This window comes from Corynebacterium sp. J010B-136, from assembly GCF_002967075.1.
GTDB lineage: Bacteria > Actinomycetota > Actinomycetes > Mycobacteriales > Mycobacteriaceae > Corynebacterium.
Genome location: NZ_PUGE01000003.1, coordinates 57,672 through 173,014, shown reverse-complemented (window position 1 = coordinate 173,014; position 115,343 = coordinate 57,672). Strand labels below are relative to the sequence as shown.

General features: G+C 54.9%; 107 protein-coding genes (2 of these 107 cut by a window edge). 28 read left to right on the top strand and 79 right to left on the bottom strand.

Annotation, left to right across the window (positions count from 1 at the left end):
* The 4 genes in view from C5Y44_RS06535 to dxr are tightly spaced (at most 55 nt apart) and all read right to left on the bottom strand, a layout consistent with a single transcriptional unit that may run on beyond the window.
* Positions 1-1,764: the 5' portion of a penicillin-binding transpeptidase domain-containing protein gene (locus C5Y44_RS06535; RefSeq protein WP_105324205.1), read on the bottom strand. 48 nt of this gene lie to the left of the window's left edge; 1,764 of the gene's 1,812 nt are visible here — the first part of the coding sequence; the start codon lies at positions 1,762-1,764; its stop codon lies beyond the left edge, outside the window.
* A gap of 55 nt (positions 1,765-1,819) precedes the next feature.
* Positions 1,820-2,977, bottom strand: coding sequence for a flavodoxin-dependent (E)-4-hydroxy-3-methylbut-2-enyl-diphosphate synthase (ispG, locus tag C5Y44_RS06530; protein WP_066793359.1), 1,158 nt, complete (start codon positions 2,975-2,977; stop codon positions 1,820-1,822).
* A gap of 51 nt (positions 2,978-3,028) precedes the next feature.
* Positions 3,029-4,234, bottom strand: coding sequence for an RIP metalloprotease (locus tag C5Y44_RS06525; protein WP_105324204.1), 1,206 nt, complete (start codon positions 4,232-4,234; stop codon positions 3,029-3,031).
* A gap of 22 nt (positions 4,235-4,256) precedes the next feature.
* The gene (gene dxr, locus C5Y44_RS06520; protein ID WP_105324203.1) at positions 4,257-5,405 is read right to left on the bottom strand and encodes a 1-deoxy-D-xylulose-5-phosphate reductoisomerase; all 1,149 of its coding nucleotides are present in this window, start codon (positions 5,403-5,405) and stop codon (positions 4,257-4,259) included.
* Positions 5,406-5,520: 115 nt separating this feature from the next.
* On the opposite strand from dxr, the gene C5Y44_RS06515 reads away from it, so the two are divergent.
* Both C5Y44_RS06515 and C5Y44_RS06510 read left to right on the top strand, forming a co-directional pair.
* On the top strand, positions 5,521-5,955 hold the full coding sequence (locus C5Y44_RS06515) for a DUF2631 domain-containing protein (RefSeq protein WP_105324202.1): 435 nt from the start codon (positions 5,521-5,523) through the stop codon (positions 5,953-5,955).
* 164 nt (positions 5,956-6,119) lie between these two features.
* On the top strand, positions 6,120-7,439 hold the full coding sequence (locus tag C5Y44_RS06510) for an HNH endonuclease (protein WP_105324201.1): 1,320 nt from the start codon (positions 6,120-6,122) through the stop codon (positions 7,437-7,439).
* On the opposite strand, the gene C5Y44_RS06505 is transcribed toward C5Y44_RS06510, so the two are convergent.
* The 3 genes from C5Y44_RS06505 to rlmN are packed head-to-tail and all read right to left on the bottom strand — an operon-like array spanning position 7,436 to position 10,742.
* A complete protein-coding gene (locus C5Y44_RS06505; RefSeq protein ID WP_105324200.1) occupies positions 7,436-8,899 on the bottom strand; it encodes an ABC transporter permease in 1,464 nt (487 codons plus the stop codon). The two genes, C5Y44_RS06510 and C5Y44_RS06505, sit on opposite strands and share 4 nt — an antisense overlap.
* Complete coding sequence (locus tag C5Y44_RS06500) at positions 8,899-9,648, bottom strand: ABC transporter ATP-binding protein (RefSeq protein WP_105324199.1); 750 nt, start codon at positions 9,646-9,648, stop codon at positions 8,899-8,901. The genes C5Y44_RS06505 and C5Y44_RS06500 overlap by 1 nt, the downstream gene beginning before the upstream one ends.
* Positions 9,648-10,742 (bottom strand): 23S rRNA (adenine(2503)-C(2))-methyltransferase RlmN, encoded by a 1,095-nt coding sequence (gene rlmN / locus C5Y44_RS06495; RefSeq protein WP_066793340.1) that lies wholly within the window; start codon positions 10,740-10,742, stop codon positions 9,648-9,650. Before rlmN ends, C5Y44_RS06500 begins: the two co-directional genes overlap by 1 nt.
* Before the next feature lie 90 nt (positions 10,743-10,832).
* Between rlmN and C5Y44_RS06490 the strand changes: the two genes are divergently transcribed.
* Positions 10,833-11,195: a lipopolysaccharide assembly LapA domain-containing protein gene (locus C5Y44_RS06490; protein ID WP_105324198.1), complete on the top strand. Its 363-nt coding sequence runs from the start codon at positions 10,833-10,835 to the stop codon at positions 11,193-11,195.
* Here the strand turns inward: C5Y44_RS06490 and C5Y44_RS06485 are convergent.
* The 5 genes from C5Y44_RS06485 to rpsB form a co-directional block, all read right to left on the bottom strand.
* Entirely contained in the window at positions 11,173-12,015 is an 843-nt protein-coding gene (locus tag C5Y44_RS06485; RefSeq protein ID WP_105324197.1) for a phosphatidate cytidylyltransferase, read from the bottom strand. The two genes, C5Y44_RS06490 and C5Y44_RS06485, sit on opposite strands and share 23 nt — an antisense overlap.
* Before the next feature lie 72 nt (positions 12,016-12,087).
* Positions 12,088-12,645 carry a ribosome recycling factor gene (frr, locus tag C5Y44_RS06480; protein WP_066793331.1) on the bottom strand — a complete coding sequence of 186 codons (558 nt, stop codon included), beginning with the start codon at positions 12,643-12,645 and terminating at the stop codon, positions 12,088-12,090.
* A 39-nt stretch (positions 12,646-12,684) separates the two neighbouring features.
* On the bottom strand, positions 12,685-13,371 hold the full coding sequence (gene pyrH / locus C5Y44_RS06475; protein ID WP_066841105.1) for a UMP kinase: 687 nt from the start codon (positions 13,369-13,371) through the stop codon (positions 12,685-12,687).
* Positions 13,372-13,513: 142 nt separating this feature from the next.
* Positions 13,514-14,326, bottom strand: coding sequence for a translation elongation factor Ts (gene tsf / locus C5Y44_RS06470; RefSeq protein WP_066793329.1), 813 nt, complete (start codon positions 14,324-14,326; stop codon positions 13,514-13,516).
* Positions 14,327-14,459: 133 nt separating this feature from the next.
* Positions 14,460-15,257, bottom strand: coding sequence for a 30S ribosomal protein S2 (gene rpsB / locus C5Y44_RS06465; protein ID WP_066797505.1), 798 nt, complete (start codon positions 15,255-15,257; stop codon positions 14,460-14,462).
* A 312-nt stretch (positions 15,258-15,569) separates the two neighbouring features.
* Between rpsB and C5Y44_RS06460 the strand changes: the two genes are divergently transcribed.
* The gene (locus tag C5Y44_RS06460; RefSeq protein WP_105324196.1) at positions 15,570-16,016 is read left to right on the top strand and encodes a M23 family metallopeptidase; all 447 of its coding nucleotides are present in this window, start codon (positions 15,570-15,572) and stop codon (positions 16,014-16,016) included.
* Here the strand turns inward: C5Y44_RS06460 and C5Y44_RS06455 are convergent.
* From C5Y44_RS06455 to lepB (C5Y44_RS06420), 8 genes are all read right to left on the bottom strand, one after another.
* A complete protein-coding gene (locus C5Y44_RS06455; protein ID WP_105324195.1) occupies positions 16,013-16,873 on the bottom strand; it encodes a tyrosine recombinase XerC in 861 nt (286 codons plus the stop codon). The two genes, C5Y44_RS06460 and C5Y44_RS06455, sit on opposite strands and share 4 nt — an antisense overlap.
* Positions 16,866-18,029: a DNA-processing protein DprA gene (dprA, locus tag C5Y44_RS06450; RefSeq protein WP_105324194.1), complete on the bottom strand. Its 1,164-nt coding sequence runs from the start codon at positions 18,027-18,029 to the stop codon at positions 16,866-16,868. The genes C5Y44_RS06455 and dprA overlap by 8 nt, the downstream gene beginning before the upstream one ends.
* A gap of 1 nt (position 18,030) precedes the next feature.
* On the bottom strand, positions 18,031-19,581 hold the full coding sequence (locus C5Y44_RS06445) for a YifB family Mg chelatase-like AAA ATPase (protein WP_105324193.1): 1,551 nt from the start codon (positions 19,579-19,581) through the stop codon (positions 18,031-18,033).
* Positions 19,582-19,938 carry a YraN family protein gene (locus C5Y44_RS06440; protein WP_105324192.1) on the bottom strand — a complete coding sequence of 119 codons (357 nt, stop codon included), beginning with the start codon at positions 19,936-19,938 and terminating at the stop codon, positions 19,582-19,584.
* A 140-nt stretch (positions 19,939-20,078) separates the two neighbouring features.
* Positions 20,079-20,384, bottom strand: a complete 306-nt coding sequence (locus tag C5Y44_RS06435; protein ID WP_003845360.1) for a DUF2469 domain-containing protein — start codon at positions 20,382-20,384, stop codon at positions 20,079-20,081.
* A complete protein-coding gene (locus tag C5Y44_RS06430) occupies positions 20,384-21,055 on the bottom strand; it encodes a ribonuclease HII (protein ID WP_105324191.1) in 672 nt (223 codons plus the stop codon). Before C5Y44_RS06430 ends, C5Y44_RS06435 begins: the two co-directional genes overlap by 1 nt.
* A 1-nt stretch (position 21,056) precedes the next feature.
* Entirely contained in the window at positions 21,057-21,776 is a 720-nt protein-coding gene (gene lepB / locus C5Y44_RS06425; RefSeq protein WP_105324190.1) for a signal peptidase I, read from the bottom strand.
* Positions 21,754-22,482, bottom strand: coding sequence for a signal peptidase I (gene lepB / locus C5Y44_RS06420; protein WP_105324189.1), 729 nt, complete (start codon positions 22,480-22,482; stop codon positions 21,754-21,756). Before lepB (C5Y44_RS06420) ends, lepB (C5Y44_RS06425) begins: the two co-directional genes overlap by 23 nt.
* A gap of 51 nt (positions 22,483-22,533) precedes the next feature.
* Between lepB (C5Y44_RS06420) and C5Y44_RS06415 the strand changes: the two genes are divergently transcribed.
* From C5Y44_RS06415 to C5Y44_RS06410, 3 genes are all read left to right on the top strand, one after another.
* Positions 22,534-24,240 (top strand): ABC transporter ATP-binding protein, encoded by a 1,707-nt coding sequence (locus C5Y44_RS06415; protein ID WP_233189872.1) that lies wholly within the window; start codon positions 22,534-22,536, stop codon positions 24,238-24,240.
* A gap of 113 nt (positions 24,241-24,353) precedes the next feature.
* Positions 24,354-24,527, top strand: coding sequence for a hypothetical protein (locus C5Y44_RS13360; protein WP_199185997.1), 174 nt, complete (start codon positions 24,354-24,356; stop codon positions 24,525-24,527).
* Entirely contained in the window at positions 24,520-25,932 is a 1,413-nt protein-coding gene (locus tag C5Y44_RS06410) for an amidase (protein ID WP_105324351.1), read from the top strand. Before C5Y44_RS13360 ends, C5Y44_RS06410 begins: the two co-directional genes overlap by 8 nt.
* Here C5Y44_RS06410 and C5Y44_RS06405 read toward each other — a convergent pair whose 3' ends face one another.
* Positions 25,933-26,994: a substrate-binding domain-containing protein gene (locus C5Y44_RS06405; protein WP_105324187.1), complete on the bottom strand. Its 1,062-nt coding sequence runs from the start codon at positions 26,992-26,994 to the stop codon at positions 25,933-25,935.
* An 84-nt stretch (positions 26,995-27,078) separates the two neighbouring features.
* Between C5Y44_RS06405 and C5Y44_RS06400 the strand changes: the two genes are divergently transcribed.
* Entirely contained in the window at positions 27,079-27,513 is a 435-nt protein-coding gene (locus C5Y44_RS06400; RefSeq protein ID WP_105324186.1) for a MarR family winged helix-turn-helix transcriptional regulator, read from the top strand.
* Between the two features lie 48 nt (positions 27,514-27,561).
* Here the strand turns inward: C5Y44_RS06400 and rplS are convergent, their stop codons facing one another.
* Entirely contained in the window at positions 27,562-27,906 is a 345-nt protein-coding gene (rplS, locus tag C5Y44_RS06395) for a 50S ribosomal protein L19 (RefSeq protein ID WP_066793300.1), read from the bottom strand.
* A gap of 116 nt (positions 27,907-28,022) precedes the next feature.
* Complete coding sequence (locus C5Y44_RS06390; RefSeq protein ID WP_105324185.1) at positions 28,023-30,287, bottom strand: Tex family protein; 2,265 nt, start codon at positions 30,285-30,287, stop codon at positions 28,023-28,025.
* A gap of 259 nt (positions 30,288-30,546) precedes the next feature.
* Between C5Y44_RS06390 and C5Y44_RS06385 the strand changes: the two genes are divergently transcribed.
* Positions 30,547-31,752 (top strand): RtcB family protein, encoded by a 1,206-nt coding sequence (locus tag C5Y44_RS06385; protein WP_105324184.1) that lies wholly within the window; start codon positions 30,547-30,549, stop codon positions 31,750-31,752.
* Here C5Y44_RS06385 and C5Y44_RS06380 read toward each other — a convergent pair.
* From C5Y44_RS06380 to rpsP, 4 genes are all read right to left on the bottom strand, one after another.
* Positions 31,739-32,107, bottom strand: a complete 369-nt coding sequence (locus C5Y44_RS06380; protein WP_105324183.1) for a hypothetical protein — start codon at positions 32,105-32,107, stop codon at positions 31,739-31,741. The genes C5Y44_RS06385 and C5Y44_RS06380 overlap by 14 nt on opposite strands.
* Positions 32,092-32,943 carry a tRNA (guanosine(37)-N1)-methyltransferase TrmD gene (trmD, locus tag C5Y44_RS06375; protein WP_105324182.1) on the bottom strand — a complete coding sequence of 284 codons (852 nt, stop codon included), beginning with the start codon at positions 32,941-32,943 and terminating at the stop codon, positions 32,092-32,094. Before trmD ends, C5Y44_RS06380 begins: the two co-directional genes overlap by 16 nt.
* Entirely contained in the window at positions 32,940-33,440 is a 501-nt protein-coding gene (gene rimM, locus C5Y44_RS06370) for a ribosome maturation factor RimM (RefSeq protein WP_105324350.1), read from the bottom strand. Before rimM ends, trmD begins: the two co-directional genes overlap by 4 nt.
* 71 nt (positions 33,441-33,511) lie before the next feature.
* Positions 33,512-33,982, bottom strand: a complete 471-nt coding sequence (gene rpsP / locus C5Y44_RS06365; protein ID WP_066793290.1) for a 30S ribosomal protein S16 — start codon at positions 33,980-33,982, stop codon at positions 33,512-33,514.
* A 309-nt stretch (positions 33,983-34,291) separates the two neighbouring features.
* Here rpsP and C5Y44_RS06360 point away from each other — a divergent pair, with 309 nt between their 5' ends.
* Positions 34,292-36,694 carry an acyltransferase family protein gene (locus C5Y44_RS06360; protein WP_105324181.1) on the top strand — a complete coding sequence of 801 codons (2,403 nt, stop codon included), beginning with the start codon at positions 34,292-34,294 and terminating at the stop codon, positions 36,692-36,694.
* 140 nt (positions 36,695-36,834) lie between these two features.
* Positions 36,835-37,962, top strand: coding sequence for an HNH endonuclease signature motif containing protein (locus tag C5Y44_RS06355; protein WP_105324180.1), 1,128 nt, complete (start codon positions 36,835-36,837; stop codon positions 37,960-37,962).
* A 164-nt stretch (positions 37,963-38,126) separates the two neighbouring features.
* Here the strand turns inward: C5Y44_RS06355 and ffh are convergent, their stop codons facing one another.
* The 17 genes from ffh to C5Y44_RS06270 all read right to left on the bottom strand — a co-directional run bounded on the left by ffh (position 38,127) and on the right by C5Y44_RS06270 (position 59,465).
* Positions 38,127-39,752 carry a signal recognition particle protein gene (ffh, locus tag C5Y44_RS06350; RefSeq protein ID WP_105324179.1) on the bottom strand — a complete coding sequence of 542 codons (1,626 nt, stop codon included), beginning with the start codon at positions 39,750-39,752 and terminating at the stop codon, positions 38,127-38,129.
* Between the two features lie 43 nt (positions 39,753-39,795).
* Positions 39,796-41,889 carry a [protein-PII] uridylyltransferase gene (locus tag C5Y44_RS06345; protein WP_105324349.1) on the bottom strand — a complete coding sequence of 698 codons (2,094 nt, stop codon included), beginning with the start codon at positions 41,887-41,889 and terminating at the stop codon, positions 39,796-39,798.
* 4 nt (positions 41,890-41,893) lie between these two features.
* Entirely contained in the window at positions 41,894-42,232 is a 339-nt protein-coding gene (locus C5Y44_RS06340; protein ID WP_066793282.1) for a P-II family nitrogen regulator, read from the bottom strand.
* Between the two features lie 6 nt (positions 42,233-42,238).
* A complete protein-coding gene (locus C5Y44_RS06335; RefSeq protein ID WP_105324178.1) occupies positions 42,239-43,615 on the bottom strand; it encodes an ammonium transporter in 1,377 nt (458 codons plus the stop codon).
* 149 nt (positions 43,616-43,764) lie between these two features.
* Positions 43,765-44,154, bottom strand: a complete 390-nt coding sequence (locus C5Y44_RS06330; protein WP_105324177.1) for a monovalent cation/H(+) antiporter subunit G — start codon at positions 44,152-44,154, stop codon at positions 43,765-43,767.
* A complete protein-coding gene (locus C5Y44_RS06325) occupies positions 44,154-44,408 on the bottom strand; it encodes a monovalent cation/H+ antiporter complex subunit F (RefSeq protein WP_003845335.1) in 255 nt (84 codons plus the stop codon). The genes C5Y44_RS06330 and C5Y44_RS06325 overlap by 1 nt, the downstream gene beginning before the upstream one ends.
* Before the next feature lie 3 nt (positions 44,409-44,411).
* Positions 44,412-44,795: a Na+/H+ antiporter subunit E gene (locus tag C5Y44_RS06320; RefSeq protein WP_105324176.1), complete on the bottom strand. Its 384-nt coding sequence runs from the start codon at positions 44,793-44,795 to the stop codon at positions 44,412-44,414.
* Complete coding sequence (locus C5Y44_RS06315) at positions 44,795-46,432, bottom strand: monovalent cation/H+ antiporter subunit D family protein (protein ID WP_105324175.1); 1,638 nt, start codon at positions 46,430-46,432, stop codon at positions 44,795-44,797. Before C5Y44_RS06315 ends, C5Y44_RS06320 begins: the two co-directional genes overlap by 1 nt.
* Complete coding sequence (locus tag C5Y44_RS06310; protein WP_105324174.1) at positions 46,432-46,779, bottom strand: sodium:proton antiporter; 348 nt, start codon at positions 46,777-46,779, stop codon at positions 46,432-46,434. The genes C5Y44_RS06315 and C5Y44_RS06310 overlap by 1 nt, the downstream gene beginning before the upstream one ends.
* Positions 46,780-49,677: a DUF4040 family protein gene (locus C5Y44_RS06305; RefSeq protein WP_105324173.1), complete on the bottom strand. Its 2,898-nt coding sequence runs from the start codon at positions 49,675-49,677 to the stop codon at positions 46,780-46,782. It abuts the gene before it with no gap.
* A gap of 228 nt (positions 49,678-49,905) precedes the next feature.
* Entirely contained in the window at positions 49,906-51,561 is a 1,656-nt protein-coding gene (gene ftsY, locus C5Y44_RS06300) for a signal recognition particle-docking protein FtsY (protein WP_105324172.1), read from the bottom strand.
* Positions 51,562-51,571: 10 nt separating this feature from the next.
* Positions 51,572-55,027: a chromosome segregation protein SMC gene (gene smc, locus C5Y44_RS06295; RefSeq protein WP_105324171.1), complete on the bottom strand. Its 3,456-nt coding sequence runs from the start codon at positions 55,025-55,027 to the stop codon at positions 51,572-51,574.
* 53 nt (positions 55,028-55,080) lie between these two features.
* Positions 55,081-55,359, bottom strand: coding sequence for an acylphosphatase (locus C5Y44_RS06290; RefSeq protein WP_066793263.1), 279 nt, complete (start codon positions 55,357-55,359; stop codon positions 55,081-55,083).
* 7 nt (positions 55,360-55,366) lie between these two features.
* Entirely contained in the window at positions 55,367-56,842 is a 1,476-nt protein-coding gene (locus C5Y44_RS06285; RefSeq protein WP_105324170.1) for a sodium:alanine symporter family protein, read from the bottom strand.
* 532 nt (positions 56,843-57,374) lie between these two features.
* Positions 57,375-58,187 carry a bifunctional DNA-formamidopyrimidine glycosylase/DNA-(apurinic or apyrimidinic site) lyase gene (mutM, locus tag C5Y44_RS06280; protein WP_105324169.1) on the bottom strand — a complete coding sequence of 271 codons (813 nt, stop codon included), beginning with the start codon at positions 58,185-58,187 and terminating at the stop codon, positions 57,375-57,377.
* A 31-nt stretch (positions 58,188-58,218) separates the two neighbouring features.
* Complete coding sequence (gene rnc / locus C5Y44_RS06275) at positions 58,219-58,953, bottom strand: ribonuclease III (protein WP_066840876.1); 735 nt, start codon at positions 58,951-58,953, stop codon at positions 58,219-58,221.
* Positions 58,950-59,465: a DUF177 domain-containing protein gene (locus tag C5Y44_RS06270; protein ID WP_066793254.1), complete on the bottom strand. Its 516-nt coding sequence runs from the start codon at positions 59,463-59,465 to the stop codon at positions 58,950-58,952. Before C5Y44_RS06270 ends, rnc begins: the two co-directional genes overlap by 4 nt.
* A gap of 126 nt (positions 59,466-59,591) precedes the next feature.
* On the opposite strand from C5Y44_RS06270, the gene C5Y44_RS06265 reads away from it, so the two are divergent.
* On the top strand, positions 59,592-60,089 hold the full coding sequence (locus C5Y44_RS06265) for a transporter (RefSeq protein ID WP_105324348.1): 498 nt from the start codon (positions 59,592-59,594) through the stop codon (positions 60,087-60,089).
* Here C5Y44_RS06265 and C5Y44_RS06260 read toward each other — a convergent pair.
* Positions 60,086-60,787, bottom strand: a complete 702-nt coding sequence (locus C5Y44_RS06260; RefSeq protein ID WP_066793250.1) for a DivIVA domain-containing protein — start codon at positions 60,785-60,787, stop codon at positions 60,086-60,088. The two genes, C5Y44_RS06265 and C5Y44_RS06260, sit on opposite strands and share 4 nt — an antisense overlap.
* Positions 60,788-60,903: 116 nt before the next feature.
* Positions 60,904-62,244: an NADP-specific glutamate dehydrogenase gene (gene gdhA / locus C5Y44_RS06255; protein WP_066793248.1), complete on the bottom strand. Its 1,341-nt coding sequence runs from the start codon at positions 62,242-62,244 to the stop codon at positions 60,904-60,906.
* Positions 62,245-62,428: 184 nt separating this feature from the next.
* On the opposite strand from gdhA, the gene C5Y44_RS06250 reads away from it, so the two are divergent.
* Complete coding sequence (locus C5Y44_RS06250; protein ID WP_105324168.1) at positions 62,429-63,556, top strand: glycerate kinase; 1,128 nt, start codon at positions 62,429-62,431, stop codon at positions 63,554-63,556.
* A gap of 25 nt (positions 63,557-63,581) precedes the next feature.
* Here C5Y44_RS06250 and C5Y44_RS06245 read toward each other — a convergent pair whose 3' ends face one another.
* Positions 63,582-63,980, bottom strand: a complete 399-nt coding sequence (locus C5Y44_RS06245; RefSeq protein ID WP_066840865.1) for a hypothetical protein — start codon at positions 63,978-63,980, stop codon at positions 63,582-63,584.
* Positions 63,981-64,014: 34 nt separating this feature from the next.
* Between C5Y44_RS06245 and C5Y44_RS06240 the strand changes: the two genes are divergently transcribed.
* From C5Y44_RS06240 to C5Y44_RS06230, 3 genes are all read left to right on the top strand, one after another.
* A complete protein-coding gene (locus C5Y44_RS06240) occupies positions 64,015-65,223 on the top strand; it encodes an amidohydrolase (RefSeq protein ID WP_105324167.1) in 1,209 nt (402 codons plus the stop codon).
* Between the two features lie 105 nt (positions 65,224-65,328).
* Positions 65,329-67,800 carry a glycogen/starch/alpha-glucan phosphorylase gene (locus tag C5Y44_RS06235; protein WP_105324166.1) on the top strand — a complete coding sequence of 824 codons (2,472 nt, stop codon included), beginning with the start codon at positions 65,329-65,331 and terminating at the stop codon, positions 67,798-67,800.
* A gap of 57 nt (positions 67,801-67,857) precedes the next feature.
* Positions 67,858-68,970 (top strand): PrpF domain-containing protein, encoded by a 1,113-nt coding sequence (locus tag C5Y44_RS06230; protein ID WP_105324165.1) that lies wholly within the window; start codon positions 67,858-67,860, stop codon positions 68,968-68,970.
* Positions 68,971-69,015: 45 nt separating this feature from the next.
* Here the strand turns inward: C5Y44_RS06230 and pyk are convergent, their stop codons facing one another.
* The 15 genes from pyk to C5Y44_RS06155 form a co-directional block, all read right to left on the bottom strand.
* Complete coding sequence (pyk, locus tag C5Y44_RS06225) at positions 69,016-70,434, bottom strand: pyruvate kinase (RefSeq protein WP_066793238.1); 1,419 nt, start codon at positions 70,432-70,434, stop codon at positions 69,016-69,018.
* 138 nt (positions 70,435-70,572) lie between these two features.
* On the bottom strand, positions 70,573-71,526 hold the full coding sequence (lgt, locus tag C5Y44_RS06220; protein ID WP_105324164.1) for a prolipoprotein diacylglyceryl transferase: 954 nt from the start codon (positions 71,524-71,526) through the stop codon (positions 70,573-70,575).
* Between the two features lie 37 nt (positions 71,527-71,563).
* Complete coding sequence (locus C5Y44_RS06215) at positions 71,564-72,391, bottom strand: indole-3-glycerol-phosphate synthase (RefSeq protein WP_105324347.1); 828 nt, start codon at positions 72,389-72,391, stop codon at positions 71,564-71,566.
* A 90-nt stretch (positions 72,392-72,481) separates the two neighbouring features.
* Positions 72,482-73,117 (bottom strand): TIGR02234 family membrane protein, encoded by a 636-nt coding sequence (locus tag C5Y44_RS06210; protein WP_105324163.1) that lies wholly within the window; start codon positions 73,115-73,117, stop codon positions 72,482-72,484.
* Positions 73,118-73,134: 17 nt separating this feature from the next.
* Complete coding sequence (gene hisI / locus C5Y44_RS06205; protein WP_105324162.1) at positions 73,135-73,521, bottom strand: phosphoribosyl-AMP cyclohydrolase; 387 nt, start codon at positions 73,519-73,521, stop codon at positions 73,135-73,137.
* Positions 73,521-74,282 (bottom strand): imidazole glycerol phosphate synthase subunit HisF, encoded by a 762-nt coding sequence (gene hisF / locus C5Y44_RS06200; protein WP_105324161.1) that lies wholly within the window; start codon positions 74,280-74,282, stop codon positions 73,521-73,523. Before hisF ends, hisI begins: the two co-directional genes overlap by 1 nt.
* Positions 74,283-74,317: 35 nt before the next feature.
* Positions 74,318-75,109 (bottom strand): inositol monophosphatase, encoded by a 792-nt coding sequence (locus tag C5Y44_RS06195; protein WP_105324160.1) that lies wholly within the window; start codon positions 75,107-75,109, stop codon positions 74,318-74,320.
* Positions 75,106-75,891, bottom strand: a complete 786-nt coding sequence (priA, locus tag C5Y44_RS06190) for a bifunctional 1-(5-phosphoribosyl)-5-((5-phosphoribosylamino)methylideneamino)imidazole-4-carboxamide isomerase/phosphoribosylanthranilate isomerase PriA (protein ID WP_105324159.1) — start codon at positions 75,889-75,891, stop codon at positions 75,106-75,108. The genes C5Y44_RS06195 and priA overlap by 4 nt, the downstream gene beginning before the upstream one ends.
* A gap of 15 nt (positions 75,892-75,906) precedes the next feature.
* On the bottom strand, positions 75,907-76,542 hold the full coding sequence (hisH, locus tag C5Y44_RS06185; protein ID WP_105324158.1) for an imidazole glycerol phosphate synthase subunit HisH: 636 nt from the start codon (positions 76,540-76,542) through the stop codon (positions 75,907-75,909).
* A 3-nt stretch (positions 76,543-76,545) separates the two neighbouring features.
* Positions 76,546-77,895 carry an MFS transporter gene (locus tag C5Y44_RS06180; RefSeq protein ID WP_105324157.1) on the bottom strand — a complete coding sequence of 450 codons (1,350 nt, stop codon included), beginning with the start codon at positions 77,893-77,895 and terminating at the stop codon, positions 76,546-76,548.
* Positions 77,896-78,068: 173 nt separating this feature from the next.
* The gene (hisB, locus tag C5Y44_RS06175; RefSeq protein WP_105324156.1) at positions 78,069-78,671 is read right to left on the bottom strand and encodes an imidazoleglycerol-phosphate dehydratase HisB; all 603 of its coding nucleotides are present in this window, start codon (positions 78,669-78,671) and stop codon (positions 78,069-78,071) included.
* A 1-nt stretch (position 78,672) separates the two neighbouring features.
* Positions 78,673-79,785: a histidinol-phosphate transaminase gene (locus C5Y44_RS06170; RefSeq protein ID WP_105324155.1), complete on the bottom strand. Its 1,113-nt coding sequence runs from the start codon at positions 79,783-79,785 to the stop codon at positions 78,673-78,675.
* 15 nt (positions 79,786-79,800) lie between these two features.
* Positions 79,801-81,111, bottom strand: coding sequence for a histidinol dehydrogenase (hisD, locus tag C5Y44_RS06165; RefSeq protein WP_105324154.1), 1,311 nt, complete (start codon positions 81,109-81,111; stop codon positions 79,801-79,803).
* Between the two features lie 141 nt (positions 81,112-81,252).
* The gene (locus C5Y44_RS06160; protein WP_105324153.1) at positions 81,253-81,798 is read right to left on the bottom strand and encodes a hypothetical protein; all 546 of its coding nucleotides are present in this window, start codon (positions 81,796-81,798) and stop codon (positions 81,253-81,255) included.
* 28 nt (positions 81,799-81,826) lie between these two features.
* Positions 81,827-82,522 carry a hypothetical protein gene (locus C5Y44_RS06155; protein ID WP_233189869.1) on the bottom strand — a complete coding sequence of 232 codons (696 nt, stop codon included), beginning with the start codon at positions 82,520-82,522 and terminating at the stop codon, positions 81,827-81,829.
* Positions 82,523-82,784: 262 nt separating this feature from the next.
* Here C5Y44_RS06155 and C5Y44_RS06150 point away from each other — a divergent pair, with 262 nt between their 5' ends.
* The 5 genes from C5Y44_RS06150 to C5Y44_RS06130 all read left to right on the top strand — a co-directional run bounded on the left by C5Y44_RS06150 (position 82,785) and on the right by C5Y44_RS06130 (position 88,829).
* Positions 82,785-83,357 (top strand): TetR family transcriptional regulator, encoded by a 573-nt coding sequence (locus C5Y44_RS06150; protein ID WP_105324151.1) that lies wholly within the window; start codon positions 82,785-82,787, stop codon positions 83,355-83,357.
* A 59-nt stretch (positions 83,358-83,416) separates the two neighbouring features.
* Positions 83,417-85,630 carry a glycogen debranching protein GlgX gene (gene glgX, locus C5Y44_RS06145; protein WP_105324150.1) on the top strand — a complete coding sequence of 738 codons (2,214 nt, stop codon included), beginning with the start codon at positions 83,417-83,419 and terminating at the stop codon, positions 85,628-85,630.
* 27 nt (positions 85,631-85,657) lie between these two features.
* Complete coding sequence (locus C5Y44_RS06140; RefSeq protein WP_233189866.1) at positions 85,658-87,082, top strand: exonuclease domain-containing protein; 1,425 nt, start codon at positions 85,658-85,660, stop codon at positions 87,080-87,082.
* Positions 87,083-87,191: 109 nt separating this feature from the next.
* A complete protein-coding gene (locus C5Y44_RS06135) occupies positions 87,192-87,806 on the top strand; it encodes a hypothetical protein (RefSeq protein ID WP_233189864.1) in 615 nt (204 codons plus the stop codon).
* A 27-nt stretch (positions 87,807-87,833) separates the two neighbouring features.
* A complete protein-coding gene (locus C5Y44_RS06130; protein ID WP_105324149.1) occupies positions 87,834-88,829 on the top strand; it encodes a GTP pyrophosphokinase family protein in 996 nt (331 codons plus the stop codon).
* A 518-nt stretch (positions 88,830-89,347) separates the two neighbouring features.
* Here the strand turns inward: C5Y44_RS06130 and C5Y44_RS06120 are convergent.
* From C5Y44_RS06120 to ilvA, 5 genes are all read right to left on the bottom strand, one after another.
* Positions 89,348-90,487, bottom strand: coding sequence for an HNH endonuclease signature motif containing protein (locus tag C5Y44_RS06120; RefSeq protein ID WP_105324147.1), 1,140 nt, complete (start codon positions 90,485-90,487; stop codon positions 89,348-89,350).
* 123 nt (positions 90,488-90,610) lie between these two features.
* Positions 90,611-91,009: an RNA-binding S4 domain-containing protein gene (locus C5Y44_RS06115; RefSeq protein WP_075722693.1), complete on the bottom strand. Its 399-nt coding sequence runs from the start codon at positions 91,007-91,009 to the stop codon at positions 90,611-90,613.
* Positions 90,981-91,223 (bottom strand): hypothetical protein, encoded by a 243-nt coding sequence (locus C5Y44_RS06110; protein ID WP_066793206.1) that lies wholly within the window; start codon positions 91,221-91,223, stop codon positions 90,981-90,983. The genes C5Y44_RS06115 and C5Y44_RS06110 overlap by 29 nt, the downstream gene beginning before the upstream one ends.
* 18 nt (positions 91,224-91,241) lie before the next feature.
* Positions 91,242-91,892, bottom strand: coding sequence for a YigZ family protein (locus tag C5Y44_RS06105; RefSeq protein ID WP_105324146.1), 651 nt, complete (start codon positions 91,890-91,892; stop codon positions 91,242-91,244).
* Positions 91,892-93,187: a threonine ammonia-lyase IlvA gene (gene ilvA / locus C5Y44_RS06100; RefSeq protein WP_105324145.1), complete on the bottom strand. Its 1,296-nt coding sequence runs from the start codon at positions 93,185-93,187 to the stop codon at positions 91,892-91,894. Before ilvA ends, C5Y44_RS06105 begins: the two co-directional genes overlap by 1 nt.
* Positions 93,188-93,372: 185 nt before the next feature.
* On the opposite strand from ilvA, the gene C5Y44_RS06095 reads away from it, so the two are divergent.
* Together C5Y44_RS06095 and C5Y44_RS06090 are read left to right on the top strand one after the other, a co-directional pair.
* Positions 93,373-95,187: a choice-of-anchor I family protein gene (locus tag C5Y44_RS06095; protein ID WP_105324144.1), complete on the top strand. Its 1,815-nt coding sequence runs from the start codon at positions 93,373-93,375 to the stop codon at positions 95,185-95,187.
* A 105-nt stretch (positions 95,188-95,292) separates the two neighbouring features.
* Positions 95,293-95,811, top strand: coding sequence for a hypothetical protein (locus tag C5Y44_RS06090; protein ID WP_105324143.1), 519 nt, complete (start codon positions 95,293-95,295; stop codon positions 95,809-95,811).
* An 86-nt stretch (positions 95,812-95,897) separates the two neighbouring features.
* Here the strand turns inward: C5Y44_RS06090 and C5Y44_RS06085 are convergent, their stop codons facing one another.
* Positions 95,898-97,100: a cobalamin-independent methionine synthase II family protein gene (locus tag C5Y44_RS06085; protein WP_066793196.1), complete on the bottom strand. Its 1,203-nt coding sequence runs from the start codon at positions 97,098-97,100 to the stop codon at positions 95,898-95,900.
* 121 nt (positions 97,101-97,221) lie between these two features.
* Positions 97,222-100,791 (bottom strand): DNA polymerase III subunit alpha, encoded by a 3,570-nt coding sequence (dnaE, locus tag C5Y44_RS06080; RefSeq protein ID WP_105324142.1) that lies wholly within the window; start codon positions 100,789-100,791, stop codon positions 97,222-97,224.
* Positions 100,792-100,973: 182 nt separating this feature from the next.
* On the opposite strand from dnaE, the gene rarD reads away from it, so the two are divergent.
* The gene (gene rarD, locus C5Y44_RS06075) at positions 100,974-101,858 is read left to right on the top strand and encodes an EamA family transporter RarD (RefSeq protein ID WP_105324141.1); all 885 of its coding nucleotides are present in this window, start codon (positions 100,974-100,976) and stop codon (positions 101,856-101,858) included.
* A gap of 3 nt (positions 101,859-101,861) precedes the next feature.
* On the opposite strand, the gene C5Y44_RS06070 is transcribed toward rarD, so the two are convergent.
* From C5Y44_RS06070 to lspA, 4 genes are read right to left on the bottom strand one after another with little or no spacing between them, the layout of a single operon-like run.
* A complete protein-coding gene (locus C5Y44_RS06070; RefSeq protein WP_105324140.1) occupies positions 101,862-102,113 on the bottom strand; it encodes a hypothetical protein in 252 nt (83 codons plus the stop codon).
* Positions 102,113-102,712: a hypothetical protein gene (locus C5Y44_RS06065; RefSeq protein WP_199185995.1), complete on the bottom strand. Its 600-nt coding sequence runs from the start codon at positions 102,710-102,712 to the stop codon at positions 102,113-102,115. Before C5Y44_RS06065 ends, C5Y44_RS06070 begins: the two co-directional genes overlap by 1 nt.
* Complete coding sequence (locus C5Y44_RS06060) at positions 102,705-103,631, bottom strand: RluA family pseudouridine synthase (protein WP_105324139.1); 927 nt, start codon at positions 103,629-103,631, stop codon at positions 102,705-102,707. The genes C5Y44_RS06065 and C5Y44_RS06060 overlap by 8 nt, the downstream gene beginning before the upstream one ends.
* On the bottom strand, positions 103,597-104,085 hold the full coding sequence (gene lspA, locus C5Y44_RS06055; RefSeq protein ID WP_199186004.1) for a signal peptidase II: 489 nt from the start codon (positions 104,083-104,085) through the stop codon (positions 103,597-103,599). The genes C5Y44_RS06060 and lspA overlap by 35 nt, the downstream gene beginning before the upstream one ends.
* A 59-nt stretch (positions 104,086-104,144) precedes the next feature.
* Between lspA and C5Y44_RS06050 the strand changes: the two genes are divergently transcribed.
* A complete protein-coding gene (locus tag C5Y44_RS06050; protein ID WP_105324138.1) occupies positions 104,145-105,074 on the top strand; it encodes a hypothetical protein in 930 nt (309 codons plus the stop codon).
* A 196-nt stretch (positions 105,075-105,270) separates the two neighbouring features.
* Here the strand turns inward: C5Y44_RS06050 and C5Y44_RS06045 are convergent, their stop codons facing one another.
* On the bottom strand, positions 105,271-105,834 hold the full coding sequence (locus C5Y44_RS06045; protein WP_105324137.1) for a hypothetical protein: 564 nt from the start codon (positions 105,832-105,834) through the stop codon (positions 105,271-105,273).
* Positions 105,835-105,970: 136 nt separating this feature from the next.
* Between C5Y44_RS06045 and C5Y44_RS06040 the strand changes: the two genes are divergently transcribed.
* Complete coding sequence (locus C5Y44_RS06040) at positions 105,971-106,885, top strand: asparaginase (RefSeq protein WP_105324136.1); 915 nt, start codon at positions 105,971-105,973, stop codon at positions 106,883-106,885.
* On the opposite strand, the gene C5Y44_RS06035 is transcribed toward C5Y44_RS06040, so the two are convergent.
* Genes C5Y44_RS06035 through C5Y44_RS06025 form a run of 3 tightly spaced genes read right to left on the bottom strand, consistent with a single transcriptional unit; the run spans position 106,877 to position 110,438 of the window.
* Complete coding sequence (locus C5Y44_RS06035; RefSeq protein WP_105324135.1) at positions 106,877-108,211, bottom strand: DNA polymerase IV; 1,335 nt, start codon at positions 108,209-108,211, stop codon at positions 106,877-106,879. The genes C5Y44_RS06040 and C5Y44_RS06035 overlap by 9 nt on opposite strands.
* A gap of 10 nt (positions 108,212-108,221) precedes the next feature.
* On the bottom strand, positions 108,222-109,592 hold the full coding sequence (gene xylB / locus C5Y44_RS06030) for a xylulokinase (protein ID WP_105324134.1): 1,371 nt from the start codon (positions 109,590-109,592) through the stop codon (positions 108,222-108,224).
* Between the two features lie 30 nt (positions 109,593-109,622).
* Positions 109,623-110,438, bottom strand: coding sequence for a DeoR/GlpR family DNA-binding transcription regulator (locus C5Y44_RS06025; protein WP_105324133.1), 816 nt, complete (start codon positions 110,436-110,438; stop codon positions 109,623-109,625).
* A gap of 142 nt (positions 110,439-110,580) precedes the next feature.
* Between C5Y44_RS06025 and C5Y44_RS06020 the strand changes: the two genes are divergently transcribed.
* Entirely contained in the window at positions 110,581-111,903 is a 1,323-nt protein-coding gene (locus tag C5Y44_RS06020; protein WP_105324132.1) for an RbtT/DalT/CsbX family MFS transporter, read from the top strand.
* Positions 111,904-111,909: 6 nt separating this feature from the next.
* Complete coding sequence (locus C5Y44_RS06015; protein WP_105324131.1) at positions 111,910-113,397, top strand: mannitol dehydrogenase family protein; 1,488 nt, start codon at positions 111,910-111,912, stop codon at positions 113,395-113,397.
* A 17-nt stretch (positions 113,398-113,414) separates the two neighbouring features.
* Here the strand turns inward: C5Y44_RS06015 and C5Y44_RS06010 are convergent, their stop codons facing one another.
* Complete coding sequence (locus tag C5Y44_RS06010; protein WP_105324130.1) at positions 113,415-114,215, bottom strand: DMT family transporter; 801 nt, start codon at positions 114,213-114,215, stop codon at positions 113,415-113,417.
* Positions 114,216-114,306: 91 nt separating this feature from the next.
* Positions 114,307-115,343, bottom strand: partial view of a MerR family transcriptional regulator gene (locus C5Y44_RS06005; RefSeq protein ID WP_105324344.1) — the 3' portion only. It continues 4 nt past the right edge of the window; only the last 1,037 of its 1,041 coding nucleotides appear in the window; the start codon falls outside the window, past its right edge; it ends in the stop codon at positions 114,307-114,309.

Genomic DNA, 115,343 nt, shown 5'->3' with positions numbered 1-115,343 from the left:
GGAATCCGTAATCGCCACCGAAGTCTCAGAGCCGCCGCCGAGAACAACCAGGGTCGCAAATGCAATATCGTCATCGGAGCGGAAACCTGTAAACCACGCATGTGAGCCATTATTGATTTCGGCCTCACCCGTCTTGCCGAATATTTCCCCCAATGCCTGCATGCCCGCAGCTGTACCGGAAGTCACCGTTTGCCGCATCATCGCGCGTAACTCATTAATCACGTGCTCTGAGGGTGGCTCAACGGTTTCCGAAACCTTGGTCTCCTCAGTCGACACCAACGTCGGAACAGGGGTGCGGCCATTCGCTACCGTCGCAGATACCAGAGCCATGCCAAAGGGCGATGCGAGATCGTAGCCCTGGCCATAGCCAGCCTCGGTGCGCTCCAGTGGAGTCTCCCCTTCTGGCACGCTGCCGGTCATCGTGGTCAGCCCTGGAATCTCATAATCGATACCCAGCCCAAACTGCTTACCTTCTTCAGCCAACTCGCCCGGCTCTAATTTCGTAGACATATCGGCAAAGGTGGTGTTGCAAGAACTCGCAAAAGCATCGATAAGCGGCACATCGCCTTTAGAAAAAGCGTTGTAGTTCGTCACGATGCGCCCATAGATATCCATCGTTCCCGGGCACGGAACAATCGAACCGCTGTTTAGCCCTTGCTTGTCGACGCCCGCTGCTGCCGTAATAATCTTAAACACCGATCCCGGCGGATACTGCCCGCTCAACGCGACGTCGCCATCGCGGTCCGCTGCTTCAGTCTGCGCAACAGCCAAGATTTCGCCTGACGATGGCCTAATAGCCACCATCATCGTTTGCGAATCCGCGCGCAAATTCACGGCCTCTTCGGCAGCCCGTTGTACGTCGTAGTCAATGCTCACGCGCACAGCTGGCGAGGGGTCAGGCGCATGCTCAAGAACTCGAGTAAAGGACGCGCCTTCATCATTGACGACATCCACGGACCAGCCGTTGGTGCCATTGACGTCGTCAGAGACCAAGTTGGATACTCGCGACATTAAATCCCGCGCGAAGCCTTCATCGCGCAATACCAGCGCTGGTTCTTCATTGATACGCACCTGCCGGTCATCGGTAAAACGCGCTTGAAGCTTCTTACCAACGTTTTCATCATAAAGTCCGACAGAGAAGTTGCCGTCGACTTCGCGCATCTGGCCGGCAAGTCCATCGGCATCGGGAGCTTTCCCGCCTGCTTCGGCAATCGCGCCGGCAATCTTGCCTGCAAACGCGCGCACACTTTCCACCTGGCTCATATCCGCCACAACGCGGTATTGCAGCCCTGGGCGCATTAATTCCACGCCATCGGAGCTAATTACGCTCGCACGCTCAGCGGGAATAGACCGCAATTCCAAATGCTGATTGGCGCCCAATTGCGGGTGCACCAAACTAGGTTGCCAACGCCCCGTCCATTCTTCATTGGCCTTTGTTAACACCATGGAGGTGTCATAGGACAATTCCCGATCACGGGGCAGATCCCAGGTGATGGTGTAATTGGCTGTCGCCCGGGATTCATCTTGGTCAATCCCATGGAGTTCGACATTGACGCTTTCTGCTTGCAGACCTTCATAGGTCGACGAGAAGACATCATCTACTTCGGCGGATTTATCAAAGTATTCGCCTAAAGGTTCACCGGACTCCATCGCTTCAATGATGGAGTCAACGGTGGGGTCAGCAGTAACCGGTTTAGGGGTACACGCTACGACTGTGCCCGCAGCAAATGTTACTGCGCACAGCAGCGATACCGACCTTTTCATGAGACAGAATCCTAGCAGCGAGGTCACAATTTTTGCTGACCAACACAACTATTTTCTAGCGAGTTACGCGAACTTGCGCTTTCGTGCCTTCGACAGCTTCGAGGCCTTGTTCTTCAGCAATGCGCATCGCTTCTTCGATAAGGGTTTCCACGATCTTCGCCTCAGGAACGGTCTTAATAACTTCGCCCTTGACGAAGATTTGCCCCTTGCCATTGCCCGAAGCAACGCCCAAGTCAGCATCACGAGCTTCACCTGGACCGTTAACAACACAGCCCATCACGGCAACGCGCAGTGGGAATTCCATGCCGTCGAGACCAGCGGTGACTTCCTCAGCCAACTTATACACGTCCACCTGTGCACGACCACAGGATGGGCAAGAGACAATTTCCAGCTTGCGTGGACGCAGGTTCAGCGACTGCAGAATCTGGTCACCAACCTTGATTTCCTCAACCGGGTCAGCAGACAGTGAGACGCGAATGGTGTCGCCAATGCCCTGAGAAAGCAGCGCGCCGAAAGCGACAGAGGACTTAATGGTGCCCATAAACTTCGGGCCCGCCTCAGTCACTCCCAAGTGCAGTGGATAATCAGTCTGCTCTGCGAGCTGACGGTACGCTTCCACCATCAACACAGGATCTGAGTGCTTCACAGAAATAGCAATATCGCCATAACCGTATTCTTCGAACAGGCCTGCTTCCCAGATTGCCGACTCAACCAGAGCCTCTGGGGTTGCCTTGCCGTATTTTTCCAAAAGACGCTTATCCAAAGAGCCGCCATTAACACCGATACGAATTGGAATTCCCGCATCGCCAGCAGCCTTAGCAACTTCCTTCACGCGGCCATCAAATTCCTTAATGTTGCCAGGGTTCACGCGAACCGCGGCGCAGCCAGCATCGATCGCAGAGAAGATGTACTTCGGCTGGAAGTGAATATCTGCAATAACAGGAATTGGGGACTTCTTAGCAATCGCCGGCAGTGCTTCTGCATCAACAGTCTTCGGGCAAGCTACCCGCACCATGTCGCAACCTGCAGTTGCTAACTGAGCAATCTGCTGCAGGGTGGAGTTAACATCGTGTGTCTTCGTAGTAGTCATTGACTGAACGGAGATTGGATGGTCAGACCCCACACCGACATCCCCAACGAAAAGCTGACGAGTCTTCCGACGCTCAGCCAAAGTCGGTGGAGGCCCCTCTGGGATACCTAGACCAATAGTCATTTACGCTCCTTGTTTTCATGGGGTTTGATTCCCCTACTTTAGCACCGGTTTCTAGCCGAGCAATTTAATGGGATTGACAAAGTCAGCCACGATGATTACCGCGGCGACTGACATCAAAGCTGCAGCAATTACGTAGGTTACTGGCATTAATTTTGTATAGTCCGCGGGGCCAGCTGGAGCCTTGCTTTGAATTTTCCGGAAGAAATCCCGAATTTTTTCATAAATAACTACCGCGATATGACCTCCATCAAATGGCGGCAGCGGTATGAGATTAAACAGAGCGAGGAAGTAATTCAGCGATGCGAGCATCATAAAGAATGCCGCCCACAGATTCGCTTCAACTAATTCACCGCCGACGCGCGATGCACCAACCACCGACATGGGGCCTTCTACATCGCGTTCGGCACCGAAAATCGATGCGACCACGCCAGGAATCTTCGATGGGAACTCCGCAATCCCGTGCACCGTGGCATTGAGCATGTACATGGAATAGTTCCAGGTCGCAGGAAATGCGCCGATAAAGCCATGCTTTTCGATGATATCCAGAGGTTTCTGAGCCAAACCAATGGCGCCAGCTTCTACCATTTCTCCGCCAACAATGCGCTGGACAGAGTCCAAAGTTACTGGAAGCTCAAGGACTTGCGCACCTCGCTCCACTCCGATTGTGACTGTTTCGCCTGGGCGCACCAGAACTTCTTCGCGCAGCTGCTCAAAGGTGGCAACTTCGTGACCATTAAGGGTCAGGATTCTATCGCCGACTTCAATGCCGGCTGCTTCCCCGGCGCCGAGACCGGAGCACTCACCAAGCTCGCCGTTGTCCAATTGATCCGCTGAACACGTCACCTCATCAACTACGGGACGCACATCCGCATTGGGATTGGCTAAACCGGCAGTTTGCGCAACCACAAACAGAATCAGGAAGCCCAGAATCAGGTTGACTGCCACACCGCCTGAGAGCACGATAATGCGCTGCCACCACGGCTTTTTATACATGACATAAGGACGTTCTTCTTCAGTGATGAAGTCATCCTGCGCGGTCATGCCCGCGATATCGCAAAATCCGCCAAGCGGTAATGCCGCAACACCGTACTCGGTCTTATTCTTTTTGAAACTCCACAGAGTCGGCCCGAAGCCGATGAAGAATCGGCGCACACGCATGCCAAATGCTCGCGCTGTAAGCATGTGGCCTGCCTCGTGCAATGCAACCGTGAGACAGATACCGAGGGCAAAGAGCACGATGCCCAAGAGATTCGTCATGAAAACCTTCTACTTAAATTGTTTAGCGAGATGACCAAGCGGACAGCACGTCGTGCGCACGCTTTCGTGCTTCAGCTTCGACCTCAAGCACATCCTCGACGCTTGAGGGTACACCAGCAAACGCGGAGGCAGAATCCACAACTTCTGTAACACAATCAACGATCTGCGGGAACTTAATCTTCCCAGCTAAAAACGCAGCCGCGGCTTCTTCATTCACTGCGTTATAAACCGCGGGCAAAGACCCCTTCCCTGCAACCTCGGCTGCAAGGTCAACCGCAGAAAATGCTTCACCGACCGGCTCAAACTGCCATTGGAAGGACTGCGTAAAATCCAAGGCCGGCTGCGCATCAGGAACACGATGTGGCCAATCCAACGCCATCGAAATTGGCAGCTTCATCGAAGGCGGTGAGGCCTGCGCAATCGTCGAGCCATCCACAAACGTTGCCATCGAGTGGATGATGGACTGTGGGTGCACGGTGACATCAATGAGCGAAGCATCAACATCGAAAAGCAAAGTGGCTTCAATGAGCTCAAGGCCCTTATTTACCAAAGTTGCCGAGTTCAACGTATTCATCTGCCCCATTGACCACGTCGGGTGCGCGGCGGCCTGCTGCGGAGTAACCTCCCACATCTGCTCGCGCGTCCAACCCCGAAATGGCCCACCAGAGGCAGTCAGCACCAATCGCGCCAACTCCCCGCGCTCCCCAGAACGCAAACACTGCGCCATCGCCGAATGCTCCGAGTCAACCGGAATCAACTGCCCCGGCTTGACCTTATCCATCACGATAGCCCCACCCGCCACCAGCGATTCCTTATTGGCCAGCGCAAGAATCTCCCCAGCTTCAATAGTTGCCAGCGTCGATTCCAAGCCCATGGAGCCCACCAGCGCATTGAGCACGGTATCCGCCTCAATCTCGCGAACCAACTTTGCTGCCGAATCAACGACTGTTCCGCCGAGCTCCTGTGCGACCTTCTCCGCAGCTTGTGGGTTAGCCACCGCGACCTGATGCGCAGAAAGCTTAAATGCTCGCGCCTGCTTCACCACCAAAGCAGGGTCAGAACCACCCGCTGCAATGCCTACGACCTCGAATTTATCGGGATTGGCGCTAATTACTTCAAGCGCTTGCGTTCCAATGGAGCCAGTTGAGCCAAGAATCAAAATACGTTTCACTCACCCCACCTTAGTCAATCTTAAGAATTATTCGGGGGTGGATTATCACAACTACATGGTTGATGGACTAAGGTTAGGATGAGAATTGTGGCTTTGACAGAACTAAGGAGAGCACGTGTCTTCTCACAACAAGGCGCCAGAGGTATACGACGGCGTGTCTACCATTGACGTCCCTTCTGCTGGCTTCGGCTGGTCCCGCACCCCACGCACGGGTACCCAGATCGCTGGTTGGGTAACAGTACTTACCCTGCTGGGCTTTAACTTCGGTAACCACACCGGTCACGTTGAAACCATCTGGCTCTTCACTCTGGCTGCCCTTGTCGCTATTGGCTTGCTCATTCACGCATTCCAGCCGAAGCTCTCCCAAGTACGCACCCTGACCGGCCACAACAAGCCTGAAGGCCACGTAGAGCCAGATTGGACCTACGACCAGAAGACTTTGAGCGGCGACTACGCAACGCTTTCCGATGCCGAGCTCGTAGCAATGAACATCGAGCCATCACGCGTTCAGCACTTGCGCGAAACGCCAAAGCAAGCGCTGCAGAAATAACTAGCGCCGCTTTAACCGCTTCTTCGGAAGCGGTTTTTTCTTTGCCCACTTGAGTGAACATATATTCGAAAGAATTCCATCCAAGCTATTGCTTTAGTCTGGGCCGTCGCTATAATAGCCATTAGATTACATGTTCGAATACTTTAGGAACTGCGAATAATCTAATGACTAACACCGCAACGCTCAATGTAATTGACTGGGATGTACTTGGTTGCACCCTTAGACCTGAACCGTTAAACGAACAAGCTTATTACTCCATCAACAACACCAATGACCCAGTTGCTGTCCAGGGCATGATCCGCCGGTGCGTGGACCTAAATATCTGGATGCAACAGATCCCCGACGAAGATGATGATTTCGAACTCTATGCCCGCCGGATGTCATCAACATTCGGCGTCACCATAGGCTACGTACGTGCCGCGGTATTTGGCCTCGTGCGTTTGGCAGAGCTGCCCGTGACTTCTGCGGTCTTTTATCGGCTGGTTCACCTGGATATCGACCGGCTCATCGGTATCAACAACACGCTGGACAAGCTAGGGCCTTCTCCAGATGCAGCGATGATGCAACGCATCGATGAGAAATTAGCAGAGTATCTCACCCCAACCCGACGCAATCAACGCATGCCATCGCGTCGTTCCATTATTAATTTCCTCAATGAGCTCATTGCTCTTGAGGATTCTTCTTTACCCAATGTCAAAGCCAAAGCGCGCCTGCGTTATAACATCAATTACTCCGGGAAGCAGGCATTCATTGAGCTGCAAACCGGTGCTGAAGCTGGCGCAGTGATTGACGAATGCATCAAGGAACTGGCGAAGCGCAAAGGCATATCTCACGCTAAAGCTGCAATTGAATTGCTCACCGGTGAAGAAAAGCCGCAGGCAAAACTGATCTTAAATTTGTACCAACACAAGACTGAATCCGCACCGGTGTTTATTCCGGGGATCGGTTGGCTCGACCCAGATGACGCCGAGGAGATGCTCGAAAGACTCTCCAGCACCAGAGACATGGATGACGCTAGCACCGCTGAAACCGAGGCCTACTCTCCCACCGATGCCATTCGTGCCGCGGTGGTGGGCTTGGACGGCACCTGCCGCTGGCCCGGCTGCGATGTCTCTGCGCACAAGTCCCAGACTGACCATCGACACAATCACAGCGAAGGCGGCCCGACTTCTGCTTGGAATATCGCGAGTCTATGCCAGCACCACCACAACGTGAAGACCGACCGTCGTGCCTTTTACATCATGGATCCCTTTACCCGCGAGATCTATTGGCTTTTTAGTGACGGTTCGTGGGAAACCAGCTTGCCGAGCGGCCCCATGTCTGAAGGCAAGGCGCGGTGGGCACAAACAGTGGCACAAGCCAATGCGTCTCGCCGACGCAACGCCCGTGCCTTCGCGCAGATGCTGGCCGAAGTCGATGACGTTGCCGAGAAAATCGCGGAGGAAGTTCTTCAGGAGTTCGACGATGAAGAACCTCCCTTTTAATTGACCCAGGAGCCTGCTTTCGCATAAACCTTCGGCATTCGCGAGGCCGCATTCTTGGTCACCACAGCGATAACGCCACCGTAAATTGCAGCTGGAATGATCAGCGCGATAGCAATGCCCAAAACTTGATATCCGAGGAAGAACAACACCACACCAGGTGCAACGGGAATCCAGCCTAAGAACATAAGCGCAAAGACTGCGATAAAGGCGGCACCCGAATAGCCGGACTTGTCTGCCCATGGACTAGTTCCGGGAGGTGCAACCGGATAAGGGTTGAATGCAGTAAGGAGTAACGAAAGTGCAGCTGAGACCATCAGCACGCCGATACTGACGAAACAGACCATCATGGTGACGCTCGTGATTCCGTGAATCACCAGAATGATGATCGCAAAAACTACGGTGACCAAGGCAGAAAGGCTCATGTGTGCCCAGTGCCGCGCGAGTAGAAGGCGCGAGGTTGGCACTGGCGCAACCATCTTTACCCACATTGCCGGCCCGTCGTAGCCGAAGTCATTAACAGCAATGGAGCCCGCAAGTAGCGCACTCATGACCACTGCGACGTAGGAAATCTCCGGAATTCCCTGCGCTGTTGATTGCACCATCAAAACAATAACCACAATCGGAAGGACCAACACTGACAGCAGAAGTCGATTATCACGGAATACGTAGCGCAGACTGCGCGCAAATTCGATACCAGCTGGTGTATGTGGCACAAACGGCAATGTTAAATCTGACTTGTCGTGGTCTTTGACGCGCGCAGGTGCTTCCTCGATATCGCGCCACCATAGCCACACCCCCAGCGCCAGGGTTGCAACAGCAATGAGCAGCTTGGCGATGCTCCCTGTGGCCCACCCAGTGGCCGCCGCAAATGGGGTCCATGCTGCAATCTCGCCTACCTCATCGAGAGGGAGGTCCATCGCTGCGGAGTTGGTGATGTTGACGGCGAAAAATATTACGGCGATAACTCCGATACCGCCGATAAGGCCAAGAACTTCCTTACGTGATTTGCCGATCTTCGCGATGACATCCATGTACACAATCGTGGTGGCTGCTGCGATAACAGAGCCAATGATAAACATTATGCCCTGGACAAGAGGAAGCTGAGTAAAGGCGAAGCCCGCCCAAATAATGGTGAAAAATATCGTCAGCATCGCGCGCGAGGTCCACAAAGAAGAAAGCGCCATCGCGGGCTTTAAGTTGTCTATCGGAAGCGTACGGAAAGTTTCCTGCGTGATTTGTTGCTCATTGGCAGGCATCGCCATCGCCAAAATCAACATCGCGGCCATGCCGAAGGCAACGGGTGCATGTAGCGCCTCAGGAGAGTTGACTTCGAAAGCCATAGACAAGACGCTAAGAAGTCCGTAGCCCAAGATCATGCCGCCTGCGACGAGCACCGTCGGGTTGGATTTGATGGTGCGCCACCACAGCGTGCGGTGGAGTCTAAATAGAGTGGAGGTCATTAGTTCCCCCGCAGCCAAGTAAAGGTTGAATCGTCGAATTCGGCACCGCCGGCGTACTCGACGAAGACATCGGTAAGCGATTTGCCCTGGCGTACCTCATCAAGCTGGCCATCTACTGCGACTTGCCCATTGTTGATGAGAGCTACGTGGTCACACAGCCCTTCAACCAGCTCCATGACGTGGGAGGAAAGGACGACGGTTCCGCCGCGTGCTGCATAGCTGCGCAAAAGCTGCTGCACCATGCGAGAAGAAACTGGGTCGACCGCTTCAAGAGGTTCGTCGAGGATGAGGACTTCCGGATCATGCAAAATTGCGCCGGCAAGCAGAATTTTCTTAGTCATACCGGCGGAATAGTCCCCGATGTATTTCGTCGCGGCATCGGCAAGCCCAAGCGCTGAAAGTAATTCCCTGCTGCGTTCTTGGACTTCTTCCTCGGCCATGCTGCGCAGTGCGCCAAGGTATTGCAGGTATTCGGCACCAGAGAGTTTTTCAAAGACCGGCGCCCCATCCATTAAAAGGCCCATAGCCTTCTTGGACTCTAAGGTTCCGGTTTCATGTCCTGCGATCCACGCGGTACCTGCATCGGGCTTAGTAATTCCACAGACCATGGTTAAGGTCGTGGTTTTACCTGCTCCATTCGGACCGACAATGCCATAAATTGAGCCATAAGGAATGCTCAAATTGAGATTGTCTACAGCGATCTTGTCGCCGTATTTCTTGCTGAGGCCTTCGATCCGAAGTGCGTCCATTATTGCCTTTCTTCAGCGGCGAGCTGTCCACACGCTGCGGCAATCTCCTGTCCCTTAGTGTCGCGGACGGTGCATGGCACACCTTGAGCAATTACCCTGCGAACAAACTCTTCCTGACGATCTTTTGGTGAAGCGTCCCACTCGGACCCAGGAGTTGGGTTCAGCGGAATCAAGTTGACGTGGACTTTCGAGCCTAGTGCCTTGTGCAACTTTTCGCCAAGCATATCTGCGCGGAAATCCTGATCGTTTTTGTCGCGGATGAGCGCATACTCGATGGAGACACGACGCGAAGTCTTATCAACGTAGTAGCGGGCCGCATCCAGAATCTCTTCAACATCCCAGCGCTGGTTTACCGGAACGAGCTCGTTACGGAACTCATCGTCAGGCGTGTGCAGGGAAATCGCGAGGGTGCAGGACAGGCCTTCATCGGCAAGCTTGCGAACTGCTGGTGCCAGGCCAACCGTGGAGATGGTGATGTTGCGCATCGACATCCCAAATCCATCAGGGTCAGTAAATTGCTTCACAGCATGCACAACGCGCTTGTAGTTAGCCAGCGGCTCGCCCATGCCCATGAACACGACATTGCTCAAACGGCTGCCTTCAGCTTCCATGGTCTTCGACGCATTGCGGAGCTGCTCGACGATCTCTGCGGTAGAGAGGTTGCGATCCAGGCCACCCTGCCCGGTTGCGCAGAAAGGACACGCCATGCCACAGCCAGCCTGGGAAGAGATACACAGCGTTGCGCGACCAGGGTAACGCATGAGTACGGATTCCAGCAGGGTGCCATCATGTAGACGCCACAGGGACTTGGTGGTCTCTCCGTCGTCGGTAGAAAAGCCGCGGATCTGGGTCATCAGCGGTGGGAAGAATTTCTCCTGGATGTCCTTGCGCGCGGACTCTGGGATATCGGTCATCTCTTCCACATCCACGGTGTGGTGGACGTAGTAGTGCTTAGCCAACTGCTTAGCACGGAACTTTGGCAGACCCAGCTCAGCTAGGATTTCAATGCGCTCTGCCTGGGTGTAGTCAGCGAAGTGCTTCGGAGGAAGCCCGCGACGGGGTTTTGTAAAATTTAATTCAATTGGTTGCGCCATATCCGACATCTTCGCATGATTTAGCCTATTTCTCCCAATTTTGGGCGGGTTGAGTGGGCAAAACCGATTTCAGGCGATTTAATGAGGAGTATGACTACACCTAATGAAGAATTCGAATACACCGAAATTGAACCTACAACTGAGGAAACAGCCCCTGTAGAAGCAACCTCGGTAGAGCCAACCCCCGCGCAGCCTACTAAGGTCAAAGGTTCTGTTGCGGCATCTACATGGATTGCGCTGATTATCGGTTTCCTGCTTTTGATTTTGTTGATTGTGTTTATTCTGCAAAATCAGCAGTCGGTAGAGCTAAACATCTTCGCATGGTCCGGAGCATTCCCCGCTGGAATCGCATTCTTGCTTTTTGCTATTGGCGGAGCATTATTTATGGCTCTTATTGGCGGCTGGCGCATGCTGGAGCTGCGCCGCCAAATCAAACGCCTAGGAAAGAAATAGCCACCCAGGTAACCATCGCGGCTGGCAACATGCCATCGAGGCGGTCCATCAGACCGCCGTGGCCAGGCAAGATATTCGACATATCTTTAATGCCCAGTTCGCGTTTGAATTGAGACTCCACTAAATCTCCGAGGCTCGCGCACACCACCAGGCCAAGGCCCATGATCGCGCCAACCCAGGCTTCGCGTTCCAGCAAGAAGTGAATGCTGAGCGCACCGGTAACCATGCCAAATACAATAGAGCCGGCGAAACCTTCCCAGGATTTCTTCGGACTAACCGCTGGTGCCATCGGGTGCGAACCAAACATAACACCGGTGATATAGCCACCGGTATCAGATGCGACGACGCAGAGCATAAACACCAAGATGGTCGCAGCACCCTGCGACGTGGCAGATAACATCGCCGCAAAAGAGCCAAACATCGGAATCCAGGTCAGCACAAAGACGCCGACTGACATATCCCGCAGGTAGTTGATCGGCGGACGATGCCTACCGTTGTGAAAGAGCCGGCCAAACATCAGCGCTAAGACTGAAATGACGTAGACCGCCATGAGACCTTTAGTTTCCAAAGGCCAAGAGCTCCACACCATTGCCTGACCGCCGAGGATCATCAATGTGCGTGGAAGGTGATAAGAGTGCTCACGCAGGCGTGTCAGCACTTCCCACATGGCAACTGCTACTGCTGCCGCCACGACGATGTACCAGGCTAGCTGGCCAGCCCACATCGCAAAGATTACGAGTGCACCTAACCCAATACCAACGCCAATAGCCACCGGAAGATTGCGCCCGGCACTATTTTTCGGTTTTGGCACAGTTTTCATCGTCGCCCTTCGTCCATATGAAAAGTGCTGCCGCTTCAACGGCAGCACCTGGGAAAAGAATCTTAAGGAAGATTAAACTTCCATCAACTCAGCTTCCTTATTGGCAACGAGCTTATCCACCTGCTCGATGTAGTTATGGGTAATCTTTTCCATTTCCTTTTCAGCTGCAGCGATTTCGTCCTCGCCAGCGTCGCCATCTTTTTGCAGCTTCTTAAGCTGTTCCATGGCCTTACGACGAATATTGCGGATAGCAATCTTGCCGTCTTCGCCCTTGGACTTCGCAACCTTGACCAGGTCACGACGACGCTCTTCAGTTAGCTGTGGAATGGTAACCCGCAGAACCTGACCATCATTGGTTGGGTTAACACCAAGGTCGGAGTTACGAATGGCGTTTTCGATTTCGCCCATCATGGACTGCTCATAAGGCTTGATAAGCAGCATGCGTGGCTCTGGAACGCTGATGGAAGACATCTGCGTGATTGGAGTTGGAACACCGTAGTATTCGGCAACGACACCGTTGAACATAGACGGGTTAGCACGTCCGGTGCGGATAGTCACCAGTTCTTCACGGGTGTGCTCCACCGAGTTGGCCATGCGCTCTTCTGATTCCAGCTGAATTTCATCAATCATGATGTGATCTCCTTATTAATTCGAATTCAATTTAGCAGACTAAGACTGAACCAAGGTACCGATACGCTCACCGTTGACGGCGCGGGCAATATTGCCCTCGGTCAATAGGTTGAATACGAGAATCGGCATATTGTTATCCATGCACAGGCTAAATGCGGTAGCGTCTGCAACTTTCAGGCCGCGTTCGATGACCTCACGTGGAGTAATTTCATCATAGAGCTCTGCATCTGGGTTAGAACGTGGATCGTCGGAATAGACGCCATCGACGCCCTTGGCAAGGAATAGAACCTCACAACCAATTTCCAATGCACGCTGAGCAGCAGTGGTGTCGGTGGAGAAATATGGCATACCCATGCCGGCGCCGAAGATAACAACGCGGCCCTTTTCCAAGTGGCGCACAGCGCGCAGCGGTAGATATGGCTCAGCAACCTGCGCCATGTTGATGGAGGTCTGCACGCGGCAGTCAACGTCCAGCTGGCCCAGGAAGTCCTGCAAAGCCAAGCAGTTCATGACCGTGCCGAGCATGCCCATGTAGTCAGAACGGGCACGATCCATGCCACGCTGGGAAAGTTCTGCACCACGGAAGAAGTTACCGCCGCCGATGACCACTGCCACCTCGGTGCCGGAACGAGCAATTTCTGCGATCTGACGAGCTACATTTTCTACTACATCCGGATCAATGCCGACTTGCCCACCGCCGAACATTTCACCGCCTAGTTTTAACATCACGCGCTTATAGGCTGTACGACGGCTTTCAGTGGTCACGGGATACGTCTCCTTGATGGTGATTTCGAGTCTGTTCTATCTTACATTAGGCACACAAAAACCCGGCCAGGCATCTGGCCGGGTTTTCACATCAACTTAAAACTTAAGCGCCAACCTCGTAGCGGACAAAGCCGGTGATGGTGGTGCCAGCTTCTTCAGCAACCTGCTTCACGGTCTTCTTGGAGTCAGACAATGCAGCCTGCTCCAGAAGAACGATGGACTTGTAGAAGCCATTCAGGCGGCCTTCAACAATCTTAGGCAGTGCAGCTTCAGGCTTGCCCTCTTCGCGAGTGGTAGCCTCAGCGATTTCGCGCTCCTTCTCCACGATCTCAGCTGGAACATCTTCGCGGGTCAGGTACTCTGCCTTCATCGCAGCAACCTGCATTGCAACCGCACGAGCTGCATCTGCGTCGCCTTCGTAGGAAACCAGAACGCCAACTGCTGGTGGCAGGTCAGCGGAACGCTGGTGCAGGTAAACAGCAACGTTGTCGCCTTCAACGGTAACTGCACGACGTGCCTGCAGCTTCTCGCCGATCTTTGCGGACTCTTCGTCAATGACGGTAGCTACGTCCTTGCCCTCAACCTGAACTGCGTTGAGCTCCTCAGTGGAGTTAGCCTTAGCAGCAGCAGCTGCTTCAACGATCTTGTCAGCGAAAGCACGGAAGTCAGCGTTCTTTGCAACGAAGTCGGTCTCACAGTTGATTTCAACCATGGTGTTACCGGAAACAGCAACGAGGCCTTCGGTAGCTTCACGGTCAGCACGCTTGGAAACGGACTTTGCGCCCTTGATGCGCAAAATTTCGACAGCCTTGTCGTAGTCGCCGCCAGCTTCTTCCAGGGCCTTCTTGCAGTCAAGCATGCCGGAGCCGGTAGCTTCGCGCAGTGCCTTTACATCAGCAGCAGTGTAGTTCGCCATAGTCGGGGCGATCCTCCTTGTTTAATCAAGCAATGTTCACAAAAATAGCGTAGCCGATTTTCATTGCATCCGTCGGCTATGTCAACAACAAGCCCCCGTCACCGTACGCGGCACGGGGGCAAGTCACATAAGCTTATTCAGCCGATGCTGGGTCGGACTCTGCCGCAGCCTCAGCTGCGTCGCGCTCGTCCTTCTCAGCGGTGTCACCAGCAGCTTCCTTAGCTGCTGCCAACTGACGCTCTTCGCGGGACTTCTTGCCCTCTTCAACAGCGGTAGCGATGATGCCGGTCAGCAACTTGGTTGCACGGATTGCGTCATCGTTGCCTGGAATTGGGAAGTTCACGTCATCTGGGTCACAGTTGGTGTCCAAGATTGCAACAACAGGGATGTTCAGCTTGTGAGCCTCAGCAACCGCGATGTGCTCCTTGTTGGTGTCAACAATCCACAGTGCGGATGGAGCCTTGGTCATCTCTGCGATGCCACCGAGAACGCGCTCCAGCTTGGTGCGCTCGCGGGTCAGCATGAGAACTTCCTTCTTGGTGCGGCCCTTGTAGCCGTCCTCAGCCTGATCCATTGCCTGAAGTTCCTTCATGCGCTTCAGACGCTTGGAGACAGTCTGGAAGTTGGTGAGCATGCCACCCAACCAACGGTGGTTGACGTAAGGCATGTCAACGCGGGTTGCCTCTTCAGCAACTGCTTCCTGAGCCTGCTTCTTGGTACCAACGAACAAGACGGTACCGCCGTGAGCAACGGTTTCCTTGACGAACTCGAATGCTTCATCGATGTAGGTCAGGGTTTGCTGCAAGTCAATGATGTAGATGCCGTTACGATCGGTGAAGATGTGACGACGCATTTTTGGGTTCCAACGACGGGTCTGGTGACCAAAGTGCACACCAGCGTCGAGGAGCTCGCGCATGGTTACAACTGCCATGTTTCGCTCGCTTTCAGTTTCGGTTTTGTACAATAATTGTGCGGTTTTGCCGCACCCTGGCTGCGAAGCTATCTCAATCAACACCCGTTAAGGGACCTTGTCGATGAGTTGTCTTCGCCGCGCGAAGTCAGCATGCTCTTGACACACTGCACGCACGAGTTTAGACAGAACCTGCCCACTTATCAAACCGGGACGAAAGTTGTCCACAATATTTTGTTGCCCCGTCATATAGTTGGCCAAGTTATCCACAATTTCGCAGTGCTTGTCGATGTTCCCCTGGCCATTTGCTCACTGCTAAATCAGGCTTAAACCATGCGAAAAATATGGTTTTTGTTTATTCCTTTTCTCCTCGCGTGGGTGGACCCCACCACCGGGGCGTCTTATGCAACTTCCGTTTTACGCCCCTATGACCCACCGGAACACAATTGGCTTCCTGGACACCGCGGCGTGGATCTTCGTTTGAGCGTTGGCGATGAGGTGCTTGCGGCGGGCGATGGCACGGTCGCGTTTGCCGGCGTGGTAGCAGGAACACCTACGGTATCTATTCAACATGGCGGGATTCGCACCACCTATCAACCCGTGTACGCGTGGGTAAAGCAGGGCGAGCAGGTGGGCGAAGGAGAAGTCATCGGCAAGCTGGGGCATTCTTTTGATGGCTACCCGGGGCTGCATTGGGGCGCGCGCACCGGCGAGGACAATTACATCAATCCCCTCTCGCTGCTTACTCCGACTATCCGTCTTAAGCCCTTAAGCCGTTAAGCACGTGGATGCGCCTGGTTGAAGACTTTCTTCAGCCGCTCTGAGGTGACATGGGTATAGACCTGCGTGGTTTGCAACGAAGAGTGGCCTAGTAGTTCTTGCACTACGCGTAAATCTGCGCCGCCTTCGAGAAGGTGTGTTGCTGTCGAGTGGCGCAATGCGTGTGGAGAGACTTCGCCAGCAGCTTCCACAACCCTGCGCACTTGCCGCTGATCGATGCGCTTTCCGCGCGTGCCCACAAATAGCGCATCGGGGTCTTTGGCGAGTTCCTCCCGGCGCGCAAGCCACGCATTTAAAGCGGTGTTGGCAGCGTCGCCGAAAGGAACGATTCTTTCTTTGTTACCTTTGCCGAGAACGCGAATGGTCTGCCGCGAAGAGTCGATGTCATGCAGGTCGATGCCCGTTAGTTCGGATACGCGCATGCCGGTGGCGTACAGCAGCTCGAGCATGGCTGTATCGCGCACCAGGTGTAGCTCGTCTGCAGATTTCGCATTGTCCATCGCCGCGCTGGCTTCTTTAGGGTCTAAAACCTTCGGCAGGTGTTTGGGAACTTTCGGGCTTGAGAGCTTCGCAGCTTCATCGGTGCGCAGATAGCCCTGTTTTACCGCCCAAGTGGAAAAGGCTTTGGCCGAAGCGGTGCGCCGCGCAAGAGTCGAGCGCGCTTTGCCTTCACCAACGGCTGCGGCAAGCCACTTGCGTAGACGCGGAAGAGTAAAGCTAGAAAAGCTGTCGATGGTCTGTGCCAAATCGAGCAAGTCTGAGGTGTATCCCTTAATGGTCGCTTCAGACCTGCCGAGTACCAGGCGCTGGTGCTCGGCAAAGTCATAGATAGCTTCAACCAGTTGGGTATTACTCATGGTTTAGAAGTTTAATCCAATTTTTGCCCTCCCTCCGAATAAGCGCTTGCTTTTCCAAGATCACCAACAGGTGGACGACTAAAGGAACGCGCATGCCGGCATCGCGTGCGATGTCCTCGGCTGTGTGTCCGCTATCGATTGGAACCGCGTCATAGACTTTCAGCTCGTTGCGCGATAGTGACTGCACTGGGTTGGCGGCGAAGTCTAATTCATACTGCGCGCCGGAATCGGCTTCGCCAATCTTTCCGATGAGCTCACGGATCTCTTCCCCACTGGTGACCAGTTGCGCGCGATTTTCTTGGATTCGCTGGTGACAACCCAATGAGCCCGCGGTGGTAATCGGCCCGGGAACGGCCATGGCGACTTTGCCGAGAGCTTCCGCCCAGTTAAGAGTATTTAGCGCACCGGAGCGAAAAGCCGCTTCCACCACAACGGTGCCTGCGGTCATCGCAGCGACCAGACGATTGCGCGATAAGAAGCGGTGGCGCTGCGGTGTGGTACCCGGCGCGAATTCGCTGACCAAGGTGCCGGTCTGCGCGATGCGATGAAACAGCGGAGCATTGCGCGCAGGATAGTCATAATCAATGCCGCAAGCAGCTACCGCAATGGTCGGGGTGTGCATCTCTAGTGCCGCCGAGTGCGCGACAGTATCAACGCCTAATGCCCCACCGGAGACAATCGTCCATTGGTGTTTGGCTAAGTCAGCAACCACCTTTCTGGTTGCTTGTGTGCCATAGGGCGAAATCGCGCGCGTTCCCACCACCGCTACTGATTGCGCTGCGGTTTCTTTCAAGGGTCTGCCGCGCACCCACAAGCACACAGGCGGGATTGCTTCGCGGTCAAAAGTTGTGGGTGCATCACTATTTCCGAAGAAGCGAAAAGCTCTGTCGAAATCTGGCCACTCAGTACTTTCCGGCGTGATGAGCCGCGCTCCGATGCGCGCCAGGGTGTCTAAGTCTTCTTGTTGCCGCAGCCAATCCCGGCGCGCAGCAGATTCTCCAAGTACTGGCCCAATCCAAGATTCTTGGTGATAGATACCGTAGGCGACTTTCTCAACTGGGTGCTGGCTAAGCAATGTCGCAAGATTTCGCGATGGTGGTTCCACGACCCGGTTGATATAGACCCATGCTTGCTCAGGAGTATCGCAAAGAAACATTTTAAAATCCCTCCCCACGCAGATTGAGGGCTCGCGCGATGTGGTCGAGGTTGGGAATGTCTTCGCCTTCGAGATCGCATAAGGTCCACGCCAGTTTCAAGCACCGGTCTACCCCGCGCTGCGAGAGCTGTCCTTCTGCTAGATAAGCCCCCATCAAAGCCATCGCGGATTCATCAGCTGCACAGTGTCGCCGCAAATAGGTCGAGGGCATCGCGGCGTTGTGGGTGATATCAAGGCCATGGGATTGCCATCGTAAAGCTGCTCTATCGCGCGCTAAGGCCACGCGCTGCGCAATGGTGCTGGAGGCTTCTTCATCATCGGTATGCAGTACGGCTGCTTGGCTGGTTAACTCCAGCGCGATATCGAGGCGGTCGCGCAAGGGGCCGGAGATATTGCGCAAGTAAGTTTGCCGCACCTGTGGCCGGCACACGCATTTCGACGGGTCTTCAGCGGCACAGCGACACGGGTTCGCAGCCATAACCAGCTGGAAGCGCGCAGGATAGGTAATTTCGCGTTGCGCACGAGCAAGGCGGACTTCCCCATCTTCTAAAGGCGCACGCAGGCCATCAAGTACGGCCGCGGAGATCTCACTGGCTTCATCAAGGAAAAGCACTCCATTGTGCGCAAGGCTAACGACACCGGGACGTGGGTTGCCGCTGCCTCCTCCCAACAGAGCCGGGCGAGAAAGCGAGGCGTGCGGGGAAATGAACGGAGCATGCGCGATGATCTCTCCCATGGAACCTGCAATCGAATGAATGGCGGTTGATTCCACAGCCTGCGCGGTGCTTAACTTCGGCAGGATAGATGGAATGCGCGCGGCCAGCATCGATTTTCCAGAACCCGGAGGTCCAATCATCATGAGGTGATGCCCGCCGGCGGCGGCTACCTCGATGGCGAATTTGGCCTCGTGCTGCCCTGCGATATCGGCAAAATCTAGAGTTTGATTTCGCTGCGGGGCGGGTATGTGCTCAGGGGTTTTCAAGTGCCGGTTTCCGCGCAGCCACTCGAAGACTTCCCGCAGGTTATGTGCCACGAGCACCCGGGTGTCTTCAACGAGTTGGGCTTCACCGGCGTTTCCAGGCGGGATCACGATCGTGTGATAGCCGTGCTTTGGCGCAGCGACCATCGCAGATAAGATGCCCGGCACAGGTTTCAGGCTGCCGTCTAGACCGAGCTCGCCGAGGAAAAGCGTGGTGGCAGTCTTTTCTGCAAAAGACTCCGTGCCCCAGGTGGCATACCCATCGGCAGCTAATTGCTCATCTTGCGCCTTCATCCCCGCTAACAGAATTGCGACAGCCAGGGGCAGGTCAAAGTGCGCGCCGGATTTTGGCAGCGAGGCAGGAGATAAAGACACCACGATTTTGGTCTTTGGCCACGCCAATTGCGAGTTGATGATGGCGGTCTTGATCCGCTGGCGGGACTCGTTGATCGCTGTATCTGTTCGCCCCACCACGTGAATACCGGGAAGCCCTGCGCCAATATTCGCCTCAATATCAACGATGTGCGCGATAACGCCTTCTAAAGCAATGGTCTTGCATGACTCCAGCGCCATCTAACTCACCGCCTCGAAATGCTGAAGGTCAAATGATGAGCCATTGACGAGCAAAGCTACAACATCAAAGCGCACCTCAGATATCGGCCGGCCATTCAGCCACTGCACTGCAGCTTTGCGCATGCGAGCGATTTTGCGTCGGGTGACCGCTTCCGCCAGACCATAGTTCGCCGTAGTTCTGGTTTTAACTTCCACGAAGACGAAGACATTATTCTCGCGGACAATAAGGTCAATCTCGCCTACTGCGTAATTAACATTCGCTGCAATGACTTCTGCGCCGCGGGAGCGGTAGAAATCCGCAGCGAACTTTTCCCCGCGTTTGCCCAAGGCAGATTTTCTGGTGGTTTTATTAATCATTGAATTCTTTCTGTTTGCCATTTCTACTGGTCATAAACCAGTTTCATGGCACAGGTAGAAGAAACTCAATGATTGATGCGTCTACAAAACGCAAAACTGTGGATAACTAGTTTTACAAGCTTAGTTATCCACAGGTGCTGCTATTCAGGAAGGATATATTCCGGTTTATCCAGCTCTTCGATGTTGACGTCCTTATAGGTAATCACACGAACATAGCGCACAAAGCGCGCGGAGCGGTACATATCCCACACCCAAGCATCGGACATGCGTACTTCGTAGTAGACATCTGGGCCATTGGTGTGCGGAATCAGTTTCACGGCATTAGCGAGGTAAAAACGGCGCTCGGTTTCCACCACATAAGAAAACTGACTAACCACATCGCGATACTCGCGGTAGAGAGAAAGCTCTACTTCTGCCTCGTAGTTTTCCAGTTCTTCAGCGCTCACTATTTTTCTCCTTCGACGGTGCTTGGGTTTACTTTAGTCACTTCAAAGCGTGAATGTGCTTTCGCCACGTTGGAATAACTCATCCGATGAATCTGGGTGGCACCCAGTCTTTCAATCGCCTCGGTATGGATGGCAGTGCCATAACCTTTGTGCTTGCCCAAGCCATAGCCGGGATACTGTTCTTCCAGCTCTTCCATGATGTTGTCGCGCGAGACTTTCGCTAATACGGAGGCGGCAGCGATGCATCGAATAGCGAAATCGCCCCCGATTACCGGCAGGTATGGCGCTGTAAATCCGGAGACTTTCAGCGCATCGGTGAGGATATACCGCGGGCGAATATCCAACCGCGCAACCGCACGGCGCATCCCGGAGACATTAGCGTGCTGGATGCCGTGATAATCAATATCCGCTGGGTCAATATGCACGATGGAATAGGCCAGCGCGTGTTTTTGAATGGCTGGAAAAAGCTGCTCCCGTTGCTTTTCGGTGAGCTTCTTACTATCGGTCAAGGTGCTGAGGCTGGGAATGATCTTCTCTGGCAAAATGCATGCGGCAATAGTGATTGGCCCAGCACATGCTCCACGGCCGGCTTCATCTACTCCCGCGACAGGCCCCAATCCTGCTTTCGCAAGTGCTACCTCATAGGTGCGTTTTTGAACCAACTTGCGCATATTAAACCGTCTCGGAACCTACCGAGTGAAAGCTTGGGTAAAACACAGCGCGCACACGCCCTTTCACATGTGAGACGGGAATGGTGCCCTGTAGCTGGTCGCCTAAGTGATAACGCGAATCCAAGGAATTGGTGCGATTATCGCCCATGACAAACAGGTTTCCTTCTGGCACGGTCAGCGGGCCAAAGTACTTTCCGCCGCATTCAGCCGAGCCAACCGTGGAAGGGATTTCCATATCAGGTGGGCTTTTAATGAAAGAATCATTGGTTTTGGTGCCATTGACCATGACTCCAGGATCGCCTTCGCGGCATTGCACGGTATCGCCTTCGGTCGCGATAACGCGCTTGACCAAAATATTCTTAGTGTTCGGGCGCAGTCCCGCTGCAGCAACTAGGTTTTGCACACCGCGCACCATGACATTGTTCGAGCGGTCGACCGTAAACCCGACATTCCAGGCATCGGGGCCTTCAAAGACCACAACATCGCCCGGATTTGGGTCTGAAAAGTAGTAGCTGAGCTTTTCGACGATGATGCGGTCATTGGTGCAGCCCTCACAACCGTGCAAGGTAGGTTCCATCGAGGCCGAGGGAATGACATAGGGCCTGCCGATGAAAGCTTGAGTGCCGACCAATAGTGCGAAAGCTAAACCGATAATTAGCACAGCTTCCCACACCAGCGACCACACACTCCGGGAGGTATTATCCTTGGATTTCTGGGTCATCGACTCCACCGATGCGGCTAAATGGGTAGAAGACAAGTGCTACCTTGCCACGCACATTTTCTAAAGGAATAGTGCCTTGGTATTCATCAAAGGAATGCGCGCGGGAATCCGCTGAGTTGGTGCGGTTATCGCCCATGACAAAGACATTGTCCTCAGGCACGGTAATCGGCCCAAAGTAGGCACCACCGCAGGCATCAGAGCCGGTTTCGGAATCAACCGGGTATGTCGGTGGCTCTAAGACATAAGACTGATCAATTGCCTGTCCATCAACCATGACAGCTGGGTCGCCTTCTTGGCACTGCACGGTTTGACCACCGGTGGCAACAACGCGCTTGACCAGGTTATTTTCATTTGGCGGTGCAAGTGAAACATAGCTAAGCCCCTCTTGAATGGCGGCGAGGAAACTATTATCAGAACGCGGAGATTGCCAGCCGGCGTTCCAGGATTCGGTTCCTTCGAAGACGATCACATCACCGGGTTCAGGCTCTGAGCCGTAGTAGCTAATCTTCTCCGTCAAGATCCGGTCATTGGTGCACCCATCGCATCCGTGCAGGGTAGGTTCCATCGACGAGGATGGAATGACGTATTGCCGGCCAACAAACGCCTGGAGAAGGCCCACCACGGCCAAAACCACCACCACGATGAGAAGGGTTTCAACTATCCATGGCAACTGCTTCTTGTCGCTATCAGCGTTATTGTCTTTCACCCCGCTGATCGTAGCAGCAATTGAATTGGCCGCCGATTAGACTTCGAAACTGTGTCAGATAAACCTTCGCATTCATTTCGCACCCTGCTGTCGATGCTCGGACATCACAAAGCAGCACTTACCGGCGCGATAGTCTTTTCTATTTTGGGCTCACTGATGGGCCTTGCGCAGCCGATGTTGATTAACCAAATCATTGAAAGCATCGGCCAACCCATGGGCGCATTGCTCACCTTACTCATTGGGCTTTTGGTGTTGTCGTCGGTAGCCAGCGGCCTGGAGTGGTTCTTACTTACCCGCACTGCAGAAGCAGCGGTCTTTGCCACCCGGCGTGAGTTGGTTTCGCATTTACTCCGCTTGCCGATTATGACCTATGACAAACACCGCACCGGCGACCTTGTCACCCGCGTTGGCTCCGATACAACGTTGGTGCGCACCGCTTTTACTGGCGGTCTGGTGCAAGCTGTCTCTTCTGTGCTGACAATTGTTGGCTCTATTGCGCTGATGGCAATCATCGACGTGATGATGCTGCTCGTTGTTCTCGCTGTCATTGCGCTGACCCTGATCGCAGTGATTTTCGCCTCCCGTTTGATGCAGAAATACACCAAGCGTGCCCAAGAGGCCGTTGGTGAACTCGGCGCCGGCATGGATAAATCCTTGGTCGCCGTGCGCACGGTGCGTGCCTCACGGGCGGAAGGTCGCGTGGAAAAAGAACTCCACGCATCAGCCGATAGGGCTTATCGCGAAGGCGTAAAAATGGCCAAGGTTGGAGCTTTGCTCAACCCCGTATCCGGGCTCGCACTGCAAGGTTCCTTCCTCATCGTCTTAGGTATCGGCGGCGCGCGAGTTGCCACCGGTGATATCTCCGTCGGCGATCTTGTCTCCTTCGTGCTGTATATGTTCATGGCGTCCATGCCGCTAGGCACCATCTTTAGCGCCATTACAACTGTGCGCCAGGCCATGGGCGCGATTGATCGCATCAATGCTGTCATGGATGAGCCCCTCGAAGATGCTACTGGCACAGACGCAGTCAAGTCTTCTGCCATTACTTTCGACTCAGTGTCATTTTCTTATGACGAGAAAAAGCCAGTGCTGAACGATGTCTCCTTCACCGTCGCGCCCGGCACCAAAACCGCGCTCGTGGGACCATCAGGAGGCGGTAAATCTACAGCGCTTGCATTGATGGAACGCTTTTATGACCCCACCTCTGGCACGATTTACCTAGGCGATCAAGATATGTCGACGCTTTCTCGCGAATCAGTACGGTCCATGGTCGGATACGTCGAACAAGAAGCAGCAATCCTCGCTGGCACAGTGCGCGAAAACCTCCAGTTGGCTAATTCTTCCGCCACCGATGAGCAATGCTGGGAAGCCTTAGACCAGGTCAACCTTCGCGACCGCTTCGCCGATGCCGAGGGACTAGATACGACACTCGGAGATCGCGGCGTTTCCCTATCCGGCGGTCAACGCCAGAGACTTGCGCTCGCACGCATGCTGCTGATGGACTCTCCCATCTTGGTTCTCGATGAACCGACATCCGCCGTGGACTCCCAAAATGAGCAACTCATCCTCGACGCCATTGCCGCCGCCGGAGAGGATAAGACCGTAATCATCGTTGCCCACCGACTTTCAACGGTTACTGATGCCGATCAGATCTTGGTCATCGACGAGCACCAAATCCAAGACCGTGGCACCCACGAAGAACTATTGGAATCTTCCAAGCTTTATCAGGAGCTGGCCTCACGACAATTACTCGCCTAAAAGTGCTTCACCTCTAAAACGGTTGCAAATGTGTTTAGGTTCACATAGTTTGGGAATTACTTCCAAATGGAGATTTTCCATATGGAAATTCATTCACGAATGGAGACCTTCACATGTCACTTTCAGTCGAAGAAGTTCTCGCGGCGAAGGGAATTTCCCCTAAGCCCGAGACCCTAGAAAAGCTCGAGAGTAAATGGGCCGAGATCCAAGCACTTCGAGGCAAGATTTCGCTTTCCGATGAAGATATCGCGCTGCGCAACATCCCCGGCGGTGATCACGTTGTCTAAAGAACTGCTTAAAATGACCGCCACGGAAGCCGGCGCTGCCATCCACGAAGGCAAAGTCACTTCCGTCGATTTGACGAAAGCGCTTCTTAAGCACGCTCGCGAGCTCAATGAGCAAGTCAACGCCTATATCAGCTTCCGCGAAGAAGCTGCCCTTGCGGATGCGCAGCTAGCCGATGAAGAGATTTCCGCCGGCAATATCCGCTCTCCGTTGCACGGCGTGCCCATGGGCATCAAGGACAACATTTACATCGGCGGCGAAGTCTCCACCATGGCATCCAAGATCCATAAAGACTTCGTTTCCGACAACGATGCCAGCGTGGTCAAACGCATGAAAGATGCGGGAATTGTGCTGGTGGGCAAGCTCAACATGCACGAATACGCGTGGGGTATTGACAACAACAGCCCGCACTTTGGCCCTGTTCATAATCCCTGGGATCTCGATAAAGTACCTGGCGGTTCCTCTGGTGGCTCCGGCGCTGCGGTTGCATCCGACATGTCCTTTTCCACACTCGGTACAGACACCGCTGGGTCGATCCGTATTCCGTCTGCTGCTTGTGGGCTCGTCGGCCTCAAGCCCACCCATGGCTTGGTTGCCAAATATGGATGCTTCCCACTGGCGTGGACCTTGGACCACATCGGCCCCATGTCCAAGAGCGTTGATGACGCAGCAGCCTTGCTGCAAGTCATCGCCGGATTCGATGAACGTGATCCGACCTCCGTCGAAGTGGAAGTCGGCAATTACCAGGCAGCATTGCGCGGGGATCCAAGCAAGCTCGTTATCGGTGTTGAAGAAGAGTACTTCTTCAAAGACGTCGACTCTGACATCGAAAAGCATGTGCGAGCCCAAATTGACGCGCTAGCAAGCCAGGGCGCCACGGTGAAAACTGTGTCTATCCCGTCCCTGGCTTATTCGGAATGGGCCGAGCTGGCAACCAGTCTTTCGGAAGCCTCCGCCATCCACCACGAGGATCTGCTAAATCGTGCCGATGACTTCGGCGATGATATTCGCTTCCTCTTTGAGCTCGGCGAGCTCTTCTCTTCTGTGGACTACCTGCAAGCCCAGCAAATCCGTCGCCGGATTAAGCAGGACTTTGCTAAGGCGCTGGAAGACGTCGATGTCATCATCGCACCGACCTTGCCGGTGATGCCTCCAAATATCGGCTCAGCCGTTGCTGACCTCAACGGTGAAGAAGTCGATCTCATCGATAACTTCATCCGGTTTACCGGCCCCAGCAACCTCACTGGCTTGCCTGCCTTAACCGTTCCGGTGGGTGTGAAAAATGGTCTACCGATTGGGCTGCAGATCATTGGCCGGGCCTTTGGCGAGGAAACCGTGCTTAATGTCGGATCCATCATCGAAGCTGGTAACCCGATGGATGGCAAGCGTGCTCCGACCGGCGCGTGATCATAAAGTGTCGATCACGTGAAAGTCGAGCTGCTCAGCGCGCGCTAGCGTGATGGGGGAAACCGCCTGGTTTCCCTCAAAACGCACGGTGCCGCGCGGCCCGGTAAAAGAGAGCCCATCAACTACTGCGTTGAAGTCCTCTACGCTAAATCCACCGGAACGCTTAACCAACGCAGCGAGGGTATAAATCCCCTGGTAGCACGATTGCGCCATGTTATTTAGCGCTGGTGCTACCCTGCCCGCGCTGCGGGTATAGCGCCCGATAAAATCTAGCGCCTCTGCACTGACTAGGCTGCGGAAGTAGGCAGCAGATGAATAGAGATTTTTCGTTGCTGCTGCCCCACTGCCCAGGAGCATGTTTTCTTCCATCAACGAGCTATAGCGAATGATCTTCTCCGATAAACCAGCGGCGGCGAAGTTCCGGTTAAACTCCACCGCATCTTGGCCAACTAAAAACATCAAGACCCCATCGGGGTTACTGTGCGCTACGGCTTCAACTAATTGCGGGCTATTTCCGTGTCCCATGGGCACAAAAGAAGTCCCCACGATTTCAATGCCCAAGTCAGAAGCCATCGCTGCTAGCTTGTTGACGGATCGCACAGGCCACTCGTACCGTGCACCAACGACATGCCAACGCCGGCACCCAAAGTTCTCGCGCAACCATGACAGTGCTGGATAGACCTGTTGCTCAGGATTTTCGCCACTGCAGTAGATTCCTGCTGTGGTCTCATCGCCTTCAAACAACGAGGTATAGACATAAGGGATTTTGCCTTTGAGCAGCGGTCCTAGTTTCTTCCTGATGGTAGAGATATGCCAGCCCGTAATGGCATCGATTTTTCCTGCTTGTGCCAGCTGGAGAACCTCTGCAACCACTTCATCTGCGGGTGCTCCCCCATCCACGTAGACAAATTCCACGGGCCTGCCGCCGATTCCGACGCTGGCATTGAGTTCTTCTTTGGCTAGTTCACTCACGGCCATGCATGACGGACCAAAGAGTCCGCCGGGGCCGCGCAGCGGAATGATAAGACAGATGCGATATGGAACGAAGCTCAGGATTTTCATGCTCCCAGCTGTGGTGGCGTGTGATATCGGCCTATACTACTAGCAAGAGCTGGCAAATACTATGGCGGCGGAAACGAGCTTGACATGCAGAAATCTCAACCAACGAAGATAGATTCGACCCCCGTAATAATTCCTTTGCTGCTCGCTGCGAAATCTTGTGTCAAAGAAATCGCAGCCGCCGGCGAAAGGCATGAGCTCAGCGTCGACGAGTGGCTCATCTTGGATGCGCTTTCTTCATCGGATGGGTTGACTATGTCGCAGTTGCAGCAGCGCTGCGTAGGAGCTGCATCTTCTATCACCCGCGCGGTGGACCGCATGGTTGAGCGCGCGCTGGTCTTTCGCGAAGTCGGGCAGGCAGATAGACGTCAGGTCTTTGTCCACATTTCAACGCTCGGTGATTCTCTGTACACAAAGATGTCTCGCGAGCTTGGCCGCGTCGAAGAACAGCTCAATCAAGAACTCCAGGACGCCGACATCGATCCCGCGACGTTGAAAGCTGTGCTCGAGAAGTTTAATTGAGCATTAAAAAAGGTCCCTGCTTTAAAAAGCAGGGACCTTAGCCGTTTATTAGCGGCGCTCCTTGATGCGAGCCTTCTTACCGCGCAGATCGCGCAGGTAGTACAGCTTCGCGCGGCGGACGCGGCCACGACGGGAGATGGTGATGGACTCCAGGTTTGGAGAGTGTACTGGGAAAGTACGCTCTACACCGATGCCGAAGGAAACCTTGCGGACGGTGAAAGTCTCGCTGACACCAGCACCCTGACGACGGATGCAGACGCCCTTGAAGAGCTGGGTACGCTGGTTGTTACCTTCGATAACCTTTACTTCAACGTCCAGGGTGTCACCTGGGCGAAAAGCTGGGATATCGTCGCGCAGCGATGCTGCGTTGACCTTATCAAGAATGTTGCTCATGGCAATCCTTTTCAATTTGGGATAGAGGACCCTAGCGTAGAACTAACCGGTTCATATCCATCTACATAGAACAGCTTGTAATTCTCGCACATCCAGCGGGTATATTACAAATCTCTTTAAAAGCCCGCATTCTTCAAAGCATCCGCCATCGAGCCACGTGGTGCGGGCTTTTTCTTCGCAGGTTGCTTCGGCTGCTTCGGCTGCCTCACAGTGTTCTTCGGGCTTTGTTTTTTCGGCGCGTTGGCTTCTTCATCGAGGCGCAGCGTGAGAGAAATGCGCTTGCGTGCGACATCGACCTCCAAGACTTTCACCTTGACTACTTCACCTGAACGGACTACTTCGTGCGGGTCAGAAACATACTTGTTGCTCATCGCAGAAATATGCACGAGCCCGTCTTGGTGCACACCCACATCAATGAAAGCGCCAAATGCAGCCACATTGGTGACTGTGCCCTCCAGGATCATTCCTGGCACCAAATCGGAGATTTTCTCCACGCCTTCTTTAAAGGTTGCCGTCTTAAACTCTGGGCGGGGGTCGCGTCCTGGCTTGTCCAATTCGGCGATGATATCGGTGACCGTCGGGATACCGAAGGTATCATCAGCAAAATCAGCTGGTTGCAGCGTGTTGAGCACCCGCGTGTTTCCAATGAGTTCATCAACGCTAAGTCCTGTTGACTTGGCGATCTTTTGCACCACGGGGTAGGCCTCTGGGTGCACAGCAGAGCTGTCCAAAGGATCAGCGCCACCTGTGATGCGCAAAAAGCCCGCGGATTGCTCATAGGCTTTAGGCCCTAGGCGTGAAACCTTCTTGAGTTCCTTCCGCGTAGTAAATTTTCCGTTCTCATTGCGGTAGGCAACGATATTATCCGCCAAGGTGGGGTTTACTCCGGCAACGCGCTCGAGCAGCGGCGCAGATGCAGTATTGAGGTCTACGCCGACACCGTTAACGGCATCTTCGACAACACCATCGAGAGTGCGCGCGAGAGCCGTTTGGTTGACATCGTGTTGGTACTGCCCCACACCAATGGCTTTCGGATCAATTTTGACCAGCTCTGCCAAAGGATCTTGCAGGCGTCGCGCAATCGATACGGCACCGCGCAAAGAAACATCCATGTCAGGAAATTCATCGGCAGCAATCTGCGAAGCCGAGTACACCGAAGCGCCGGATTCAGACACCACGACCGGGGTTGGGCGCTTCCCGCCTGCTTTGGCAATGAGGTCCGCGACTTCCCCAGCCAGCTTTTCTGATTCACGCGATGCGGTACCGTTGCCCACCGCCAGTAGGTCAACCCCGTGCGTCGCGCACAACGAAGACAGCGTTTGCACTGCTTGAGACCATTGGTTCTGCGGCTGGTGCGGGTAAACAATAGCGGTATCAAGCACCTTGCCCGTTGGATCCACGACGGCGCACTTCACGCCATTGCGGTATCCCGGGTCTAAGCCCAAAGTCGCGCGCTGACCAGCCGGTGCGGCCAACAAAACGTCGCGCAAATTGGTAGCAAAGACCTGCAGTGCACCTTCTTCTGCGACTTCCTTCAAGCGCATACGCACATCCAACCCAGCTGAGATGTACAACTTGGTACGCCAGCTCCAACGCACAGCCTGTGACAGCCACTGTGAGCTGCGGTCTAGCTCAAACCGGGTGGCAATCATATTCTCGTAAACATCATCGTCGCCGGCATTGAGATTCAGCTGCAAGATGCCTTCGGACTCACCGCGCAACAGCGCGAGGATCCGATGCGAAGGCAAAGAGGAAAACGGCTCGGCGAACTCAAAGTAGTCTTTGAATTTCGCCCCCTCGGTTTCTTTCCCTGCCACAACGGATGCTTCCATCGTTCCACTGCTAAACATCTCTTCGCGGACTTGCCCCACCAGGTCCGCATCAAGTGCGCAGCGGTCAATGATGATCGCGCGGGCACCATCAAGGGCTTTCTTCTCATCCTCAAAGCCTTCACACAGATACTTGCTTGCTAGCTCCTGCGGGTCAGCGGCTGGTTGAGAAATGAGTTCTTCCAACAGTGGTTCCAAGCCTGCCTCACGCGCAATATCCGCTTTGGTCTTGCGGCGCTTTTTGTACGGCAAGTACAAATCCTCGAGTCTCGCCTTGGTGTCGCATTCGAGGATTTCGCGGCGCAAATCATCGTTAAGCTTGCCTTGCTCTTCGATGGCTTCCAGAACTGCTTGCTTGCGCTCTTCGAGTTCTCGAAGATACGTCGCGCGAGTTTCAATCGTGCGCAACTGCGTATCATCCAAACCGCCAGTGACTTCCTTACGGTAACGGGCGATAAACGGCACCGTATTGCCTTCCGCAAGAAGCTTGAGCGCGGTTTCAACTTGGTCGGGGCGAACCCCAATTTCTTGTGCGATAGTCGCTGCAATCATCCGAATGAGTCTAGCAGCCATCGATTTTCACCCTAGCTATTGCCAAAACCCTCGCTACGGGATAGGTTTAGGTTTCGCGTGTTCATGACTAAAGGAGAAAGCAATGCATCTGTACAAGCTGCAACTATCCTTCTTTTCGCATGCGCGCAGAAAATCTGAGACTTAAATGGTCTGAGTTTTTCAAGAATATGGTTTCCCGGCGCAGCATCTGCTGACGCCGGTTTTTTGTTTTGTACCCACGACATAGGGAGAAAGACACATGTCTCGTTCTCGCGGCCCGAAGAAGGCCGCACCACGCAAGTTCAATGAGAAAGTCCACGTGGAAGCTTTTGCTTCCGTGCTCGAACCAGCTGTAATGACCCAGGCCAAGCAACTTGCTGGCATGCCTTTTATCCACCCACATGTGGCGCTGATGCCGGATGCGCACGTTGGTATGGGTTCATCTGTCGGCACGGTCTTCGGAACCATCGGCGCGGTGATCCCAGCTGCCGTCGGTGTGGATATCGGTTGCGGCATGATTGGCGTGCGCACACAGTTTCACGCCAGCGACCTGCCGGAAGATTTAGTCCCGCTGCGCGATGCCATTGAAGCAGCCATTCCGCTATCCCCTGGCAACTACAACGAGTGGCACCTAGAGGGATCCGCAGATCGCCGCGCACGCGAGCTCGCGCAGATGGCCGAGCGCGATGGCGTTGACCTTTCGCATTCGCCGAAGTGGCGTCAGCAGCTCGGTTCACTCGGCGGCGGCAACCACTTCATTGAACTGTGCTTGGATGAGAAAGACCGTGTCTGGATGTTCTTGCACTCTGGTTCACGTGGCGTGGGCAATAAGATTGCGCAGAAGCACATCGCTGCAGCACAGGCGCAGTGCGATAAGCACTGGGTACGTCTGCCGGATAGGGATCTTGCCTACTTGACCGAAGGCACGGCAGAGTTTGATGCTTATATCACCGAACTGCACTGGGCACAGCACTTTGCCTACCTCAACCGCGAAGAGATGATGGATAGGTTCGCGCTGTGCTTGGGCGATTTCATCGGCGCCGAGGTGGCGGAGGAAGAACGCATTAACTGCCACCACAACTACACGGTCAAGGAAGAGCACTTTAGTAAGGACGTGTGGTTAACGCGCAAGGGAGCAGTGCTTGCCGATGTCGGCGTGAAAGCCCTAATCCCTGGTTCCATGGGCACGCGTTCCTATGTGGTTGAAGGCAAGGGTTTTGCCCCTGCCCTGCGCTCGGCACCGCACGGCGCTGGTCGACGCTACTCTCGGACCGAAGCACGCAAGCGCTTTACTGCTGAGGATCTGGATTCGCGGATGAAAGGCATTGTCTACCGTCCGGGCAAGGAATGGATTGATGAAATTCCCGATGCCTACAAAGACATTGACCAGGTCATGGAAGACGCTGCGAAGCTCGTGGAGGTAAAGCACGAGCTTCGGCAGGTGCTTAACGTTAAGGGGACTTAGTCCACGCCAAGGTCGTGCCGAGGCCAAACTCGGTATGACCAATCTCCGCGGTGCCATACCAGATGGTATCTGCGGGGAAGGCCTCCGCGACTGCCGCCGCGCATTTATTGAGCGGCAAGGTCGATGCGCCGTTGACAATGATGCGGTAGACCTCAGCGCCGGTGGGTGCGTGGCCATGGCGCAGCCAGTAGTCATCGACAAGCACATTCTCTTTCTCGCACGCACTATAGAGTTGCTCAACGGCAATGTTCTCAACCTCTACCCCGGCTAACTTAGCTTTCCGCGGAAGTTCGTTTAGAACTTCCGCCCACTGTGAGGGATAAAGCAACACCGAAAGGTCTACGCTGATGTCCATCCAAGCCCCTCCAAATACTTAATGTCGTGCTTATCCAGTTCCGCGCCAGCGAGCAGCTCCGGCCGGCGTTCAAACGTGCGCTTCAGGGATTGTTCGCGGCGCCACTTGTCTACCAGCCCGTGGTTGCCGGAGGTTAAGACTTCAGGAATCTCTAAATCCCGCCACACGCGTGGTTTGGTGTAGCTCGGGCCTTCCAACAGGCCATCAGAAAATGAATCCTCTTCATGGGAGCGCTTGTTGCCCAGCACGCCGGGGATGAGGCGCACGACGGCCTCGGCGATAACCAGCACTGCTACTTCCCCACCGATGAGCACGTAATCACCAATGGATACCTCACGTACGCGGTAGCGGTTATGCGCATCATCAATTACTCGCTGGTCGATGCCTTCGTAACGTCCGCACGCAAAAACGATGTGCTCTTCGTGCGACCACGCGCGGGCATCGTCCTGCGTGAAAGGTTTTCCCGTGGGCGTTGGCACCAGCAACAACGGCAGGCTCGAGTCCTCGCCAGAGTTCGCATAGGAATGGCCGTCGATTCCCTCTAGCTCATCGTGACGCAGGCGGTCTAAGTGCGGCATCGCCGAATCTAGCTCGGTGCCGCCGGTGGTCCCCGCGGCGACATCGTCAAGCGCTGGCCCCCAGACTTCTGGCTTCATGACCATCCCTGGTCCGCCGCCTGCTGGTGCACTGTCGACGGTTTTATGCGTACCGGTTGCCCACGAACGCAGGTCATGCACGCCGACGCTAAGACGTCTCTGCTCAATAGCTTTACCTAAAAGCGCATGACGGAGGGGATCTAAATACTCAGGGAAAATGGTGACAACGTCAATCCTCACAGGTCTAAAAGCCCTTCCGGTGGCGTAATCGTGCACGTTCCTTCTTCCAGATCAACTTCTGGAACGATTTCTTCGACAAAGGGAATGAGTGCTTCCTTGCCATTGTCCAGCTTCGCTTCCAAAAGCGATTGCACCGGGCCATGGGTAATGCCAGTGACTTCACCAATGACTTCGCCATCGAGGACAAGTTTAAGTCCCTCTAGCTCGTGGTCGTAGAAGCCTGCGTCATCTTCGTCTTCTAGAGGCTGCGCGAAGAATTTCACTCCGCGCAGGGAATCCGCAGCTGTGCGATCTGCGATTTCTTCAAAAGTAATCAGCAGGCGTCCTTTATGTACGCGCACGGTAGAAATAGTTAGTTCGTGCGCTTTCGTGCCTTGCTTGCCGTTGAGTACCGCACCTGGGTAGAAGCGCTCCTCTGGGCTGTCCGAGGTCACCTCGACGGATACTTCACCTTTAATACCGTGCGACTTGATGACGCGGCCAATCAATAATTCCATATTCATTAGCATAATAGAGCAAAAGCGCCGCTTCCCAATTGGGAAACGGCGCTCATGTCAGCTAGGAAAGATTACTCTGCAGATTCTTCTTCTGCAGCCTTAGCAGCTTCTTCTGCAGCCAGTTCAGCAGCAGCCTTAGCTTCCTTCTCTTCCTTTGCCTTTGCACGCTTTGCAGAAACAGCCTCAACGGATGGGCCGTTGTTAGCCTCAGCCAAAGCAGCGTTGAAGAGCTCCAGCTTGGATGGCTTCTCTTCTGCAACCTTCAGGGTACCTTCAGCACCTGGCAGGCCCTTGGCCTTCTGCCAGTCACCGGTGATCTTCAGCAGTGCGAGAACTGGCTCGGTTGGCTGTGCGCCAACGCCAATCCAGTACTGTGCGCGCTCGGAGTCGATCTGGATTACAGATGGCTCTTCCTTTGGCTGGTAGATGCCCAGGTTTTCGATTGCGCGGCCGGAACGACGGGTGCGAGCGTCAGCAACGATGATGCGGTACTGTGCGTTGCGTACCTTACCGATACGCTGAAGCTTGATCTTTGCAGCCATGATTGGCTCCTTACTTATTTAAGTCACTGGGCAGTACTGGCGCTTGGTTTTACCAAGCCGGTTCAACCCTTGGAGATTTTTCTGCGTGTGACTGCCGGTCGACCATGGTCGGTGGCGGCATTACGCAGTCGTGCAGTTTCACACAACTCGCGCTATATTACAGGGATTTTCGCTAATTCCCAAAATTGGCGTGGACGAATAGGAGTTGGCGCTAAAGACCGAGTAATCTAGTTTCGGAATTCCTGCCACTTTTTGCACACCCAATTATTAGTGTGCCCAAGTATATAGATTCGGACCCTAAGATTTTAGATGAGCACTGACGCAGTTCGAAACTTCCGTTATCGCTATGACCTAGACGGACTTCGCGGAATTGCGATTGCCCTAGTGGTCTTTTATCACGTCTTCGTCGGCCGAGTATCTGGCGGCGTGGACGTCTTCCTGCTTCTATCGGGTTACTTCTTCTTAGGCTCGCAGCTGCGGTATGCAGCTAAGCCTAATGCTTCCTTGAACCCATGGTGGCCAATTTGGCGTACCTTGCGCCGACTCCTGCCGAGCTTGGTGCTGGTCATTGGCGCCACAGCCCTTTTAGTGTACTTTGTAACCCCGCAGTTGATGCGCACGGAGTTTGCACAGCAGATCACCGCTACGCTGTTTTACTTCCAGAACTGGGAATTGGCAGCGCAAGACGCTGATTATGCTGCAGCTTCTGCGGATACTTCTCCACTGCAGCACATGTGGTCAATGGCTGTGCAGGGGCAGTTCTACCTCATGGGCATCATCTTCGCCCTGGCTCTAGCAGTAATTACGCGTATCCCGCGTAAAGGTGGCCTGCGCGAATCGCGCTTTCCCACCGTGCAGCAGATCGCTGGACCAATCCTTATCATCATCACGATTGTGTCTTTTGCCTATGCTTCTCGCCATGGGCTGTATGGCACCGGTGAAAACTACTACTCCACCTGGTCACGTGCATGGGAGCTGACCCTGGGCGCGGTCTTGGCTATTTATGGCTCCAAGATCAAGGTCTCTGAATTCCTCGGCAATATCATGACCGTCGTTGGTCTTATTGCCCTGTTTTTCACCGGCGCTCTAATTGCTGATTCCACAGCGTACCCAGGTCCACTGTCGCTGCTGCCTCTCGGCGGCGCGGTACTTATCATCGTCGGCGGCAGCTCCGGCGGCCGCATCTCTGGGGTTCTGGCCTCCAAGTTTTCCCGATGGCTTGGCGATATCGCCTATGCGCTCTACCTGTGGCACTGGCCATTGCTAATTTTGTCGACTGCGGCGCTCAACCTTGCGACCCCTCCATGGTGGCTGGGCATTAGCATCATCGCTTTCTCGCTGGTGCTGGCTGATCTCACCCACCGGTTTGTTGAGCGCCCACTGCGCCAACACGGAAAGCGTCCTTTGGCAGATGACATGCCAGTCAACCGCGCTTTGGCGACGATGAAGAACCGCGCTGGCAAGATGCGAGTTCTCGGCGGTGGCGTCGTAGCTGTCTGCATGGTGGCTCTACTTATGGTCCAGCCAGTGTGGAACAGCACTGTTTCTAATCTCAGAGACGATACCTTGGATCCGGTCTCCTACCCTGGCGTCATGGCGCATTTCGGAGTCGATGTGCCAGAGGTCGATTCAGTCCAGCCTGACCCAATGTTGGTTGGCGGCATCATGCCACCAACTTCCACCCTGCACTGCTTTATTGGTCAGGATGCGCCGGGCGATGCCTTCTTCGATGTCGACGTCAACGGTGATCCATGTATTTTCGGTGACCCGGATGCTGATTTCACCGTTTATTTAGTCGGTGGCTCACATGCTGAGCAATGGGCATCAGGGCTTGATAAATTAGGCAAACGCATCGGATATAAATTGGTTCCGCTGCTGCGTCAAGATTGCCCGATCGAAATCGGAGACACCTCGGGTGTTACTCCAGCCTGTGCCGAGTGGGGCGCCCTAGCTATGGAACGAATCCGAGAAGCACAACCTGACCTCGTTATATCTAATACCACTAGACCTCAAGGCGAGCATGGCCACGGCCCAGATATGGTGCCGGCAGGCTACGTGGGCTTTTGGGAAGAGCTGCAGAAAGCGAATATCCCCTTCTTGGGTCTACGCGATAACCCATGGGGCTTTGATGAAAACCTGATGGCGCGTGAGTTTGATGAGTGCTACGTTGCCACCGAAGATCCAATCGGCTGTGGCATGGCGCGCGAGCGCGTATACACCCCTGAGGATCCGTCAGCGCCTATCTTGGCGAATTTCCAGAATATGGTGGCAGTAGATACCTCGGATTGGTTCTGCGACGCGGAATGGTGCCCGACCGTTATCGGTAACACCATGGTCTATCGCGACATGCACCACATCACGAATGCATTTGCAGATTCGGCGATGCCTCTCTTTGAGGACTACATCTCAGCCATCATGGCCGGCCAGCCCATCCCGGAGCCTCGCGAGCCAAGCTTTACCCGCGCTCCGGTTGCACCCGAAGAAGAAACCTTGCCGGGAAATGAATACCCCGGTCAGCCGGATCCCGTAGAACAACTACCAGGCGAGGAGCAACCGCCGGTCTACCAAGACGCACCGCCTGCAGAAGTTCCTCCCGTGGAGTCTCCCATCGAACAAGCACCCGTAGAAGAAGCCCCTGTAGAAGAATTACCTGAAGGCGCTGTCCCCTACGAGCCCGGCTTAGGTGAAACACTTCCTGATGCCGCTCTGTAAATCCAATTGAGGCACGAAAAGCCCCCGGATAGCACCACCTGTGGATAACTTATGCGTTTGCGTGACGCGTCAACGTAGTTATCCACAGGTTTTTTGTTTTGCACTAGCCAGGACTTGCACGCCCCTTTAGTGTCGAAGTCATGAACGACATATGGCAAGCATTCAAGCTCCTCACCAGCCACGGCATAGGCTTTTTGCGGCTTTTCGATGAGCTTTCACCCCACGACATATCCGACGAAGGCATAGAAGTTACACTCGCCACAAACTACGCCCGCCTCGCCACCGAACTTTTTAGCCCCTGCGACTCCCCACGCGTGCAGCAAGAAACTATCGCCCTCGCTGAAGAAAAGAAACTAAGCGCCAATCATTTACTAATGGTCAATAAGCACGCGAGGAAGCTCAAAGCCCGCGGCGCTGCCTGGAAACTGCGCGCCGAACTTATCGCCCTTGAAGGCTCTTTAGAAGAAGTCGAAGCCTACGCGAAAAAGCGCGTGACCGAAGAAGGCGGTGACAAACCCAAACAACGCGGCGTCCGTGTAGGACGCGTCATCGATGGACTGCGCACCATTAGTATTACCGATACCCAACGCCGTATCACTGACTTAGAAAAGACGCTTGATGCGGGCATCAAGCACGATGAGGACCAGCCACGCTCTAAAGCACTTCTGGAGCCCTTCTGGGACCTCGTCAAAGGAAACGGCACCGGGCTTATCAAGCCGGAATACCGCACCGTCATTGCCATCGGTCTCGACGATTTCGCGAAAGTTAGCTGCGGGCGCGGCGACGACGTCATCATCGGTCTCTCCGATGGCACCACCATGACCGGCGCAGAGTTCATCAACGCCGCAATGAAAGGCGCACTCGGCGACAAACTCTATGTCGGACTCTTTCACCCCACCGCCGGGCCGGTCAACCTTTACGAGACCCGCTTCGCATCAGACAAACTACGAACCTTAGCCATGGCAGAGAATCTGGTCTGCCCGTGGCCAGACTGCAATGTTCCGGCTGATAGGTGCCAGGTTCACCACATCGATACCCACAAGAACGGTGGTCATACTAAGCCGTCGAATCTGACGATGCTGTGCAAGTATCACAACGGTGTGAATGACGATGACGGTCCAGCTTCGCCGAGCCGGAAGAAACGAGGCAAACCGAGTCGCGGGAGAATGCGCCGCCACCGCGGGAAAGTCCGCCTACACACCCCAGGCGGCAAACTGGTGGGCAACACGCACAACCTGAGCAACATGGGGGCGATGGACCTCATCTAAAGACGCCACGGCAACGAAATCACCAGCAAATGAGAGAACCCAACTAGAAACCGGGCCTGGTTGGGGAAACTGGCGATCCCTTTTATGAAAGAGACGAAAAGCTCGAGCCCCTGGCAGATATGCTCTGTCAGGGGCTCGAGCTGTGTGCTTAAGCCGTGGCGTGGCTACTTATCGAATTTGAGATTGTTCAAGTCGATATTTTCCATGCCCTTGGGCAGCTTGTTGCCCATTCCTGGGAAACCGCCGCCAGCAGCACCGCCACCCATTTGCTCTTGTAGCTTCTGCAGTTCTTCCATAGAAGGCATGCCGCCGCCACCGGGCATTCCAGGCATTCCCGGCATGCCTGGCATTCCACCGCCGCGGCTAGGGCCCTTAGGCTTTTTACGCTTGCCGTTTTTGCCCTTGCGGCCCTTTGGCTTCTTCTTCGTTGCAGAGCGAGCACCGCCGCCCATGCCGAACTGGCCAGCCATCTTGGTCATCATCTTCTTGGCTTCGTTGAAGCGCTCGATGAGCTGGTTAACGTCTGCGACCTCAACACCAGAACCTAAAGCAATACGCTTGCGGCGCGACGCGTTTAGCACCTTCGGGTTTTCGCGCTCTTCTGGTGTCATACCGCGGATGATCGCCTGGATGCGGTCGATGTGCTTCTCATCGACCATCTCGGCCATCTCGCTCATCTGCTTGCCGCCTGGCATCATCTTGAGCAGGTTGCCAATTGGGCCCATCTTGCGGACCATCAGCAGCTGGTCGAGGAAGTCATTCAAAGTGAGCTCACCAGAACCGAGCTTGCGCGCAGCATCCTCGGCCTTTTGGTGGTCCATGGTGGCTTCAGCCTGCTCAATAAGGCTGAGCATGTCACCCATGCCGAGGATTCGGCTGGCCATGCGCTCAGGGTGGAATACATCGAAGTTCTCTAACTTCTCACCGGTGGAGGCAAACAGGATTGGCTTGCCGGTGACTTCACGAATCGACAGGGCGGCACCACCGCGGGCATCACCATCAAGCTTCGTGAGAACGACGCCGGTAAAGTCCACGCCATCGCGGAAAGCCTCAGCGGTAGAAACCGCGTCCTGACCGATCATGGAGTCAATGACAAAGAGGACTTCGTCAGGGTTGACGGCATCGCGAATATTGCGCGCCTGCGTCATCAGGGTTTCATCAATACCTAAGCGACCAGCGGTGTCAATGATGACCACGTCGTGCTGCGCGCGCTTGGCTTCTTCGATACCTGCTTGTGCAACCTTGACTGGGTCGCCGGTCGAGGTACCCATCTCATGGTCGTGCGCATCAACCGAGGTACCGGCATCAGGCGCGAAGGTAGGAACGCCTGCGCGCTCACCAACAATTTCAAGCTGCTGGACTGCACCTGGGCGCTGCAAGTCACAGGCCACCAACATCGGGGTGTGGCCCTGGCCTGCCAAATGCTTGGCTAATTTACCGGCGAGAGTGGTTTTACCCGCACCCTGCAAACCGGCGAGCATGATGACCGTCGGCGGGTTCTTAGCAAATTGCAGACGGCGGGTTTCGCCACCGAGGATTGAAACCAGCTCTTCGTTGACAATTTTAATAACTTGCTGAGCAGGGTTCAGCGCCTCAGAAACTTCTGCGCCAACAGCACGTTCTTTAATACGCTTGATGAACCCGCGCACGACCGTCAAAGACACGTCGGCTTCCAGCAACGCGAGACGAATCTCGCGCGCGGTGGCGTTGATGTCTGCCTCGGTCAGTTTGCCTTTACCGCGCAGATTCTTCAGCGTCGTTTGTAAGCGATCTGATAGTGACTCGAACACTTAAGCACATCTTTTCGTTCGGGAACTTTTTAACTCCCCTAGCTTAGCCGCCTGATAGCGCTTCGGTCACATTCCTGACCACCGCGGCGCGAGAAACAGTTTCAGACATCGCTGCTTGCACCACCATGGTGGCTCCGGGAGAGGTCATCGTCAACCATTTTACATCAGGTAATTTGCCGATCACATGGCCTAAAACCGCACGTTGATCCACGGTACGGACTTCAAATACCCCACCGACTTGCCAATTGGCCGTGGATGGATGCTTCTCAATCTCCGGCAGTGTGGAGTAGACCCCAGATTTATAGGCTTGTACAAAGCGTGCCTCATCAGCGGCTCGCTCGAGTCTTTCGTGAAGCGCACGCACGGTAAATTCAGCCGCATAGGAGCCATCATCCTCGCGCACCATCGCCGCCTGGGTTACTACCCACCCCAGCGCAGCAACCACAGCCAAGGGACGTACAACCTCGCGTTGATAGGAACCACGCCAGGAAATCGTTAGCTGTTTGTCTTCCCAGTTGGTGTGCAATCCAATATCGGCCGGAGCATAGACGCGCGGACGTGCGGGAACGAAGGTATCCAACATTCTTAACCCACGTAGAGAAAGCTCATGCACAGCAGCAGCTTTTCGATGATTCCATACCCCCGGGCCCGTAGCCTTCGAATCGGCCTCAGTTAAGACCGTGAGCATCGCAAGCGTTAGCGGGTCATAGTGCACCGCGTCGAGGACGGCGTTGCGGGCTTCATCTGATTCTGGGTCCATGCGCGCAGCCAGCTTCGACAAAGTCGTGTGCTCTGCGACGAGAGTTTGCACACGCATGCGATCCGGGAGATTCAATCCCAGCTTTTGTGCCATACGGGTGACCATCTCCGCGCCGACCTGCTCGTGCGGGCGGCCATAGCCTTTGCCGATATCGTGAAATAACGCGCCCAGCAATAATAGATCTGGCCGGCCGACCGTCGTGCGCACCTGCGCGCACCGCTCCACCGTTTCAACCGAGTGAAAGTCAATAGTGTGGGAATGGTTGCGCTCACGCGGCAAGACTCCGCGGATGCGGTTCCATTCGGGAACGTAGCGCTCCCACAGACCAAACTTATCCATCTCGATAATGACCTGCGGGCTGGTTAGCACCGTAAAGAAGTCATCAGCTGAAGTTCGTGGCCACCGCGCAGGCAAATCCGGCACGTCCCGCAGACGCTGCCACACCCCATTTTTCACGGGGTTACCTGTGCGCGCAGTCGCCGCAGCGACGCGCAAAATCAAGCCTGGATCATTGAGATTCGCATTGCGGGCCAGGGTTATATAGCCGCCTTCATCAACCACATCGACATCAAGCGGTTTGCGCACGCGGTGTACGCTGCGCCGCGAGACCAAGCCGCGGGCTGCGGAAAGGCCACGCTCGACTGCATTGCTAATCGTCGTTGAGGCCTTCGCCAAGGCAGCAGAAAGCTCATAGCGGTCTTTGAAACCTAAATCTTCTGCGATCTCGGCGGCGAACTCTGGTTCCAACACGTCGCGATGCCGACGTGAATGTTCATGCAATAAGACGCGCACATCCAATAACAGGTCACGTTCCGCACCCAGCTCAGGTACATCGCAAAGATTGCCTAAGGCAAGCGCGCGCAACAGCTGCAGGTCGCGCAATCCTCCGCGCCCATTTTTGATCTCCGGGCGCGTCATCGAGGCAATCGGCCCTGCCCTGCGCCAGCGATCAATCGAAGAATCGATGAACCTATCGAAGTTCTTTTGCAAAGACACCCGCCAGGTGGCGTAGAGTTTCGCGCGGGATTCATCGACAAGCTGCTTATCACCGGCCAAAAAGGTCAGATCTAGCTGGCTCAGCGCAGCAGCAACGTCGGTTTCCGCAACGGCGGCACACTCATCAGGGGTGCGCACCGCATAATCAAGGTGATACTTCGCATCCCAAATGGGATACCACAGTGCGCCGACTTCCTCTTCCTCCAGCTGTTGGCCGGGGGCATGAATTAGCACCATGTCCAGATCGGAATATGACGTCATTTCCTTCCGTGCTAAAGAGCCAGTGGCAGCCAAAGCAGCATTCGGTGGGACAACTAGGTCATCGATCAAAGCACGCGCTGAGGAATAAGCCTCAGCGCGAATTTTGTGTGGTTCTGGAATCACACTAGACAGCTTCTTCGCCGCGCTCACCGGTGCGCACGCGGATAACGTCTTCAACAGGGGTTACCCATAGCTTGCCGTCACCAATCTTGCCGGTATAAGCCGCTTCGACGATGGCATTGGCAACCTCATCCACGCGGTCATCAGCCACGAGAATTTCCAGCTTGATCTTAGGAACGAAATCAGTGGCGTATTCTGCACCGCGGTAGACCTCATTGTGTCCACGCTGTTGGCCATATCCTTGCGCCTCAGTCACCGTCAGTCCGTGGACGTTTACGTGTTCTAAAGCTGCACGCACATCCGGCAAAGTGAAGGGTTTGAGAACTGCAGTAATCAGTTTCATGGTGGTTTACTCCTTTATATCTGTGCGGGATGGAATAACAGGTGCGTTTTTATCCATACTACCGCCCGCGTGTGCAAAATTGTTTGTTCCGACAACGTCGTAGGCCGTTTCGCGGTGTTGGTCAAGATCGATGCCGTTAGCTTCTGCTTCCTTGTCGATGCGCCAACCAAGGGTTTTGCCCAGTACGACTGCAATAACGTAGGTGACAATTGCGGAAAAGAGCATCGCTACAACCGCAATCAGTGTTTGGATGATGAGCAGTTTAAAGCCGTATGCGTAGTCATCGCTAAGCATGCCACCTTCACGCGCAAACAAGGCCACACCGATGGTTCCCCATAGCCCAGCGACCAGGTGAACGCCGACGACATCGAGGGAGTCATCAAAGCCGAATTTGAATTTCAGCCCCACCCCAAGACAACCTAAGATTCCGCCGATAAACCCTAAGATGAGCGAGGTCATCGGGGTCAAAGCGCCCGCTGCGGGGGTGATGGTGACAAGACCTGCCACGACACCGGAGGCTGCGCCCAAAGATGTGGCTGCTTTATCGCGTAGGGTTTCAATGAGCATCCAGCCCAGCATGGCGGCTGCCGCCGCTGCAGCGGTATTCAGCCATGCCAGCCCTGCAAGTCCATCGGCAGCAAATGCGGAACCGCCGTTGAATCCGCACCACCCGAACCACAGCAGTGCTGCGCCCAACATGGTAAACGGCAGGTTATGAGGACGCGACAGGTGCTTAGGAAAGCCCGCACGCTTGCCGACGACCAAAGCAAGCACAAGTGCTGCAGTACCAGCGGAAATATGCACGACCGTACCGCCTGCGAAATCAATAGGTGCGACTATCGCCTCCCCGCCTTCGGTGCCAAAAAGCCACGCGGACAGGGAATCTTGCGTGTGAGAGAGCAACCCGCCGCCCCAGACCATGTGCGCAAGCGGGAAGTACACCAGGGTTGCCCAGGCGCCAGAAAATACTAGCCACGTAGAAAATTTCACGCGCTCTGCCAGCGCACCTGAAATCAGCGCAGTGGAGATGACTGCAAACGTGAGCTGAAAGCCGATGTCGATGACATTAGCGTAGCCATTTGCTCCTTCTACAAACTCGCCAGATGAATCTATGATCTGATCCTTCAAGCCGAACATCTCCACAGGATTAGCTACTACCCCGCCCCAAGACTGAGTGCCATAAGACATGGACCAGCCCCACAGAATATAGACCACTGAGACAACCCCTAAGGCTCCAAAGCTCATCATCATGATGTTCATGACGCTGCGCCGAGATGACATGCCGCCGTAGAACAATGCCAGCGCAGGAGTCATCAAAAATACCAACGATGCCGACATAAGTATCCACGAAGCATTGCCGGATGCTGCAATAACGCTATCCACGATCTTCCCACTTTCTATAGCTCGATAGGTACATTTCTAAGAATACCTATAGACCTATAGGTTAAAGAATGTTTTGTGACCTATACGACATAAAAAAGCCGGCGCCCGAAGGCACCGGCTGGGGGGTTAACGCTTACTTACTGAGCAGCTTAAGACAGTCTGTCCTGCATGTCTTCGCGCATAAAGAGCTCACGCGCTAAGCCTTCAGGATCCTTGAAATAAGGATCTGCTTCCTGGAAATGGCAATCCACGATTTCCACCCGGCGCAAAAGGGCAGCGCGCGAAATCAAAATCGAACCAATCGCAGAAGTGCCCAACAACAAGATGATGGCAGCAAGCCCGATGAGTACATTCCACCAGTTTGGATCGCGAAGGAATGCGCCAATGAGCAAGAAGGTCACGCCGAATCCGGAGGCCGTCGATAGCACCGAAATACGTGCAAATACGTCGCGGAAGCTCAGCATGCCTGCTGCACAGACTGCGAAGTTAAACGCACCCAGAACCAGAAAGATATCTGAGATAACCAATAGTGCTGACATTAACGCTCACCTCGCATCAGCGCACGCGAGAGCGAAACCGCGCCTAAGAAGCCCATGACCGAGGCAACGAGGACCAAGTCGAAGGTAAACCCAGAGCCTTTCTTCATGCCGATCAATGCAATTAGGGCAACGAGCACGAAGAGCAAAGCATCGGCAGCTGAGACGCGGTCTGCGCGAGTTGGGCCAATCAACATACGGTAAGCAGAGGGAATGATGGACAGCGCCACCACCACGATTGCAATGTTTAGAACCATGATTTAAGCCTCTTTCTTTCGGTCCGAGAAAAAGTGCGGGTGGATCATCACCCCGCGCAGCATGCGCTCTTCCATATCTCGCAAGTCTGCACGCAGCTCATCTGCATCCGAGTTATACATCCCGTGCACGTACATCACGCGCTGGCCTTCATCGGTATTGGCAGCGGCGCCGACCACCAACGTACCTGGGGTAATGGTGATCAGAGCTGCGATGAGCGTGTAGTGAGCTTCAGACTCGGACTCGCACGGGTACTTCGCGATACCTGGGGTCGAGTCATGCCCGCGCGATAGAATATCTTTCAAAACGGAGTAGTTGGCGACGGTAAATTCCTTGATGTACCACAGCCAAAAGCCGATGAAACGAAATGGGAAAGTTAGATAATCCATTATCCAAGCACCGCCTCAACATATGCGGAGGTATCCAGCAGACCGTTGGCAGCGGTATCTGCCCAGTTCAATAGAACTTCTCCTCCGACACCGATAGCCAACGTCAACAGCGCGGTAATCACTGCTGGTGCAGCTAACCAGAACTTAATGCGCGGGCGCGCATCTTTTGTATCTTCGATGATGTACGCATCTGATGCTGCCTTGACCGCAACGGAAGAGCCTTCTTCTGGCAACTCTGGGTAAATAGCGACACCGCCAGCCAGGGTGGCTGCTGGTCCGTCGGGGTCTTGACCCGCGCGTGGCAGTGGAGCGGCCTTTTTCCGATCGCCCCAGAACATGCCTTTCCAAATCTTGAGCATCGACAGCAAAGTAATAAGCGAGACCGCCAACATCGCCACCAGTGCGTAGATCTCCCCTGCTTCCCAGGTTCCCAACAACAAGGTGAACTTGGCGACGAAGCCGGAAAACGGTGGGATACCAGCCAGCGATAGCGCCGCGGCGAAGAAAGCTACCGCGATTATCGGCTCGCGTTTCGAGATATTGGTGACCTTGTCTAATTCACCGGTGCCATAGACAACTTCGACGGCACCTGTCGACATAAACAGCGAGGCTTTAACAATCATGTGGTGAATCAGGTAGAAGATACCTGCGGTCATACCGAGCTCGGTAAAGAGCGCAACGCCCATGAGGATGTAGCCCAACTGTGAGACCATGTGGAAGGCCAGAATCTCACGGGTGGTCTTCTCTCCTACTGCACCAAGCACACCGATGACCATGGTGAGGGTAAAGAGAAGCACCAGGATCCACAGCCAGCGCGCGTCACCGTCGAAGATGACCGCGTACCAACGGTAGATAGCGTAGACACCCACCTTGGTGTGCAGGCCCGAAAAAAGCGCGGTGACCGCTGGGTTGGTGTACGGGTAAGAACGTGCCAGCCAAGTATGGACAGGAACGACCGAAGCCTTAATCAACATCGCCAAAATAACGATGGACATGGCAATCGCAACAGCGGGTTCTTCCTTCGCTGCACCTTGCAGCTGCGCGAGGTTGACCGCACCGTAAGAGCCGTAGACCAAGACGACGCCGGCGAGCAGCATATTGGAGGCAAAGAGGTTAGCCACGATAAACAGGCGCAAGCCGGCGAGCTGCTGACGTCCGCCGCGACGGTAGATGGTGGTTGCGTACAGGCCGTAGCTTGGAAGCAACATAACTTCGATGAACACGAAGAAGTTGAAGATATCGGCGGTGAGCAACGCACCATAAACACCACACATCAATACCAAGGTCAGCGGCGCAAAGAAGGGTTCTTTGGAAAATCCACTGGCGGTGGCAAACCATGCACACACAACCGCCAGAATCGACACTGTCAGCAACATCAATGCTGCAAACATATCGACCGCAAAAGGAATTGCTACCAGGGCATCCCAATTTCCTACGCGGTGTGCAAGCGCGGTGCCATCGGCAGTAATAGCGATCAAAAGGCCCGAGCCGATAAGACCTGCCATCAGCACGGTATACATGACTACTTCTTGCAGGATTTTCGCACGCTGGAAGAGGATCAAGATACCAGCGGCAAGCAGCGGAATGGCTGCAAATAGTGGCAGCAATGAGGCCACTAAATCAGGGCTGTACCACATTAGAGAACCACGTCCTTGTGCTTATCCAGGTCCAGTTCTGGACGGGTGGCGTCATCGCCATCGCCGACCGCAGCGGTGACGAACATCAGCACCGAAATCGAGAAACCAATGACGATGGCGGTGAGCACGAATGCCTGTGGAAGTGGATCCGCAGCAAACCCCATTTGTTCTAAAGTGTGCGAGCCAAAAGGCTCGTTGCGGGCATAGGTGCCACCGGTTGCGACAATCATTAAGTTGACGCCGTGCGAAAGAAGGGTAAAGCCCAATGCGATACGCAACATATCGCGGCGCAGCATCAGGTAGACGGCTCCTCCGATGAGAATGCCTGAGGAAATAGCCAGTGTCATCTACTTGCTCCTTTCTTTCGTCTGGTTGCTTGCGATAGCTGCCAGGGCCCTGTGGTCATCAGTCTCACCACGGCGTTGCAGGGTCTGCTCGGAAGCCAAGTCCAGCAGGACGTGGAATTCTTTATCCCCCTTGCGTGGCATACCCAGCAAGTTGAAGGCGGCGACAACGACACCAAGAACTGCGAGATAGACGCCCAAGTCGAAAATCATCGCCGAGGTCTGGTGAGTTCCGAAGATCTCAACGTGCAGTGAGGTCAGGAAGGATCCTTCAGCGAAACCTGCCAGACCCGTCAACGATGCCAAGGCAACACCAGAACCAATCAGCGTGAAGTATGGCCAACGAATCTTTGCCCGATCATTGGTTGGTGCCGACAGGTACATCAAGGCCATGCCGCCGGCACCAACAAGTGCCGCGACGAATCCGCCGCCAGTTTCATAGTGACCGCGGAAGAAGAGCAATACAGACAAAGCAACGATGATTGGTCCGATGACTCTGCCTGTTGCACGCAGGAACACTGCGTTTTCAAAAGCTTCAAAGACCGGCGACTTGCGGTCCAGGAGAGTCTCGCGAACAGGTGCTAGGCGGAACTTCGCCAAGAGCACGGCGATGGCAATACCAGCCATGCCAAGCACTGTCAGCTCACCGAAAGTATCGAAAGCACGGTAGTCAACCAAAATGGTGTTTACGACATTAGAACCACCGGTATCCTTTGGCGCTTGTTCAAGATACAGGCGCGCTGCATCAGACTTGTCACGACGACCAGTCAGTCCCCATACAGCGAGGGTGGCACTTACGCCGACCGCTACGGACAAGACGATGGACCACCAGTGGAATTTGCGGGTTTCCGGAGTGAAGTGATCAGGCAAGCGGTGCAGTACCAAGACCAAAACACAGACCGTCAAAATTTCAACAGTCAACTGCGTAGTCGCAACATCGGCAGCACCTAGGGCATAGAACCACAGCGTCACACCGAAGCCAGCAATCGAAACCACCACGACCACGGTCAGACGAGACTTGGCCATAACGGATGCCAGCACGCCAATGCCGATGATGAGTACGAATACCCAGTCGGTTGGGGTGGAGGTCTCACGATGGACTTCTGGCAGATCACGCAGAACAAAGAGACCGACGACAGCGATCAAAATCAGCATCAAAAATGGCACAACGAGGTGACGACGCATAGACGTCGTGCCCGAAGGCTTAGTTGCGTACTTAGCGCCGAAGTCGATGATTCCCTCGCGCAGTTTCTCTACAGCCGAAAGCCCCGAAATTGGTGCACCAAAGTTTGTCATCGCGCGAGCAAGTTCGCGGTTGAAGTTCACCAAGATGATACCGAAGGCAATGATGATGCCGGTGAGAGCAAGCGGGATATTAAAGCCATGCCAGATACTCAGGTGTGGTTCATGAGCATCTGCTGTGGTGGCAACAGCTGCCTGTCCCACTGCCCAATTCAACAAGGAAGGCACAATTCCCAGCACCACGGTGATAAGAGCCAGGATGCCTGGAACAAACCACACGGTTGGCTTTGCTTCAGTAATAGTGTCTACTGGTTCTGGCTCGAAGCCGCCTTCTTCGGCCTGGTAATTTGCCTCCGCGATTGAATGCTTGGTCGCGCCCCGTGCTCCAATGATGTAGCGGAAGGAGTAGGCGAAGGTAAACATCGACGTGATGACAATGACTGCGGTGACCAGAATCTTAAAGGGCTCTGCCAAACCGGAGTCCAAGCTGGCAGTGATGAGTCCTTCTTTGGAAACGAAGCCCAACAGCAGCGGAATACCCGCCATGGACGCACCAGCGATCGTGATAATGCCCGTGGTGATAGGCATCTTGACGATGCGGGTGTGGCGCAATTTTTGATACGAGCGCGTGCCGGTTTCGTGCTCGATGATGCCCACCGACATAAACAGCGCTGCCTTGAAGCAGGCGTGCGCGATGGTGTGGACAATCGCCGCGGTGATTGCTGCATCGGTGCCAATACCGACGGTCAGCACCAGCAAGCCCAACTGCGACATGGTGGAATACGCCAACAGTTCTTTTAGATCATCACACTTGATGGCGGTGAGTGCACCGAAGAGTGCGGTGATGCCGCCGCAGACCACCAACATGACATTCCACAACTGAACATCATGAAGCAGTGGCGAGTAGCGCAGAATCAGGTAAATACCTGCCTTGACCATCGCTGCTGCGTGCAGGTAAGCCGAAACTGGTGCGATGGCAACCATCGAATCGGGCAACCACGCTTGGAAAGGAAATTGCGCAGACTTGGTAAAAGCTGCAATGGCGATTAAGAAAGCCACCGTTGCCAAAAGCGCAGGGTTTTCCGCCCACATCGGTGAGGCAATGACCTCAGAAATCGACATGGTCTCTGCATTGATCGCCATGATTACGGTAGCGCCCAGCAAGAATAGACCACCAAGAACCGTCACCAGCAGGGTACGGATTGCTGGTTGATGTCCCTTCTCACCAGAGTTGGCAATCAAGAAGTAAGAGCACAGCGTCGTAAGCTCCCAGGCGAGGTAGAACACCATCAAGTTATCCGTGGTGACTACAACCGCCATGGATGCTGCGAAACCACAAATATAGAAGTAAAAGGCAGTGTCTTTATGGTGTAGATACCGCGTCGAATACGCCAAAACACCAGCGCCGATAAGCAGCACCAGCATCAAAAATACTAAGGATAGGCCGTCGAGACGCAGAGAGAAGTTCACGTCGATGGTCGGCATCCACCGCACCGATTCAGTATGCACTTCTTCAGTGCTATAGGTCGACGCTGCCATGCCAGCACCAGCAAGCAGCGGCAAGGACAGAAGCCAGCCAGCATTGCGCCCTAAAAGACGCGACGCCAAAGGGGCAACTGCGACTGTGAGCCCTAACAGGACTAAAACATAAAAAAGCATCGCAAGTAGATATTCCTCTTAAATGAACATGAAAAGACGGGGTGACCTACTCAGTTCAAGGAATGACGCCGGAGAGGTGTGGGCCCCACGAATTGATATAGCCATTAGTTCCGTTGTGCCTGATACGCACAGCGGAATATGAGGCATTTGTATTCGTCATCACAGAAAGACTAGCACGCCCCGCACTCCATATAAGAGTGCGGGGCGTGCTTTCGGTCCTTCGATAGGTTACTGCTCACCAAGCAGGGCGTCGACGAAACTTTCTACCTCAAATGGCGCCAAATGATCGGCGCCCTCGCCCAAGCCCACAAGCTTGACTGGCACGCCGAGCTCTTCTTGAACCTGGAAGACGATACCGCCCTTGGCCGTACCGTCCAGCTTCGTTAAGACGACACCTGTGATGTCTACTACTTCACGGAAAACGCGGGCCTGCATCAATCCGTTTTGGCCCACCGTGGCGTCGATGACAAGCAATACCTCATCGACTGAGGACTTCTTCTCTACTACACGCTTGACCTTGCCCAACTGATCCATCAAGTCATTGGAAGTGTGCAAACGGCCCGCGGTATCAACAAGGACTACATCTACTTGTTGTTCAACGCCGGTTGCGACAGCATCGAAAGCCACAGAAGCTGGGTCCGCACCTTCTTTTCCGCGCACAGTAGAAGCACCCACGCGGCGGCCCCAGGTCTCAAGCTGGTCGGCTGCTGCCGCACGGAAGGTATCAGCTGCGCCCAGAAGTACCGAGTGCCCCATGGAAACCAGAACACGCGCCAATTTACCGGTGGTTGTTGTCTTACCAGTGCCGTTCACACCCACAACCATGATGACCGCTGGCTTGCCCTCATGTGGCATCGCCTTAATTGAGCGATCCATTTCTGGGCGCCCGACCTCAATCAAAGTCTCACGCAGCATGGCGCGGGCTTCGGCTTCGCTAGAGACTCCGCGCTCAGCAATCTTGTCTCGTAAAGATTCCGAAACCTTCATGGTTACGGCCGTACCCAAATCGGCCATGATGAGGGTATCTTCGATTTCCTCCCAAGCATCTTCATCGAGGTCACCAGCGGACAAGATACCCATAAGGCCCTGGCCGATAGCGTTTTGGGAACGCGACAACCGTCCACGCAAACGACCCAAGCGACCGCCAGCTGGCTCAATCTCTTCTACCGGCTCGGTTGGCTCGGGAGTAGTTGCTGGCTCTTCAGGAACTGGAGTTTCTTCGAGTGCTGCCGCAGCCGAATCAGCCTGTGCTTCTGCTGCTTCAGCTGCCTGCTGAGCTTCTTCATGCTCGGTTACTTCTTCTTTAATATCTTCAGCTTCGAGGTCTTCGGCAACCTCGTCAAAGATTGGGGAATCCTCTTCTTCTACCGCTGGCGCGACGGTAGCAGGTTCAGCAGGCTCGGCGTCAGCTTCTGGCTCGACTGACTCAGTTGGCTCAGACTCAACTGGCTCTGCTGGTTTTACATCAGCGGGTTCTTCCTGTGCAGGTTCGTGCTGTGCAGGTTCTTCTGAAACAGCCGGTTCCTGAGCGGGCTGCTCCTGAGCGGGCTGCTCCTGAGCGGGCTGTTTCTCATCGGCAGCGGCTTCTTGTGGCTGCGGGATGGGTGGAACTACCGGCGGCACCGCAGAGTCCTGCGGTGGCTGAGGGGTCTCGCGCGCTGGGACGGGCTCAGCGGATTGCGCAGGCGCAAAGTTAAAGCCAGATTGCGCCTGGTAATTACCCGACTTTTGCTGTTGGGTTAGCTCTTTAGGCTCTTCCTCAGCCTTGTCGAAAGAAACTTTCTTATCCTCACCACGTTTTTTGCCCCACAAGATTAAAAGGACAATAAGGATAATGAGGACAACAACAGCAACGCCGATCCACAACATTAAGAATGATTCCATGCGCCCTATCTTAACGGCTAGCTGGCTCCATTGCGTGGGCTGGGTTCATCCGTTGGGAAATAACTCGCGTCACACCGTCGCCGCGCATGGTTACACCGTAGAGCACATTGGCGACATCCATCGTCGGTTTTTGGTGCGTAATGACGATGAGCTGGGAATCCTTGCGCAATTCTTCGAAAAGAGCGATGAGGCGACGCAGGTTGACATCGTCAAGCGCTGCTTCAACCTCATCCATGACATAAAACGGTGAGGGTCGTGCGCGGAAAATTGCCACGAGCATAGCCAACGCTGTTAAGGACTTCTCCCCGCCCGAAAGCAAGGACAAGCGCTTGACCTTCTTGCCCGGTGGACGAGCCTCCACTTCAATACCCGTGGTGAGCAAGGATTCGGGCTCAGTCAGGATGAGCCGTCCTTCGCCGCCAGGGAAAAGAGTGTTAAAGACCTTCGGGAATTCCGCTTCCACGTCCTGCCAAGCATCGCTAAAGAGCTGCAGAATCTGCGCGTCGACGTCCTCGATGACACCTTCCAAGTCGCGGCGGGCTTGGGTGACATCGTCAAGCTGCGTCGAGAGGAAGGAATAGCGCTCTTCCAAAGCCTTGAATTCTTCCAGAGCCAAGGGGTTGACCTTGCCCAAAGAGTTCAAATCCTTTTCGGCTTGCTTCAAACGCTTAGTCTCAGCAGCGCGATCGAAATCATCATCCGGGGTGTAATCGCGCAACAAATCCGCAATCGCGATGCCGAGTTGCTCAGAAATCTTGGACTCTGCCTCATCTAAGCGAACCTGGGCCTGCGAGCGAGCAATGTCGCTCGAATGGGCCTTGTTGGTGAGCTGCTCTAAGCGTTGGCGCGCACCTGTCACCGTTTGTTTCGCGGCATTGAGCTGGTTATTTATCGCCGTGCGCTGGGTTGCTAGTACGTCGCGCGATTCGGCGGCGCGGGTTAATGCATCCTGTGCCCTTTGACTCAATGGCTTTGCGTGGCTTGCCACTGTGCGCGCAAGCTCACCCAATGCGCGGCGGCGTGCCATGGTGCGGTCATGGCGCTGTTTGGCCTGGCGCTCTTGCTCAGCCAAGCGGCGCAAGCTATCGCCCCGCCCGGCGGCATGGCCTACCTTGTCTTGGGCAGAGCGCAGGCTCATCTGCGCTTCCATCTCCATGGTTTTGGCAGCGTCCAAGGCTTGGGATGCCATGTCGCGCTCGCTTGTCGATGCCTCCGTATCCGGCTCATCTTTATCCACCCGCGCTAGTCGATCGCGTGCTTCTTCCAGCTGCGTACGCAACTGCGCCAGCTTGATTTCCAGCTCCGTTGCGCGCCGTGCGAGCTTTTCATGGTCCTTCTCGCTAGTTTCTACCTGTGAGATAAGACGCTGGTGGTCGCGCTTCCACGCGGCTACCTGCAAATCGTGGTCCCGCAGCGCTGCTTTTGCACCCGCTGCGGTGACGCGCGCATCTTCGGCTGCCAGTTTTGCGCCTTCTAGCGTGCCTGAAAGCTCTTCCAAATCCTGGGTAGCTTTTTCTAGCTCCTGCTCCGCTGTTTTAATCTTGGAAGCTACCACTACCGTTGACTGTGCACCGGTGCCAGCAGAGATCCAACCTTCACCAACCATGACGCCCTCTCGAGTTACAGCGCGCAAGCGTGGATCTTCGGCGACGATCTGACGGGCAGCATCGACATCGTCTACTAACACCACATCCGCCAAGACGCGGGTGATGCCTTGGGAAATTTCAGGTACTGCAACCACGTGATCTAATAGCCACGCTGCCCCAGGTGGCAGGTTGGCGTCCATGCGCCACTGCGTTTGCGACCCAGAATTATCAAAGACAGTGGTGCGCGAAGCATCTTCTAAAGCCGCTAAAAGGTCTGGCCCTACTTTGCCGACATGCGATTCAGCGAACTCGCCCAAAGCGACCGCCAAAGCAACATCATAGGAGGTAGACACCAATTGGCCCAGCGGTTGCAAGTCAACGCCAATCTCCGTGGTGGGCGGGATGGTGCTGGTTAAGGTTTCAATTCGCGAATGCAAAGTATAGACCGCACGTTCAAATTCACGTTGTTGGTCTCGCAATTGCTCAAGACGTAAATCCGCCGCTTGAGATTCGCTCAAGGCACGAACATGCGCCTCATCGAGTGGAGCGCGCTCCCGATCGAAATCGGCGAGCTTCTTTTCCACTTCCGCTGCTTCTTCACGCGCGGCACGCAACTTCTTCGCTGCCTCATCAACGCCGTCTTGGCTATGACTGAGTGACTGCTCAGAGGTTTCGACTTGGCGGGATAATGCTTCTTCCTCGGCGATAAGTCGGACCACGCCCTCGCGTCGGTCAGCGATAGCGCGCAACTGAGCTGCATGTTCTTTATCCGCTGCGGTAAAAGCTTCACGACGCTCTGCTACTTCCTCGCGGATTGATTCTAAGGCTTCGGCTGCTTCTTCAGCTGCAAGAACTAATTCCGCGTGCTCTTCATCTGCGACTCGTGCGCGGGCTTCTAAATCATCTGGGTCTTGGCCCTGATACGCAGTGACAGCGCCAGCGTTATTAGCGCGTTCTTGTGCAATGCGCGAAGTCGCAGCAAGTCGCTCCACCAGCGTGGACAAATCAAACCACAGCGTTTGGGCAGCCTCAGCCTGGGGAACAATCTCCCCCAGCTGCTCTTCTAGCTCCATCTGCTGACCGGTAGCTTCTTCCAAAGCCTCGGTGGCAAGAGCTACCTGTTCTTCTAAAAGTTCTGCTTGGCGCTGTGCATCGGCAAATTCAGCACGAACGCGCACTACCCTATCGCCAGCTAGTTTCAAGCGAGCATCGCGCAGATCCGCCTGTACCGTGGCAGCGCGTTGTGCCGCCTGGGCTTGGCGCTCTAAAGGTTTAAGCTGCTTGCCTAGTTCTTCAGTCAAGTCTGAAAGGCGGTCAAGGTTAGCTTGCATGCCGGTGAGTTTGCGTTGGGCTTTTTCTTTGCGACGGCGGTGTTTTAACACACCGGCTGCTTCTTCAATGTAGCTGCGCCGGTCTTCGGGTCGGGATTCCAGGATTTCCGCGAGCTTTCCCTGCCCGACGATGATGTGCATCTCGCGGCCGATGCCTGAGTCTGACAGCAGCTCTTGAATATCCATCAGGCGCGCTTTGGCGCCATTGATTTCATATTCGCTTGCCCCATCTCGGAACATGCGGCGGGTAACAGATACTTCTGTGTAGTCAATGGGCAGTGCACCATCAGCATTATCGATGGTAAGAGTTACCTCAGCGCGGCCAAGAGCTTTGCGCTCACCGGCGCCGGCGAAGATGACATCTTGCATCTTGCCGCCACGCAAGGTCTTCGCGCTGCCCTCGCCCATTACCCAAGCAAGTGCATCAACCACATTGGATTTGCCGGAACCATTGGGGCCTACGACCGCACAGATTCCGGGTTCGAATTTTAAAGTCGTCGCGGACGCAAAAGATTTAAATCCTTTAAGCGTCAACGATTTCAAGTGCATTGTGATAATCCTACAGGCCGAAAGCCTAAAGCTTTCGACCCCGTGCCGGGCTTTTAGCGTTCAATGAATCCGGACTCGCCTTTTGGCGCAGCCCATTGTTCGACTACAACTTCTACATGACCTGGACGGTTGGTGCTAGATGGTTGCTCTTTGAGTAACTCCAGCAGCTTTTCGCAATCTTCCCGTGGGCCTTCGGCAACAACTTGCACGCGTCCGTCGGACTTATTTGTCGCATGTCCTGCAAGCCCCAGCTCTAATGCACGCGAGCGAGTCCACCAGCGAAATCCCACGCCTTGCACATTTCCTTTAACGAAGGCGGTCATGCGTTCCATAGAGTTGCTAATCCTTTGCTTTAAGGTCATCCAGACTACGACGGGTTACTGGGTCGGAGCCATCCCAGACTTCAATATTTTTAATCTCTGGCAGCATATCCCGGTGGAATACCGGATCAATTCCCTGGCGGCGTTGCTGGTTGAAGTTCTTCAAAAGCTTAATTGCCACGCCCGACAACGGAATAATCGCCGCGATGTTAAGAATAACCATCGTACCTGCACCGGTATCTGCCAGTGCGAAGACAAATGGCAAGGTGCCAACGGCACCGAACCAGATAAAGAAAATAACCACGGCGCGGAAGAGGAAGAGCCACGTCCGTGACTCGGTGAGGTATTCAACGTTGGCTTCTGCCAAGTAGTAGTTACCCAGAATCGAAGAGAATGCCAGGAAGAACAGGATGAAAGTCACCAGGTGAATACCCCAGTCACCAACCTGGTTCGACAGCGCCATCTGGGTCAGCGATACGCCTTCTGCTTCTCCGCCGTACTCCAAATCGGTGCCCAGCAAAATGATGAATGCGGTAATCGAGCAGACAACTAGGGTGTCGAAGTAAACGCCAAGGGTCTGCACCAGTCCCTGCTTAACAGGGTGAGACACCGTTGCGGTTGCAGCAGCGTTTGGAGCTGAGCCTTCACCTGCCTCATTGGAGAACAAACCACGCTGAATACCTTGCATCATGGCCGCGCCCAAACCAGCACCAGCAATCTGTTGGAAGCCCAAGGCATGGGAGACGATGTCATAGATAACGCCTGGGACTGCATCGATATTAGTGATGACCACGTACAGACCGATGATCAAGTACGCGATGGCCATGAAAGGAACAATGATCTGGGTCATGTTCGCAATACGCTGAACACCACCGAAGATGATGAAGCCAGAGACGACCGCGATAATGACACCGACGATCGCGCGGAAAGTAAAGGAGTCATTACCAAAAGAAGTTGCCAAAGACTCAGCGATCGCGTTGGTCTGGAAGGCCTGGTAGACAAAACCAAAGGTAAAGGCAATCGCGATGGAGAAGACAATCGCCAGTGGAGTCCAGCCTAAGCCCTTTTTCATGTAGTACGCCGGGCCACCGCGATAGTTGTCACCATCGCGAACTTTCCACAGCTGTGCCAAGGTGGACTCAATAAATGAGGTTGCGCCACCCAGAATGGCAATCATCCACATCCAAAAGACTGCACCTGGGCCACCAACGGAAATCGCTACAGCCACACCAGCAACGTTGCCGGTACCCACGCGTGAGGCCGCGGAGATGGTAAACGCTTTGAAGGCAGAAATTCCGCCATACTCTTCATCTGCGTCAGCGCCGGTGCCCTTTGGGCGTTCGACGACAGACTTGAACATGGAAGGAATCATGCGCAGCTGAACCAGTGCGGTGCGGAATCCAAAGAAGATGCCTGCGCCTACCAAAAGCCACGGCACCACGAATGTCCAGAGGCCGTCGTTAAACGTGCCCACAATATTCTCGAGGAAGGTCATAGGAATATTAAAGGGGATAAACAATACTTGGAGCAACCTGAATCACACTGAGGTGAAGGCATAAACGGAATATTTTCCACAGTTTTATCCCAGTGAGTGTGTCCGTTTAGCTCCGAATCTCGGAAACTTCTCCCAGTTTTCCACCCTTGAGAATGCGGACTCTTTCTTCCCATGCTGGGCTCGCGTTAATTCATCTTTGAAGTATTCCTAGCTCAAGCAAGAACATAGTTAGATTGGCTAAACAGATGGATGTTTTCAACAATACTGCGCGAACAAAGTGCATTTCCCGCACGTCAAATGAAGCATGCGGCTAATTTCTTCCCAGGACCATGAAAAGAGATGAGCTTAGAAACTATCTTTGCTCTTCTCTCCCCTTGTCACCAGAACCAGCGCGATACCGCTATATATCTGCACCTGGATTGATCGCGCGGCAATCGCGAAATTAGCCGGTCGAAAAATCTTCACGCCAGTGTCGAGGGACTAATAGCCTGGAGTAAATACTGCGATTGTGTTTTATGCCACTTTGACTGCACTAGCGTTGGCACTGCGGGCAGAAATGAGACGAGCGCGCATTAAGAACCACGCGATTCAATGCTGTGCCGCACCGATCGCAGGGTTCATCGGCACGCCCATAGGCATGCAAAGAACGGGAGAAGTAGCCAGATTCACCGTTGACGTTGACATAAAGCGCATCAAAACTGGTACCACCCTGCGCTAGGGCTTCTGTCATTACTTTCGCTGCAGCTTCATAAATCGCGATAGCTTCGCGTTGCAGTAGCTTATTAGCTTTGCGCAGTGGCGATACTTTCGCGCGCCAGAGCGCTTCATCGGCATAAATATTGCCAATTCCAGAAGCTATTGTTTGATCCAACAGCGCGGTTTTTACGTGTGTCCTCTTAGTCCGAAGTTTGCGGGCGGCAGCCACGATGTCAAAAGCCGGGCTGAGCGGGTCCTGGCCGATGTGGTCAATTTTGGCTAAAGGAGCTACTAACCAGTAGCCAAATGTGCGTTGGTCAATGAAGCTTAAATCAACGCCATCGCTTAAATGCGCACGAATACGCACGTGCTTGGAATCGGTATGCCCAATGCGGAGCTGACCCGACATTCCAAGATGCACAAAGAGCACATCATCTTCACGGTCGGTGTTGCCGTCTAATTGACACCACAGATACTTGCCACGACGTTCAATGCCGCTGACAAGGCGGTTGCGCAGTATCGCATCTAAAGGGGCATCTTGTCCCCTATTCGCGCGCGGGTGCAGCACGTCGACGGAATCAAAAGTGTGTCCGACGATGTGCGGTTCAAGACCCCGGCGAACGACTTCTACCTCAGGTAACTCAGGCATAAAATTTACTCCGCATTTTTACTTCAGCTTTTTACTTCACGCGGATAATAAGAGTGGCCTTTTCAGCAGCCTGTTGTTCGGCCTGCTTTTTATTAGGACCAACGCCTTCACCCAGCAATTGCCCATCAACATGAACTTGGGCAGTAAATACCTGGTTGTGTTCTGGACCAGTCGAGGTTGCAGAATACTCTGGCGTGGGCAGTTTCCGTTCCGCGCACAGCTCCTGCAGGCTAGTCTTCCAGTCCATGTGGTTGCGGGTTGATACGGCTGCGTCGACCTTTTCCGCAAATAGCGCCAAGATAACTCGGCGTGCGGTCTCGAAACCATGCTGCAGATAGATGGCGCCGAAAAGTGCCTCGGTGGTATCTGCCAGGATGGAATCTTTATCGCGACCGTTGGAGTTGGCTTCGCCTTTACCCAACAAGATGAAAGCACCCAAGCCCATCTCGCGTGCAATATCGGCGAGCCCAAAGCGCGACACGATTGAGGCGCGCATCTTAGAAATATCCGATTCAGGGCGCGTCGGGTATTTCTCATACAAGCGCGCAGCAATCGACAGACCTAACACCGCGTCACCCAAAAACTCCAGGCGCTCGTTATTAGGAAGATGCCCATGCTCGTTGGCAAAAGACCGGTGGGTTAACGCCAAACGCAAGAAAGATTCATCAAGTTCTACATCCAAGCTCGCCAGCAGCGGCGCGGTATCAATCGCCGCGAAAGCTTCTTCTAGTGCCTGCTCGCCGCTGATTTTCTTCTTCCGGCTCACAAGAACTTCTCCAGCCCAGACCAACGTGGATCTACGTGCTCTTCTTCCTCGCCTGAAGTTCCCACCTCAACACCCTCAGGAGTTGTGATATCGCAGCCATTTTCGCACGTCGGCGCAAAAGGAAGAACCATGCCTGCTTCATCAATGACTGTTTGCAGCAAATCGATTTCCTCACCGACTACAGCTGGAACGTCTTCGCCTTCTTCAGCAGGATCGCCGCTGATGAAATCCTCACTAATTGCAAAGACCTGGCTGACCTTGAGATCCAACGGACGCTGCAAAGGCTGCAAGCAACGCGCACATTCGCCCTCTAAAGTGCCGGTGATGCGGGCGTCAACCATAAGACCTTCACCTAATGGAGTGAAATCTGCCTCCACGGTGATTTCGCTGCCCTTGGGGATGGCAATCATTTCTAAGCCAATGCGCTCTGGTGCCGGGCCGGTTTGTTCGCGTTGTTCAAACGTATTGGCACGCAAAAGTTGTGCCACATTGAATTTCAGTGGTGAGTTCATAACATCCTTAAGCCTACCCTGGATTCTGTACTTCACCTGTCTAGGAGGTCACAATGCCCTATGTACAGGCAAAATGAGGGTTTTGAGCTTTATTTTTGCGCAACTTTAGTCCTAGTATGGCTAAACATGAATGGTCTTGATTCAAGTGTGGCGCCGCTGATTTATGGGTCGCTGCTGCCTGCGGCAATCCTGATCATCGTCAGTTTTGTGTGTGAGCAGATCTCTCGGCGCAAATTCCGCCAGGCCATTAACAACTATGGCATCACTCGCAAGGGTGTCATGCGCAGGTCGGTCATCGCAGGGGTGTGCATATTCGTGCTCATGCTCTTTCCCTTGCCTTATGACATCGCGATAATGATTATCGCTTTGGCCTTTTCCTTATCTGCAGCGGCAATCACGTTTTATGCACGCAACACGGCAGGAGCTGTAGTTTTAAGTGTCGCGGTCATTGGAGGCATCATCAGCGCGGGAACAGCGCTGATGACATTGATTGACGGATCACTCAATCCACTCCAACAGTTGGGCACGGTTCTTGCCACCTGGCCGATCCTTGCCGGCCCAGGCTTGGTGGCTGCCGTGATTTCAGCAGCGCTTAGCGCATCTGCGAAATCAACGTCTTACTAGTCTCGCTCGTAGGAAGAATATCCACCGCGAGTAGAGCGGTTTCCGGAAGCTCCTGCACCACGACGAAGTGCTGCACGGTCTGAATTGATGGTGCGCAGAATACCCGTCAGTGATTCTTCAAATTCACCCAGCTTGGAATCTACAAATTCATCGCACTCAGAGCGCAGTCGGCTGGACTCTGCGTGAGCGGTATCGACAATGCGATTAGCTTCCTCATTGGCGCGGCGTACTACTTCCGATTCAGAGACCAAGCGCTCTTGCTCAGCGTGCCCTTCTGATACTGCGCGCTCATAAGATTCATTGCCCTTAGCAACGGTGCGTTCAGCCTCGGCGCGAGCACTTTCAACGATGCTTGCAGCCTGATCTTGCGCCTGTCCGATAGCGGTAGTTGCGCGGTGATTGGCGTCATCAATCATCGCCTGCGAATCGGCTTCGGCGCGACCGATAGTGTCATCGGCCTGAGCCTCAGCATCCGCAATGGTCTGAGAAGCGCGTTCTTCTGCGCTGCGGATAATTTCGTCTTGGTTATCTAAAACGTCTTGTGCGTCATCCAACTCCACAGGAATGGCATTACGCATTTCATCAAGTAGCGCCAACATTTCATTTCGCGGCACCATGCAATTGGAGGTCATGGGAACACCCATGGCCTGCTCGAGGTGATTGACCAGCTGATCCATGCTTTCAAATACGCGGTACATGGGAGCCAAGTATATATAAAGTTAAACTTCAGGTTCATCTCCCACGCCAAAACCCACCGGAAGAAGCATGGGGCGCTTCCTTCGGTGGGTTGAGGAGGGTTTATGCAGGACTGAGCCTAGATAACACCTTGTGCCAACATCGCGTCGGCGACCTTCTTGAAGCCTGCAATATTTGCACCAGCGACGTAATCGCCTTCACGGTCGTACTCTGCAGCGGTAGTCGACACGTTGACGAAGATGCGGGTCATGATCTGCTTCAGGCGCTCATCGGTGTACGCAAAGGACCAGGAATCACGGGATGCATTTTGCTGCATTTCCAGTGCGGAGGTAGCAACGCCACCTGCGTTGGCTGCCTTACCTGGTGCGAATGCGATGCCTGCCTCGCGGAATACGTGAACTGCATCCGGAGTACATGGCATATTGGCGCCTTCGGCAACATAGCGTACGCCGTTGTTCTTCAGCAGCTGTGCCGATTCGCCATCCAGTTCATTTTGGGTTGCACAAGGAAGTGCGACATCTGCTTCAACTTCCCAGATATTGCCGCCTTCGACGAATTTCACGCCAGCTTCCTGCGCATAGGAGTTAATGCGCTCGCGACGGTTTTCCTTGATGTCCTTCAGGAGGTCAACATCGACACCTTCTGGGGTCAAGATGTAGCCAGAAGAGTCAGACATAGCAACGACAGTTGCACCGTGCTCTTGCGCCTTTGCCGCAGCGTAGATAGCAACGTTGCCGGAGCCAGAGACGATAACCTTCGCACCGCTTAAGGCTTCACCGTGGGTGCGCATCATCTCTGCGGTTAGATAAACAGTGCCGTAGCCGGTTGCCTCGGTACGAACCAACGAGCCGCCCCAAGTCAAGCCCTTACCGGTGAGCACACCAGACTCGTGCTGGTTAGCAAGGCGACGGTACTGACCGAAAAGGAAACCAATTTCACGGCCTCCGACTCCGATATCGCCGGCAGGAACGTCGCGGTACTCACCGATGTGGCGGTGCAGCTCGGTCATGAAAGACTGGCAAAAGCGCATGATTTCCAGCTCGGACTTACCCTTTGGGTCAAAGTCGGAGCCGCCCTTGCCGCCGCCAATTGGCAGGCCGGTCAGGGAGTTTTTGAAGATTTGCTCGAAGCCTAGGAACTTAATGATGCCAAGGTTTACCGATGGGTGGAAGCGCAAGCCACCCTTGTATGGGCCCAAAGCCGAGTTGAACTGTACGCGGAAGCCACGGTTGACCTGAACTTGGCCATTATCATCAATCCATGGAACGCGGAAGATCAGCTGACGCTCTGGTTCACACAGGCGCTCTACCAGTCCGTAGTCAGCGTAGTGCGGGTTCTTGCCCAAAACGATCTTCAGCGAGTCCAAGACTTCTGAGACTGCTTGGTGGAATTCTGGTTCTCCAGCATTGCGCTTGAGAAGCTTGTCATAGTACTCAGAAATCTTGTTATCCACGTTCATAATGGACCCTTCCTTACACGTTAAAGGCAGTGCTTCTTTATTAAGATGCTCTTTCTACAGGCAACTGACAACAGGTTTATATCGGTTGATAGAAACTAATTTACCTATTGGATGACCAATATCGCAAGCAGCAAAGGTAAGTGGGCATATTTGGACATGCAAACCAACAGTTATAATCAGGGGCATGCTCATTGTCATCGCCCCTGACTCATTCAAGTCCACCGCCACGGCTGCGGAGGTCGCACGCGGCATTGCCCAAGGCGTAGCGGAGATTTTTCCTCAGGCTACGGTTAAACAAATTCCTATGGCCGATGGCGGAGAAGGAACCGCAGAAGTCATTGCGCAGACTTTAGCTGCGGCTCAATCTGGGCCCGGGGTGGAAAAAATCGAACTTCCCACCACTGATGCTCGCGGAAGGCTCACCACGGCACACTATTTCTTGCACGGCGATACCGCCTATATTGATGTCGCAGCAGCATCAGGTCTGCCGGCGGTTGAAGATGACTTGGACGTCCGTCACGCAGATACCTACGGCACTGGGGTTTTGATCGCGGATGCTGAAACCCGCGGCGCAAAACATATCGTGTTAGGTCTTGGCGGCTCAGCCACCGTCGATGGCGGTATGGGAATCATCACTGCTTTAGGCGGTGCCCCGCTTGATGAGCGCGGGCTGCCTTTGCCGAAAGGTGGCGCGCCGCTAGTAGTACTCGATGCGATTGACACCGCGCAGCTTAATATCAAGGCCGCGGCCTTAAAATACACCCTGTTGGCAGATACCACGTGCCCACCGCTTCACGCAGCGAGCATGTATGGCCAACAAAAAGGCGCTTCGGCGGAGGATATCCCACTGCTTACCGGCGCCTTGATGAAATTGTGTGAGGTCACGGGCATCGACGTCGAGCGCGAAGGTTTTGGTGCCGCAGGATCCATTCCGGTCGGGCTGACTTGGCTGTCGTCCCTGCTTTATGGCTCCGAGAGCAATATTTCACTGGAGCTCGGCGCGCACCACGTGGCAGATGTGCTCGGTCTTCGCAGTTTGCTTGCCGATGCCAAGGCGTCCAACCAGCCAGCTCTCATCATTACTGGCGAGGGCGCTTTTGATGAGCAGTCGTTGACCGGTAAGGTCGTGGGCACCATCGCGGAAATCGCGGAGGATGCTGATGCCACTTTGGCGATTGTGGCCGGCCGGATGGATTCTCCGGAACCTAAAGGTGCGCTGTCCGCGCAGCTTTCGCAGCAGGGCACGATGCACGAGCAGCTCAAAGAAGCTGGCCGTGCAATCGCCGAAAAGTTCTCCGCTTCCCTCACTTAGCGGTGAACGCTTTAGCGGCTCACCGCTAGCGGCTAACCGCCAACGCCCACGGGAAGATGGCAGGCAATTCATGTGCCTTTTCATCTTCCAGCAATACCCAGTCCTTCGGCAGTACAGCGTGAGGGGTGAGCAAGCGGCCAAGCACCATGCCAAGCTCATTCAGGGAGCCTTTAACGCCTTCAAGCTTGATGAGGTAGCGGTAGACGCCTGCGTCTTCGAGGTCATGGCCATCGTGTTCATCGCGGTAGGTTTGGCGCAGTTGTTCTTCCATACCCTCAGGCAGACGTGGGGTATCGTTAATATTTACCTCTGCGGAGTCGATGCGCTGTGCTGTTACCAGGCGCTTTAGAGCTTCTTCAAACACTTCACCGACCTGCTTCGACTGAGCATGTGGGACTAAAACATCAAACTGAATACGTGACATAAAAGTAAGCGTACCCTAAGCAAAAAGATCGATCATGCCTCACCCGAATAATATTTCTGAAATCTTGAAATCACACACTGCGGACCTGAAATGGCAGCGTGAATTTTATGAGGATCTACACCAGCATCCTGAGCTTTCGCACCACGAAGAACGGACCGCAGCACAGATTGAGCAAAAGCTGCGCGAGTTTGATTGTGAGCTGATCACCGGCATCGGTGGCTTTGGCATGGCAGCAATTTTCCGCAGTGACGCCGAAGGGCCGACGGTGTTGATGCGCGCTGATTTTGATGCTTTGCCTATCACCGAAGAAACCGGCGTGGATTTCGCTTCCACCAATGGCAATATGCATGCCTGCGGTCACGATATGCACGCTACAGCCCTACTTGGTGCATGTGCCGTTATTGATTCGCTGCGCGGACAATGGTCTGGCACTTTCATCGCGCTTTTCCAACCAGCAGAAGAAACTTCCGATGGGGCAAAGCGCATGATTGCCGATGGACTCATCGACAAGCTGCCCCGCCCTGATGTGTGCCTTGCACAACACGTCATGCCAGGTCCGGCTGGCCAGGTGCAAGCTACCCCAGGACCGATTCTGGCGGGCTGTGATTCCATCCGCATCCGTATCGCGGGACGCTCCGCGCATGCCTCAATGCCGGATAAATCCATTGACCCTACTTTGATTGCCGCGATGATTGTCGTGCGCCTGCAAGCGATTGTCGGCCGCGAGGTGCCTCCAGGGGAATTCTTCGTCATCTCTGTCGGCGAGCTACATTCCGGCGATAAAAATAACATCATCCCAGATTCAGCTGAGCTCGTGCTCAATACCCGATACTACGACCCTGCCTTGGCAGAGCGCGTGTACGAAGCTTTGCATCGCGTGGTGGAGGCAGAGTGTGCGGCATCGGCAAGCCCGGCGAAACCGACCTTTGAATACTTCGCGCACGGTGAGGTCACCGATAATGACCCAGCCACTGCGCTTGCCGTCCGTGAGGTATTCGACGGCGTCTTTGGCGACAAGGTAGTCGATGCCACCCCAGCAACCGCTTCCGAGGATTTCTGCTACCTGCCACAGGCCTGGGGCGTGCCGTATTACTTCTGGTTAGTTGGTTCTACTCCCGAAGAGCTTTTGGATAGCCCACCGGTTAACCACCAGTCCAACTTCATCCCGGACTATGATCCAACCGTGGAAGCATCGACTACTGCCGGTGCTGCCGCGGTGCTGACCTTTTTGGCGAAGAGCTAAGCTCTAAAACGATTCAGATGTAATTGTCCAGCAATAAGTGCGCTGAGCAATTAGACTTCAAGGAGTTATCTCTTAAGAAGCCTCACTTTAAGGACAACTCATCTCATGAAAAGTTCTCACTTTGCGCAGTCTGCACCGGGGCATATTCGCGCTGCAGCCGGTGTCTCCCCTGTCTCTGCCACCAACCGCAAGGCATGGTCCGGGCTGTCTTCTGCGGTGATGGAAAAAATTGCAGACGATTGGGAAAAGACCAAAAAGGCCTATGCTCAGGGTCGTCAGCAGCACTATTTTTCTGCCGAATTCTTGCAAGGTCGTGCGCTTTTGAATAACCTCACCAACCTTGAATTGGTGGATGAGGCCAAGGCGGTCATGGAAGATACCGGCCACGAACTTGTCGATGTCCTTGAGGCCGAACCCGATGCTGCCCTCGGCAATGGTGGTTTGGGGCGTTTGGCGGCGTGCTTTCTCGACTCGGCGGTAACCTCCGACTACCCCGTCACCGGCTATGGCCTGTTGTACCGCTACGGGCTTTTCCGTCAGTCTTTTGAGCAGGGTTTCCAAAAGGAAGAGCCGGATGCGTGGATGGAAAATGGCTATGATTTCATCGTCCGCCGCGCATCTGAGCAGTGGCGCGTGCATTTCGATGACATGGATGTCCGCGCTATCCCCTATGACATGCCGATTACGGGCTACGACACCAAAAACGTAGGCACCTTGCGTTTATGGAAAGCCGAGCCCATCGCTGAGTTCGACTATGACGCTTTTAATTCCCAGCGCTTTACCGAAGCGATTGTCGAGCGCGAAAAAGTCATGGATATCTGCCGCGTGCTCTATCCCAATGACACCACCTATGAAGGCAAAGTACTGCGCGTGCGCCAGCAGTACTTCTTTGTCTCCGCCTCGCTGCAGGAGATGATTTCCAAGTTCATTAGCCACCACGGGGATGACTTAACGCAGTTTGCGAAGTTCAATTCCATCCAGCTCAATGACACCCACCCAGTACTCGCTATCCCTGAGCTATTGCGCATTTTACTCGATGAGCACGGCATGGGTTGGGACGAGGCATGGGAAGTTGTGACCCAGACTTTTGCTTATACCAACCACACCACGTTGGCTGAAGCACTAGAGACCTGGGAAGTATCTATCTTCCAGAAACTGTTTTGGCGTATCTGGGAGCTGATTGCCGAAATCGATCGTCGCTTCCGTGAAGATATGGCTGGACGTGGCCTTGACCAGGGACGCATTGAGTACATGGCGCCGGTGTCCAATGGGCATGTGCACATGGCGTGGATTGCGTCCTATGCGGCATATTCCATCAATGGTGTTGCTGCTTTGCACACGGATATCATCAAGGCGGAGACCCTGCGCGAGTGGCATGAACTGTGGCCGGAGAAATTCAACAATAAGACCAACGGCGTAACCCCAAGGCGTTGGCTGAAGATGTGCAACCCTGGCCTTTCGGATTTGCTTACCCGCTTGAGCGGCTCTGACACGTGGGTGACCGACCTCGGCGACCTGCAAAAACTACGTACCTACGCCAATGATGATGCGGTCATGGCTGAGTTGAGGGAGATCAAACGCGCCAACAAGGTCGAGTTTGCCACCTGGGTAAGCCAGCACCAAGGCGCAGAAGTAGACCCCGATACCATCTTCGATGTGCAAATCAAGCGTCTGCATGAGTACAAGCGCCAGCTGATGAATGCTCTGTACATTCTGGATCTCTACTTCCGCATCACCCAGGACGGCGAAGAAGTGCCACCACGTACTTTCATCTTCGGTGCCAAAGCTGCGCCAGGATATGTGGATGCGAAGGCAATTATCAAGCTGATTAATACCATCGCTGAGCTCGTCAACAACGACGAGCGCACCCGCGATGTCATCCGCGTGGTCTTCGTAGAAAACTACAATGTCTCCCCCGCCGAAAAGATCATCCCAGCCGCCGATATTTCTGAGCAGATCTCGACTGCCGGTAAAGAAGCTTCCGGTACTTCCAACATGAAGTTCATGATGAATGGTGCATTGACCTTGGGCACTTTGGATGGCGCGAATGTCGAAATCGTTGAGGCTGTGGGCGATGAGAATGCGTATATCTTTGGCGCGAAGAATGAAGAGCTACCCGGTCTGCGAGAGAACTACAACCCGGGCGAGCTTTATAACTCAGTGCCAGGGCTTGCTCGCGTGCTCGATGCGCTTGTTGACGGCACCTTAGGCTCCGAAAACGCCGGCCTCTTCGGTGATATCCGCTCCGGTCTGCTGGATGGCTATGGGATTCACGCCCAAGATACCTACTATGTGCTCGGTGATTTCACTGATTACCGCACCACCCGCGATGCCATGGCCCAGGACTACGTCGATGATGAGCTAGCGTGGGCGCGCAAGTGCTGGATCAATATCTGCGAGTCTGGCCGCTTCTCCGCGGACCGCACGATTGCGGACTATGCCGAGCATGTATGGAAGATCGTCCCGACTCCCATTTCCTCGCCTGCAGATTCTTCGACCGCTGAGCCTGATAAAGCGGCCGGCGAAGCTCCTGCTGCGCGCTCGTTGGAGAAGAAAAAGCGCCGGTTTTTCGGTTAAAATAGTTTAGTTCCGAATTACTCACGCGGTGGGTTTTCCACCGCTACAGTAATGTCCATGACCGATTGGATTAATACCTGCTTTATTCGGGGTGGCACCAGCAAGGGGCTATTCTTTAACGCAGCCGACCTACCAGCTGATGAAGCGGAAAGGGACGCTGCGTTATGTCTTTTCATGGGCTCCCCGGACCCGCATGGACGCCAGCTCAACGGCATGGGCGGCGGGATCTCCTCGCTATCTAAGGTCATGTTGGTTGAAGCCAGCGCGCATGAAGGTATTGATGTGGATTACACCTTCGGCCAAGTCGAAGTCGGTACCGCGCACATTGATTATTCGGGCAATTGCGGCAACCTGTCCTCAGGTGTTGTGCCTTTTGCGCTGGAAGCCGGCATCATTGACTCCGACGATGGCACTCAAGAATTTACTCTGTTTAATACCAACACGTCCAAGACAGTAAAAGTGGGCTTGGAGGTCAAAGATGGTCGCGCGGCAATCTCCGGTGATGTGGAACTGCCCGGGGTTGCTGGCACCGGATCTGCCATTACCTTGACCTATCCGCATCCTGCTGGCAGCCGTACCGCAGGGCTTTTGCCCACTGGTTCTCCTACTACCGTCTTCGATCACGATGGCGCGGCAATTACCGTGTCCTTGGTGGATTCCACCTTGCCCGTTGTCATTGTGCGCGCGGACGATGTCGGACTAACTGGTACAGAGCTTCCTTCAGCCATCGACGCGAATAAGCCCTTGATGTCATTGCTCGAACGATTGCGACAAGCAGGCGCACAAGCCATGGGCTTTTCCACATGCCCTGAGGTGGTGCCCAAGATTGCGCTTGTTGCGCGGCCGCAAAATTCGACCATCTTGGATGGCTCGCAATTAGATGCCGAGTCTGTCGACATCATGGTGCGCATGATTTCCATGGGCAAAGCTCACCTCGCGGTTCCAGGCACGGGAGCGATGTGTCTTGCTGCAGCCGCTGCAGTACCTGGCACGGTGGTTTCCGAGATTACGGGCCAGCGCACCCATACCCGCCTGGGCACGCCTTCCGGTGCGGTTATCGCTGCGGCGAACTACGACAACGGCGAGCTGACATCAACCTCCCTGATTCGCACCGCACGCATACTTATGCGCGGCCAGGTTCCGCTAGAAACTTCCCCCACGCAACACTAAAGCCGCTAACTCACAGTGAGCTAGCGGCTTTAAACGAGGCGATGATTAGCTAACGTCTTCGCCAAGTTCGTGCGCATGAATCATGTTGGTATTTCCAGCAATACCAGCTGGGGTACCAGCTACAACGACAACCAGGTCGCCTTCTTCGTAGTCTTCCATTTCCAGCAGTGCCTTATCCATCGCCAACATCATGGCGTCGGTGGATTCCACATCCTTGGTCAAGAAGGTCTGCGCACCCCAAGTCAGCGCGAGCTGGGAACGCACGGCTTCATGTGGAGTAAAGACCAACAGCGGCAAGTGCGAGTGCAAACGAGCCACGCGCTTAGCTGTATCACCAGAGGTGGTGAAAGCTACGATTGCCTTGGCATTCAGACGCTCAGCAATATCACGCGCCGAGTAGGAAATTACGCCACGCTTGGTGCGTGGAACATGCGACAGCGGTGGCACGCGGCCATCGGTCTCTGCACGCTGCACGATGCGCGCCATGGTGCGCACCACGTTGTGCGGGTCAACGCCCACAGAAGTCTCACCAGAGAGCATGACGGCATCTGCGCCATCGAGTACCGCGTTCGCGACATCCGATGCCTCCGCGCGAGTTGGGCGGGAGTTTTCAATCATGGAATCCAGCATCTGGGTTGCCACGATGACGGGCTTCGCATTCTCGCGAGCAATCTGCACGGCACGCTTTTGTACCAGTGGAACCTGCTCCAGTGGGACCTCAACGCCTAGGTCACCACGAGCAACCATGACGGCGTCGAAGGCCAAGATGATGGATTCAAGCGCGTCAACCGCTTCAGGCTTTTCCAGCTTCGCGATGACCGGCACACGGCGGCCTTCTTCATCCATGATGGCGTGAACCAGGTCAATATCAGCAGGAGAACGCACGAAAGACAAAGCGATAAAGTCTACGCCCAGCTTCAAAGCAAAGCGCAGGTCCGCGATATCCTTCTCACTCAACGCTGGCACGGAAATATCCATGCCTGGCAAAGATACGCCCTTGTTGTTAGAAACTGGTCCGCCTTCGGTCACGCGGCAGACAACATCGTTGCCGTCGACCTCGATGCACTCAATGGCTACCTTGCCGTCATCGATAAGCAGGCGATCGCCCGGCTTGGCATCCTTCGCGAGATTCTTATAGGTCGTGGAGACACGATCGTGGGTGCCTTCGACATCCTCGACGGTAATGCGCACGATTTCATCGTTATCCCACTGTTCCGCGCCATTAACAAAGCGTCCCAGACGGATCTTCGGGCCTTGCAAGTCCGCCAGGATACCCACTGCACGGCCGGTAGCGTCGGTTGCAGAACGTACCCAGTGGTAGTTCTGTTCATGATCGGAGTGGTCGCCGTGGGAGAAGTTAAGACGGGCAACATTCATGCCGTCTTGAACAAGACGTAAAATGGCGTCCTCGCTGGCGACAGCGGGGCCCAGAGTACAGACAATTTTTGTTCTTCTATCCAGCATATGAGTGCCTTACCTCTTTATCTCTAGCGGTATTCAACGTGTCCCAACTTACCCGTGTTTTACAGCTGCTGCTACTGCTTTCGCCACCAACAAGGCAAAAAGAATCAAACAGAAACAAAAGTACCCGGTAGGACTCATTTACTGTTTTGGATATGGATGCGGGTTTTCACTAGCGCTCGAGCTCTCCAGCCCCTCTGCGGCGGTTTCTTTTTCTGCTGCGAGCTTGGCGTGGTATTTCGGATCGACTTCCTCCGGTGTTTCCTGTCCTTTCTTGAGGCTCAGGAAGACAATGACGGCGATGATAAAGACGATGACGGAGACAATCGCGTTGATGCGGAATCCAAAGATCATGGTCGCTTCATCGGCGCGCATATTTTCAATGAAGAATCGGCCCAGCGTGTAGCCTGCGACATACAGCGCGAAGACGCGGCCGTGGCCGAGCTTCCAGGCTTTGTGTGCCCACAGCAAAAAGAGGCAGACTAAAACATTCCAGATCAGCTCGTAGAGAAATGTTGGGTGCACAGACGCGATAACCTCACCGGTTGAGACACCTGATACCGGCGCATTGCGTCCAGCTTCGTCCACGCGGTAGTAGATATCCAGCGCCCACGGAACGGTAGTCTCTGCGCCGTAGAGTTCCTGGTTAAACCAGTTACCCAGTCGGCCAATCCCCTGTGCGAGCACCAAGCCCGGTGCCACGGCATCAGCGAAGGGACCTAGCGGGATGCCCTTGACTTTAAACATCACCCACACAGCGATGGTTCCGAGTGCCACCGCACCCCAGATGCCCAGTCCACCGTTGGTAATTTTTAACGCATCCACGGGGTTACAGTCAGCGCAGAAATACTTATCGTAATCAGTGGCGACGTGGTAGATTCGCCCGCCAATAATGCCGGCGGGGATGATGACGATGGCGGCATCCCACACCGTGTCGGAGTTGCCGCCCATCGCGGTATAGCGACGCTGCGTTAACCACAGCGCAACTAAAATACCGACGATAATGCACAGGGCATAAGCGCGAATGGGAAGCGGTCCAAGGTGCCACACGCCTTGCGGCGGGGAGGGAATATTAGCCAAAATCATCGTTTGCACATGCTTCAGTGTGCCACAAACGAATAGACCTTTGGCACTAGACCTTGCGCGATGGGCACGCTGGGTGCTGGCCTGTAGCGACCAAGCTGCGCGCCATAGCCGATGGGCTTTGCGCTGTCATTACTGATTCCCCGACCATGATGGCATCCGCCCCAAAGGATGCGTACTTTAATAATTCTTTCGAAGTCTGAACCCCACCCACGGCAATGCGGATGACGCTTTCTGGCAACCCCGGCACGATATCCGCAAAAGATTCTCGATGCAGCTCATCCGATGTCACCGACCACGCATTCACACCTACTACCGTTCCCCCGGCTTGAATGGCGCGGTCAACTTCTTGTGGGTCGCGCACTTCTAACAGTGCGACCATCCCTAAAGATTCTGTGCGATCTAGGAGAGATTCCAAGCGGGCTTGTTCTAAGACAGCGACCTGCAAGGTGACAACATCTGCGCCATAACATCGTGCCTCATGGATTTGATACGGGTCCACGATGACATCGCGGCAGACCATGGGCACGGTTGTGGCTTCGCGCGCTGCTGCCATATCTTCTAAAGAGCCGTGGAACCGGCGCCTTTCGGTCTGACATGCCATCAGGTGCACCCCGACTTCTTCAAGCTTGGTGGCAAGGCTTGCCATCGCCTGCGGCGATTCAAGGTTAGCGATTGGTCCTTTGAAAGGCACTGCGCGTTTTAATTCGGTAATTACTGAGCAGCCAGTACGCAATAGCGCGGCGCGTGCATCACGCGGTGGAGCCATGCTGCGCGAGCGGGCTTTAACATCTTGGAAGGACACCACTGCCTCGCGAGCTGCGACATCATCAAGAGCTGCGCGCAAAATATTTTCCACAGCAATCGGGGCTGGCACTGGCACACCTCCCGTTTCCGAAGTCAAGATAAATGAAGTCTAAATCACATCTAGGTTATCGGTTGAAGCTATGGAAAATGAAATCGTCCACTATTTCTGGTGGGGCAAATCCGTGGGATCGATATCTGCATCGAGAGCATCCCACATCACGCGCCCAGAATCCGGGGAATTGCGCAGGTCTTCGGCCAAAGCCTCTTCACGCGCGGCCGAAGTCTCATACTTGTGGGAACGGGGTTTGTCTACCCCCGGCTGCATCGCCAAAAGCACACCACCGAATACTGCGGCAGCGCCAGCCGCTACCGCGCAGATGGGACCAAGCTGGGCAACATCGACAGAAACCACCTGCGCCCAGGAGGAAATGGTGACATTGTCCACGGCATTTTGATTAGCTTCACTTGCTTGCAGCAAGTTCTGCGCGCGCTGTGGATCAGCACCGCGGGTAAGCAATTGCAGCGGCCCCCACGCCACCGCGGCGCCGGCTAGGGCGGCAATGATGCCGACGATGCGGCGACCAATTCGGCGCAAAGCAAGACCCGCAAGCACGCCTGCCAAAAGCAGCAGTGTTAGGCCCATGAGCTCTAAGGACCAGAAGCTGCCGATCAAAGGCAAAGTCTGCGCGCCTGAAAGTTCATCTTCTACGTGCGCTGTAACCCAGGTAGCGCGGGAAGACAGCCACAAGACAATCGCGGCTATGGCAAAAAGTAGGGGGCCAATACGCCTGCCCATAAAAAGATCACTTCTCCTTAAGAAGGATTCTTAGGTTGTGGGGAAAGCAAATCATCTGCATCAAAGCAGGTCCGATCACCCGTATGGCAGGCACCACCGGACTGACGGACCGTCAGCAAAATGGTGTCGCCATCACAATCTAGTCGTGCACCGATTACCTCTTGTACATTGCCAGAGGTCTCCCCTTTCACCCAATATTCATTGCGTGAACGAGAAAAATACGTGCCCTTGCGGGTAAGCAAAGAATGCGCCAGCGCGTGGTCATCCATCCACGCCATCATCAGCACTTCGCCGGTCTCTGCCTGCACAATTGCAGGAACCAAACCTTGTTCGTTGCGCTTTAAACGCGCTGCAATATCCGGCGCCAGGTCATAGTCTGCTGGCCCAGCCGTGTTATTTGTCACTAGCGCACCTCATATCCGGCATGTGAAAGCTTTTGCTTTACTTCGGCAATCGTCACTTCCTGGAAGTGGAAAATAGAAGCTGCCAGCACAGCTTGTGCACCGGCTTCGACAGCTGGTGGAAAATCGGCGGCTTTGCCTGCACCACCGGAAGCAATGACAGGAACCGTGACTACTTCGCGCACGGCCTTGAGCATCTCAATGTCAAAGCCGTTTCGTGTGCCATCGCCGTCCATGGAGTTCAGCAAAATCTCACCCACTCCCAGCTCTTCGCCGCGACGTGCCCATTCCAAAGCATCTAAACCTGCGGACTTGGTGCCACCGTGCGTGGTGACTTCATAACCAGATGGCTGTTCGGAAGAACGGCGCGCGTCAACAGATAACACGATGCATTGCGAGCCGAAGATATCAGCCAGCTCGCGCAAAAGCTCTGGACGTGCAATCGCAGAGGTATTAACGGAGACCTTGTCGGCACCGGCACGCAGCAACTCGCGAACATCGTCAGCTGAGCGCACTCCACCACCGACGGTTAGCGGGATAAAGACCTGGTCGGCGGTACGGCGCACCACATCCAACATGGTTCCGCGTCCGTGCTTGGAAGCAGAGACATCCAAGAAGGTCAGTTCATCTGCGCCGAGTTCGTTATAGCGTTGCGCAAGTTCGACTGGATCCCCAGCATCGCGCAGGTTTTCAAAGTTCACGCCTTTAACAACACGGCCCTGATCAACATCGAGGCACGGAATAACGCGAATTGCCACAGCCATGGCAAGCTCCTTTTAAAATAAGTTCTGTTCTAAATCTATACCTGGCGGGTTCCCACGCCAGTACGCTTGATGGAATCAAGGATGGTGGCATGGACCTGTTCCGTGCCGACCACTAGGCCATGCGAAAAGGCCGTCCAGGGGTTGCCTTCAGGATCAGTGGCAACTCCGCCGACTGCCTGGATAAACAGTGCGCCCGCGGCGTTATCCCACGGGTGCGGAGAAAAGTTCACCGCGCCGTCAAAAACACCTTGCGCAACGAATGCTGAATCCAAACACACCGAGCCGGTCATGCGTGGGCGCAAGCCGACGCTGCGGAGGTCATCGAAAAGCGGCGTGGGCAGATGCGAAGAACACCCAATGTGCCCGCGGGAATCTTCAAAAGGCAGGGCATCTTCCCCACCGCCAAAGCCGGACTCCAAGCCACCTAGGGTGCGCAGCTCCATTCCCTCAGCGGCGACCAGACGCCTCTTGATCAGCGGGAAATTAGCAATCGCCACAATAGGTCGCGCCTCATGCACCAAAGAAACCACCGTGCCGCACAAAGGATTGCCCGCGGCATAGTTCGCAGTGCCATCAACTGGATCCACAACCCACGCGGTCTGATTTAAGTCAGCCTCACCGCCGCCTTCTTCGCCATAGACTGGAATGCCGGTGAGCTGGGTGAGCGAACTGCGCAGATGGGCTTCGATAGCCAAATCTACTTCGGTGGCAAAATCACCCTCGCCTTTAAACCTAGCGGGTGGGGCGCCTAAGCCATCGATGAAAAATTGTTCGACATCATCAACCACGGCTTCAGCAATGGCAACCAGCTCTAGCGGTGAGGTCATTCGCGAGACTCCAGCAAATCAATGGGGGTTTCTTCCGGTAATGGCTCTACCTTAGTCACTGCGTCAAGCGCTGTCGCGAGATCGAAGCGGCCTTCATATAAAGCTTTGCCAATGATCGCCGAGTCGATGCCTTCATTTTCATAGCGCGCCAGCTCCACAACATCATCCAAGGTCGAAATGCCACCGGAGGCGACAATCTTGGCATCAGTGGCCATGGCAACATCACGCAAAAGCTCGACATTTGGCCCCGTTAGGGTGCCATCTTTAGAGACATCGGTGACGACAAAGCGGCTGCATCCTGCTGCGTCGAGGCGCTCAAGTACTTCCCACAGGTCGCCACCATCAGAGACCCAGCCATTGCCGCGGGTACGCCACTGGCCATCGATATTGCGAACGGCGATATCCACAGCAATCTTCTCGCCGTATTCTGCCAACACGCCCGCGATCCACTCAGGGTTTTCTAGGGCCGCCGTACCAATATTGACCCGCTGCACGCCGGTATCCAATGCACGCTCTAACGATGCATCATCACGGATACCGCCGGTGAGCTCTACCTTGATGTCCAGGTTAGAAATAACCTCTGCCATCAGCTCATGGTTGGAGCCGCGGTTAAACGCCGCATCCAAGTCCACAAAGTGCAGCCACTGTGCACCTTGCTCCTGCCATTTCAGCGCCGATTCCAATGGGGTGCCATAAGACTTTTCGGTTCCGGCCTCTCCTTGGTCCAAGCGGACGGCCTGGCCGTCAACAACATCTACTGCGGGCAATAAAGTAAAGGTCATGGTGCTATATCCTACCTAGAGTTGTTCCAACCAGTTACGCAAGAGGTGCAATCCAGCCTCGCCGGATTTTTCAGGGTGAAATTGCGTGGCCCACAAAGGACCATTTTCCACCGCAGCCACAAACGGATCTTTTTCGTGCTGCGCCCACGTCACCGTAGGTGGCGTGGTGATTTCAGTTTCTAATTCCCAGCGGCGCACGCCGTATGAGTGCACGAAATAAAAACGGGTATCTTGATCGAGGCCGGCAAAAAGTTGTGAATCTTTTTCCATCTTCACGGTATTCCAGCCCATGTGCGGCAAGACTTCCGCATCGAGGCGTTCCACCAGGCCTGGCCATTCCCCGCAGCCTTCGGTGTGGATGCCGTGTTCGTTGCCGGCATCGAAAAGCACCTGCATACCCACACAAATTCCTAGAACCGGACGTCCACCCGCCAGGCGCTGGCCGATGATGCGCGGTCCGTGAATCGCGCGCAGGCCTGCCATGCACGCGGCATACGCGCCCACACCTGGTACCAACAGGCCATCGGTTTCTACCGCGACTTTCGGATCGGATGTCACGGTCACATTCGCCCCAACATGTTCTAAGACACGCTGAGCACTTCGCAGATTTCCGGCTCCGTAATCAAGGAGGGCTACGGATTTCGAAGTCATTATTTATTTTTCCTTTCGCAGGCGCTTGAGGCGAGTTTTAATATTGTCATATTCAGTTACACGGTGTTTGCCAACAACGTAGTCCAGGCTGGTCAGGCCCACTCCAATGAGGATAACCACGGCACCAGCGGCATAACCACCGGCGTATCCTGCACCGGCTACCACGCCCGCAAACACAATGGAGCCGACACCCGTTCCGCCGTCATAGGAGATATTCCACAGCGCAGAGGCTTCAGAAGATCGGGTACGCGGTAGGCGCTGGAACATCGAGAGCAAAGCTTCTTGCTGCACCACGCCAAAGCCGATGCCAAAGAGTGCGGCGGCAACAACCAGCCACCACACTGACCAGCCAGCTAAAATCACCGCGGCCATCAGCGCCATGCCCACACAGGAGGTGAGCTGGCCAGGGATGTAGAGGCGTCCGGCTTCGCCGAAACGGTCGGCGGCAGAGCCGGCAAAATAGCGCGAGACCATCGCGGAGCCACCGACGATCGAGAGCATGATGCCGCCCAAAGTTGCACCGGTGACAGGGTCAATATCGGTCACGGTCGCGGGCAAGAAAGACGAGACCAGACCGTAGCTCATAGAAATAGCACTGAGCCCCAGCGCCGGCACCAGGACAAGTTTCCAGATGGAAACGCGTGGGCGTGCACTTTCGCTTGTCGATGCCCCCTCAGTTTCCACCTTGGGATGGATATCTGGGATTCTAAACGCCATCCCGACGGCGATAACCGCGATAACCGCAGCGGTGATGTAGGTGACCTCATAGCCGAGTGAGGAAGACATGTACAGACCAATGGGCAAGAAGACCATTTGCGCAGCGCCAACGAAGACGCCGAGCACGCCAGTGGCTTTGCCGAGGTATTTCAGCGGTACTAGCTCCGCCATGAGCGCGGATTCCGCAACGGTCAGCGCACCAAAACCGGTGCCACGCAGAGCCGAAAACAGCAAGACCGCCCATGCTTCTGTTCCAATAAGGTGTCCCAATGCTGGCACACCGAGCATGAACGCAGATACCGCCATCAACCGGCGATAACCAAACTTCCGCAGCATCCAGGGAGTGAAAATCTGCGTGAGAACAGTCGCGGCCATGAAGATACCGGTGGATGCACCCGCTAGTGCTGGGGAACCGCCGTCTTCAATAACCTGCGTCGGTACAACCGGAAGCAAAATCGACCAAGCACCAAAAGCTGCCGCGACGGCGATCATCGTTGGTGCGAAACCAGGTACCTTCCACAAGGTGACCTTTTCAGGAGCCTGGGTAGCATCTGGCCCTAGCTTCGGCGCAGGTGTGGTGGCGTCATCGATGGAGTGAAGTCGATTGCGGTTGAAGTTCTTGCCGTTTTTAGCCAATTATTGCATCTCTCCTATCATCCACGCGATTGCAGCACCAGCCGCGGCTAGAGCCAAGACTGCTGCCATAACTGTCCAAAATTTTGAACCTTGCTTATAGGCGCTCCAGGCTCCGCCGACTAGCATGCCGGCAACCATAAACATCAAAATTACAGCGAGGTACACGGCGGAGTCTACAGAGCTCCCTTAGTTGAAGGTATCCCAGTTTGGCGTGGATCGCTTTCTACTGCCTGGCGCAGCGCACGTGCCACAGCCTTGTACTCAGCTTCGGTGATGTGGTGCGGGTCGCGGCCATAACGCACGTTGACATGCAAAGTAGTTTGCGAGTGAATCGCAAAGGTCTCAAAGAAGTGCCGGTTAATCACCGTGGCATAGTGCCCGCCGATGATTTGCCAGTCTAAGTTTTCCGGCTCGCCATTCATGACGTAGTACGCGCGCCCAGAAATATCGATGACAGCTTCCACCAACGCTTCATCCATCGGCAAAAGCTGGGAACCGAAGCGGCGAATGCCCTTCTTATCCCCAATGGCATCAGCAAAAGCGCGTCCTAAAACAATCGCGGTGTCTTCCACGGTGTGGTGCGCATCGATTTCAATATCGCCATCTGCCTTGACCGTCAGGTCAAAGCTGCCGTGGGTGGCGAAAGCGGTGAGCATATGATCGAAAAACGGCAAGCCCGTGGAAATATCCGATTTGCCAGTGCCATCGAGGTTGATTTCCACGCGGATATCGGATTCCGAAGTCTTGCGCTCAGCTGCGCCAATTCTTTGTGTCATTTTAGATCTCCTTCACAATCGCAGCTGCTGCCTCCAAGAAGGCATCATTTTCTTCCGGCAAACCAATGGTGGTGCGCAAAAAGCCGGTAATTCCGACATCTCGAATCAGCACGTCGCGCTCCAGGAATTTCTTCCACGCTTCGTGCTGATCTTCAAATTCGCCAAAGAAGACGAAATTCGATTCACTCGGGATGACTTTGTATCCCAGCTTATCCAGGCTTTCAACCACGCGGATGCGCTCGGAAGACAGCTTTGCCACGGTCGACAACGTATCTTCGCTATGACGCAGCGCGACCACCGCCGCCGCCTGCGTCAGGCTGGAGAGGTGGTACGGCAAGCGCACCAGCATCACGGCTTCAATAAATGCCGGGGCAGCAATGAAATAGCCCACGCGCCCGCCGGCGAAATCAAAAGCCTTCGACATCGTGCGTGAGACCACCAGCTTGGTGGGATATTTCTCCAGCAAGGTCACAGCAGATGGGCTCGGGCTAAATTCGGCATAAGCTTCATCGACAATCACAATGCCCGGGGCAGCCTGAATCAGCGTTTCGATATCAGCGAGGCTGGTGACATCGCCCGTAGGATTATTTGGCGTGGTAATAAACACCACGTCGGGCGCATGCTTATCGATGCTTTCCAGCGCCTTGGTGATATCAATCGTAAAATCTTCAGCGCGTGGGCATTCGATAAATTCCGTCTGCGTGCCCCCACTTAGGATAGGGTGCATGGAATAAGACGGAGTAAAGCCTAAGGCCTTGCGTCCCGGGCCTGCGAAAGCTTGCAGTAGCTGCTGCAAAATTTCATTGGAGCCATTGGCCGCCCAGACTTGTTCCTTGGTGACTGCTACCCCAGTTTGCCCGGTGATGTAGTTGGCCAGTGATTCCCGGAGCTCCACTGCGTCACGCTCTGGGTAGCGGTTGAGATCGCGGGCGATCTTGCGCACTTCTGCAAGCAAATCCGCAATGAGTTCCTCAGACGGCGAGTACGGGTTTTCATTGGTATTAAGTTGATAGGCCACGTGCAGCTGCGGTGCGCCATAGGCAGACTTACCGCGTAGTTCATCGCGCAAAGGCAAGTCATCAACGCTCACGTTGGTAGAAGAATTATCAGTCATGAAAGTCCCTGTCCTTTAGTTATCCTCTAAGCGAGCACGGATAGCTTCCCCGTGCGCTGGCAGATCTTCAGCATTAGAGAAGTTGACCACAGCGTCAGCTACTTCTGCTAGACCTTCGCGGCCGTATTCAACAATGTTGACCGGGCGCAAGAAGGTGTGCGTAGACAGCCCCGCGCTAAAGCGCGCAGTTCCCGAGGTAGGCAGCACGTGGTTCGAACCTGCGGAGTAATCACCCAGCGGCACAGGTGAATAATCACCGACGAAAATTGCGCCCGCGTGCTTGATGCGCTCAGCTACCGCGCGGGCATTTTCTGTCTGCACTTCCAGGTGCTCAGCCGCATAAGCATCGGCTACTTCAATGCCCTGCTCGATGTCATCGACAAGCACAATGCCCGACTGCTCCCCGCGCAACGCTTCTGCTGCGCGCTCAGCGTTTGCCGTTGCGGTATAGCGTTGCTCGACTGCCTTGGAGACAGCGTCGGCGAGGGTTTCCGAGTCAGTAATGAGCACGCTCGCTGCCATCGGATCGTGCTCAGCCTGCGAGATTAAGTCATAGGCAACATAGACCGGGTTCGCAGACGCATCGGCTAACACAGCAATTTCTGTAGGCCCGGCCTCAGAGTCTGTGCCGACCAGTCCACGCACCAGGCGCTTGGCGGCGGTAACAAAGATATTGCCTGGGCCGGTGACCATATCGACAGGTTCAAGCTCTGCCTCATCATCGCCATAAGCCAACAGCGCAATACCTTGCGCACCGCCTACCGCCCAGACCTCATCCACGCCCAAAATAGCGCAGGTAGCCAGCACCGTTGGGTGTGGCAGACCGCCGAATTCCTTCTGCGGCGGCGAGGCAACGACCAAGGTCGAAGCACCGGCTTCTTGTGCCGGCACTGTATTCATAATGACAGAGGACGGGTACACCGCCTTGCCACCGGGAACGTAGAGGCCAACGCGCTCTACTGGGCGAAAGACCTCCGTGACAGACGCATCAGGGCCCAAAGAAGTAGTGTGTGATGCTGGCTTTTGCTCAGCGTGAACTTTGCGCACACGTTCAATGGAGACCTCGATGGCCTCTTTAATCTGCGGATCGAGCTGCTTCACCGCATCATCTAGTGCCTGTTGCGGCACACGGATGGCCGCAGGGCGAATTCCGTCGAATTGCTCGCAGTACTCCAGTGCGGCTGCTGCGCCACGATGTTGGATGTCATTGACTATGGGGGCGACTTTTTCCACGACGGAGGCGACTGAAACACCACCGCGAGGAATAATTCGGCGCAATTGGGAGGTAGTTAATTTCCGACCCCGGAGATCGATGACGCGCAACATTGAGCAGGCCTTTCCAACGAGTATGTTTAGGTGCTTTAACCTATCATACGACCGCTATTGACCCGGCTGAAAATGGGCATCCCTTCCCACAGAATGGACACCCCTGAAACGCGTTTTAATACAGTGCTCTAATACCGTGATCTAATACAGGGGCTGCCCGACTTCTGTCGGCACAGCTGCAGTTGCTTCTTCACCTGCGCTAGAGCTTTCAACAGTGAGGTATAGCCCCGACCAGTAGACCAGCAGGCACACAAAAGGTGCAGCTGCCAGCCCTAACCCTGGATTGAAGCTGGGTACCCAGCTGACTTGGCTTCCTACTTCTGCTGTCACATCTGGCATCGTCGGTGCAAAAAATCCCCCGACTAGCCAAAAGGCTAGCGAGCCCAGCACTGTCAGCAGGGCCAGATACAGCATCGTTGCTAAACCGCGGCGGGATTTCGCGTATTTAAATACCCCGAAGGCCACTGCCCCAGCGAGCAGCGCCGTAGCCAGCACGAAGGCACCAAAGCCTTGGAATTGCGCATTGGAAGTTGTATCGATGGCAAAGCCGCCACCTTCCACTGCTGTTGCTGTCATCTCTGGGCGCCACAGGCCCCACAAGAGTCCGAAGATGGAAAAGACGATGAGGACTAATGCCAAAAGCCCCGCACCAAAGCCGACGGTGCGGGGAAAAGTTATACGTGCCACGAGAATAAAGAATAACTAATTAAACGGCTTAGTTACAGAACAGCCAGTTGCCGCTCTCATTCTTAAAGCGCATGACTGAGGTATCGACACCTTCACCGGTGTTGACGGTAACAGTCGCAGAAGCAGTGTCGCCATTGACTGCAAGATCGTCGATGGACTGCACGCCCGCTGCGTTCCAGTTATCGCTGACCTGGTTCATTGGGATCTGTGGGAAGACGCTGTAGTCGACGTTGTGGACGTCTGGGTTTTGCTCAAGCACCTGAGTACAGGTGTGCTCTGGGATGTAGCGCATGTAAGAGCGCATATCGCCTACCTCATACCAGCCGTTGACCAGCTTGGAGATGGCACCGCGGGTGGCCTCATCTGCTGGTTGGCCACCTTGAACCGGCTGCAATTCCTCAGCGGCTAATGGGTTGCCAGCCGCAGCATCAGCAGCACCGGCTGCAGCTGCAGGATCGGTTCCCTCCGCGCTTTCAGGTTCCTGGGTTTCTGCCGGGGTTTGAGTCGTAGGCTCTGCCTCTTCAGAAGTTTCCTTGGCCTTCGACGTCGTGGTCTCTACAGAAGAGGTCTCCTTTGAAGAGGTGGCCTCTACCGTGGAAGTAACCGCAGAAGTAGATGGCGCAGCCGTTTCCTCGCTTTCATCAGAGCCACATGCAACGAGAGCAAATGGCGTAACCAGCGCGAGTGCGGCGGCGGACAATTTCATCGGGCGTGGAAAAGACAAGTTTTCTCCTGTATTAGTGTGTGCTTGCTGTCAAAGGTTGATTCGGTCATCACAAGAGCATCACTAGAGGCTCAAGTCTTAGACGCCAAACTTCCTATCTATACATCGCAACAGACATCGTGTGCGTTATATCCTAACAATGCAAACTTCCGCAGCCCTTTAAGGGATCCTCAAAGCTTGCTGTGAACATAGGCCTCTCCAAGCGTAGACCTCGCCAAGGCTCGGTCTACGTTTAGACAATGCTCGGGTAGACTTTCTCAATGTGCAATTGACCCGCGAAGATATCATCACCACAGCCGTAAAACTGCTTAACACTTATGGTTTTGCGGATATGACCATGCGCAGAATCGCCACCACCTTAGGCGTGGTCCCCGGCGCGCTGTATTGGCATGTTGCCAATAAGCAAGCGCTAATTGCAGAAATTGCTGCGAGTTTTATCACTCACCTCGACGGCGCTTCTACTTTGGAGCTGGTCGCAAATTTGCGGAAAATTCTTCTCGCTCACCGCGATGGCGCGGAGTTAGTCACCGCTGCTCTTTCTCAAGCCGACTCCCCGACGTGGACGCACTTGACTGAAAAGTTCGCAGAGGCGTTGCGCGAAACCGGCGCTGATGACTCAGCGCGACGTATCGCCGCTGAGACTTTAGTGCACCTTGTGCTGGGTACTACCGTGATGGATCAAAACCGCGCCCAGCTCGAGGCGCTGACCAAAACCAGCACCGATGATGACGCTGCTCAATCAACGTCCTCGTCGAATGAGGCCACCTTAGCGGACTCTTCGCTGCTGCAAGGCGCAGAAATCATCATCGCCGGGGTTCGGCAATTTACCCCTTAGTGATTTAAAGGTGCTGTATAAGACGCCAAAGCCATGCGAGTGCGTTAAGCTTTTCACTCATGATGGCATCGAGTAGTTCAATAACACAACCATGGCCAGGAGCTCCTTACCCTTTGGGTTCCTCGTTTGATGGGGCAGGTACTAACTTTGCAATCTTTTCGGATATTGCCGAGAAAGTAGAGCTCTGCCTGATTGAAGAAGACCTAAGCGAAGTCCGCATTGAGATGGAAGAAGAAACCGCTCACGTCTTCCACTGCTACCTGCCGACCGTGGGGCCGGGCCAGCGCTATGGCTATCGTATCCACGGCCCGTACGATCCTGAGCAGGGCCTGCGTTGCGATCCCAGCAAGCTTTTGGTTGACCCTTATGCCCGTGCCTTCGAAGGCGACTTCGACGGCGATGCCTCGCTCTTTTCTTATGACGTCCACGCTGAGCCAGCAGGCACTGGGCGCAATGAAGAAGATTCTTTAGGGCACACGATGTTGTCCGTGGTCATCAATCCTTACTTTGATTGGAAAGGCGACCGCCGTCCAAACACCCCGGAAACTGACACCGTCATTTATGAAACCCACGTCAAGGGTATGACCATGACGCATCCAGATGTGCCGGAGCATCTGCGCGGAACCTACGCCGGCATGGCGCATCCCTCGATCATTAAGTATTTCCAAGACTTAGGGGTAACAGCTGTAGAGCTGCTTCCAGTTCATCAGTTTTTGCAGGATGACCGTCTGCGCCAACTAGGCCTGCGCAATTACTGGGGTTATAACACTTTTGGGTTCTTTGCTCCTCAGCAAGATTATGCAGCCGATCCAACTCCTGGCGGTGCTGTCGCAGAATTCAAAGCGATGGTGCGCGCGTACCATGCTGCCGGAATCGAGATCATCCTAGATGTGGTCTATAACCACACTGCGGAAGGCAACCACCTCGGCCCCACTATCGCTTTCCGCGGTATCGATAACCTCGCCTACTACCGGCTAGTCGATGAAGATAAGTCGCAGTACATGGACTACACGGGCACAGGTAACTCTTTAAATGTCCGCCATCCGCACTCCTTGCAGTTGATCATGGACTCTTTGCGGTACTGGATTACGGAAATGCACGTCGACGGTTTCCGCTTCGACCTCGCAGCGACTTTGGCGCGTGAGCTAGATGACGTCGATAAGCTAGCGACATTTTTTGACCTTGTCCAGCAAGACCCCGTGGTCAGCCAGGTTAAACTCATCGCGGAACCGTGGGACATTGGCCATGACGGCTACCAAGTGGGCAACTTCCCGCCAATTTGGAGCGAGTGGAACGGTAAGTACCGCGATACGGTGCGCGATTTCTGGCGCGGCGAACCAGCAACTCTTGGTGAATTTGCATCGCGGCTAACCGGCTCGTCGGATCTGTATGCCAACAATGGCCGTCGCCCGACTGCCTCGATTAATTTCATCACCGCACATGACGGTTTCACCCTGCGCGACTTGGTGTCTTTTAATGAAAAGCACAACGAGGCCAATGGTGAAGACGGCCGTGACGGTGAATCGCATAACCGTTCGTGGAACCACGGCGTCGAAGGTTCTACCGATGATGAAGATATTCTGCGCCTGCGCCGTCGCCAGCAGCGTAACTTCCTCACCACGTTGCTGCTTTCTCAAGGCACGCCCATGATTTCACATGGCGATGAGATGGGTCGTACCCAAAATGGCAATAACAATGTCTACTGCCAGGATAATGAAACTGCCTGGATGGACTGGTCGCTACTGGAATTGGACAAGCCTTCCGAGCTTTACACCTTTACCAAGCGCGTTATTGCGATTCGCCGCAACCACCCAGTCTTTCGCCGCCAGCGCTTTTTCTCCGGCGGACCGCTCGGTGCCGATGTTCGCGATCGCGACGTTGCATGGCTCGTGCCTTCGGGAAGATTGATGAACCAAGATGACTGGGATCATGATTTTGGCAAGGCCTTGATGGTCTACCTTAACGGCAATGCCATTACCGAACATGACCCCGCGGGCCAGGAAATCAAAGATGACTCTTTCATCATGATGTTCAATGCGCATGATGAAGCAATTGAATTTCGACTGCCCACGCAAGATTTAGGTGCGAAATGGCAACTGATGGTCGACACCGCTTTCCGCGGTGGGTACCCCAAAGAGGACACCATCTTAGAGGCAGAGGGTACGCTTTTAGTTCAGCCCCGTTCGACTCTAGTCTTGAAGCAGACTGAGCCGCCGGTATATAGTCCCTCCCCTTCTGCCCAGTCGGAAGACGAAGCAGAAGAGCAGCAGTAAATTCGCAGAAAGGCATGAGCACCTAACGTGACGGTTTCAACACTCGGAGCTTCGTTGTCGATTTCCCAGGGCAACTTGGTCTATGTTCCCTCGCAGCTAACAGCCTCACTCACCGGCGAATTGCGCCGTGAAATTGCCCTGGCCGATATCGACGCTGTCGATGCCGTCCAGCCCACCGCAGCCGCTTCGGGCCGAATCGTCATTAGCTTTGCAGATTCCAAGTCTGCAGCCTGGACGATCGCCTTTGCGCCTAACCAAGATGCCCAAGGCTGCGCGCAGTGGATCAATGATGTGCGCTCCGGAAAAATCACCGAAGAGCACAGCAGCCCAGGCGCGGTGGAGCTTCAAGCAACCGCTACCCCAGGCTTGGACTTTGTTGCCGTCGATGTCGAGACCGCCAACGGCAATTGGGCGTCTATCTGCCAGATTGGCGCCGTGCGTTTTGTCGCTGGTGAAGAAACCGAATCCAAAGTGTGGCTGTGCCAACCGCCCGCGGGCATTGAACACTTTGAGGACGTCAATATCTCCATCCACGGCATCACGCCTGACGATGTCAAAGGCGCCCCGACTTTCGCTGAAGCCGCCGGTGAATTGCTGACTTTCCTGCGTGACGATGTCCTCGTCGCACACAATGCGCAGTTCGATTCCACGGCTTTGCGCTCAGCATTCTTGCGCACCCAGATGCCCGTACCGCAGATTTCTTTGGCGTGTTCGTTGGCGTTGGCTAGGTATGCATCGAAAAGCAAAGTGCTCAAGGTAGCCAACCACAAGTTGCCTACCGTGGCCAAGGCAGTGGGCTTTGGCAGCTTCCAGCACCACGATGCGCTTGACGATGCCCGCGCTGCCGGCCACATCATCTCCGCCCTCGCGCCGGCTTTCGCGAACGGTGCTGGCGAGCAAACCATCCGTGATATTTTTGATGACCAGGGTTTCCAACTGGGCACCATGTCGGCTGAACATATCATGCCGGTGCTGAGGAAAGATACTGCGCCGATTTCGCCGGAGGATTTGGGCGCCGGTACTGATTTCCGTGACCGCACCTCATCTGACCCGTGGGGTACGGCCGAGCCGGCCGCCGAGAAGAAAGAGCCGGCCAAGAAGGCTCAACGCCGCCCAGCACCGTGGGAGTCGGTGGCGACTCCGGATACCATTCCGGATCCGAATCCGGATGCTGATAAGGACTCGCCTTTGTACGGCCAGCATGTCACTTTGACCGGCGATTTCGAGCCTTTTGATAAGGGCGTTTTGTGGAACGGTATTGCGCACCACGGCGGCCAGGTGGGCAAGAATGTCACCAAGAAGACCACCATTTTGGTGCTCGGCGAATGGGCAACGACCACGTCTAAGGAAAAGCGTGCTGATGAGCTCAATGAGAAGGGCCAGGGCATTGAAAAGTGGCCAGCGTCGAAGCTCTTTGAGGTCTTAGAGTTAGAAACCGAACCACCTTTCTAGGAATCTTTAACGCGGTAAATTTCTGAGGAGATTTACCCCGGAACCTTTGGGCAGCACGCGCAGTCCTAGAAAGGTACTAACCTTTCTGAGATTTTGGAGAATCCCTGCCGTGCTCACTGATCTTGCTTCCCGTCCTCTCCCTTCCCTAGCGCAGACTCAGCCCCAGTTTTCGGTGCGGGAGATCTTTCCTGCCTTGCACGCGACATCGTGGGTGAAGTCGCGGCCTTTATCCGATGATGGGTTCTCTGACTCGCTGGCAACCTTGGCGCTATCGCCGGAGCTGCGCGTGGGATTACAGGCCGGCGGGTGCAAGATTAGCCAGCGTGGCCTCGATAGCTTGGGGCTGAGCATCCAAGCCGCATGGGATTTGGCTGCTTTAAACTTAGAGCGCGCCGCCCGCACTCCGTCTGGCTTGGAATTTTCTACCCGGTCTGTAAGCGCGCGTTTTGGCCCGCGACTGCCAGCCGGGGTGGAAATTAAAGTCCGGGGTGCTGATGCGCAAGCGTGGCTGGCGCACCCGCAAACTTTCACTATTTTGCACCATCACCTGGTGCGCATCCTGCGTGCCCAGCAACTGACTTATCTTTTACCCGATTCCCATTCTCTACTGGCGTTTATCGATGTCCCCGCCAAAGCACTGATGGGATTCGCTGCGTCACTGCCCAGCCCGTGCCCCTACCCGTTATTATGGGCACATGGATTCCCGCAGGAATTTCGTACTTAGCTTTCAGGCAAAGGAGCTTATTCACTCATGGCTGAATCACCCATCTCGAAACTGAGCAATCAGTACCACGAATGGGTACGCGTGCACCCGCGTGCCGCGCGCGATTTTCGTGATGCCATCGAAGACCTCCTCAATGACGCCGGCGTGATTTTTGACCGCGTCGCGGCGCGCGTTAAGACTTGGCCCTCGCTGAAGGCGAAGGCCAAAAAGCGCAATGCCGACGGCGATTTGGTCTACCCGCACCCGTGGGACGATATCCACGACATCATGGGAGTGCGCGTCAATGTCTTTCACTCCACGGTGATCCCTGAAGCCTTAACTATCTTCGGGGACTCTTTTGAGGTCATTAAATCCGTGGACAAGGCTGCTGAAACTCGCGTCGCTGGCGGCTTTGGCTACGGCTCCCACCACTTGGTTCTGCGCGTGACCGAAGATATGGAAGATTTAGCCGATTACGTCGGTATGCGCTTTGAAGTACAAATCCGCACGGTCTTGCAGCACGCCTGGGCCGAATTTGAGCATGATATTCGATACAAGCAAGGCTCCGGCGCCCAGCCCCCGCAGGTCGATAGGCTCTTTACTTTGGCCGCTGGCTTGATCGAACTGGCGGATAATCAATTCGATGAAATCGCAGCTCTCAAAGACCCGGATGAGCACACTGATTCTGATATCCAAATCTCCGCAGAAACCCTCCCCGGTATTTTGGCGGTGCTGCTTACCGGCCGCTTCCCGCGCTCGCGTTCTGAGCACTACCGCTGGCTCGCTGATTTGCTTGAAACCAACGGCATTACCACCATGGGGCAGTTGGAAAACCTCCTCAATGAGCACGATATCCAAACAGTTCATGACGCGATGAAGTACCGTTTCCGGCCGGGCCAAGTACGGCTTATCGATGACCTCTTGCTCAACCGCTTCGGCGAATCCCACATCGATGCCACCGCCGAGACCGGTACCCGCCGCGACCGTCGCCAGCGGCTTATCTCCCGCCTGAAGGCCCTACGCTCCATGCACAGCAAGCAGTAACCCCGATGTGCTTGGAATCTAAGCCCGGAATCTATTCACATTCCTCGCCGCGTTGCGCCTTTTGTTGGCCCTGTGCCTTTGGCTCTTTCCGCCCGACTTTATCCTGCGGAGTAACGCCCCATGCCGAGCTGTTTCTTCAACCCTCATCAGCGTACTAATGAGCGTGGTCATCATTTTCTCCACGCTGAGTTCTTTCCCTGCTTCTAAAGCTACTTCCCCATTGATAATCAACAGCTCGACGAATCCCGCTGTGTCTCGGTAATCTTCCGCCATACTCCAATTCCCTCTCGAACGTTCTTCTAGGTCCGAGCGCCGCCCTAGCAACAAAGCTCGGACTATGAGTTCCAGGAGCATTCCGCCCAGCAAGGATTCCAGATAGATTTTAGGATCGCCGAATTTCACCGCACCCGCCATTGCGGATTCGGTACGTTTCCCAAAGAGCGATCGCGCAATTACCCCGCTAAGCCGCACACTTTAATCAGGGCTAGGGCAATTACCGCGGTCTTAGCGCAGGACTCTTAGATGAGGTTCATCGCTCCCATGCTGCTCACATGATGGGTGTTGCCCACAAGCTTCCCGCCTGGGGTCTGCAGGCGGACTTTGCCACGATGTCGTCGCATCCTGCCGCGCTTGGGCTTGCCTTTTCCTCGCTTATTTTTTCTTTTCTGTGACCCGGGATTACCCGGGTCACCGTCGTCGTTGACACCGTTATGGTACTTACACAACATCGTCAGATTCGACGGTTTCGTATGCCCGCCGTGTTTATGCGCGTCGATATGGTGGACTTGGCACCTATCGGCCGGCACGTTGCAGTCCGGCCATGGACAGACCAGGTTCTCTGCCATCGCTAAGGTGCGCAGTTTGTCGGAGGCGAACCGCGTTTCATAAAGATTGACCGGCCCGGCGGTGGGATGGAAAAGCCCGACATAGAGCTTGTCACCCAAGCTGCCTTCCATCGCGGCGTTGATAAATTCTGCGCCGGTCATGGTCGTGCCGTCGGAAAGACCGATGATGACATCGTCGCCTTTACCGTACGAAACTTTCGCGAAATCATCAAGACCAATAGCAATCACAGTGCGGTATTCCGGGCGGATAAGCCCAGTGCCGTTGCCTTCGACTAAATCCCAGAAAGGCTCCAGAAGGGCTTCGGAGCGCGGTTGTTCGTCGTCTTTGATGGCGGCATCGAGAGTTTTCTCGAGGTCAGTAATGCGGCGCTGGGTATCGGTAATGCTGATGGTGCGCAGGCCGTCGATAGCCCGGCCCACGCGCACGCCGCGTTGCTTTTGTTTGTCACCGCCTTCTTCGGTAACTCGCTTCTTGCCGTGTGCATCAACTTCGTCCAATGTGCCTTCAAACGCGATAAGTTCTGCCCGCAATCTCCAGGCAGCGCCGCGGGTTTTGAGCTTCTTGGCGTGTTTGTTGACCATCTCTAAATACTCAACGCTTAACTCACGCTCTTCGGCGAGTGCAACAGCGTCGCGCTGCACCTTAGGAGAATCAGCGGGGCCAAAGAATACTGTGGCTAGACGGGTGTATTTTCGCGCAGTCTTAAGTGACATCACGCTACTGACAAGATCATGTGGGGAGCAGTCATAAACGTCGCGAAGAATACTTATGCCGCTGGTGTAGAAGCGCTCTAAAAGCTGGAAACCTTTCATAACTTCGACACTAAAAGCCGGCGCAAGGCCGCGCTAGGGCAAGTTCAAAAACCTGCCCGAATTTCACATGACACGTCACCCAAACGGCGAAGTTATCCACAGGCGCGGTCCACGCAGGGCTATTTAGCGGCGTTTGCCGAGGAATTTCTCCATGTCGCGGCGTTCTTTCTTGGTGGGACGCCCAGCGCCGGGGTCGCGGCGTGGTACCGCCGGCATGAATTCCGGCGGCGGAGGCGGTGGCGCATGGTCGGTATAGCATGTACGCGCAACGGGTGCGCCGACGCGTTTGCGAATGGTGCGCAAGATTTCCAGGTCATGCTCGTGGTGGTTCTTCCACACGCGCACACGGTCACCGGGCACGACCTGCTGGGCAGGTTTGACCGCATTGCCGTTGAGCTTTACATGCCCCGCGCGTACTGCATCGGCAGCCTCGCCGCGGGTTTTGAACATACGCACCGCCCAGACCCAGGCGTCAATGCGTACGGGCAGTCCGTCAGTATCCGCTGTTGTTTTCGTTGACAATCTTTTGAATCTTTACCCAGTTAGATACGCCGCCGACGACAGCTACGACCAAACCGATAGACATCCAGAACCAGAAGCTACCCGAGAGCACCAACGCGGCAAGCACACCGCCACCAAGACCGGCGGCAACTGAGATCACACCGTTGCGGGCGTGCTTGCGGACTTTCTGCTTCTTCAGCTCAATTGGGTTATTAGGACGGGGCTGCATTGTCATGGGATATATCCTAGTCGATTAATTGCTTTGTGCTATTTCCACCCATTGGGTGCCAGCTTCTTTGGGTTCCGCTGTGGCTTGGGTGAGCCCGGCGATGAAATCAAAAAGGGCTTCTTCCTCGCCAGGCGCGACGGCTAAAGTCATGGTGGCCTGCGCCCCGTAGTCCACGCCGAGTACCTCATAGCCGCGGTTGCGAAGCTCAGCTTCCCAGCGGCCGGCGTCGGCATGCGGCGCAGCAAGAGTGAACAGATGCCGGGTGGTGCGCAGAACGGGCTGGACCAGTTCCATCGCTTCGCTGACCACGCCACCATAAGCGTGCACCAGCCCACCGGCGCCGAGTTTCACGCCGCCAAAGTAGCGGATAACCACCGCGGCGACATCCATCAGCCCGGAGCCTTTCAGCACATCGAGCATCGGCTTGCCAGCTGTGCCAGAAGGTTCCCCATCGTCCGAAGAACGCTCGACCGGATGGGATTCATCGACGTGGTAAATATACGCCGAGCAATGATGTCGCGCATCGGGAAAGCGGTGGCGCGCGGCATCAATGAACTCGCGCGCCTCGGCATCGTTGGTCACGCGGCCAATGAGGCAAATAAAGCGCGAACGCTTGATTTCTATCTCATGCTCCACCGCGCACTCAGCGGCAGGACGTTGATATTCTGTGTGCACTAAGCCACCAGGAAGTCATACTCCGGGGTACCCGGCTTAAGCTGACGGCAGTCGATGCGGGAAGCTTCCATGCGCTCGAGCAGACCATCGATGCCGGCAGCATTGCCCAGTTCAAGACCAACCAGCGCCGCACCGGTTTCGCGGTTGTTGCGCTTGAGGTATTCAAACAGCGTGATGTCGTCATCGGGGCCGAGTATATTGACCAAGAAATCACGCAGCTGGCCAGGTTCTTGCGGGAAGTTCACCAAGAAGTAGTGCTTGAGGCCGCGATGCACCAGGGAGCGTTCCATGATTTCGGCATAGCGCAGTACGTCGTTGTTGCCGCCGGAGATGATGCACACCACGGTCGAACCAGGGCGCAGGTTGACCTTACACAGGCCGGTCACAGACAAGGCGCCAGCTGGTTCGGCGATGATGCCTTCGTTTTGGTACAGCTCCAAAAGCTCCGTCGATACGGCTCCTTCGGTCACGGTGTCCCAGTGCAGTCGGCCGCGGTTGGCATCCAAGATGGTGTACGGAACTTGGCCGATGCGCTTGACCGCTGCACCATCGACGAAGGGGTCGACAGTATCAAGGGTTACTGGTTCATCGGCTTCGAAAGCAGCGCTTAACGATGCCGCTCCCGCCGGCTCAATTCCCACGATGCTGGTGCGTGGTGCCATATCCGCCAGGTAGCTGGTGACACCGGAGAGCAATCCACCGCCGCCGACAGGCACGATGACAGTATCGAGCGAACGACCCTGCGAGGATAGTTGGGAGATGATTTCTGCGGCCACGGTGCCTTGGCCAATGACGGTGTCGCGGGCATCGAAAGGCTCGATGAATGTCGCGCCGCGGGCATCGGCGTCTGCGTGTGCGGCAGCCGCTGCCTCGTCAAAGTTCGCGCCGGTAACGACAAGTTCCACCTTGTCGCCACCGTGGACCATGATGCGATCGCGCTTTTGCTTCGGGGTTGGCCCGGGGACGAAGATTTTGCCCTTGATTCCCATGGTGCTGCAGGCATAAGCCACGCCTTGGGCATGGTTGCCTGCCGATGCTGTCACGATACCTGCGGCTTTTTCTTCCTCGCTGAGATTTGAGATCGCGAAAAAGGCGCCACGAATCTTATACGAGCGCACGCCTTGGAGGTCTTCACGCTTTAAAAACACGTCACAGCCAGTCTGTTCCGACAGCCGCGGGCAGTATTGCAGCGGCGTCGGCGCAATCTCAGAAGAAATTCGTGCTTGCGCCAGTTGAATATCGCTTGCGCGAACTGGGACGAATTTTTCTGCAGTGACCTTCTGGCTTGTACTCATGAGCTAGCATTTTAGTCCCTTAGACCCAATGATGTGAGCGTTGCCCCCTGAATAAGTGAATTCATCTGAAATTCAGCTGTTAGCCACGGACACTCAATACAAACTTTGCTCGGAAATCATCTTCGGAAGCGACTATTACACAGTTCGTTTTCAGATACTTATTAATAATTTCCAAGGAGTGTTGAATGTCCTTTTCCCGTCGCGCTATCTCCCTGTGCGCAGCCGTGACTTTAAGCTGCGGTCTCATCTCTCCTGCGGTTGCCCAGGCACAAGATTTCAACGGCATCGTGGATTCGGTTCACACGCACGCTGCTGCCGATGCTTCAGTAAAGATGGCTCCCCTCGGAAGCTATGCATCGGGACAGCTGGCGGAATCAGCAGCTGAGATTGTTGCCTTCCACGCGGGCTCGAAGCGCGTCTTGACCGTTAATGCGCTCTCGGGCGAGATTGATGTACTCGATGCTTCTAATCCGCAAAAGCCCACCAAGATTGGCTCTATCTCCGCGGGCGCGGATAAGGAAATCAACTCGGTTACCGTACGTGAAGATGGTCTGGCAGTTGCTGCGGTGCAACAAAGCAACAAGGTCCTGCAGGGCGAAGCACTCTTCTTCGATGCTGCAGCCGATGACTTGGGCGCAGCCGAACTGGGGCGCGTAACCATCGGCGCGTTGCCCGATAACGTGCACATCACCGACGATGGCGCTTATGCGCTTGTTGCCAACGAGGGTGAGCCATCAAATGAATTAGATGCTGCGGGTACCGCTTATGTCGCTGATCCTGCTGGTTCAGTCTCTGTCATTACGCTGCCGGCGCCCGGCACGGTGGAAGCAGCCACCCAGGCTGATGTGCGCACCGCCGGCTTCGAGGCCTTCGATGCCCCGGGTGCTCTGCACGAAGACATCCGCATCTTCGGCCCGGAAAATCACCACAACAAGCCTTCCTTGGACTTAGAACCTGAATATGTAGCCTCTGCTAACGGTAAGGCTTTCGTCACCCTGCAAGAAAATAATGCCATCGCGATCATCGATATCGCATCAGCCACAGTTGAAAAGGTCGTACCTGCGCACATCGCGGATCACTTGCAGGTTCCTATTGACTCTTCCAACAAGGATGACAAAGCCGAGCTGCGCACGATCCCTGTGAAGGGTTTGAGCATGCCGGATTCCATCCACGCGTTTACCTCTGACGGCAAGACCTACTTTGCCACTGCAAACGAAGGTGATGCCCGCGAGTGGGGCGTCGAAGAAAAAGACGGTGGCTCCGGCGTATACACCGATGAAGTTGAGCTTGCCGATGTCATCGATAATGGCCAGGTCTGCGAGGGCGCTCTGGGCGATGTTGATGCCGAGGCACTGGCTGATAAGAAGGTTGCCGGCAATTTGAAGCTGTCTAATGCCTCCGGCTGGAATGAAGAAATGCAGTGCTTCGATGAGCTCTACGCCTATGGCTCACGCTCATTTTCTATCTACGATGAAGCCGGCAACGTCGTCTTCGACTCGGGCTCCGACTTCGAAGAAATCACCGCATCTTTGAATCAGCCAGGAGTCTTCCACCACAACGCTGATAATGAAGACCCGGACTTCGACGATCGCTCCGATAATAAGGGCCCAGAGCCAGAAGCTTTGACCATCGGCCACATTGGTGAGCGCACCTATGCTTTCATCGGCGCTGAGCGTGTCGGCGGCATCTTTGTCTACGATGTGACCGACCCAGCGAATGCGAAGTACCAGACTTACATTAATAACCGCGATTTCACCGTGGACTTTGATGAGGATAACTACGACTCCACCAAGTTGGCTGGCGACTTAGGCCCAGAAGGCCTGGCATTCATCGATAAGCAAGACTCCCCTAATGGCGAATACCTGTTGGTCGTTGGCAATGAAGTCTCTGGCACCACCACTATCTATGAGGTGGAATCGGTGGTGGAAAAGGAGCCATCGACAAGCGGAAGCGCGAAAGGTTCTTCTCACCTTTCGCGATCTTCGCTGTCTTCGCGTTAGCTAGAAATTCATCTTTTTCTTGCCCTTGCCTACCGGTATCTTGGCCAACCTGCTAAGTTCAGGAAGGTATAAATCCTAGTTCTGCCTTCCAAGGAGAAGTCCTCTATGCGTAATTCCCGTCTTTCTGTGGCCATGGTGGCTGCCAGCTCCGTTGCTTTGGCTGCCTTGACACCAGTTGCCGCATCCGCACAAACCGGCTCGCTGTCTTCTGGTGGACACATCAGCGGCGAGGGCTACTCCCCAGAATGCCAGGCTGCCATCGAAAAGGCCAAGGAAGATCATGAGGCAGACGTTGAGGCCGGCACGGTTGGTTCTTCGTTTATGGGCCCACAGGAACTAGCCTTTGGCATCCTCAACGGCTATGGCTCTTCCGGCATGCCTACCCCGCCAGAGTGCATCGAGGAAGAAGAAGAGGCCAAGGCAGACGCGCGCTGGGAGAAGGTGCCAGATTTCGCAAAGTCCATGCGTGGCGATGACACCACCGACATGATTTTCGCTGTCATTGGCGCCATCCTCGCGGTCGGTGGCTCTTTGACCCAGGCAGCTGGGATTGTTGCAACCTTCTCCCCTGAGGCGCGCGCCCAGATCTCCGGCTTTTTGAAGAACATGGGCTTCAAGCTCTAATCGCCTGGCGTTACTTAAACGCTAAAAATCCTCCCCGCAGTTCGGTTTAACTGAACTGCGGGGAGGATTTTTGCGTATACCCGAATTTAGTACAGGCGCTTGGATGCGATTTCTGCACCCTTGACCAAAGAGTCCAGCTTTGCCCAAGCGATCTGGTGGTGCAGGCGACCGCCCAAACCACAGTCAGTCGATGCGACAACCTTGTCTGGACCAACTACTTCTGCGAAGTTGGAGATGCGGTCTGCCACGAGCTCTGGGTGCTCAACCACGTTGGTGGAGTGCGCGATAACACCTGGGTAGAGCAAAACGTTGTCTGGAAGTTCAACGTCCTTCCAGATCTTCCACTCGTGTGCGTGGCGTGGGGAGGCTGCCTCGAAGGTGTAGCCGCCGACCTCAGCGCGCAGGATTTCTTCGAGGATGTCGCCGAATGGAACGTCGGTGACGTGTGGTCCGTGCCAGGAGCCCCAGCAGATGTGCAGGCGGGTCAGTTCCTTCGGAATGTCCTTGATGGATTCGTTGAGCACGTCGATGCGCTCGCGCACAAAGCCACGGAAGTCTTCAATGGAAGGCTCTGGGTTGATCTGGTCCCACGCTTCAGCCAAGTCTGGGGCGTCGAACTGAACGGTCAGGCCAGCATCGGTGATGGCCTTGTACTCGTGCGACAGTGCCGCGCCACAAGCCTGAATAACTTCAGACTCGGTCTCGTAGTACTTATTAGCCAAACGCGCTGCAGATCCCGGGGAAAGTGCCGCAACGAAGCCGTCGGTGACGTTGTGCTTCGCCATTGCGTCCTTGAGCAGCTTGACGTCTGCTTCGACTTCCTTCTGGCCAACGTAGGTAATTGGGCCGGTGAACTCTGGGTTGCCCACCTTGGCGCGGCCGGTGAAGATGCCAGACTCTGGATCTTCGTATGCCTCGTTGAACAGCGCGCGGTCGCGGCGGTCCGAGAAAGAGGTCAAGCGTGGCTTGCCTGGTTCGGAACGAACAACTTCCTCGCTTGCCCAACGGTCAACGTCGGTCATGGTCAGCCCGCCCAAGCGGGAGAAGGAGTAGTTCCACCATGCACCGTAGTCAATCGCTCCGGAGGTGATGTGGCCGTATTCGCCTTCGTTGATGATATCGATGCCCAGCTCTACCTGGCGGGCAACGACTTCATCGACTGCCTTTTCTAGAATTTCAAAAAAGGCCTCATCTGGCACCGAACCGGATGCCCGGTTTTGGTTTGCTTCCAGCAATTCTGGGGTGCGTGGGAGTGAGCCAACATGAGTAGTGCGGATTTTTTGTGCCACGAAGTTTTCTCCTTCATAAGAAATAGACTGTGTGGTCTACCTTATCTCAGAATCCTGCACATCCATTATTTTTATTCACGTCCCCTACCCCGTTTGGCGTACGAGTAGCGAACCGCTTGGTCTAGCCTAAGATCCCTGCCCCCATGGTGGCTTTGAGATCACCCATCAAGCTCGAAGATCGCTCCACGCGCAGGTGGTCGCCTAAGACCATCATGGTAGATTCATCGCCACTAAGCAGGGTGAGATAGACGTCCGAATCGCCTTTGTTATTGACCAATACTTGCTTAAGCTTTGCGATGTTTTCCATCGTGCACTGGTCCGTACGCATGCTCAGCCGCAGCGGCAAACCAGCACCATTTCCTGGGCCTAATTCCGGGACTCGGATGTCATTGCAGAAGAAGCTGGTGCGCTCATCACGCACACGCACCTGAACCTTGGCCAGGATAATATTATCTTCCACAATCTGCGGAGCCACCAAGGAATAAACCTGGTTAAAGACCAAGATTTCTACCTGCGCACCGTGGTGATCTTCGATAGTGACAATTGCCCACGGGGAGCCGTCGCGCTTGGAGAAACGACGGTCGACAGCCGAGATAATACCGCCGATGATCATCTCTTGTCCATTGCGCATCTCGCCACCGACCACGGTGGTCAAAGCGGTATCAGTCTGTGCCGCCAGGGCATCTTCGAAGCCATCGAGCGGGTGCCCGGAGACATAAAGCCCCAGCATTTCTCGCTCGAGGGCGAGTTCGTGCTTACGGTCCCAGGACTCCTCAGGAACATCGATAGCAAAAGTCGATACGGATCCGCCTTCATCGCCGCCGAAGCTAGCGAAGAGATCGAACTGTCCCTTATCCGCTGCCTTTTTCGTCGACTGCACCGAATCCACGGCGTCTTCTTGAATCAGCATCAAGCCCTTGCGCGGATGCCCCAAAGAGTCAAAGGCACCGGCTTTAATCAATGACTCTGTTACGCGCTTGGTACACGCAATCAGCGAAATCTTATCCAGGTAGTCACTGAAGGACTTGAAAGCACCCTTTTCCCGGCGCGCCTCGATGATCGATTCCACTACTTCCGAGCCCACGTTGCGGATCGCACCCATGCCGAAGCGGATATCTTCGCCAACAGCCTCGAAGTCTTCCGCGGACTCGTTAACATCTGGCGGCAACACCTTAATGCCAAGGTGGCGACAGTCAGCCAAGTAGATAGCGGACTTGTCTTTCTTATCCGCCACCGAGGTCAAAAGCGCGGCCATGTACTCCGGCGCGAAGTAGGCCTTCAGGTATGCGGTCCAGAAGGACACCAGTCCGTAGCCTGCGGCGTGGGACTTGTTAAACGCGTAGGACGCGAAAGGCTCAATGGTGCCCCACAGCGCATCGACCGCGCCCTTGGAGTAGCCATTGGAGAACATGCCCTGGCTGAACTTCTCATATTCTTGGGCCAGTACTTCTGGTTTCTTCTTACCCATGGCTTTACGGAAGCCATCTGCTTCACCAGCGGTGTAGTTCGCGAGTTTCTGAGAAATACGCATGATCTGCTCCTGATACACGATCAGGCCGTAGGTCTCGCCGAGGATTTCTTCCAGTGCTTCTTCCAGCTCTGGGTGGATAGGCGTAATTTCCTGACGCCCATTTTTACGGTCCGCGTAGTTCCAGTGCGCGTTCACGCCCATCGGTCCTGGACGATACAGCGCCAGCGACGCCACGATATCTTTAAAGCCGGTTGGCTTCATGCGTTTTAGCAACTCCTGCATACCGCCGGAGTCCAGCTGGAACACGCCTAGGGTATCGCCGCTTGAGAGCAGTTCGTAGACCTTGGATACCTGCGGGTCATCGGCATGCAAGTCTTCAAGGTTGAGGTCAATGCCGCGGTTTTTCTTGATATTAGCCAGCGCGTCACCGATAACCGTGAGGTTGCGCAGGCCTAGAAAGTCCATCTTCAGCAGGCCAATGGCCTCACATGCTGGGTAGTCCCAGCCGGTGATATAAGCACCGTCAGCAGGGCGCTTCCACATTGGAATGTGGTCCATCAACCGGACAGAGGCCATAATCACCGCACAGGCGTGCACACCCGCTTGGCGGACAACGCCTTCGAGACCACGCGCGGTGTCATAAATCTTTTTAACATCCGGGTCGGTTTCGACCATTTGGCGCACTTCGGTGGCCTCAGAGTAGCGCTCATGTTCCGGGTCAGTAATACCGGATAGCGGAATATCTTTCGCCATAATCGCCGGCGGCAGCGCGCCGTTAATGCGGTCAGCCATCTGGAATCCAGGCTGGCCAAAGTGCACCTTCGCAGCATCCTTAATGGCCTGCTTGGTCTTGACGGTACCGAAGGTAATAACCTGCGCAATTTTGTCTTCGCCCCAGCGCTCAGCGGCGTATTGGATCATCTCACCACGGCGGCGGTCATCGAAGTCGATATCGATATCGGGTGCAGAGGGTCGCTCTGGGTTCAAAAATCGCTCGAACAGCAGGTCATGTTCAATTGGGTCAATATTGGTAATGGTCAAGGCATAAGCAACCAAAGCACCCGCTGCCGAGCCACGGCCAGGACCGACCCAAATACCGATGGAGCGGGCATGCTTAATAAGCTCGGCAACGATAAGGAAGTAGGACGGGTAGCCCTTCATATCGATAACGGAGATTTCATATTCGGCACGCTTGACGTATTCCTCAGGCACCTCTTCGCCGTTGAAGCGGTCTTTGAGTCCTTCCATCACCTCATGGGTCAACCATGAGGTTGGAGTGTGTCCCTCAGGAACATCGGCAATTGGCATGCGGTCGTGGGTGTGTTCTTCCCACAAGGCATCATAGGATTCGACGCGCTCGGCAATCCACAAGGTGTTATCGCAGCCATCTGGCACCATGTGGTCCCACAGCTCGCGCATTTGCGCAGCTGATTTGATGTAGTAGCCCGTGCCGTCGAACTTAAACCGGTCTGGGTCCATGAAGGTCTTACCGGTTTGCACACACAACATAGCCTCGTGCGCCGGTGCCTGCGATTCCAGCACGTAGTGGCAGTCATTGGTCACCAGCGGTGGCAGGTCCAGCTTGCGGCCAATTTCTAGCAGGCCGTCACGCGTGCGCTTTTCGATGTCCAGGCCATGATCCATCAACTCCAGAAAATAGTTGTCACGACCGTAAATGTCTTGCCACATCGCAGCTGCTTCGAGCGCTTCGTCGAATTGGCCCAAGCGCAGACGTGTTTGCACATCACCCGATGGACAACCGGTCGTTGCGATGATGCCATCAGCGTGTTCGGCAATCAGTTCCGCGTCCATACGCGGCCATTTACCCAACTGGCCTTCATAGGAAGCAAGAGAAGAAAGCTTAAAAAGATTAGACAGGCCCGTGGCATTTTCTGCCAGCATGGTCTGGTGCAAATAGGCACCGGAGGCGGAAACGTCATCACGCTTTTGATCCGGGGTACCCCATAGTTGACGCTTTTTATTAAAGCGCGAACCAGGTGCCATATAAGCCTCGATACCAATAATGGGTTTCACGCCGGCTTTGGTCATGCGCCGGTAGAAAGCGTCGGAGCCGAACATATTGCCGTGGTCTGTCATACCCACGGCGGGCATTTGCTGTCGGGATACCTCTTCCGCCAATAAATCAACCTTGGCCATGCCGTCGAGCATGGAAAATTCAGTGTGGTTATGAAGGTGTACAAAAGAGGAATTCTTGGCCATGATCGTCATTCTAGCTATCTGGTCAACAGGGAGGGAATCACCAGCGCGAGGCACGTTCGGTTCGAATGCGCCCGGTTATGGAGGGCTGTCGCACTCACCTTGGCGCAATCTGGATTACGCCACTAGAGTAACGTGCTAATTGCATAATACAATTCGAGACTTTGATTGATTCGGAGGCATCCATGCCATTTGCCATCGGGGCTTATTTATTGTGGGGCGTCTTTCCCGCTTTCTTCCCTTTGCTGCTCCCAGCAACCCCATTGGAAATTTTGGCGCACCGGATCATCTGGACCGCGGTATTAATCATTATCTATCTGCTCTTGACCGGCACGTGGCGAGAGCTAACACGGTTAAGTCGTCGCACGTGGATGTGGCTCAGCGCTGCCTCGGTGGCCATTACCGTTAACTGGGGTACTTATGTTTTAGCGGTCAACTCCGGACACGTGGCCGATGCAGCATTGGGATACTTCATCAACCCGCTAGTCTCTGTGGCACTCGGCGTGCTCGTGTTGAAAGAACAACTGCGCAAGCTGCAGATTTCGGCAGTCGGCGTGGCTGCCATCGCTGTACTATGGCTGACCTTGATGACCGGCGAGGGTCCATGGATTTCGTTGCTTCTGGCGGGCTCTTTTGGCATCTACGGTCTTTTGAAAAAGCAGGTGCAGGTATCATCCGCTGGCTCCGTTGCTGCCGAAACCCTAGTGATGTCCCCCGTTGCACTTATCTACATCGGTTACTTAAGCGCTAATGGCCAGTCCACGTTCTTATCTGAAGGACCAAGCCACACGGCCCTGCTCATCCTATCGGGCCTGGTTACGGCACTGCCGCTGATTCTATTTGCCCAGGGCGCAAAGCTCTTGTCGCTGTCTACCGTGGGCATGCTGCAGTACATGACGCCAACGATGCAGCTGCTGTGGGCTGTATTTGTCACCCAAGAACACATGTCTTCTGAACGCTGGATTGGTTTTGTCATCATCTGGTTCGCAGTCGCACTGTACATGGTTGACATGGTGCGCATGCGGCGAAAGTCCCGGCGCGTGCAACTGCCCCCTAGCGAAGAAAAATAGATTCTATTTCCGCCAGGCGCGTTTGGCTTTTTCTTCCTCCTCGTTCAATGCCCAGCCGGGCATCAAAAAGCCCAGGGCTAGGCAGACGATAAAGCCCAAGCCAAGGAGAACGCGGCCTTCCGCTGGTTGATTGCCAAAGAGGAAAAAGCCTAGGCACACGAAGATGCCGACGATATCCATGACATAGGCAAAGCGGTAATTCGCGGGCCAAGTGGAAAAGGCCTTCAGCTGGCGCAGGTTTTTCGGCCACGGCATTAATTATCACCTGTTTCCATAAGCGGGCGGATGGCGAAGCCTCCCCAGGCGGCATCAGAAGGCGCAGCCTCGACGGCAAAGACGTCGGCGCCCTGTGCGATTTCTGACAACGCTTTGGCGTCGTCGTAGATAATCACGGAGTTGAGCTTCTCATCGCCGACCTCACGGTCAAAGACATCCGCGCGACTTTCGCCTTCGATGGGCTCAGGAATTTCGATCGGCACGAAATCTTGCTGCGTAATCAGCGCACTAGCGCGTTGCGCACCATCGACGGCAGCGGCCGCAGTTGCGGCATCGACAGCTGGGTTGAAAGTGACCAAAGCATAGGTCTCTTTGCGCGCGTCTTCGAGCGTTTGTGCTGCACGTTGTTGATACTCCTGCGCGGATTCTTCAGGATCGGGTCCTAATTGATCGCCTTGCAGGCTCTGGGTGGGCCCCGGCCCGCACGCACCAGCAAGAAAGACCACGAGCAACAGGATGAAAGCCAAGATACCCAGTGCCGCGATGCGACGCCGGCGATAAATATACGCAGGATGGCGAAGCCTTGGGTGTCGTCGCGCCTGGTGCTCCGACACCGGACGCTGAGGTACCTTATCCACGAAGAACATCCAAGGCGTTTTGCAAGTCGTCTGGGTAGTTGGTTTCGATCTCGATCCAGCGACCGGTGCCAGGGTGTACAAACCCGAGCTTGACCGCATGTAACCATTGACGAATCAGCCCGAGGCGCTTGGAAAGGTTCGGGTCAGAGCCATACATAGGATCACCGCAGCAAGGATGGCCAATGGCCGACATGTGCACGCGGATTTGGTGGGTGCGGCCGGTCTCTAGGTGGACATCGAGAAGCGATGCTTCGCGAAATGCCTCGATCAGACTGTAGTGAGTAATCGCGTGCTTGCCTTCGTCGGTCACGGCGAATTTCCAGCCTGATGATGGATGGCGGCCGATGGGGGCATCGATAGTACCTTCAATGGGATCGGGCAAACCTTGCACCAGCGCGTGATACGTCTTGTGTACGGTGCGTTCCTTAAACGCTGCCTTCAATGCTGAATAGGCACGTTCGGAGGAAGCCACCACCATAACCCCAGACGTACCAACGTCTAGGCGGTGCACAATGCCTTTGCGCTCTGGCGGGCCGGAGGTAGAAAGCCTAAAACCTGCCGCTGCCAAACCACCGATGACCGTGGGTCCTTCCCAACCCACGGAAGGATGCGCTGCCACACCAACGGGCTTGTTGACCGCGATGATGTCATCGTCGGAATAGACCACGTCCATTCCTTCAACCAGCTCTTCTTTGGGAACCAGCGGTGCTGCGGGCTCAGGCAGAGTAACTTCCACCCACTGCCCGGCGCTTAAACGATCTGACTTCGATACCGTATTGCCATTGACTAGCACGGCACCTTCAACGCATAAATCTGCGGTGATGGTGCGCGATAGCCCCAACATTTTGGACAAGGCTGCATCCACACGCAGTCCGTCATTGCCTTCAGGAACTGGCAGGGTCCGCACTTCCCTGTTCATGTTTCGCCCTCCTTTCCTCAGTCAACATGGCAACAATAAATACAACCACACCTACCGTAATCGAGGCGTCAGCAATATTGAATACGGCGAAGTTTCCCACCGAAATATAATCCACGACGTGACCGAACCAAAAGCCTGGTTCGCGCAACAATCGGTCAATCAAATTGCCCAACGCGCCACCCGCCAGCATAGCTAAACCCACTGCTTCCCAGCGGTCTTTCATCCGCGGTGCGGCAATCGCGACACCGACGACAAAGCCCAGCTGGATGGTGGTAAATAACCAGGTGGATCCTTCCCCACCCATGGAAAAGGCTGCGCCGGGATTAAACAGCAGATAGAACCGGAACCAATCACCAATAACCGCGACGGCTTCCCCGGGATTGAGCCAACTGAGCATCAGCTGTTTAACGGCTTGGTCTATTGCTGCAATGACAATCACAATCACTGCCATCATCTTTACATTTGAGCGCACCTAAACCATTGTAGAGGCAGCCATCCGGTAGGTTTGAATGCATGCGTGTGAAAGCCTCCATTCTTGCCCTGGCACTAGTACTTACGGGCTGTAGTTATGAGCCACCAGGACCTGCAGTAGAGCAAGCAGTCGCAGCTCCCGTTGACGCCGCGCGCGTGACGGTCAAAGACGCCGGCAGCGGTGAAAAGCGAGTGCTGTCCTATGAGGATATTGATTCTGAGCAACATGCTCACTTCGAGTTGACTGAGGGTTTTTCTCAGGATGTTGTGGAAAAGAGCGTCGCCGAGAATTTTGAATCCGGCTCCCCTGAAGAAGCCACCACTGCTTTTGACCTGCGCGCGGAAGTTTCGGAAGCCACTGATGATCCGGAGCAAACCCCTGCTACGCGCAATGCTTTTATGACTTTGACGTCGCCGACTTATAGCGGCACCGATGCGCTGAATGTGGAATCCGGCGAGGGCTTCCAATTTGGGTGGCGCGCAGATGATGCCGGCCAGGTCTCTTCCCTGCGCTTGGCTGCCCCGCAGTCAGCTAACGATGATGCCCGTTCCATCCTGGAACAAGCCATCGTGGAGCTCACCTCCATGCCGATAGTTTTCCCAGAAGAAGAAGTTGGTGAGGGTGCCGTGTGGACACTGGATTCGCGTACTTCCGGTGAATCTACTTTGCTGCAGACCACCACCTACACCTTGGACAAGCTCACCGATACCGGTGCTGAGCTCTCAGTGGATATTAGTCAGCGCCCTGCTTTGGGTGCCTTGGCGATGGAAGACGGCGGTGAACTGGAAGTACTCGATTCCACCACGCGCTCTTCTGGCAATTTGAGCATTGATTTTTCTCAGCCCCTGCCTATCCGCGGCGACATTGATATTGCCACGCGGGTTACCTACGGCACGGAAGAATCAGACATCCGCGTATTGCAATCAACCAATACGCGGATGCAGTTCAGCCCAGCAGCTCAAGAGTCTTAAAGGTACCCACGAGTCCTAGACTTCTTAAGGACATAGAAAGCGAATGCCCTTCGGATTACACAATCTCGAAGGGCATTCGCTATATTGGCAGCCTAGCTGCGAAGGGCTGGTTGCCCGCTAGGCCAGTAAATTCCGAAAGACCGAAGTCTTCAGGCTTGTATCAGTAAAATCCGAAAGGTCGAAGACCTACAGGATTTTACTGGGTGACTTCGTTGGCGCCCGTGTCGACGGTGCCGTCAGTACACATTTCTGGAACCTGATCTGGGGTTACGGTATTTGAGATCAAGGTGCAAGCCCATGACTGGGACAGCTTCCAGGTGCCTTCTTCGAAGACGAACTCAACGTTTTCTGCCGTTTGTGAAGGCTCTTCTGGAACGGTGAAGTTAACCGTTGCCAAGACGGAGTCTGGAGAGTAGCCAGGGATAACTGGGTCTACGACCTCAAAGTTAGCGCCGGATTCTGCCTTGGAGGCAGCCATGGTCTCAAACAGCTCTGGGGCAGTTTCGCCGCCCTGGACGGTCTTTACCTTGTCTTCTTCCGAAGCTGCGGAGTCCGTTGCGGTGGCCAAGATGGAGTTGAGGTCGGTGGCCGTTGGCAGTTCAGAAGACGCCGGAGCATCTGAGGATTCTTCGGCTTGGGTTTCTGGTGCTACGCTTTCGGCGGAGTCTGCCGAATCAGATTCGGCATCAGACGAGCACGCAACCAGAGCGGTAGCAGCGGTGGCGGCTAGGAAGCCGGCGGTCAGTTTACGTAAAATCAACTAATCTCCTTCAACGGTTTTATTCTTTGTCAATCCTACCGGCCAGCTTGGTTGATAAAAGAACCCACGTTGTAATTCACAGGGTTTCTTCAAACTTTTAACCAATGACTTTACGCCAATGCTTTAAGCTTGCTCTATGTCCAAAATTATTGCAGTAGTAGCAACCGGCGGCACCATTGCCTGCACCACCGATGCCAACGGGGCTTTAGTGCCCACCGTTTCCGCAGCTGAGCTAGTAGAAGCAGCACGTGTGATATCTACGCCATCCGACATGGAGATCTCACCTGCTGATTCGGTGCGTCTGGATTCTTCGTCTTTATCGTTGACGGATCTAGATGATCTGCTGCAGCGTGTGCACGCTTTGCTTGCCGATGATTCCATCGCCGGGGTTGTTATTACCCACGGCACCGATTCCATGGAAGATACTGCGATGGCTTTGGAGCTTTTCCACACTGGTGAAAAGCCCGTGGTGATTACCGGCGCGCAGCGCTCTTTTGATCACCCAGAATCCGATGGACCACAAAACCTGGCGGATGCTATTTCTTATGCAGCGAACGGTGCGCCGGGGGTGAGCATTCGATTTGGCGGGCTGACTATTCCTGCGCGCGGGGCTTTCAAAGCACATACTTCCGCGTTGGAGGCGTTTCAAGCTACCTCGCAGAAAATCCGCACGCGCCCTACTCTCCCACTGACTCCGCTAGCGGGTCAGGATGTTGTCATCATTTCCGCATGGCCCGGCGCGCCGCGCTTGCCTGTCGATGCCGCCGTTGCCTCCGGTGTCAACGGCATCGTTGTGGAGGGTTTGGGCTCAGGAAATATGGGCTCGGCGATGGGCGAAGGTGTCAAGGATGCCCTGGATGCCGGTATCCCCGTGCTGATTACCACGCGCGTTCCTGAAGGTTCGGTGACTTTGGCTTATGGCGGCGATGGCGGCGGGGCCACGCTTGCGCAGGCGGGTGCTTTGGGCACCGGTACTTTGCGCGCGGGGCAGGCTCGCATGGTCTTGCTTGCGGCATTGGCAACGGGCACCGATGTAGCTTCCCTACTCTAGTTCTTCTAGCTCCTCTAAGTCCCAGGCTAAAGAGTCCACGGGGTCGGCGGGTTGGAGCTTCTCATCGTCGGCTGCGAAAGACTTGAAGGGTCCAGGTCCGGTGGCGCGGGTTTCAAAGCGCACGCTGACAAAGCCGTGGCCGGTGCCTTGGATCCAGCCGTGTCCAAAGTCGGGGTGAAAGACATCTTGAGTGGCGTGCCAGGTGCGTTTGGTGGCTGTGGTGTCTTCTTCGAAGGTGGTCTCAGTACTGATGACGGCTTGGTCAAGTTCGGGGAAAAGCACGTCTTGGCGCTCAGATTCTAGTCCCGAAAACCCGACGCCGACTAGGCGGATGGGGCCTAGTTCTGCTGGGTAGCGGGCAAGTGACTGCATGGCCTTGCGCAAGGTCGCAATATCGTCGGTGGCATAGCCAAGTGTTAAAGATCTGGTCTCACTGTGAAAATCTGCCATGCGCATTTTGACTGTGACGGTGCGCGCCCCGCGGCCGTCTTTTAGTAAGCGGCGGTGCGCACCGGTCAGAGCGCGTTCTAAAGCGCCATCGACTTCGTCTTTGGTGGTCAGATCTTGCGGGTAGGTGTGCTCGGCGGAGACCGATTTGGATTCAGCGCGCGGGGCTACTGGGCGGTCATCGACCCCGCGAGCCATCATCCACAAGGACGGCCCGATGGTGGTACCCAAAGTGATTTCTACTTCGCGCTGGCTAAGGCGTGCAAGATCTCCAATGGTGTTCACGCCAATGGAATGCAGCTTGGTGGCGGTCACCGGCCCCACGCCCCAGAGTTCCTCCACGTCCAAGGGGTGCAGCATTTCTTCTTGTTTTTCGGCGGGGATCACAAAGGCACCGTCGGGTTTGGCTTGGCCCGAGCCAATCTTGGCAAATTGCTTGCCGGAACCGGCACCGATGGACGCGGGCAAACCGGTTTGTTCGCGGATTTCGGCACGGATTTGATGCGCCCAGGCCTCGACTTCCTCGGCGCTGGCACCAACTAGTTCGGCTGGTTCCATGTATCCCTCATCGATGCTGAGCTGTTCAATGAGTTCGACGCGTTCTTGCAAGTAATGAAAGACGCGTTGCGATGCCAGCCGGTAGACCTCAAAGCGCGGGCGCACCACAACTGCTTTGGCACCGATGAGTTGTTGGGCGCGGTACATCGGCATTGCCGAGCGCGCACCGTATTTGCGGGCCTCATAAGATGCACCGGCGACCACGCCGCGCCCCGACATACCGCCGACCAAGACTGGTCGGCCCATTAAAGTTGGCCGGGTTAATTGCTCACAGGATGCGAAAAATGCATCCATATCAATGTGCAGAACCCAACGTTGCATACTCTCAAGTCTAGAAGCTCGCGGTCAAATCCCGAAGTTTCTGATAGCGGGCAACAGTTTCCGGGTTAGCTTCGCCACTATGTGTTGTCGTGCCCGCCAGATCCCACTGCGGTGGTGCATCTTCACCAGATAATGCCCACGCTGCTTGGCGTGCCGCACCCAAGGCGACATATTCGCCTGGCGCAGGCAAGATGACATCGACACCGAAGATACTCGGGGCAAGCTGTTGCATTGCTCTACTGCGTGCGGCGCCACCGGTTAATAACACGCGCTTAGCCTTATGCCCCATGGCTTTTTCCACGGCCTCGATGGCATCGAGCATAGAACACAGCAGGCCTTCGACGACTCCGCGTGCAAAATCCTCACGGGTGGTATCGGTGCGCAAGCCGGTGAGTAACCCGCTGGCATGTGGGCGGTTGGGCGTGCGCTCGCCGTCGAAATACGGCAAGAGCGTTACTGAAGAATTACCCGCCAGCGCCATCTCAGAGAGTCCATGGTGGTCTACACCTAAGAGGTTGGCTGCAAAATCGAGCACCTTGGCGCCATTTAAGGTGCATGCCAGCGGCAAGTAAGCACCGGTTGCATCAGCAAATCCGGTGACCAAACCGTTTTCATCATGCACGCTTTCTTTACTCCAGGCGCTCGCCACACCAGAAGTACCGACGGACACGCACACATCGCCGGGCTGCAATTCTAAGCCCAGAGCGGCAGCCATATTATCGCCAGTACCCGCGGCAATCGCAGCGCCTGAAGAAGTACGTCCCACAATCTCATTGGGCTCTGCAATGCGTGGGAGCTTAACGCTATGGCCTAAGAATTGCTCAGCTAATTCGGGTAAGAAGCGGCGCTCGCGCGTGGAGTAATAGCCAGTGCCAGAAGCATCACCATGGTCGGTGGTAAATTCTTGGCCCCCACCTAAGTGCCAGGTGAGATAATCATGCGGCAGCACGACCTGGGAGACCCGCTTCGCATTATCCGGTTCATTATCACGCAACCAGCGCAACTTGGTGCCGGTAAAAGAAGCCACCAGCACAGAACCTGTCAGATCGACAGTCTTTTTGGGGCCACCTAATTCATCGACAAGCGCTGCAGCAGCATCAGCCGAGGATACGTCATTCCACAACATGGCATCGCGCACGGTGTGATTGTCTTTATCTAGCGCCACCATGCCGTGCTGCTGTCCAGCAACGGCGACAGCATCAGCTTTCTCAAGCAGGCCATCGGTGGCCTTTTCCAAGGCCGCAATCCATTCTGCAGGATCTACTTGCGTCCCGCCTGGCTGGCTAGCACGAGCTTGGTCTACGATTTCGCCTGAAGCAGCATCAACCAATACCGCTTTGCACGACTGCGTGGAAGAGTCAATGCCAAGAACATAAGTCATTGTGAATTCTCGCTCTATTTCTATTTCTGGCTACTTCAATACCGAAGGTGGCTGCAGCGTCGGGGTGGGCCGGGATGTATCAACAAGGTGAATGGTAGCGCCCGTGTTCTTTAAAAGTGCGCGCTGGTCCGCATCTAAGTTGTTATCAATGATGATGTCATCAAATTCGCTCAAGCGCGCCACAAAATGCATGCCAACATTATCGAATTTCGAAGAATCAGACACCAAAATCTTGCGCGTACCTAGACGCACAAAAGCAGATTTGGTAATCGCCGCATCTTCATCCGGATGATAAATTCCAGCCGCATTAATACAGGTGGTCGACACAATCGACACCGTCGCATTGAGCCTTTCTACCGCCGAGCACGTCGCCTGGCCCAGAAAAGACCCCGTCTCATGGCAAAACCTTCCGCCCGCACCAGTTAACAACACCTGCGGGGCGTGCGCTGATACCTGCTGCATCACCCGCAAAGAATGGGTAATAATCCCCATCGGGCGTGCTTCTAGGACATCTGGGACGCAGTATTCAACCGTGGTGGAATCATCTAAAGCCACGATATCGCCAGCATTAATAAGCGCTGGTACATGCGCAGCGAGTGCCTTTTTCACCGCGATATTAGTTTCACGGCGGGTCACCACATTGGTTTCGGCAAACTCTGGCTCGACAAACTCCGCACCACCGCGCACCCGCTCAATCAGGCCTTCGTCGGCTAAAGCATCTAAATCGCGGTGGATAGTCATAATGCTGACGCCTAAGCGTTGCGCCAGGTCATCTACCCGCGCATGCCCGTGTTCACGCACGGTATTTACTATCTCCGCGCGCCGGGATTCTACGGGGCTAGACATGGATGCACCTTTACTTTCATCACTACTTCTGTGAATTTTAACATCAATTACGTTATTTATAACATTATTTTGTTAAATCCGTGTTAGTTTTAACAGCATCACGAAATGTGACGGTGTCCTACACTGAAACGGAGTCTATTACATGTCACAGGAACCATTAACCGAAAGACTTGGTATCCCGCGCGCACTCATCTGGGGCTTCATCGGCCTGGCAATCTTCATGATTGGTGATGGTGTCGAAACCAATATCCTAGAACCCTTCCTTTCATCCGAACACGGCTTTACTGTCTCCCGCGCAGGCCTTCTGGTCACGCTCTATGGCATCGCGGTTGCGATTGCAGCATTCTTCGCCGCTGCGCTATCAGACCTGTGGGGCCCACGTCGCGTGATGGCGTTGGGCGCTGGCGTCTGGGTCGTCTTTGAGCTCGCCTTCTTGCTCCTTGCACTCACCAGCAGCTCCACCACCCTGATTTTCCTCAGCTACGGCCTGCGTGGCTTTGGCTACCCACTATTTGCCTACGGCTTCTTGGTGTGGATTACCGCAGTGTCCCCTGCTGAAAAGCTCGGCACGGCAACCGGCTGGTTCTACGTCGCCTTCTCCGCCGGCCTGCCGACGTTGGGCGCTCTGACCGCGACAGTATCCATGGCGTGGTTTAACTTAAGCTTCTATGAAACCCTGTGGGTCTCCCTCGTACTCGTTCTCATCGGCGCAGCCTGTGCGCTCATCGGTGTTAAAGAACGCATCGGCCGCAAGGCACTGGTTGAAAACCCCGAAGATGTCTCTGAGACGCTCGGAGCTTCTTTCAAGCTGCTCATCATAGACCGCCGTGCACGCTTTGTGGTCTACATCCGCACCATCAACTCCATTCCCACCTACGCCATGGCGGTCTTCTTCCCTGCCTATTTCACGGAACGCTTAGAGTGGCCGCTGGCATGGTTTTTGATTCTCACCACCGTCATTTATGCGGTCAACCTGCCCTTTAACCCCTTCTATGGCCGCATCGGCGATAAGTTCGGCTGGTCCAAGACCACCGTGTGGGCAGGCGCCGTATCCTGTGGCGTGACCTTGGCCTTGGTCTATTTCGTGCCGATGCTCTCTGTCGAAATCGGCCTGCCAGACGGCCTCGGCTTTGCTTTGACCTTGGCCTGCGGCGCACTCTTCGGTGTCTCCCTGGCAGGTTTCGTGCCACTATCCCCCATCGCAGTCTCCCTCAATCCAGAGCGCCCCGGTGCCGCCATGGCTGCCTACAACCTCGGCGTCGGTGGCGCAGTAGCAGCAGGTCCTGCACTCGTTGCCATCTTCTACCCACTCGTTGGCGCAACCGGGCTGATCTTTATCTTCCTCGCGCTTTTCGCCGCTGCCGCATTCATGGCGCACAGCCTGCGCGGTACCCAGCCCGGCTTTGACGGCGTGCCTGCTGTTAAAACCCTTTCTGAAGTTTCTGAAGTATCCAAAGGAGCCTAATTTTTTATGCCTACCACTAAACTTTCCCAAGCAAACCTCAACGAGCTCCCAGTTCAGGGCCCAGAATATGACCGCTCGCAGGTCACTGCCGGAGTTGTGCACTTCGGTGTCGGTGGGTTCCACCGTGCGCACCAGGCGCTATACATCGATAAGCTCATGCGCCAAGGCGAAGCTCTGGATTTCGGCATCATCGGCATGGGTGTTATGCCCAGCGATATCCGCATGCGCGACGCCCTCAAGTCCCAGGACTTTCTGTACACGCTGACGGAAAAGACTCCCGATGGCCAGCAATCCTCGCGGGTGATTGGCTCCATCATTGATTACCTATACACCCCGGAAGATCCTGCCAATGCCGTCGCAGTGCTTGCCGATGCTTCCATCAATATCGTTTCCCTAACGGTTACCGAGGGCGGGTATAACTTCGACCACGTGCGGGGCGAATTCAACTTTGACAATCCACAGGTTGCCGCCGATATCGCTGACTTACAAGCCGGCAAGACCGATGAGCTGCGCACCTTCTATGGCCTTATCACCGCAGGCCTGATTGCCCGGCGCGCAGCAAACACCGTGCCTTTTACCGTGATGTCTTGCGATAATATCCAGGGCAATGGCGAAATGGCACACCGCATGTTCCTAAGCTTTGCCGGTGCAATCGACGCAGAACTTGCCACCTGGGTTGATGAGAATGTGCCATTTCCGAACTCCATGGTCGACCGCATCACGCCTGAGACCACCGATGCCGACCGCGAGGACCTTGACTACGTCGATGCCTGGCCTGTCGTGTGTGAGGATTTCACCCAGTGGGTACTAGAGGATAAATTCGCTGCTGGTCGCCCAGCCTTCGACAAGGTCGGCGTTGAACTTGTCCAAGACGTTGTCCCTTATGAGTTGATGAAGCTGCGTTTGCTCAACGCCTCGCACCAGGGTCTGTGCTACTTCGGGTACCTGGCAGGGCACCGCTACGTCCACGACGTCATGGCTGATCCTCGCTTCGCCGAATTCTTGCTCGCGTACATGGAAGATGAAGGCACTCCTTCCCTGCGCCCACTGCCGGGCGTGGATTTGGACGCCTACCGCCACCAGCTGATCGCGCGCTTTGGCAATGCGGCGATTAAAGATACCGTGGCTCGCCTATGTGCGGAATCTTCTGACCGCATTCCGAAGTGGCTATTGCCAGTCGTGCGTGAAAACCTCGAATCCGGCCAAGCACCGGTCACCTTATCCGCAGCGATTGTTGCGTCTTGGGCGCGCTATGCCGAAGGCGTCGATGAGCACGGCGAAGCAATTGCTATCAATGACCGCATGGCCGATCGCCTCAAGGAAAATGCCTCCGGTAACCACGAGGATATCCTGGCATTTTTGCGCGACCGCGAAGTCTTTGGCGATTTAGTCGATAACGAGCAGTTCACCACCGCTTATGCCGATACACTGCGCAGCCTGCACGAGGTTGGCTCCGAAGCCACCTTGGACAAGCTGCTTGCTGCGCGCAATTAGTTCCAACTAGTCCGTAACTAGTTACGGCGCAGCGCCACCGCGGCCATGATCAACACGATGCCGATCATCTCTGCGAGCGTTAGCCACTGCCCCAAAGCTAGCGCGCCGATAATGGCTGCGACCACCGGCAAGATAGCTTGCAGCAGCGCAAAAAGGCTCGGTCCTGCCATGCGTAGGACCACCTGGTCTAAGCCATAAGGGATGGCTGCCGATAAAAGGCCCAAACCAGCGGCAAGCCCCACAATCGTAATTCCCGGAATGCCTGGGTCTTCGGGCCACATTAGCCACATCACCGGCAAAGCTAAAAGGCCGGCGTAGCTAAACCCCACGGCCATGGATTGCCGGGAATTTTCTCTATCAGCTGCAATATGGCTGGAGATGACAATATAGCCCGCCCAGAACAGCCCGGCGGTCAGTGCCCACAGGATGCCGATTGCGTTATCCGACCACGTGGCACCAGAAATCACGAGCACGCCCAACGCGGCAAAAGCCAATGCTATCCAGTCGCGTGCGCGTTTCGAGCCCCACGCCGCCACGACGATGGGTCCTAGAAATTCAATCGCTACGGCAGTGCCCATGGGGATGTGATTAAGCGATTGATAAAAGGACATATTCATCGCCATCGTCATCACGCCATAGATAGCGGCATTACGCCCTGCTACCCCACCGAAAGCCCGCCACTTGGGCCGGTATAAAACCAGCAGGATAATCCCGGCCGCTGCGACGCGAAACCACGCGACGATAAAGGGCGAAAAGCTTTCAAAGAGCCCCACCGCCACCGCAGCACCCGCGTACAAAGACGCACCGGATACCGCCATGACCGCGGGCGCCGCGAGACTGACCTGACCCTGACTATTCACATTCGGAATACTACTAGGTGACAGCGTTGAGCAGACATCGCGATTGCTGTCATGCCTGCTGTCCGCGGGCGTCTTGCGAACCCGAGCGTTGCACATGCGCGCGAAGGATTGCTTGCGCGGTCAACGCGACTACCGCATTGTCATCAGCAGTCAGGCTCGCCAGTATGTCTTCGGCATCGGTGTCTCGAAATTCCGCCAGCGCTTGCACTAGGCGCACCCGCTGGGCAGTTTCCAGCGAAAGATCGCGCACCAGCTTTTCGATGCGCACCACACCGCGTTCGTGCCAGCCTTTCGACTGCGCTAAGACCTCCGCGGCGTCGGTGTCATGGTCGCCTTCGACAATCATAGTGATTAGTTCCTCGAAGATAGCCTCCCCGCCGCGCTCGCCAAGCACTAGCGCCGCAGTGCGGCGCACTTCTTGAGAAGAATCATCTACGACCTGCAGCAGGAAATCTTCTGGGTTTTCTACTTGCGCGAGGATGCGCACGGCACGCAGGCGCACATGCGGGTGTTCATGGTCTAATCCCCGTACAATTTCTTCCAGGGCTAAGTCTCTGGCGCCTTCTTCGATGCTTGCCTGGGTCCGCAGCACCGCCCATGCCAAGGCACCTGCGACATTGGGATTTTCCTCGCTCAAGGCCAAGCGCGCGACCTGACGGATATCCACGCCTGGGGCAAGCCGCATCGCGGAGTCTTGGCGCCGCGAGGGCGAAGACGAGCGCAGATTATGCAAGAGGTTGACTACCTCCAGTGCTGCTTGCCAATCGGTAGCCGCAGAGGCTTTGACTGCGCGGAGTTTGTCATAGAGGCGTTTTTCTTCACGCAGGCGATGCTGTGAGTGCACAATCAGCTCATCAATAACCGCGGGAAAAGAAAACTCCGCATCCTCGAGTGCACTTTTTACTTCCGCTACAGATAGACCCAGCCCGCGTAGCCCTTCGATGTGAAAGACTCGCTCGACATCACCATCGTCATAGTCGCGATACCCTGCGGTACTGCGCGCACTGGGGGCTATAAGCCCGTGCTTTTCGTAATAGCGCAACATACGCGCACTTACGCCAGTCACCTGAGCAAACTCGCCAATGA

Coding starts and splice junctions, on each gene's coding strand:
- C5Y44_RS06230 (WP_105324165.1), top strand. CDS start 67,858: ATGACCGATTGGATTAATACCTGCTTTATTCGGGGTGGCACCAGCAAG.
- C5Y44_RS06010 (WP_105324130.1), bottom strand. CDS start 114,215: ATGGCGGTATCCGGTGCGTCTTTGTACGCGGGTGCTGCGGTGGCGGTG.
- rplS (WP_066793300.1), bottom strand. CDS start 27,906: ATGAGCAACATTCTTGATAAGGTCAACGCAGCATCGCTGCGCGACGAT.
- C5Y44_RS06240 (WP_105324167.1), top strand. CDS start 64,015: ATGCCTCACCCGAATAATATTTCTGAAATCTTGAAATCACACACTGCG.
- tsf (WP_066793329.1), bottom strand. CDS start 14,326: ATGGCGAACTACACTGCTGCTGATGTAAAGGCACTGCGCGAAGCTACC.
- C5Y44_RS06460 (WP_105324196.1), top strand. CDS start 15,570: ATGCGAAAAATATGGTTTTTGTTTATTCCTTTTCTCCTCGCGTGGGTG.
- C5Y44_RS06090 (WP_105324143.1), top strand. CDS start 95,293: ATGCGTAATTCCCGTCTTTCTGTGGCCATGGTGGCTGCCAGCTCCGTT.
- lspA (WP_199186004.1), bottom strand. CDS start 104,085: ATGATGGCAGTGATTGTGATTGTCATTGCAGCAATAGACCAAGCCGTT.
- C5Y44_RS06510 (WP_105324201.1), top strand. CDS start 6,120: ATGACTAACACCGCAACGCTCAATGTAATTGACTGGGATGTACTTGGT.
- C5Y44_RS06385 (WP_105324184.1), top strand. CDS start 30,547: ATGTCTCGTTCTCGCGGCCCGAAGAAGGCCGCACCACGCAAGTTCAAT.
- C5Y44_RS06330 (WP_105324177.1), bottom strand. CDS start 44,154: ATGTCAGCACTATTGGTTATCTCAGATATCTTTCTGGTTCTGGGTGCG.
- C5Y44_RS06325 (WP_003845335.1), bottom strand. CDS start 44,408: ATGGTTCTAAACATTGCAATCGTGGTGGTGGCGCTGTCCATCATTCCC.
- C5Y44_RS06020 (WP_105324132.1), top strand. CDS start 110,581: ATGTCACAGGAACCATTAACCGAAAGACTTGGTATCCCGCGCGCACTC.
- C5Y44_RS06170 (WP_105324155.1), bottom strand. CDS start 79,785: ATGACTGATAATTCTTCTACCAACGTGAGCGTTGATGACTTGCCTTTG.
- C5Y44_RS06050 (WP_105324138.1), top strand. CDS start 104,145: ATGCGTGTGAAAGCCTCCATTCTTGCCCTGGCACTAGTACTTACGGGC.
- mutM (WP_105324169.1), bottom strand. CDS start 58,187: ATGCCTGAGTTACCTGAGGTAGAAGTCGTTCGCCGGGGTCTTGAACCG.
- C5Y44_RS06015 (WP_105324131.1), top strand. CDS start 111,910: ATGCCTACCACTAAACTTTCCCAAGCAAACCTCAACGAGCTCCCAGTT.
- xylB (WP_105324134.1), bottom strand. CDS start 109,592: ATGACTTATGTTCTTGGCATTGACTCTTCCACGCAGTCGTGCAAAGCG.
- C5Y44_RS06400 (WP_105324186.1), top strand. CDS start 27,079: ATGCAGAAATCTCAACCAACGAAGATAGATTCGACCCCCGTAATAATT.
- C5Y44_RS06455 (WP_105324195.1), bottom strand. CDS start 16,873: ATGAGTAATACCCAACTGGTTGAAGCTATCTATGACTTTGCCGAGCAC.
- C5Y44_RS06260 (WP_066793250.1), bottom strand. CDS start 60,787: ATGTACCGCGTATTTGAAAGCATGGATCAGCTGGTCAATCACCTCGAG.
- C5Y44_RS06340 (WP_066793282.1), bottom strand. CDS start 42,232: ATGAAACTGATTACTGCAGTTCTCAAACCCTTCACTTTGCCGGATGTG.
- hisD (WP_105324154.1), bottom strand. CDS start 81,111: ATGTTGCGCGTCATCGATCTCCGGGGTCGGAAATTAACTACCTCCCAA.
- lepB (WP_105324190.1), bottom strand. CDS start 21,776: ATGACCCAGAAATCCAAGGATAATACCTCCCGGAGTGTGTGGTCGCTG.
- C5Y44_RS06095 (WP_105324144.1), top strand. CDS start 93,373: ATGTCCTTTTCCCGTCGCGCTATCTCCCTGTGCGCAGCCGTGACTTTA.
- C5Y44_RS06405 (WP_105324187.1), bottom strand. CDS start 26,994: ATGAAAATCCTGAGCTTCGTTCCATATCGCATCTGTCTTATCATTCCG.
- C5Y44_RS06290 (WP_066793263.1), bottom strand. CDS start 55,359: ATGGAACGCATGACCGCCTTCGTTAAAGGAAATGTGCAAGGCGTGGGA.
- glgX (WP_105324150.1), top strand. CDS start 83,417: ATGATGGCATCGAGTAGTTCAATAACACAACCATGGCCAGGAGCTCCT.
- gdhA (WP_066793248.1), bottom strand. CDS start 62,244: ATGAACGTGGATAACAAGATTTCTGAGTACTATGACAAGCTTCTCAAG.
- C5Y44_RS06270 (WP_066793254.1), bottom strand. CDS start 59,465: ATGAACTCACCACTGAAATTCAATGTGGCACAACTTTTGCGTGCCAAT.
- rlmN (WP_066793340.1), bottom strand. CDS start 10,742: ATGGCGCAACCAATTGAATTAAATTTTACAAAACCCCGTCGCGGGCTT.
- C5Y44_RS06305 (WP_105324173.1), bottom strand. CDS start 49,677: ATGCTTTTTTATGTTTTAGTCCTGTTAGGGCTCACAGTCGCAGTTGCC.
- frr (WP_066793331.1), bottom strand. CDS start 12,645: ATGATTGATGAAATTCAGCTGGAATCAGAAGAGCGCATGGCCAACTCG.
- smc (WP_105324171.1), bottom strand. CDS start 55,027: ATGCACTTGAAATCGTTGACGCTTAAAGGATTTAAATCTTTTGCGTCC.
- C5Y44_RS06360 (WP_105324181.1), top strand. CDS start 34,292: ATGAGCACTGACGCAGTTCGAAACTTCCGTTATCGCTATGACCTAGAC.
- C5Y44_RS06310 (WP_105324174.1), bottom strand. CDS start 46,779: ATGACACTGGCTATTTCCTCAGGCATTCTCATCGGAGGAGCCGTCTAC.
- C5Y44_RS06285 (WP_105324170.1), bottom strand. CDS start 56,842: ATGACCTTCCTCGAGAATATTGTGGGCACGTTTAACGACGGCCTCTGG.
- dprA (WP_105324194.1), bottom strand. CDS start 18,029: ATGTTTCTTTGCGATACTCCTGAGCAAGCATGGGTCTATATCAACCGG.
- C5Y44_RS06070 (WP_105324140.1), bottom strand. CDS start 102,113: ATGCCGTGGCCGAAAAACCTGCGCCAGCTGAAGGCCTTTTCCACTTGG.
- hisH (WP_105324158.1), bottom strand. CDS start 76,542: ATGACTTCGAAATCCGTAGCCCTCCTTGATTACGGAGCCGGAAATCTG.
- C5Y44_RS06035 (WP_105324135.1), bottom strand. CDS start 108,211: ATGCAACGTTGGGTTCTGCACATTGATATGGATGCATTTTTCGCATCC.
- C5Y44_RS06245 (WP_066840865.1), bottom strand. CDS start 63,980: ATGTCACGTATTCAGTTTGATGTTTTAGTCCCACATGCTCAGTCGAAG.
- pyrH (WP_066841105.1), bottom strand. CDS start 13,371: ATGTTAAAACTAGGCGGTGAAATGTTCGGCGGTGGGCAAGTCGGCATT.
- C5Y44_RS06060 (WP_105324139.1), bottom strand. CDS start 103,631: ATGAACAGGGAAGTGCGGACCCTGCCAGTTCCTGAAGGCAATGACGGA.
- C5Y44_RS06110 (WP_066793206.1), bottom strand. CDS start 91,223: ATGACAATGCAGCCCCGTCCTAATAACCCAATTGAGCTGAAGAAGCAG.
- hisB (WP_105324156.1), bottom strand. CDS start 78,671: ATGACACAAAGAATTGGCGCAGCTGAGCGCAAGACTTCGGAATCCGAT.
- C5Y44_RS06430 (WP_105324191.1), bottom strand. CDS start 21,055: ATGCGCAAGTTGGTTCAAAAACGCACCTATGAGGTAGCACTTGCGAAA.
- C5Y44_RS06040 (WP_105324136.1), top strand. CDS start 105,971: ATGTCCAAAATTATTGCAGTAGTAGCAACCGGCGGCACCATTGCCTGC.
- dnaE (WP_105324142.1), bottom strand. CDS start 100,791: ATGGCCAAGAATTCCTCTTTTGTACACCTTCATAACCACACTGAATTT.
- rpsB (WP_066797505.1), bottom strand. CDS start 15,257: ATGGCAGTTGTAACCATGCGCGAGCTCCTCGACGCTGGTGTGCACTTT.
- C5Y44_RS06130 (WP_105324149.1), top strand. CDS start 87,834: ATGGCTGAATCACCCATCTCGAAACTGAGCAATCAGTACCACGAATGG.
- rarD (WP_105324141.1), top strand. CDS start 100,974: ATGCCATTTGCCATCGGGGCTTATTTATTGTGGGGCGTCTTTCCCGCT.
- ilvA (WP_105324145.1), bottom strand. CDS start 93,187: ATGAGTACAAGCCAGAAGGTCACTGCAGAAAAATTCGTCCCAGTTCGC.
- C5Y44_RS06380 (WP_105324183.1), bottom strand. CDS start 32,107: ATGGACATCAGCGTAGACCTTTCGGTGTTGCTTTATCCCTCACAGTGG.
- C5Y44_RS06390 (WP_105324185.1), bottom strand. CDS start 30,287: ATGATTGCAGCGACTATCGCACAAGAAATTGGGGTTCGCCCCGACCAA.
- C5Y44_RS06505 (WP_105324200.1), bottom strand. CDS start 8,899: ATGACCTCCACTCTATTTAGACTCCACCGCACGCTGTGGTGGCGCACC.
- C5Y44_RS06500 (WP_105324199.1), bottom strand. CDS start 9,648: ATGGACGCACTTCGGATCGAAGGCCTCAGCAAGAAATACGGCGACAAG.
- C5Y44_RS06355 (WP_105324180.1), top strand. CDS start 36,835: ATGAACGACATATGGCAAGCATTCAAGCTCCTCACCAGCCACGGCATA.
- ftsY (WP_105324172.1), bottom strand. CDS start 51,561: ATGGAATCATTCTTAATGTTGTGGATCGGCGTTGCTGTTGTTGTCCTC.
- C5Y44_RS06315 (WP_105324175.1), bottom strand. CDS start 46,432: ATGTGGTACAGCCCTGATTTAGTGGCCTCATTGCTGCCACTATTTGCA.
- C5Y44_RS06265 (WP_105324348.1), top strand. CDS start 59,592: ATGAATGGTCTTGATTCAAGTGTGGCGCCGCTGATTTATGGGTCGCTG.
- C5Y44_RS06445 (WP_105324193.1), bottom strand. CDS start 19,581: ATGGCGCTGGAGTCATGCAAGACCATTGCTTTAGAAGGCGTTATCGCG.
- C5Y44_RS06525 (WP_105324204.1), bottom strand. CDS start 4,234: ATGACGAATCTCTTGGGCATCGTGCTCTTTGCCCTCGGTATCTGTCTC.
- hisF (WP_105324161.1), bottom strand. CDS start 74,282: ATGGCTGTGGCAATTCGCGTTATTCCGTGCCTCGATGTTGATCAGGGC.
- pyk (WP_066793238.1), bottom strand. CDS start 70,434: ATGCTGGATAGAAGAACAAAAATTGTCTGTACTCTGGGCCCCGCTGTC.
- C5Y44_RS06320 (WP_105324176.1), bottom strand. CDS start 44,795: ATGGATTATCTAACTTTCCCATTTCGTTTCATCGGCTTTTGGCTGTGG.
- C5Y44_RS06485 (WP_105324197.1), bottom strand. CDS start 12,015: ATGAAAACTGTGCCAAAACCGAAAAATAGTGCCGGGCGCAATCTTCCG.
- C5Y44_RS06120 (WP_105324147.1), bottom strand. CDS start 90,487: ATGAAAGGTTTCCAGCTTTTAGAGCGCTTCTACACCAGCGGCATAAGT.
- ispG (WP_066793359.1), bottom strand. CDS start 2,977: ATGACTATTGGTCTAGGTATCCCAGAGGGGCCTCCACCGACTTTGGCT.
- rpsP (WP_066793290.1), bottom strand. CDS start 33,982: ATGGCTGCAAAGATCAAGCTTCAGCGTATCGGTAAGGTACGCAACGCA.
- C5Y44_RS06195 (WP_105324160.1), bottom strand. CDS start 75,109: ATGACCTCACCGCTAGAGCTGGTTGCCATTGCTGAAGCCGTGGTTGAT.
- C5Y44_RS13360 (WP_199185997.1), top strand. CDS start 24,354: ATGTCACTTTCAGTCGAAGAAGTTCTCGCGGCGAAGGGAATTTCCCCT.
- C5Y44_RS06250 (WP_105324168.1), top strand. CDS start 62,429: ATGCTCATTGTCATCGCCCCTGACTCATTCAAGTCCACCGCCACGGCT.
- C5Y44_RS06025 (WP_105324133.1), bottom strand. CDS start 110,438: ATGTCTAGCCCCGTAGAATCCCGGCGCGCGGAGATAGTAAATACCGTG.
- C5Y44_RS06235 (WP_105324166.1), top strand. CDS start 65,329: ATGAAAAGTTCTCACTTTGCGCAGTCTGCACCGGGGCATATTCGCGCT.
- C5Y44_RS06210 (WP_105324163.1), bottom strand. CDS start 73,117: ATGGGCAGGCGTATTGGCCCCCTACTTTTTGCCATAGCCGCGATTGTC.
- C5Y44_RS06490 (WP_105324198.1), top strand. CDS start 10,833: ATGACTACACCTAATGAAGAATTCGAATACACCGAAATTGAACCTACA.
- C5Y44_RS06440 (WP_105324192.1), bottom strand. CDS start 19,938: ATGATTAATAAAACCACCAGAAAATCTGCCTTGGGCAAACGCGGGGAA.
- rimM (WP_105324350.1), bottom strand. CDS start 33,440: ATGGAATTATTGATTGGCCGCGTCATCAAGTCGCACGGTATTAAAGGT.
- priA (WP_105324159.1), bottom strand. CDS start 75,891: ATGACCTTTACTTTATTGCCCGCAGTAGATGTTGTTGACGGCCAGGCC.